Annotated in this window: 99 protein-coding genes, 1 tRNA gene, 1 other RNA gene and 1 riboswitch (1 of these 102 running past the window's edge); of the genes, 54 read left to right on the top strand and 47 right to left on the bottom strand. The window is 61.5% G+C overall.

The genetic code is table 11. The features are described from left to right. The 3 genes in view from E4631_RS16450 to E4631_RS16440 are tightly spaced (at most 5 nt apart) and all read left to right on the top strand, a layout consistent with a single transcriptional unit that may run on beyond the window. Window positions 1-785 carry the 3' portion of an aldo/keto reductase gene (locus E4631_RS16450; protein ID WP_133657944.1) on the top strand. 121 nt of this gene lie to the left of the window's left edge, so the window shows 785 of its 906 coding nt (coding positions 122-906); the start codon falls outside the window, past its left edge; the stop codon is at window positions 783-785. After that, window positions 767-1,573, top strand: coding sequence for an SDR family oxidoreductase (locus tag E4631_RS16445; RefSeq protein WP_240734989.1), 807 nt, complete (start codon window positions 767-769; stop codon window positions 1,571-1,573). The genes E4631_RS16450 and E4631_RS16445 overlap by 19 nt, the downstream gene beginning before the upstream one ends. A 5-nt stretch (window positions 1,574-1,578) precedes the next feature. Beyond that, window positions 1,579-2,331: a glycosyltransferase family protein gene (locus E4631_RS16440; RefSeq protein WP_133657943.1), complete on the top strand. Its 753-nt coding sequence runs from the start codon at window positions 1,579-1,581 to the stop codon at window positions 2,329-2,331. Between the two features lies 1 nt (window position 2,332). Here the strand turns inward: E4631_RS16440 and E4631_RS26815 are convergent, their stop codons facing one another. Further along, on the bottom strand, window positions 2,333-3,955 hold the full coding sequence (locus E4631_RS26815) for a gliding motility-associated C-terminal domain-containing protein (protein ID WP_262709801.1): 1,623 nt from the start codon (window positions 3,953-3,955) through the stop codon (window positions 2,333-2,335). A 766-nt stretch (window positions 3,956-4,721) separates the two neighbouring features. On the opposite strand from E4631_RS26815, the gene pseG reads away from it, so the two are divergent. The 7 genes from pseG to E4631_RS16400 all read left to right on the top strand — a co-directional run bounded on the left by pseG (window position 4,722) and on the right by E4631_RS16400 (window position 15,146). Next, window positions 4,722-5,756, top strand: coding sequence for a UDP-2,4-diacetamido-2,4,6-trideoxy-beta-L-altropyranose hydrolase (pseG, locus tag E4631_RS16430; RefSeq protein WP_133657941.1), 1,035 nt, complete (start codon window positions 4,722-4,724; stop codon window positions 5,754-5,756). A gap of 27 nt (window positions 5,757-5,783) precedes the next feature. Continuing rightward, window positions 5,784-6,335 (top strand): UDP-4-amino-4,6-dideoxy-N-acetyl-beta-L-altrosamine N-acetyltransferase, encoded by a 552-nt coding sequence (pseH, locus tag E4631_RS16425; protein ID WP_133657940.1) that lies wholly within the window; start codon window positions 5,784-5,786, stop codon window positions 6,333-6,335. Between the two features lie 15 nt (window positions 6,336-6,350). Next, entirely contained in the window at window positions 6,351-7,418 is a 1,068-nt protein-coding gene (gene pseI, locus E4631_RS16420) for a pseudaminic acid synthase (protein WP_133657939.1), read from the top strand. Next, entirely contained in the window at window positions 7,415-8,713 is a 1,299-nt protein-coding gene (locus tag E4631_RS16415) for a hypothetical protein (protein WP_240734984.1), read from the top strand. Before pseI ends, E4631_RS16415 begins: the two co-directional genes overlap by 4 nt. Before the next feature lie 10 nt (window positions 8,714-8,723). Beyond that, window positions 8,724-10,088, top strand: a complete 1,365-nt coding sequence (locus E4631_RS16410) for a hypothetical protein (RefSeq protein WP_133657938.1) — start codon at window positions 8,724-8,726, stop codon at window positions 10,086-10,088. Window positions 10,089-10,149: 61 nt separating this feature from the next. Next, window positions 10,150-11,601 (top strand): oligosaccharide flippase family protein, encoded by a 1,452-nt coding sequence (locus tag E4631_RS16405; RefSeq protein WP_166648110.1) that lies wholly within the window; start codon window positions 10,150-10,152, stop codon window positions 11,599-11,601. Window positions 11,602-12,173: 572 nt separating this feature from the next. Beyond that, complete coding sequence (locus E4631_RS16400) at window positions 12,174-15,146, top strand: T9SS type A sorting domain-containing protein (protein WP_133657936.1); 2,973 nt, start codon at window positions 12,174-12,176, stop codon at window positions 15,144-15,146. 163 nt (window positions 15,147-15,309) lie between these two features. On the opposite strand, the gene E4631_RS16395 is transcribed toward E4631_RS16400, so the two are convergent. The 11 genes from E4631_RS16395 to ffs form a co-directional block, all read right to left on the bottom strand. Next, on the bottom strand, window positions 15,310-15,591 hold the full coding sequence (locus tag E4631_RS16395) for a TIGR03643 family protein (RefSeq protein WP_133657935.1): 282 nt from the start codon (window positions 15,589-15,591) through the stop codon (window positions 15,310-15,312). Window positions 15,592-15,770: 179 nt separating this feature from the next. Next, window positions 15,771-17,228, bottom strand: coding sequence for an amino acid permease (locus E4631_RS16390; protein WP_133657934.1), 1,458 nt, complete (start codon window positions 17,226-17,228; stop codon window positions 15,771-15,773). 224 nt (window positions 17,229-17,452) lie between these two features. Beyond that, a riboswitch (SAM riboswitch) is annotated at window positions 17,453-17,565 on the bottom strand. A 64-nt stretch (window positions 17,566-17,629) separates the two neighbouring features. Next, on the bottom strand, window positions 17,630-18,277 hold the full coding sequence (locus E4631_RS16385) for a hypothetical protein (protein WP_133657933.1): 648 nt from the start codon (window positions 18,275-18,277) through the stop codon (window positions 17,630-17,632). A gap of 8 nt (window positions 18,278-18,285) precedes the next feature. Then, window positions 18,286-19,311: a Gfo/Idh/MocA family protein gene (locus tag E4631_RS16380; RefSeq protein ID WP_133657932.1), complete on the bottom strand. Its 1,026-nt coding sequence runs from the start codon at window positions 19,309-19,311 to the stop codon at window positions 18,286-18,288. Then, a complete protein-coding gene (locus tag E4631_RS16375) occupies window positions 19,311-19,691 on the bottom strand; it encodes a hypothetical protein (RefSeq protein ID WP_133657931.1) in 381 nt (126 codons plus the stop codon). The genes E4631_RS16380 and E4631_RS16375 overlap by 1 nt, the downstream gene beginning before the upstream one ends. A gap of 27 nt (window positions 19,692-19,718) precedes the next feature. Further along, complete coding sequence (locus tag E4631_RS16370) at window positions 19,719-20,852, bottom strand: DegT/DnrJ/EryC1/StrS aminotransferase family protein (RefSeq protein ID WP_317129134.1); 1,134 nt, start codon at window positions 20,850-20,852, stop codon at window positions 19,719-19,721. A 54-nt stretch (window positions 20,853-20,906) separates the two neighbouring features. Further along, entirely contained in the window at window positions 20,907-21,797 is an 891-nt protein-coding gene (locus tag E4631_RS16365) for a glycosyltransferase family 2 protein (protein WP_133657929.1), read from the bottom strand. Between the two features lie 17 nt (window positions 21,798-21,814). Next, window positions 21,815-22,492, bottom strand: a complete 678-nt coding sequence (locus tag E4631_RS16360) for a cell division ATP-binding protein FtsE (protein WP_133657928.1) — start codon at window positions 22,490-22,492, stop codon at window positions 21,815-21,817. Between the two features lie 8 nt (window positions 22,493-22,500). Next, the gene (locus E4631_RS16355; protein ID WP_133657927.1) at window positions 22,501-22,704 is read right to left on the bottom strand and encodes a fructose-6-phosphate aldolase; all 204 of its coding nucleotides are present in this window, start codon (window positions 22,702-22,704) and stop codon (window positions 22,501-22,503) included. A 76-nt stretch (window positions 22,705-22,780) separates the two neighbouring features. Beyond that, window positions 22,781-23,437: a fructose-6-phosphate aldolase gene (gene fsa / locus E4631_RS16350; RefSeq protein ID WP_133657926.1), complete on the bottom strand. Its 657-nt coding sequence runs from the start codon at window positions 23,435-23,437 to the stop codon at window positions 22,781-22,783. Window positions 23,438-23,627: 190 nt separating this feature from the next. Beyond that, window positions 23,628-23,724: signal recognition particle sRNA small type (gene ffs, locus E4631_RS16345), an RNA gene on the bottom strand. 298 nt (window positions 23,725-24,022) lie between these two features. On the opposite strand from ffs, the gene guaA reads away from it, so the two are divergent. From guaA to E4631_RS16330, 3 genes are read left to right on the top strand one after another with little or no spacing between them, the layout of a single operon-like run. Next, window positions 24,023-25,570: a glutamine-hydrolyzing GMP synthase gene (gene guaA, locus E4631_RS16340; protein WP_133657925.1), complete on the top strand. Its 1,548-nt coding sequence runs from the start codon at window positions 24,023-24,025 to the stop codon at window positions 25,568-25,570. A gap of 21 nt (window positions 25,571-25,591) precedes the next feature. Then, window positions 25,592-26,242, top strand: a complete 651-nt coding sequence (locus tag E4631_RS16335; RefSeq protein WP_133657924.1) for a DUF4291 domain-containing protein — start codon at window positions 25,592-25,594, stop codon at window positions 26,240-26,242. A gap of 9 nt (window positions 26,243-26,251) precedes the next feature. Beyond that, window positions 26,252-26,971: a type 1 glutamine amidotransferase gene (locus E4631_RS16330; protein ID WP_133657923.1), complete on the top strand. Its 720-nt coding sequence runs from the start codon at window positions 26,252-26,254 to the stop codon at window positions 26,969-26,971. Window positions 26,972-27,104: 133 nt separating this feature from the next. Here E4631_RS16330 and dgt read toward each other — a convergent pair whose 3' ends face one another. Beyond that, window positions 27,105-28,481, bottom strand: coding sequence for a dGTP triphosphohydrolase (gene dgt, locus E4631_RS16325; protein WP_133657922.1), 1,377 nt, complete (start codon window positions 28,479-28,481; stop codon window positions 27,105-27,107). A 179-nt stretch (window positions 28,482-28,660) separates the two neighbouring features. Between dgt and E4631_RS16320 the strand changes: the two genes are divergently transcribed. Next, on the top strand, window positions 28,661-30,199 hold the full coding sequence (locus E4631_RS16320) for a glycosyltransferase family 39 protein (RefSeq protein WP_133657921.1): 1,539 nt from the start codon (window positions 28,661-28,663) through the stop codon (window positions 30,197-30,199). 52 nt (window positions 30,200-30,251) lie between these two features. Here E4631_RS16320 and E4631_RS16315 read toward each other — a convergent pair whose 3' ends face one another. The 4 genes from E4631_RS16315 to E4631_RS16300 form a co-directional block, all read right to left on the bottom strand. Then, window positions 30,252-31,097 (bottom strand): LytTR family DNA-binding domain-containing protein, encoded by an 846-nt coding sequence (locus tag E4631_RS16315; protein WP_133657920.1) that lies wholly within the window; start codon window positions 31,095-31,097, stop codon window positions 30,252-30,254. Window positions 31,098-31,128: 31 nt separating this feature from the next. Further along, entirely contained in the window at window positions 31,129-31,641 is a 513-nt protein-coding gene (locus E4631_RS16310; RefSeq protein ID WP_133657919.1) for a hypothetical protein, read from the bottom strand. A gap of 37 nt (window positions 31,642-31,678) precedes the next feature. Then, window positions 31,679-32,836: a sensor histidine kinase gene (locus tag E4631_RS16305; protein WP_133657918.1), complete on the bottom strand. Its 1,158-nt coding sequence runs from the start codon at window positions 32,834-32,836 to the stop codon at window positions 31,679-31,681. Between the two features lie 65 nt (window positions 32,837-32,901). Further along, window positions 32,902-33,612 carry a hypothetical protein gene (locus E4631_RS16300; RefSeq protein WP_133657917.1) on the bottom strand — a complete coding sequence of 237 codons (711 nt, stop codon included), beginning with the start codon at window positions 33,610-33,612 and terminating at the stop codon, window positions 32,902-32,904. Between the two features lie 232 nt (window positions 33,613-33,844). On the opposite strand from E4631_RS16300, the gene E4631_RS16295 reads away from it, so the two are divergent. After that, entirely contained in the window at window positions 33,845-34,978 is a 1,134-nt protein-coding gene (locus E4631_RS16295) for an acyltransferase (protein WP_133657916.1), read from the top strand. Between the two features lie 171 nt (window positions 34,979-35,149). On the opposite strand, the gene E4631_RS16290 is transcribed toward E4631_RS16295, so the two are convergent. After that, complete coding sequence (locus tag E4631_RS16290; RefSeq protein ID WP_133657915.1) at window positions 35,150-37,381, bottom strand: TonB-dependent receptor; 2,232 nt, start codon at window positions 37,379-37,381, stop codon at window positions 35,150-35,152. Between the two features lie 200 nt (window positions 37,382-37,581). Between E4631_RS16290 and E4631_RS16285 the strand changes: the two genes are divergently transcribed. After that, window positions 37,582-38,868: a PAS domain-containing protein gene (locus tag E4631_RS16285; protein WP_133657914.1), complete on the top strand. Its 1,287-nt coding sequence runs from the start codon at window positions 37,582-37,584 to the stop codon at window positions 38,866-38,868. A gap of 190 nt (window positions 38,869-39,058) precedes the next feature. Then, window positions 39,059-39,421, top strand: a complete 363-nt coding sequence (locus tag E4631_RS16280) for a hypothetical protein (protein ID WP_133657913.1) — start codon at window positions 39,059-39,061, stop codon at window positions 39,419-39,421. Here the strand turns inward: E4631_RS16280 and E4631_RS16275 are convergent. Both E4631_RS16275 and E4631_RS16270 read right to left on the bottom strand, forming a co-directional pair. Next, the gene (locus E4631_RS16275; RefSeq protein ID WP_133657912.1) at window positions 39,418-41,418 is read right to left on the bottom strand and encodes a glycoside hydrolase family 97 protein; all 2,001 of its coding nucleotides are present in this window, start codon (window positions 41,416-41,418) and stop codon (window positions 39,418-39,420) included. The two genes, E4631_RS16280 and E4631_RS16275, sit on opposite strands and share 4 nt — an antisense overlap. A gap of 150 nt (window positions 41,419-41,568) precedes the next feature. Continuing rightward, a complete protein-coding gene (locus tag E4631_RS16270; protein WP_133657911.1) occupies window positions 41,569-41,814 on the bottom strand; it encodes a hypothetical protein in 246 nt (81 codons plus the stop codon). A 64-nt stretch (window positions 41,815-41,878) separates the two neighbouring features. Here E4631_RS16270 and E4631_RS16265 point away from each other — a divergent pair, with 64 nt between their 5' ends. Beyond that, window positions 41,879-43,228 (top strand): YfcC family protein, encoded by a 1,350-nt coding sequence (locus E4631_RS16265; protein ID WP_133657910.1) that lies wholly within the window; start codon window positions 41,879-41,881, stop codon window positions 43,226-43,228. A 99-nt stretch (window positions 43,229-43,327) separates the two neighbouring features. Here E4631_RS16265 and E4631_RS16260 read toward each other — a convergent pair whose 3' ends face one another. Next, complete coding sequence (locus tag E4631_RS16260) at window positions 43,328-45,043, bottom strand: cellulase family glycosylhydrolase (RefSeq protein ID WP_133657909.1); 1,716 nt, start codon at window positions 45,041-45,043, stop codon at window positions 43,328-43,330. A 447-nt stretch (window positions 45,044-45,490) separates the two neighbouring features. Between E4631_RS16260 and E4631_RS16255 the strand changes: the two genes are divergently transcribed. Then, window positions 45,491-46,018, top strand: coding sequence for a YfiT family bacillithiol transferase (locus E4631_RS16255; RefSeq protein ID WP_133658038.1), 528 nt, complete (start codon window positions 45,491-45,493; stop codon window positions 46,016-46,018). A 14-nt stretch (window positions 46,019-46,032) separates the two neighbouring features. Next, on the top strand, window positions 46,033-46,569 hold the full coding sequence (locus E4631_RS16250) for a YfiT family bacillithiol transferase (protein WP_133657908.1): 537 nt from the start codon (window positions 46,033-46,035) through the stop codon (window positions 46,567-46,569). Between the two features lie 114 nt (window positions 46,570-46,683). Here the strand turns inward: E4631_RS16250 and E4631_RS16245 are convergent, their stop codons facing one another. Continuing rightward, complete coding sequence (locus tag E4631_RS16245; RefSeq protein WP_133657907.1) at window positions 46,684-47,538, bottom strand: tetratricopeptide repeat protein; 855 nt, start codon at window positions 47,536-47,538, stop codon at window positions 46,684-46,686. Window positions 47,539-47,746: 208 nt separating this feature from the next. Between E4631_RS16245 and lpdA the strand changes: the two genes are divergently transcribed. Then, complete coding sequence (gene lpdA, locus E4631_RS16240) at window positions 47,747-49,141, top strand: dihydrolipoyl dehydrogenase (RefSeq protein WP_133657906.1); 1,395 nt, start codon at window positions 47,747-47,749, stop codon at window positions 49,139-49,141. 100 nt (window positions 49,142-49,241) lie between these two features. Here lpdA and E4631_RS16235 read toward each other — a convergent pair whose 3' ends face one another. Further along, window positions 49,242-49,880: a YceI family protein gene (locus E4631_RS16235; protein ID WP_133657905.1), complete on the bottom strand. Its 639-nt coding sequence runs from the start codon at window positions 49,878-49,880 to the stop codon at window positions 49,242-49,244. A gap of 84 nt (window positions 49,881-49,964) precedes the next feature. Next, window positions 49,965-50,420 (bottom strand): MarR family winged helix-turn-helix transcriptional regulator, encoded by a 456-nt coding sequence (locus tag E4631_RS16230; protein WP_133657904.1) that lies wholly within the window; start codon window positions 50,418-50,420, stop codon window positions 49,965-49,967. 160 nt (window positions 50,421-50,580) lie between these two features. On the opposite strand from E4631_RS16230, the gene E4631_RS16225 reads away from it, so the two are divergent. After that, window positions 50,581-51,150 carry a DUF6799 domain-containing protein gene (locus tag E4631_RS16225; RefSeq protein ID WP_133657903.1) on the top strand — a complete coding sequence of 190 codons (570 nt, stop codon included), beginning with the start codon at window positions 50,581-50,583 and terminating at the stop codon, window positions 51,148-51,150. 64 nt (window positions 51,151-51,214) lie between these two features. Here E4631_RS16225 and E4631_RS16220 read toward each other — a convergent pair whose 3' ends face one another. Beyond that, the gene (locus tag E4631_RS16220; protein ID WP_133657902.1) at window positions 51,215-52,219 is read right to left on the bottom strand and encodes an enolase C-terminal domain-like protein; all 1,005 of its coding nucleotides are present in this window, start codon (window positions 52,217-52,219) and stop codon (window positions 51,215-51,217) included. Between the two features lie 133 nt (window positions 52,220-52,352). Here E4631_RS16220 and E4631_RS16215 point away from each other — a divergent pair, with 133 nt between their 5' ends. The 4 genes from E4631_RS16215 to E4631_RS16200 all read left to right on the top strand — a co-directional run bounded on the left by E4631_RS16215 (window position 52,353) and on the right by E4631_RS16200 (window position 57,799). Further along, window positions 52,353-53,762 (top strand): dicarboxylate/amino acid:cation symporter, encoded by a 1,410-nt coding sequence (locus E4631_RS16215; RefSeq protein ID WP_133657901.1) that lies wholly within the window; start codon window positions 52,353-52,355, stop codon window positions 53,760-53,762. A gap of 342 nt (window positions 53,763-54,104) precedes the next feature. Then, window positions 54,105-54,626, top strand: a complete 522-nt coding sequence (locus tag E4631_RS16210; protein WP_133657900.1) for a hypothetical protein — start codon at window positions 54,105-54,107, stop codon at window positions 54,624-54,626. Window positions 54,627-54,709: 83 nt separating this feature from the next. Continuing rightward, window positions 54,710-55,318, top strand: a complete 609-nt coding sequence (locus E4631_RS16205) for a hypothetical protein (RefSeq protein WP_133657899.1) — start codon at window positions 54,710-54,712, stop codon at window positions 55,316-55,318. A 66-nt stretch (window positions 55,319-55,384) separates the two neighbouring features. Beyond that, window positions 55,385-57,799 (top strand): GAF domain-containing protein, encoded by a 2,415-nt coding sequence (locus E4631_RS16200; RefSeq protein ID WP_133657898.1) that lies wholly within the window; start codon window positions 55,385-55,387, stop codon window positions 57,797-57,799. 3 nt (window positions 57,800-57,802) lie between these two features. Here E4631_RS16200 and E4631_RS16195 read toward each other — a convergent pair whose 3' ends face one another. Together E4631_RS16195 and E4631_RS16190 are read right to left on the bottom strand one after the other, a co-directional pair. Further along, the gene (locus E4631_RS16195; protein WP_133657897.1) at window positions 57,803-58,516 is read right to left on the bottom strand and encodes a phosphatase PAP2 family protein; all 714 of its coding nucleotides are present in this window, start codon (window positions 58,514-58,516) and stop codon (window positions 57,803-57,805) included. Window positions 58,517-58,646: 130 nt separating this feature from the next. Next, a tRNA-Leu gene (locus E4631_RS16190) sits at window positions 58,647-58,728 on the bottom strand. Window positions 58,729-58,963: 235 nt separating this feature from the next. Here E4631_RS16190 and E4631_RS16185 point away from each other — a divergent pair. After that, window positions 58,964-59,689, top strand: coding sequence for a class I SAM-dependent methyltransferase (locus tag E4631_RS16185; RefSeq protein WP_133657896.1), 726 nt, complete (start codon window positions 58,964-58,966; stop codon window positions 59,687-59,689). 84 nt (window positions 59,690-59,773) lie between these two features. Continuing rightward, window positions 59,774-61,657 carry a M61 family metallopeptidase gene (locus E4631_RS16180; RefSeq protein ID WP_133657895.1) on the top strand — a complete coding sequence of 628 codons (1,884 nt, stop codon included), beginning with the start codon at window positions 59,774-59,776 and terminating at the stop codon, window positions 61,655-61,657. Between the two features lie 86 nt (window positions 61,658-61,743). Here the strand turns inward: E4631_RS16180 and E4631_RS16175 are convergent, their stop codons facing one another. Next, complete coding sequence (locus E4631_RS16175; RefSeq protein WP_133657894.1) at window positions 61,744-62,754, bottom strand: NAD(P)-dependent alcohol dehydrogenase; 1,011 nt, start codon at window positions 62,752-62,754, stop codon at window positions 61,744-61,746. 192 nt (window positions 62,755-62,946) lie between these two features. Further along, a complete protein-coding gene (locus E4631_RS16170) occupies window positions 62,947-63,681 on the bottom strand; it encodes a Bax inhibitor-1/YccA family protein (protein WP_133657893.1) in 735 nt (244 codons plus the stop codon). Window positions 63,682-63,802: 121 nt separating this feature from the next. Between E4631_RS16170 and E4631_RS16165 the strand changes: the two genes are divergently transcribed. From E4631_RS16165 to E4631_RS16145, 5 genes are all read left to right on the top strand, one after another. Continuing rightward, window positions 63,803-64,816 carry an MBL fold metallo-hydrolase gene (locus tag E4631_RS16165; protein WP_133657892.1) on the top strand — a complete coding sequence of 338 codons (1,014 nt, stop codon included), beginning with the start codon at window positions 63,803-63,805 and terminating at the stop codon, window positions 64,814-64,816. Window positions 64,817-64,970: 154 nt separating this feature from the next. Beyond that, on the top strand, window positions 64,971-66,473 hold the full coding sequence (locus E4631_RS16160; protein ID WP_133657891.1) for a sodium:solute symporter: 1,503 nt from the start codon (window positions 64,971-64,973) through the stop codon (window positions 66,471-66,473). A gap of 46 nt (window positions 66,474-66,519) precedes the next feature. Then, window positions 66,520-67,026, top strand: a complete 507-nt coding sequence (locus tag E4631_RS16155; RefSeq protein WP_133657890.1) for a TonB family protein — start codon at window positions 66,520-66,522, stop codon at window positions 67,024-67,026. Window positions 67,027-67,178: 152 nt separating this feature from the next. Further along, a complete protein-coding gene (locus E4631_RS16150) occupies window positions 67,179-69,023 on the top strand; it encodes an ABC transporter ATP-binding protein (RefSeq protein ID WP_240734982.1) in 1,845 nt (614 codons plus the stop codon). Between the two features lie 131 nt (window positions 69,024-69,154). Beyond that, window positions 69,155-69,997: an aquaporin gene (locus tag E4631_RS16145; protein WP_133657889.1), complete on the top strand. Its 843-nt coding sequence runs from the start codon at window positions 69,155-69,157 to the stop codon at window positions 69,995-69,997. Between the two features lie 165 nt (window positions 69,998-70,162). Here the strand turns inward: E4631_RS16145 and E4631_RS16140 are convergent, their stop codons facing one another. The 3 genes from E4631_RS16140 to E4631_RS16130 all read right to left on the bottom strand — a co-directional run bounded on the left by E4631_RS16140 (window position 70,163) and on the right by E4631_RS16130 (window position 73,046). Next, on the bottom strand, window positions 70,163-71,656 hold the full coding sequence (locus E4631_RS16140) for an NCS1 family nucleobase:cation symporter-1 (RefSeq protein ID WP_133657888.1): 1,494 nt from the start codon (window positions 71,654-71,656) through the stop codon (window positions 70,163-70,165). Between the two features lie 86 nt (window positions 71,657-71,742). Further along, window positions 71,743-72,156 (bottom strand): VanZ family protein, encoded by a 414-nt coding sequence (locus tag E4631_RS16135; RefSeq protein WP_135318616.1) that lies wholly within the window; start codon window positions 72,154-72,156, stop codon window positions 71,743-71,745. 251 nt (window positions 72,157-72,407) lie between these two features. Further along, window positions 72,408-73,046, bottom strand: coding sequence for a zinc ribbon domain-containing protein (locus E4631_RS16130; protein ID WP_133657886.1), 639 nt, complete (start codon window positions 73,044-73,046; stop codon window positions 72,408-72,410). Between the two features lie 233 nt (window positions 73,047-73,279). Here E4631_RS16130 and E4631_RS16125 point away from each other — a divergent pair, with 233 nt between their 5' ends. Then, window positions 73,280-74,284, top strand: a complete 1,005-nt coding sequence (locus E4631_RS16125; RefSeq protein ID WP_133657885.1) for an SMP-30/gluconolactonase/LRE family protein — start codon at window positions 73,280-73,282, stop codon at window positions 74,282-74,284. Between the two features lie 130 nt (window positions 74,285-74,414). Here E4631_RS16125 and E4631_RS16120 read toward each other — a convergent pair whose 3' ends face one another. Then, on the bottom strand, window positions 74,415-75,908 hold the full coding sequence (locus tag E4631_RS16120) for a GH3 auxin-responsive promoter family protein (RefSeq protein WP_133657884.1): 1,494 nt from the start codon (window positions 75,906-75,908) through the stop codon (window positions 74,415-74,417). Window positions 75,909-76,158: 250 nt separating this feature from the next. On the opposite strand from E4631_RS16120, the gene E4631_RS16115 reads away from it, so the two are divergent. From E4631_RS16115 to E4631_RS16100, 4 genes are all read left to right on the top strand, one after another. After that, window positions 76,159-76,590, top strand: coding sequence for an OsmC family peroxiredoxin (locus tag E4631_RS16115; RefSeq protein ID WP_133657883.1), 432 nt, complete (start codon window positions 76,159-76,161; stop codon window positions 76,588-76,590). A 105-nt stretch (window positions 76,591-76,695) separates the two neighbouring features. After that, complete coding sequence (locus E4631_RS16110; protein WP_133657882.1) at window positions 76,696-77,187, top strand: hypothetical protein; 492 nt, start codon at window positions 76,696-76,698, stop codon at window positions 77,185-77,187. 111 nt (window positions 77,188-77,298) lie between these two features. Further along, a complete protein-coding gene (locus E4631_RS16105; RefSeq protein ID WP_133657881.1) occupies window positions 77,299-78,543 on the top strand; it encodes a T9SS type A sorting domain-containing protein in 1,245 nt (414 codons plus the stop codon). Window positions 78,544-78,647: 104 nt separating this feature from the next. Beyond that, on the top strand, window positions 78,648-80,384 hold the full coding sequence (locus E4631_RS16100) for a phospho-sugar mutase (RefSeq protein WP_133657880.1): 1,737 nt from the start codon (window positions 78,648-78,650) through the stop codon (window positions 80,382-80,384). 162 nt (window positions 80,385-80,546) lie between these two features. Here E4631_RS16100 and E4631_RS16095 read toward each other — a convergent pair whose 3' ends face one another. After that, window positions 80,547-81,353, bottom strand: coding sequence for an XRE family transcriptional regulator (locus E4631_RS16095; protein WP_133657879.1), 807 nt, complete (start codon window positions 81,351-81,353; stop codon window positions 80,547-80,549). Window positions 81,354-81,633: 280 nt separating this feature from the next. On the opposite strand from E4631_RS16095, the gene E4631_RS16090 reads away from it, so the two are divergent. Further along, window positions 81,634-83,430 carry a thiamine pyrophosphate-dependent enzyme gene (locus tag E4631_RS16090; protein WP_133657878.1) on the top strand — a complete coding sequence of 599 codons (1,797 nt, stop codon included), beginning with the start codon at window positions 81,634-81,636 and terminating at the stop codon, window positions 83,428-83,430. 123 nt (window positions 83,431-83,553) lie between these two features. On the opposite strand, the gene E4631_RS16085 is transcribed toward E4631_RS16090, so the two are convergent. After that, window positions 83,554-85,599: a S9 family peptidase gene (locus tag E4631_RS16085; RefSeq protein WP_133657877.1), complete on the bottom strand. Its 2,046-nt coding sequence runs from the start codon at window positions 85,597-85,599 to the stop codon at window positions 83,554-83,556. A 282-nt stretch (window positions 85,600-85,881) separates the two neighbouring features. Between E4631_RS16085 and E4631_RS16080 the strand changes: the two genes are divergently transcribed. Both E4631_RS16080 and E4631_RS16075 read left to right on the top strand, forming a co-directional pair. Further along, window positions 85,882-87,378 carry an amidase gene (locus E4631_RS16080; protein ID WP_133657876.1) on the top strand — a complete coding sequence of 499 codons (1,497 nt, stop codon included), beginning with the start codon at window positions 85,882-85,884 and terminating at the stop codon, window positions 87,376-87,378. 156 nt (window positions 87,379-87,534) lie between these two features. Next, window positions 87,535-90,156 (top strand): M14 family metallopeptidase, encoded by a 2,622-nt coding sequence (locus E4631_RS16075; protein ID WP_133657875.1) that lies wholly within the window; start codon window positions 87,535-87,537, stop codon window positions 90,154-90,156. A 93-nt stretch (window positions 90,157-90,249) separates the two neighbouring features. Here the strand turns inward: E4631_RS16075 and E4631_RS16070 are convergent, their stop codons facing one another. From E4631_RS16070 to E4631_RS25960, 3 genes are all read right to left on the bottom strand, one after another. Then, window positions 90,250-91,710, bottom strand: coding sequence for a discoidin domain-containing protein (locus E4631_RS16070; protein WP_205704254.1), 1,461 nt, complete (start codon window positions 91,708-91,710; stop codon window positions 90,250-90,252). Between the two features lie 417 nt (window positions 91,711-92,127). Next, window positions 92,128-92,487 (bottom strand): MmcQ/YjbR family DNA-binding protein, encoded by a 360-nt coding sequence (locus E4631_RS16065; RefSeq protein WP_133657873.1) that lies wholly within the window; start codon window positions 92,485-92,487, stop codon window positions 92,128-92,130. Between the two features lie 15 nt (window positions 92,488-92,502). Beyond that, on the bottom strand, window positions 92,503-92,679 hold the full coding sequence (locus E4631_RS25960; protein WP_166648109.1) for a DUF6728 family protein: 177 nt from the start codon (window positions 92,677-92,679) through the stop codon (window positions 92,503-92,505). A gap of 192 nt (window positions 92,680-92,871) precedes the next feature. Here E4631_RS25960 and dctA point away from each other — a divergent pair, with 192 nt between their 5' ends. The 5 genes from dctA to E4631_RS16040 all read left to right on the top strand — a co-directional run bounded on the left by dctA (window position 92,872) and on the right by E4631_RS16040 (window position 99,942). Beyond that, the gene (gene dctA, locus E4631_RS16060; protein ID WP_133657872.1) at window positions 92,872-94,194 is read left to right on the top strand and encodes a C4-dicarboxylate transporter DctA; all 1,323 of its coding nucleotides are present in this window, start codon (window positions 92,872-92,874) and stop codon (window positions 94,192-94,194) included. Window positions 94,195-94,330: 136 nt separating this feature from the next. Continuing rightward, complete coding sequence (locus tag E4631_RS16055; protein WP_133657871.1) at window positions 94,331-96,076, top strand: TolC family protein; 1,746 nt, start codon at window positions 94,331-94,333, stop codon at window positions 96,074-96,076. 211 nt (window positions 96,077-96,287) lie between these two features. After that, entirely contained in the window at window positions 96,288-97,619 is a 1,332-nt protein-coding gene (locus E4631_RS16050; protein WP_133657870.1) for an HlyD family secretion protein, read from the top strand. A 34-nt stretch (window positions 97,620-97,653) separates the two neighbouring features. Further along, window positions 97,654-98,286, top strand: a complete 633-nt coding sequence (locus tag E4631_RS16045) for a hypothetical protein (protein ID WP_133657869.1) — start codon at window positions 97,654-97,656, stop codon at window positions 98,284-98,286. 33 nt (window positions 98,287-98,319) lie between these two features. Continuing rightward, window positions 98,320-99,942 carry a DHA2 family efflux MFS transporter permease subunit gene (locus E4631_RS16040; protein ID WP_133657868.1) on the top strand — a complete coding sequence of 541 codons (1,623 nt, stop codon included), beginning with the start codon at window positions 98,320-98,322 and terminating at the stop codon, window positions 99,940-99,942. A 78-nt stretch (window positions 99,943-100,020) separates the two neighbouring features. Here the strand turns inward: E4631_RS16040 and E4631_RS16035 are convergent, their stop codons facing one another. Beyond that, entirely contained in the window at window positions 100,021-100,728 is a 708-nt protein-coding gene (locus E4631_RS16035; protein WP_133657867.1) for a phytanoyl-CoA dioxygenase family protein, read from the bottom strand. Window positions 100,729-100,780: 52 nt separating this feature from the next. Between E4631_RS16035 and E4631_RS16030 the strand changes: the two genes are divergently transcribed. From E4631_RS16030 to E4631_RS16020, 3 genes are all read left to right on the top strand, one after another. Continuing rightward, window positions 100,781-101,227 (top strand): hypothetical protein, encoded by a 447-nt coding sequence (locus E4631_RS16030; protein WP_133657866.1) that lies wholly within the window; start codon window positions 100,781-100,783, stop codon window positions 101,225-101,227. Between the two features lie 165 nt (window positions 101,228-101,392). Next, a complete protein-coding gene (locus tag E4631_RS16025) occupies window positions 101,393-101,596 on the top strand; it encodes a type II toxin-antitoxin system HicB family antitoxin (protein ID WP_133657865.1) in 204 nt (67 codons plus the stop codon). Window positions 101,597-101,600: 4 nt separating this feature from the next. After that, the gene (locus E4631_RS16020; RefSeq protein WP_133657864.1) at window positions 101,601-101,786 is read left to right on the top strand and encodes a type II toxin-antitoxin system HicA family toxin; all 186 of its coding nucleotides are present in this window, start codon (window positions 101,601-101,603) and stop codon (window positions 101,784-101,786) included. A gap of 7 nt (window positions 101,787-101,793) precedes the next feature. On the opposite strand, the gene E4631_RS16015 is transcribed toward E4631_RS16020, so the two are convergent. The 4 genes from E4631_RS16015 to E4631_RS16000 form a co-directional block, all read right to left on the bottom strand. Continuing rightward, complete coding sequence (locus tag E4631_RS16015; RefSeq protein WP_133657863.1) at window positions 101,794-102,078, bottom strand: hypothetical protein; 285 nt, start codon at window positions 102,076-102,078, stop codon at window positions 101,794-101,796. A gap of 4 nt (window positions 102,079-102,082) precedes the next feature. After that, a complete protein-coding gene (gene ispG, locus E4631_RS16010) occupies window positions 102,083-104,074 on the bottom strand; it encodes a (E)-4-hydroxy-3-methylbut-2-enyl-diphosphate synthase (protein ID WP_133657862.1) in 1,992 nt (663 codons plus the stop codon). A 208-nt stretch (window positions 104,075-104,282) separates the two neighbouring features. Continuing rightward, complete coding sequence (locus E4631_RS16005; RefSeq protein ID WP_166648108.1) at window positions 104,283-105,164, bottom strand: PAS domain-containing protein; 882 nt, start codon at window positions 105,162-105,164, stop codon at window positions 104,283-104,285. A gap of 46 nt (window positions 105,165-105,210) precedes the next feature. Next, window positions 105,211-105,570, bottom strand: coding sequence for a hypothetical protein (locus E4631_RS16000; RefSeq protein WP_133657860.1), 360 nt, complete (start codon window positions 105,568-105,570; stop codon window positions 105,211-105,213). A 234-nt stretch (window positions 105,571-105,804) separates the two neighbouring features. Between E4631_RS16000 and E4631_RS15995 the strand changes: the two genes are divergently transcribed. Next, window positions 105,805-106,359, top strand: coding sequence for a hypothetical protein (locus E4631_RS15995; protein WP_133657859.1), 555 nt, complete (start codon window positions 105,805-105,807; stop codon window positions 106,357-106,359). A gap of 21 nt (window positions 106,360-106,380) precedes the next feature. Here the strand turns inward: E4631_RS15995 and E4631_RS15990 are convergent, their stop codons facing one another. The 3 genes from E4631_RS15990 to E4631_RS15980 form a co-directional block, all read right to left on the bottom strand. Continuing rightward, window positions 106,381-107,307 carry a D-2-hydroxyacid dehydrogenase gene (locus tag E4631_RS15990; RefSeq protein WP_133657858.1) on the bottom strand — a complete coding sequence of 309 codons (927 nt, stop codon included), beginning with the start codon at window positions 107,305-107,307 and terminating at the stop codon, window positions 106,381-106,383. 121 nt (window positions 107,308-107,428) lie between these two features. Further along, entirely contained in the window at window positions 107,429-107,842 is a 414-nt protein-coding gene (locus E4631_RS15985) for a hypothetical protein (RefSeq protein ID WP_133657857.1), read from the bottom strand. Between the two features lie 143 nt (window positions 107,843-107,985). Further along, window positions 107,986-108,693 carry a hypothetical protein gene (locus E4631_RS15980; protein WP_133657856.1) on the bottom strand — a complete coding sequence of 236 codons (708 nt, stop codon included), beginning with the start codon at window positions 108,691-108,693 and terminating at the stop codon, window positions 107,986-107,988. A 222-nt stretch (window positions 108,694-108,915) separates the two neighbouring features. Between E4631_RS15980 and E4631_RS15975 the strand changes: the two genes are divergently transcribed. The 3 genes from E4631_RS15975 (at window position 108,916) to E4631_RS15965 (ending at window position 111,001) form a co-directional block, all read left to right on the top strand. Next, a complete protein-coding gene (locus E4631_RS15975) occupies window positions 108,916-109,329 on the top strand; it encodes a 6-carboxytetrahydropterin synthase (RefSeq protein ID WP_133657855.1) in 414 nt (137 codons plus the stop codon). Then, on the top strand, window positions 109,319-110,002 hold the full coding sequence (gene folE / locus E4631_RS15970; RefSeq protein WP_133657854.1) for a GTP cyclohydrolase I FolE: 684 nt from the start codon (window positions 109,319-109,321) through the stop codon (window positions 110,000-110,002). Before E4631_RS15975 ends, folE begins: the two co-directional genes overlap by 11 nt. A gap of 90 nt (window positions 110,003-110,092) precedes the next feature. Beyond that, a complete protein-coding gene (locus E4631_RS15965) occupies window positions 110,093-111,001 on the top strand; it encodes a TIGR01777 family oxidoreductase (protein WP_133657853.1) in 909 nt (302 codons plus the stop codon). A 51-nt stretch (window positions 111,002-111,052) separates the two neighbouring features. On the opposite strand, the gene E4631_RS15960 is transcribed toward E4631_RS15965, so the two are convergent. Further along, window positions 111,053-111,562 (bottom strand): HAD-IIIA family hydrolase, encoded by a 510-nt coding sequence (locus tag E4631_RS15960; protein ID WP_133657852.1) that lies wholly within the window; start codon window positions 111,560-111,562, stop codon window positions 111,053-111,055. Between the two features lie 97 nt (window positions 111,563-111,659). On the opposite strand from E4631_RS15960, the gene hemG reads away from it, so the two are divergent. Then, on the top strand, window positions 111,660-113,051 hold the full coding sequence (hemG, locus tag E4631_RS15955) for a protoporphyrinogen oxidase (protein ID WP_133657851.1): 1,392 nt from the start codon (window positions 111,660-111,662) through the stop codon (window positions 113,049-113,051). Window positions 113,052-113,192: the final 141 nt, after the last annotated feature.

Here is a 113,192-nt window from a genome sequence, read left to right as displayed (position 1 = left end):
CCGTGGCCGAGGTACTGGCCGCCGCCCGCGCCGCCGGCCTCACGCTGCTCGACACTGCTGCCGCCTACGGCAACAGTGAAGCCCGACTGGGCGAGTTGGCCGACGAAATTGCTGATTTTCGGATTATTACCAAAATTGGTGCGGGGCCACCGGCGCAGGTGGCACAGCACCTGGCCGAGTCGCTGGCCCGGCTGCGGCGGGTGCGGCTGTATGGCATGCTGTTCCACGCTTTTGGGCCGTTGCAGGCCGAGCCGGCAGCCTGGCAGGCGCTACAGGCAGCGCGCGCGGCGGGGCAGGTAGCGCGCATTGGCGTGTCGCTGTATCACCCGCACGAGGCCGAGTGGCTACTGGCCGAAGGCTGGGACGTGGACCTGGTGCAGGTGCCCTACAACGTGCTCGACCAGCGCTTTGCGGCGGTGCTGCCCCGGCTGGCGGCGCGGGGCGTGGAAGTGCACGTGCGGTCGGCATTTTTGCAGGGCTTATTGCTGCGCGAGCCAGCGGCCCTACCCCCCTTTTTTCAGCCCTTAGCGCCTAAGCTGACGCAGCTGCGGGCGCTGGCCGCCGGGGCAGGCGTGCCGCTGCCAGCCGCGCTGCTGCTGTTCGTAGCCTACGCGCCGGGTGTGGCGCGGGCGGTTATCGGTGTCGATTCCGTGGAGAATCTACGCGAAAACCTGGCGGCCGCGACCCATGTGCGCGCCGCCGAAACCCTGCGCCCAGCCCTCACGGCGCTGGCCGAATTTACCGACACTTTTATCCTTCCCTACGCATGGCCGCCGCGCCCCTAACCGACCCTTTTTACCAGACCATGTTCGACCTCACGGGCCACACCGTGCTGCTCACGGGCGGCTACGGGCACCTGGGGCGCGCCATTGCGGCGGGCCTGCTGGCCCACGGCGCCCGGGTGGTAGTGCTGGGCCGCAGCGCCGATTCATTCACCAAAGCCTTTGGGGATGGGGTAGCCAATCTGCATTTCGTGTTCTGCGATGTGTCGGAAACGGCTTCCGTGCAGGCGGCTTTCCAGCAGAGCTTCGACCAGTATGGGCCGCCCAGTGTGCTCATCAACAACGCGTTTTATAGCCGCGGCCAGCAGCCCGATGCCTTGCCCGACGCCGACTTTGCGCTGGGCCTTGATGGCTCAGTGGGCACGGCCTACCGCTGCCTGCGCGAGGTGCTATCCTACTTCCGGCAAGCGGGCAGCGGCAAAATCATCAACGTGGCCTCCATGTACGGCGTGGTAGCGCCCGACTTTGGCGCCTACACCGACGCGCCACAGTTTCTGAACCCGCCGCACTACGGCGCGGGCAAAGCGGCTATGATTCAGCTAACCAAGTACTTCGCTTCGTATCTGGGGCCGGAGAATATTCAGGTCAACTGCGTGTCGCCGGGCGCGTTTCCGTCCGATAAAGTGCGCGAAAACGCAGGCTTTGAAGGCGAGCTGCAACGGCGCATTCCGCTGGGCCGGGTGGGCGAGCCGCAGGATTTGGCGGGCGCCTTTGTGTTTCTGAGCTCAGCCGCCGCAAACTTTGTGACGGGCCACAACCTGGTCGTGGACGGCGGCTGGACCATTCGCTAAAAAATATGCTCCCTGAAAACCCGCGCGTGCTCGCGCTCATCCAGGCGCGCCTGGGCTCCTCGCGGCTGCCGGGCAAATCGCGGCTGCCCCTACCCCTCGCCGCCACGTCCGAGGCGCACACGCTGCTGGGCCACATAGTGGGACGGGCCCGGCGCGCTACTTCGGTGCACCAAGTCATGGTAGCTACTTCTACCGAAGCGGTGGATGATGAGCTGGCCGCCCTGGCCACCCGCCTGGGGGTAGGCGTGTTTCAAGGGTCAGAAAATGACGTACTGGGCCGCTTTGCGGGGGCGCTGACGCAGGCCGGGCCAGCCACTACTGTGGTACGCCTCACGGCGGATAACCCGGCCATCGACCCGGCATTTATTGATGCCGCTGTGGCTTACCACCTCGCCACCAGAGCCGACTACACGCACACCACTGGCCTACCCCTCGGCACTAATGTAGAAGTACTTAGCGCCGCTGCCCTGCGCCAAGCCCAAGCCGAGGCCACGCAGCCCGACGAGCGCGAGCATGTGACGCCCTACCTGCGCCGCCACCCCGAGCTGTTCCAACTCGAAACGCTGGCCTTGGCCGTAGAGCCCGCCGTGGCCGCGTTGCGCCTCACCATTGACTATCCCAGCGATTACGCGCTGCTCAGCCTGCTTTTCACCGAGTTGGGCCCCAATTTTTCGCTCACAGCCCCGGCCGGGCTGCCCGCGCTGCTAGCCCGCTACCCCTGGCTGGCCGCCGTGAACGAAGCCAACGAGCAGCGGTAATTCAGCTACCACGCATTACTTCAACCCAGCCTTGGTAGCGTTCGCCGGTACTGGCGTTGTTGAGCAGGTAGTAATAGATACCGGCAGCCTGGCCGGTGGCATTCCAGCGATTGTCGTAGCGGACCTGGTCGTAGACCTGCCGGCCCCAACGGTCAAAAATACTCAGGTGCCAATCAGTTGGCGTTAATCCCTGCAGCGTAAAAAACTCATTCTGCGGGTCACCATTAGGAGTAATGATGTTGGGGATGGCTACCGGGCAACTAGCCGCCGCCGCTGCCCGCGTGGCAGTAACCAAGCAGCCAGTAGCCGATGTCCTTACCTGCACTGAATACTGCCCTGGCCCGTGAGCCACGTAAGTGGGCGCGGTAGAGCCATCCTGCCAGCGGAAGAGGGTACCGACCGGCTGCGGATTGGTACGTAACGTCCACACCGCATTAGGGCACACCAGTGTATCGGCGCCCAGGCTCACCGCCGGGGCCTGGCCAAGTTGCACGCGACTAGTGACGGTGCTAGTACAACCCTGAGCCGTAGTTACTGTTACTGAATAAGTGCCGCTGCTTTGGGCCAAGTAGGTAGCGCTGGCACTGCCATCTTGCCAGCGGTAGGTACTGCCCGCCGGCTGCGTACCCGGCCGCAAGAGTACCGAAGCCGTGCAACTGGTCGTATCGGCCGGCAACCGGGGGGTAGGCGCCGCATTAAGGGTTACCCGCACCGAGTCGGTACGGGTGCAGCCGGCGGCCGAAGTCACGGCCACCCGGTAGCGGCCGCTGGCCTTCGCCAGGTAGGTAGCGCTGGTACTACCATCCTGCCAGCGGTAAGTTGTGCCCGCTGGCTGCGCGCCGGCCGACAGCTGCAGCTGGGTGCCGCACAGCGTTGTATCGCGCCCCAGCCGCACCTGTGGCAACGGCGCTACCGTCAGGGCCTGGGTCACGGTCACGGGCGTGGCCAGCCCTGGATATAAAACGGCAAGCGTTACCTGGTAGGTGCCCGCCTGGCTATACACGTGCATCGGCGTGAAGCCGGTAGCCGTGTTGGCACTGCCCGAAGCCGGGTCGCCGAAGTTCCAGGAGGCGGTAGCAGTGGCAAGAGTCGGCTGTAATGTCCCTATAAAAGTTACAGCAGAATTTGCACAGCTGGCATTATTAGTAAAAGCTGCCGTACGACTTATTACTTGGCTATTTGGGTAATTAGGTAGGCCTATTTGCCCAGAGGCACTGTTCAGATTTACACCATTGGCTCTAAAGCCACAGCCAACACCCCGGATATTTGGGTTGTCAATAACAGCCAAATAATTGCTATAAAGTACCGACACATACAGCTTACCATCGGGGCCAACCTGCACAGCACCAGCATTATTTGCCGTGGAGGCAATGAGTAGGCCAGAACTAGCAATAGCAGATGCTGACCCAGCCTGCAAATTATATTGGTATACGCCTAGTCCATCGAGGTCTGTTCCATACAGCAAATGGCCATCAGGCGAAAATTCCACCCCATAGCTTCGATAAACTGAATAAAGTGGAACATAGTTATAAAGTTGCCCGGTAGCCGTATTAAAGTCAAATAATTCAAAATTCTGGTCGCGGATACCTAAAGCCAATTTACGGCCGTCCGGCGATACTCGCATATAGCCGACTCCGTTAGCGTTGCCATTGGCCCCACCCCCGCCACTATGCACCGCCCCAATATTTGTGGTTACTGGGGTGGTCTGTAAGCCAGTCGCCGTGAGCAAATAGGCATAAAAAGTATTTGTCTGCCAGCCGTGTACCAATACCCAAGTATCCCGCCCATTGGCATGCGGGACGGTAGTCAGCTTTTCGGTTAATCTTACCGACGATACCTGCACCCGACTTTGAATTACTTCCCCTAATCCCCCCTGGCGGGTCATATCTACTAAGTTATACTTCAATCCACCGGCAAATAATGTTTCGGCAGCATCATGCACAAATACATAATACTGCTGAATATTACTAGGGTTTTGCACCACCACAGTACCTTGAGAGCAAGAGGCATGGCCGCCCAAACTTGCTCCATTAGTCATTATCTGGTTGTTGCTATTCCAAAGCGTTTCACTGTTAGTATAAAACAATAGGCGTCCTTTAGCATCCGAAACTGAAGCGCATGCCTCGTAGGTGCTCATGGCGCTACCAGTAAGCGCAATAGGTGCACCTGAAACCGGGAAATTTACGACTGCATTAGTTCCAAAATACCAATTGCTATTTTCAAGTTGGCCAAAAGCAGGTAGGTTTGCTACCAAAGAAGCCAAAATGAGTAAACATGAAAGTAGTTTTTTTATCATTTTCTTGTTTTTTTACTTCGCTGTCCCTGGCAAAGTTAGCACCAAACAATTTCCTTCAAGACCAATACATCTCAGTATTTACGCTTTGTTTTAGATGAAAAATAGTGCCGAGCGACGGCTAGTATTTCGGGTTGATGGGGACGCTATAATTGGCCTTGGCCATGTGGTACGCCTACTCGCACTGGCAGATATTCTGCGCGGGTTGGCTCCTAGCGTATTCTTAATTCGGGCACCTTCAGAAGGAGTTAGGCAGCTACTGAACGATGCCGGATGGCCGGTCTATGCGCTGCCAGTTGAACCATCACTCATGGCCGAAGCCGAGTGGTTAACATCAGCTTTTTTACTTTCTACCGACGTACTGCTACTGGATGGCTACAGCTTCGACTTTGCTTACCAGAGTAGCTTGCGTCGCAGTGGCTGCGGGCTAGTTTTTATTGACGACCTGCGGGCATGGCCGGTTGTGGCCGACGTGCTTATCAATCATTCGCCTGGGGTAGCAGCCGCTGATTATGAGGCCCCAAACGCTACCAGCCTGCTCTTAGGCCCAGCCTTTTCACTGCTACGACAACCATTTTTGGCGGCAGCAACACTGCCTCAATCATATAGTAGTTCAGACAGTGTACTAATCTGTTTTGGCGGAGCGGACCCCTTGGGTCTGACGGTTCGTACACTCATAGCGCTCTCAACCCTGCCCCAACTGCACCGAGTAAGTATTGTGGTAGGCGGAGCTTTCAGTAGCACGAATGCACTGCAACAAGCAATAAAACAATCACCCATGCCAGTAATTGAGTTGCATCGGGGCATTAGTGCGGCTGCCCTTGTAGAGTTATTACAAACTCACGCAGTGATAATTGTACCAGCCAGCACGGTACTTATCGAGGCACTTGTTCTGGGGCGCCCAGCTATTACGGGTTATTATGCTGACAACCAGAGGTACTTAGCTGATTATGTTCAGCAGCATGCGCAAGCTTTCTCTATAGGAAGCTTCGCTGAGTCATCTCCTATTCAGTTGGCAACTCTATTAAATCAGGGACTCAATTTTTTTGCCTCTCATTCTCCTCTTCCCTACGTAGACGCACTTCGCCCAGACCTACTACGCACTGCTATTCAAGACTTACTTAATTGTTGAAAGCCACTATACACTTTTACTGCGTTTATGAATTCCGACTTACTCCGTCCGCTTACACTAGAGTTTTTAGAGATAGTACGTGCTTGGCGCAACTCACCCGCAGTAGCTCAATATATGTACACCGCAGAACCTATCTCGGCTGAGCAGCAACAGAACTGGTACGCCCGTACCAGTCAAGATCCAAGTGTACACTACTGGCTTATTTATTACCGCGACCGGCCCGTGGGCGTAGCTAATCTCTATGCCATCAACCAGCGTAACCGCTCTTGCTATTGGGCTTTTTATTTGGGCGAAGAAAACCTGCATGGGAGCGGTATAGGGGCCAAAGTAGAATCAGCTGTACTCGAATATGTATTTAATAGATTAAATCTAAACAAGCTGGCTTGTGAAGTCTTCGTTACTAACGAGAAAGTAATAGCCATGCATGAGAAGTTTGGCTTTCGCCGTGAGGCTTACTTTCGGCAGCACATCTACAAAGACAAAGCATTTATGGACGTTGTGGGCTTGGCATTACTACGACGCGAGTGGCAGCAATTGCACCCCGCACCACATTCGCAACCCGTGTCGGAAAAGCCTTAACCGTAACTTTGCTTCATGTCTACCTTTTTTATTGGCAATCATTCTATCGGTTCCGATTATCCGCCGTTTATCATCGCCGAAATGTCGGGCAACCACAACCAGAGCCTCGACCGGGCGCTGGCCCTGGTAGATGCCGCCGCCGCCGCCGGCGTGCACGCCCTCAAGCTTCAGACCTACACCGCCGACACCATCAGCATGGATACCGGCTTCGTAATTCGCGAAGATGGCCAGTCTTTGTGGGAAGGCAAAAGCCTGTATCAGCTTTATAAAGAGGCTTATACCCCTTGGGAGTGGCACGCACCCATCTTCGAGCGGGCGCGGCAGCATGGGCTACTGGCCTTCAGCTCGCCATTTGACGAGTCGGCCGTTGATTTTCTGGAAAGCCTGGACGTGCCGGCTTATAAAATCGCCTCCTTCGAGAATGCCCACTGGCCGCTGCTGCGCCGGGTAGCCGCTACCGGCAAGCCCGTAATTGTGAGCACCGGCGCCGCTACCCTCAGCGAAATCGACGAGGCCGTGCGGGTGCTGCGCCAGGCCGGCTGCCGCGAGCTGGTGCTGCTTAAGTGCACCAGCACCTACCCCGCCTCGCCCCTAACTACCAACCTGCGCACTATTCCGGTGCTGGCCGAAACGTTTGGCTGCCCGGTGGGCCTCTCCGACCACACGATGGGGGTAGGCGCCAGCGTGGCCGCCGTAGCGCTGGGTGCCTGCGTTATCGAGAAACACTTTACGCTGCGCCGCGCCGATGGCGGCGTGGATTCGGCCTTCTCACTGGAGCCCGAGGAGTTGAAATTATTGGTGGACGAAACCACCCGCGCTCACCAGGCGCTGGGCACGGTGCAGCTCTGCGTGCAGGCCAGCGAGGAGAAGAGCCGCATTTTCAAGCGCAGCATCTACGTGGCGAAGCCTATTGCTGAAGGTGAACTGTTAACCACTGACAACCTGCGCATTATTCGGCCCGGCGACGGCCTGCTACCCCGCCACTGGGACGTGGTGCTGGGCCGCCGCGCCACCCGCGCCCTAGCCCCCGGCACCCCGCTCACCTGGGATGCCCTGCTAGGCGAGGCCGCGCCGCAGCCGTGAGCCGCCCGGTAGCCGAGCGGCTGCGCGACATCCTGCAGCTGCGTTTTACCAACTTGTTTGCGGGAATGCCGCCTTCGGTGCTGGCCAGCATCTCGCCAGCCAATCCTTTCATGCGGCTGGCGCGGGTGGCGGGCTATACGGCGCTGCGGCTAGTGGGCCACCTATTTCAGCCTATTCGCAACCCCAACCAGCTAGCGGGCGCAACGTGGCTCTACGTGGTGAGCGCCAATAACTACGAGGCATTGAAGTTTATCGCCGAGGCCCGGCCCGATGCGGTGCTGGTGGCGGGCCAAGGCAAAAATATCGGGCGCTACGGGGGGATAGTAAGCCGTCTGTCGCTACGGCGCAAAATTCTGTATTACGGGCAGTACCCGGCGGCGCTGTGGGGCCTGCGGCAGCTGGTGGGCAGCCGGGCCACGCGGTTTTTCGACTTGGTTTACTACGCCACTGGCTACTACGAAGTGTACCGGCGGGCCCTGCGGCACTACCAGCCGCGGGCCGTGGTGTTTGCCAACGACCACAACGACGACGCCCGCGCCCTTTTGCTGGCCTGCCGCGCCGAGGGCGTGCCCACCGCCTACGTGCAGCACGCCAGCGTGAGCACTAATTTTCCGCCTTTGGGCTTCGACTTGAGCTTATTGGAAGGCCAGGATGCCCTGGATAAATACCGGCAGTGCGGCCCCGTGCGCGGCCGCGTCGAACTGGTGGGGATGCCCAAGGCCGACGCCTTTCTGAGCCAGCGGAATACCGCACCGCAGGTGCGCCGGGTGGCCGTGGCCTGCAACCTGCTCGACGAGCTGCCCGCCGTGGCCGACACATTGGCTTACCTCTTGCGCGAACTGCCGGAGCTGACTTTCACCCTCCGCCCTCATCCCGGCGACCGGCGCGATTTCAGCGCCCTGCGCCAGGCCCTACCCCCCTTGCAGTGGAGCAATCCGCAGCAGGAGAACGTATTTGAGTTTTTGCAAACCCACGATGCGCTGGTGGCCGCCGATACCAGTACCCACCTCGAAGCCACGCTGCTCAATGTGGCCAGCGTGTACTACCGCTTCTCGCCTACCCCCACCCTGGCCGACTACTACGGCTACGCCGCCCACGGCCTCAGCGAGTGGGCGCACTCGCACGCCGAATTGGCCGCCGCCCTGCGCCGCCTGGCCCGGCACAAGCCTCTTGCCCTCTACCGCCGCGCCGCCTACTACAACGCCAGCCTCGGCACCCCCGACGAAGGCCATAGCCGCGCCCTGGCGCTGCGCCGCCTGAGCGAGTGGCTGGCCTCCCCGGCTAGCAGAACGTAAATTTACGGGTATGTTCCCTGCCCCATTACCCTGCTTAGTCCCCGCGTCGGCTTCGGCCGAGGTGCGGCTAGCCTATGTGCTGCGGCATTTCCAGCTTGCTTATCCCGGTGTGCCGGCCATCGCCATCGGCTACGCCGGTACGCAGCTTCAAATAGAGGTAGCAGACCTGAGCGCCAATTTTTTTAGTGAAATAAATCCCTACCCCCCCGCCCCGCACTGGCGCGAGTGGCAGGGCCAGCAAATACCGTTTTTCTTCGATAATCCGACCGAAAGTCAGCTGCTTTCTTTTCAAGAAAAGAAGGTTCTTATTTCGGCGGATATTATTTCGGCCGCTTTTTATTTATTGAGCGGCTGGCAGGAATATTTCTCTTCGGAGCGCGACCGGCACGGACGATTTCCTTATGCAGCGAGCGTGCAGAAAACCCATAATTTTCTGACGCTGCCGGTTGTTAATTATTATTTCGACGTGCTGAAAACGGCCGTTGAGCACGTGAGTGGGCAGCCGTTGGCAGTGCGCCGCTGGGGTACCGTTCGGGCTGATTTTGCCACCTTCATTTCGCACGATGTCGATAACATGCGCAGCGCCTGGAAAGCGCCCGCTAAAGCAGCGCTGGCGCAGCAAAAACCCGGCTTATTCAGCAAGCTGCTGTGGCAGCACCTCACGCAGCCCGATGCCTGGGATAACCTGGAAGCCGTAGCGGCGGCCACGGCGCACTACGGAGCTGAATCGACGTTTTTTATTTTGCCAGTAGACTACCCCGCCACCAACGGCCTGCGCAATGCCGACTACCTCCTGACTACCAAGCTGGCGCAGCGCCTCCATGCGCTGCGCCAGCACGGCTGCCAGGTAGCGATGCACGGCAGCCTGGGCTCCGCTACCAATGCGGAAAAGCTGCACGTCGAATCAGAAGCCAATTATTTGGTTGGCGGCATTCGCTTTCATTATCTGTGCTGGGAGCCTCGCCTGACTGTTTCGGTAGTAGAAAATACTGGCTTTGAGTATGATAGTACCCTCGGATTTGCCGAGCATATTGGCTTTCGCCATAGCTATTGCCAGCCATTTTATCCATTTAATTTCTCAACTGGTCGGGCGGCTAATTTCCTGGAAATTCCGCTTACCGTGATGGATACTACGTTGCACCATCCGGCTTATTTGCAATTAGCTCCGGATGAAATTCTCCCCGTGCTGCGGCCAATTTTTGCCGAAACAAAGAAATTCGGCGGCGTGGTTTCGGTGCTTTGGCATAATGAGAATTTTGACCCTGCTAATACCCGAAATGGTCCGCAGCAATTTCACCAGCTAATGCGATACCTGGAGCAGGAAGGCACGCAATTTCTCACTGGCCGCGAAATTTATCGGGCATTTACGGCCTAAGTAATTAACTCAATTTACCATTTTTAATTCGTAAGAATTGGGTATCGTTCGGCGCCAGGGTTTGCGCAATACTATTATTTCCTACGCCGGCTTAGGCATTGGCTTTGTCAATACCACGCTGGTGCTGCCGCGGCTGCTGGCGCCGGCGCAGCTGGGGCTGCTGTCGGTGATGGTGTCGCTGGCTACGATGGGTGCACTGGTGTCGGCGCTGGGCTTTACTAATACTACGCTGCGGTATTTTCCCTACTTCCGCAATCGGGAAACGGGGCACTCGGGTTTTCTGCCCCTGCTACTGGGGTTGCCGCTGGCGGTTTTTTGCCTGGTGGTGCTGGTGCTGTGGCTGGGCCGGCCGCTGGTGCTGCACTGGTACGCCCACGATGCGGGCCTGCTAGGGCCGCACTACGGGGTGATGCTGGGGCTGGCGCTGTGCATTTTGCTCTACAACCTGCTCGAAGCTTATACTAAGTCCCTGTTTCACACTTCGTTCTCTTCATTTCTGACTGATGTGCTCCAGCGCCTGCTCATTGTGGGGGCGGCGCTGCTGTATGGCACGGGGTTTTGGTCGTTCGATGCGTTTGTACTGGCTTACCTGGGCTGCTACGCACTCATTTCGGTGCTGTTGCTGGGGTATTTGGCGGTTATCGGGGAGCTGCATTTGCGGCCCACGCGGGCGGTGTTGCGGGTGCGGCCGGTGGGCGAGCTGGTACGCTTTGGGGGCTACGCGCTGCTGGGCAATATTTCGGGCACGCTGCTGGTCACCATCGACTCGCTGATGCTGGGCTCGCACAGCTTTGCCGACGCAGGCATTTATAACATTGCGCTCAATATCAGCACGGCGCTGGCGGTGCCTTTTCGGGCTTTGTACAAGACGGCCTACCCCCTTATTGCCGAGTATTGGAAGGACGGTGCAGCGGATAAAATGCAGGATTTTTACCGCCGCACCACGCGCCTTACCACGGCGCTGGGCGCCTACCTGGCGCTGGGCATCGGGCTCAATCTACCGTTTATCTACAGCCTCATTCACCGGCCCGAATACGCGGCGGGTACCGTGGCGGTGCTGCTGCTGCTGGCCGGCCGCCTCACCGACGGCATCACGGGCGTAAACGGCATTATCGTGGTTACGAGCCCACGCTACCGCTACGATTTGCTGTTCAACGTGGGCTTGTCGGTGGGCATTATCGGGCTCAACGCGCTGCTTATTCCGCGCTACGGCCTCACGGGGGCCGCTATTTCCAACGCGCTGGCGCTGGCCAGCATCAACCTGCTGCGCACCTGGTTTGTGTGGCGCAGCTTCGGCTGGCAGCCGTTCGACCGGCGCATTTTCTACATTCTGGCGCTGGCGGGCGGCGCGGCTTTCATAGCCTGGGCGCTCCCTACCCCCCCCAACATCTGGCTAACGCTGCTGCTGCGCGGCGGTGTGCTCACGGGGCTGTATGGCGCGGGGCTGCTGCTGAGCGGCTGGGTACCCGAGGTAACGGCGCTGGCGCAGAAGCTGGGACTACGCAGGAAATAACCGCCTCGTTCTATTTTTTGAAGAGCAGGCTGCTAGCCGCCCGGCTGGTGCCGCCGCAGCCGGGCAAATTTGGGGCGGGTAACAAGGCCGGGTTGGCGCAGAAAACCAGTGCGCGGAGAAGATTTCCTACCCCCTACGCGCACGTCAACGCAGGAGCTAGCGCCATTTTTCGGGTGGGGCCTGGCGCGGGAGGCGAGTAGTCGCCGACTCAGAGACTAGGCTAGCGCCCTTTTACAGCGCTAATGCGTGAGGCAGGCGTGAGGTGCTTTTCCTGGCGCTCAGCCCTGGACTTTTTGAATCGCTGGGTAGCAATTGGTTTCCACTTTCTCTTCTTGCCCGGTACTGCTTAAATTAAAGCATACCGTAGTTATAATCACGGATTTATTTTATAAATTGCTATACGCTTAGCGCGATAACTTTTACTCAATATGACCCACATAATGGCTACAACAACTTGATTATGCATGTTTCATACACCGAGTTTCTTACTAATAGAAAACAAGCTGATTAAAAAATTTATTTAAATAATACAACTTATAACATTCGTCCGAATAGACATTTTACCACCAGATATGAAATATTCACTACCTTTTTTTTCCTTCTTACTGCCTTTTTCCTTTGCCAATGGGCTGGCTACGCCAGCTGCGGCGCAGGCCACTACGGCCACGGCGCTCTACGTGAATGACGGCAGTACGAGCGGCGACGTCTTTACGAGCCAGGCCGGGAGCGACGTTTCGGGCGATGGCTCGGCGGCGGCACCTTTTGCGACCGTGGGCCACGCCCTGGCGCTGGCCGATGGCACCACCCAAACCATTTTTATTGATGCCGGCACTTACTCGGAGCGCGTGGTACTCAATAAACCCATCAGCCTGCAAGGCGCGGGCACGGCCACGGCCCGCCCCACCGGCGCCACCATCTTTGACGGCGGGCTGCTGCCAGATGCGACCCAAACCAGCGAAGCCGGCGTGCTGCTGACCGTGGCGGGGGGCACCAGCAGCTCGCCGCTCACCATTGCCGACCTCACGGTGCAGGGTTACGACTTTGGTATTCAGGCCGATGGTGGCCGGGCGCAAGCCTACATTCTGCTTGAAGACGTGGAGGCGGTTCATAACCGGCAACAGGGTATTTTTTGGCGCAGCCTGCAGGGCGTGCAGCACCTCACGTTTCGGCGGGTGCGGGCGGCCTACTCGGCCGAGGGCGCCAACCCCACCACAAATGGGGCGGGCCGGGGCCTGTTTCTCGTCGATGGCCACAAGGCTGATATTCTGATTGAAGACGGGGTATTCGAGTCCAACCGCCGCAACGGTGTGGACGTCAACGACGGCAGCGTGAGCGGCCTGACGGTACGCAACTGCCAGTTTGCCCAGAACCAGGGCGGGGCGCTGGTAGTGCTGGGCGCAGCGGGCGAACGCGCCAGCGACGGCCACTTCACCACCATTGCCGCCCTACTAGAGGGCAATTTCATTCGCAACAATGGCTCTAATGGCCTGGAGCTGAAGGCCTGCACCGGCACCGGCCTGGGGCGCGGCGCCGGCAGCTTCGTGGTGCGCAACAACTACATTGCCCGCACTATCGGCGCGCCTACCAGCCTGAGCGAGGACAACGCTGGCGTGGCCTTTATAGACCGCGACCGCAACGTGATTGCCGCCGGCGGGGGCATCAATGGCGACCTGACAACTGGAGGCGCCTTTGTGCAAAACAATACGATTCGGGGCTACTTAGCCAATGCTACCAGCTCGGGTTACAACATCAATGGGTTTGGCCTGGTGCTGGAGGGCGTGGGCAACAAAGCATTTGGCAACGTGGTGGCGCAGTGCCAGCACGCCATTCAGGTGCAGGACCGCCCGGCGAACAGCCCCGGCTCTACGCCGTTTTTCGACATTAGCCGCAACGGGCTGGTGGTGTCAGCCGGCGACAGCCTGCGCGGCAACCGCCTCGACAGCTGCGCCATCGCCATTCGGGCGGTCAACCTCACCAACCCCATCAATGCCTCGCTAAACTGGCTGGGCGCCACCACGGCCACCGCCGTGCGCGGGGCGGCCGGCACGGGCGGCCTCGTAGTGACGCTGGGCGGCCCGGCCAGCAATTTTGCTGAAAGCGCGGCCCTAGCCCCCACGGGCCTGGTTGACTACTCGCCATGGCTGAACAGCCCCGACGCCGTAGCGGCCGCGGGCGCCCCGCCCCGGCTCGACTACCTGAACGTGGACGCCCGCAGCCCGCAGTCGGCGGCCGAAACGCCGCTGGCCGAAGGCCTGGCCCTGGTAGCAGAGGGCGGCACCCTGAACCTGGAAGCCGCAGCGTACGACGAAAGCATCCGCATCGCCAAAAACCTGACCCTGCACACCACGGGGGCCACCACGCTGCGCGACCTTGCTATGGATGGGATAGGCAAGGCGCTGACGCTGAGTGCGCCCCTCACCATCACCGGCTCGCTCACGCTCACGAATGGCCTGGTGCACACCACGGCCCCTACCCTGCTCACGCTAGCCAACCAGGCCACTTCGACGAGCGGCAGCGCCACCTCGTACGTGGATGGCCCGATGCGCAAAGTGGGGCAGCAGGCCTTTATGTTTCCGCTGGGTAGCAACGGTCACTGGGCGCGCCTGGGCATCTCGGCGCCCGCCGACCCCACCACGGCCTTCACCGCCGAATACGTGGCGGCCGCCTACCCCACCCTCACCGCCGCTGCCCCACTCAGCGAGGTAAGCCAGGTAGAGCACTGGACGCTCGATGGCGCCGGCACGCCCGAGGCCGTGGCGGTGCGCTTGTTTTGGGAAGACGCTTTCCGCAGCGGGCTCGACGACTTCTCGGCCGATGTGCAGGTAGCCAGCTTCACGGGTACGCAGTGGGAAACGGCCGGCAACGGTGGCCTGGACGGCAGCCTGACGGCGGGCTCAGTAGTTTCGGCCCAGCCGATTAGCAGTTTTGGGGTGTTCACGCTGGGGTCGCTTTCGCCAGCGGTTAACCCCCTCTCGGCGCAACTGGTTAACTTCACCGCTAGTCAGCCGCGGCCCAGCGAGGTAGCCCTGACCTGGACCCTAACGGACGAAACCAACACCTACGGCTACGCCGTGGAACGGTCGGCCAACGCCACGCAGTGGCAGCAAATCGGCTTCGTGGCCAGCCAGGGCCTCACCAGCCAGGCGCGCGTCTACACCTACCAGGACCTGTCGGCACAGCAGGCTACCCAGGCTTTTTACCGCCTGCGCCAGTCTACCTCCGCGGGCGGGGCCCGTTATTCGGCGGTAACCTCGGTGGCCCTCACCGGCACTCCCTTAGCCACTACCCCAGCAGCAGCCGCCACATTCGCCATGTACCCCAACCCGGCCAGTGGCTACGTTACGCTGCAACTGCCCACTGCGGCTGGCAGCCTGGCCCAGGTGCTACTCACCGACCTGAGCGGCCGCCCGGTGCTGACCCAAACCCTGCGCGGTGGCCCCCACGTTATCCTCAGCCTGCCGCCTACCCTGGCCAGCGGCATATACTTGCTACAAGTGCAAAGCAGCAGCTTTGCGAGCAAGCCGCAGCGGCTGGTAATTCAGTAGCCTCGTAGCACAGTAGAGGCTGAACCTAAAAAACCGGTTATCCTTGCAAGCATAGCTTGCAAGGATAACCGGTTTTTTGCTACCTCAACCAGACCCATAAGCCGGTCTTTCGCAGCGTGAAATACGCCCGCTTGTACTACCGCCCAGGCAACGGGCCAGGTCTTTAGCTGCGCTTCGAGATTTTATTGCGCGTAATACTGCGCTGCAAATTCGACTTGAACCGGGCGTCATCAACGGCGCTTTTGACTTGGTGCTTGGTGGCGCGGCCCTGCACCCGCTCGCGCCAGCGACGCCAGGAGGCCGGCTTTAGCTCGCGGCGCATGAGGACGATAACTTCCGCTTCGGCCAAGCCAAATTGCGCCAGGATGGCCTCGAAGGGCGTGCGGTCTTCCCAGGCCATTTCGATGATGCGGTCGGTTTGCTGGGCGGTGAGGGGCTGGGTCATAACAGTAGAAAAGCCGCCCCGGCAAACTACCGGGGCGGCTTCCTCACACAAGGCATTTGGGGGCGGAAGTGTTCGCCAAGAAGTCGTTTTTTGGCTCATTTACTCACTGCTGGCACGCAAGCAGTAGCGCGAACTACAAAGGTCGCGCTACTTGCGGGCGATACCCATGCGAACGGCAATTACTCGCTTATTTTACCCTCGGCTGCCTGCCGTAGCTTGCTGTGCTTTTTGCCGTAGCCAAAGTAAATCGCCAGGCCGATGGCCAGCCACACGGCTAGGCGCAGCCAGGTTTCCCAGGGCAGGCTGGCCATCATCACCACGCAGGTGACGATGCCCAGAATGGGCACCAACGGCACCCACGGCGTGCGGAAGCTGCGCGGCGCGTCGGGGTCGGTTTTGCGCAGAATAATGATGCCCAGGCACACCATCACGAAGGCCAGCAGCGTGCCGATGCTCACCATTTCGCCCACGATGTTGATGGGCACGAAGCCCGCAAACACGGCAATGAACGCGCCCAGCAGCAGGTTGGACTGCACCGGCGTGCGGAACTTGGGGTGAATTTTGGAAAAAGCGGGGGGTAGGAGACCGTCTTTCGACATGGAGAAAAACACCCGCGACTGCCCCAGTAAATCGACCAGAATAACCGACGTGTAGCCGATGAGAATGGCCAGAATAATGGCCCCGCTGAGCCAGGCGTAGGGCGTTTTTTCGATGGCGATGGCCACCGGCGCGGCGCTGTTTTTGAACTCGGTATAATTGGCCAGGCCGGTGAGCACGTAGCCGAACAGCACGAACAAAATGGTGCACACCACCAGCGAGCCCAGGATGCCGATGGGCATGTTGCGCTGCGGATTTTTAGTTTCCTGGGCCATGGTGGCCACGATGTCAAACCCGATGAATACGAAGAAGATAACCCCCGCCCCGCGTAAAACACCGCTCCAGCCAAACTCGCCAAACTTGCCGGTATTCGCGGGGATGAAGGGGTGGTAGTTGGCCGGGTCGATGTACTTCCAGCCCAGCGCGATGAACACCAGCACCACCGCCACCTTTAGGGCCACCACCAGCGCATTAAACCACGCCGAGCCCGACGTGCCCCGGATAATAACCGCCGTGATGGCCAGCACCACCAGCATGGCCGGCACGTTGGCGTAGCCGTGCACCACCGAGCCATCGGCCAGCGTGGCCGACTCGAAGGGCGAGAGCACCAGCCGCGCCGGTAGGTGCAGGCCGTATTTCTCCAGAAATTTCAGCAAATACTGCGACCAGCTGATGGCCACCGTGGCGGCGCCCACCGAGTATTCGAGCACGAGGTCCCAGCCGATTATCCAGGCAAATAATTCGCCCATGGTGGCGTAGGAGTAGGTGTAGGCCGAGCCCGCCACCGGCACCAGCGCCGCAAACTCGGCGTAGCACAGGGCCGAAAACGCGCAGCCCACCGCCGCCACCACGAAGGAGAGCGTCACGGCCGGCCCCGCGTGGTTGGCCGCCGCCAGGCCGGTGAGCGAAAACAGCCCCGCCCCAATAATAACCCCAATTCCCAACGCAATGAGGCTAAAGCCGTTGAGGGTGCGCTTGAGGGTGCCCGCGCCCGACTCGGCCGCTTCCTGCCGCAGCAGCTCCAGTGATTTTTTCAGCATAAACTAACGTGGCGCGGAGGACTACTCCGTGCTTGTAACGACTTGCCTGCCCGGTGCGCATTCGCGCCCAGCCAGCCTCGGTCAACCCTCTAAAAAATGAATAAAACGTGCCGCCGCACCGCTGGCTTTCAGCAACAACAGCCTACCCCCCACCGCCGGCCACACGGGGCAGCAACGGCAAAAAAACTATGGTAACCGGGCGGAAAAGCAGAATGAGCCACTGGCTTTTATAGAGGCCACCATAGTTTGGCGGCCGGTTCGGTTGGCACCGTTCCGCGCGGGGGCGGGGGTTGCCGGCGCGTCGCAGAGCCTATCTCTCAGCGCCTCTTTATAAAAACAAGCGGGGCCGGGTAGGCCTGCTCGACGGAGCAAAGGTACGGCCGAATGTGGGTTTGGTGAGCCTAGGCGGGCAGGCCGCCCTGCTCCCAGGTCGCTAGCTCGGCTTGTAGGTTGCGCCGGGCCGGCGCGTCGAGCTCGGCGCGGAGACTCGACGTGTGAAAAAGCACCGGCGCGGCAAGCAGCTTGGCCAGCACCTGGCGGCGGCCGGGGCGGTAGAGCAGGTCAGGCACGAGGCGGTACTCGCGGCGCACCTGGCGGGCATAGTCCCAATACGCCGCTTCGGGGGCGCCCAGGATGCTGAGGTCGGCGTCCAAGAACAGGAGTAAATCTGCGTCGTCGGGCGGCTGGGGCTGGGTGTGGTCCTGGGTGCGGCGGATGAGGTCGGCCACGCGGGCCTGGCGGGCGGGTTCGAGGCTGGTTTCTTGCAGAAAATGCAGGGCCCAGTCGGCGCTTTTAGCCTCGTTATCGTGCCGCAGGGCGCTGTACACGGCATCGTGGTACCAGATGGCCAGGTTGAGCACCGTCGCATCCTGCACCGGGAAGCGGGCTATGTGCGCCAGCAGATTAGCGATGTGCGCCAGGTTATGGTAGTGCCGGCTGGTGGCCGAGTAGGCGCCGACCAGCCGTTGGTACTCGGCTTCGCGGCGGGCGTAGTCGGGCAGCAGCGGGGTAAGGAGGGCGTGCCAGTGGGCGGCCAGGTCAGCGTTCATACGGCAAGTTAGCGCAGGGCGTAAATGCGCTCGATTATCTCCACCACTTTCAGGCCTTCGAGGGTGTTGGTGGTGGCGACGCCATGTTTTTGGAGCGTATCGACCACGTTGTCAATCACCTGCACATGGTTGGCGGCCGAGCCCTGGTAGGGGCCGTAGTCGTTGGCGGGGTTGGTGGGCGGCAGGGGGGGTAGGGCGTAGTCTTGCAGGTGGCAATACTCGACTTTATCGAGGTACTGGCCACCGATTTTGAGCGAGCCGCGCTCGGCCACCACCGTCAGGGAGCTTTCGAGGTTGCGGTCCCACACGGCGGTGCTGTAGCTGAGCGTGCCGCTACCCCCCCGCACGAGGTCGAAGGTGACCAAGCCGCTGTCTTCAAACTCGGTAATGCCCTGATGCGTGAAGTCTCGAAAGCGGGCAGCGATGTTGGTAATATCACCAAAAACCCAGTAGAGCAAATCCACGAAGTGGCTGAACTGCGTGAAGAGCGTGCCGCCATCCAGGGCCTGCGTGCCCTTCCAGCCGCCGGCCTGGTAGTAGCGCGCATCGCGGTTCCAGAAGCAGCTGAGCTGCACCAGAAACACCTCGCCCAGCCGGCCCTCGTCGTGCACCTGCTTGAGCCAGGCGGCGGGCGGCGAATAGCGGTTTTGCATCACGCCAAAGACGAGCCGGCCGGTTTGCAGGGCCGTGTGCATGATTAGCTCGGCGTCGGTTTTGCGCAGGGCGATGGGTTTTTCGACCACCACGTGCAGGCCGGCGCGCAGACCCGCCACGGCCTGCGGGGCGTGCAGGCCGTTGGGCGTGGCCACGGTGAGCACGTCGGCGGCGGGGCCGCTTTGCAGGTATTCTTCCAGGGAAAGGAAAAACGGCACGCCGGGAAACTCGGCTGCTAGGCCGGCGCGTAGCTCGTCGCGCACGTCAATCAGCGCAACGAGGCTAGCCCCAGCGTGGCGCGCCACCAGCGCCGCGTGGCGCCGGCCGATGTGGCCCACGCCACAAATGGCGAAGCGAACGGAGGAAGGATTTGCTTGCATTAAAAAAGTCGACCAGTTCTGTACAAGTACAGTAATCCGCGCCCAACTACAAGCAAGAAGGGAATAATTGCCAAACAAAATATTATTTCTGGCAGCCTTGACTTAATTCCATGCTGGAGTCGCTTTTTTAACAAGAAAATTTCACCCATTAAACCCATTACAAACACGGCAACACTACCTCCTAATAGAATAAATGAGTCATGTGTTTGTGAAGCATAGATTGCCTTATCAGATACGGCAACGTGCTTGGCTTGTGCGTAGCGGTGAACTAACTGAACCCAATATTGCCCAATATCATCGGCTGTTTTCAGTAGAAGACTATAAAAAATCATGAGTGCTACTAGCGATAACCCAAACCAAAATTCTTTATACTTCACCATTTAGACAACTCGCTCAATCAAGGGATTTTAGAATAAACTAGCGATAACTTGGTCGATTATATATGCTACCTGCTCCCCATTAAGCCCCGGATGCACAGGTAGCGACAGCACCTGCTGACACAGCCGCTCGGCCACCGGAAAATCGCCAACTTGGTAGCCCAGGTACGCATATGCAGGCTGCGCGTGCACCGGCAGGGGGTAGTAAATGGCGCTAGGAATACTATGCGCTTGTAAATGCGCCCGCAACGCATCGCGCCTACCCCCTCCTTCCACCGTGATGGTGTACTGGTGAAACACATGGCTGCTGCGCGGGTCGCGGGCCGGAATTTGCAGGCCGGGCACCGTACTCAGCGCCGCATCATAGCGGGCGGCCACGGCCTGGCGGGCAGCCTGGGCGGCCGGCAAGTGCCGCAGCTTCACGCGTAGCAGGGCGGCTTGCAGGGTGTCGAGGCGCGAGTTGAGGCCGATACACTGGTGATGGTATTTCTGGCTCTGGCCGTGGTTGGCGAGCTGCTGGAGCAGCGTGGCGCGGGCCGCGTCGCGGGTGAAGAGCGCGCCACCGTCGCCGAGGCAGCCCAGGTTTTTGCTGGGGAAGAAGGAGGTGGTACCCACTTCGCCCACCGTGCCGGCGTAGGCCGTACTACCGCTGGCAAAAGTAAAGGTGGCGCCCAGCGCCTGGGCATTGTCCTCAATCAAAGCCACGCCAGCCGCTTGGCAAATAATAGTTAATTGTTCTAAATCAGCGCATTGCCCAAATAAATGCACCGCTACCACGGCCCCGGTGCGCGGCGTGAGGGCCGCCCGCACCGCCGCCGGGTCCACGTTGAAGGTATCGGGTAGCACGTCTACCAAAACCGGTTCCAGCCCCAGCAGCGCGGCGGCCTCCAGCGTGGCCACGTAGGTGAAGGCGGGCACGATGACCTCGGTGCCGGGGGGTAGGGCCAGGCTTAGGAGCGCCAGCGTGAGGGCGTCGGTGCCGTTGGCGCAGGGCACCACGTGCGCGCCGCCCAGGTGCGCACCCAGCTCGGCGGCAAACGCGCCCACGGCCGGCCCCTGAATGAACGCGGCTTGCTGCACGGTATCGCGCCAGGCGGCATCCAGCTCGGCCTGGTAGGCGGCGTGCTCGGCAGCAAGGTCAAGCAACTGAATGGGCGGCAACAAGGGCAAGTAGCTGAAATAAGGGCAGAAACCAAAGATACTGGCCGGTCGACGGGCTTATTTCTCGCGTAGCAGCCAGAACAGCTTGAGAGCATCCAGCGCCCGGAGCGATGGCTTAGCACTCAGCAGGTTGCGCCGCAGCAGCGGCGCGCAAAGCGTGAGCGCGGCGCGCACCCCAGCCCCCAGCCAGAGGCGACGCAGGCGCTGGGCAGCCTGCACCAGTCGGCTATCGGTGCCCAACCCACGTTGGTGCAGCAGGTAGGCGAGGTTATGCACCGCCTGCTCCGACTTTTGCAAGAAGGCGGCTGCCGTTTCCAGGCCCGCGTGTAGCACGGGGTTGGCCAGGTGGTGCACGGGCACGCCCGCGCCGGCCAGCTGCCAGCCCAGCTTGGTGTCTTCGTGGCCGTAGCCGCGCAGGCTTTCATCGAACGGAAAACGCCGGAGCAATGCGCTGCTTAGCAGTAGGTTATTTACCAGCAGCTGGTCGTAGGGCGCGGCCTGGCGCTGGGCCAGCGACCGGACTTCGCGCTGCCGGCCATACAGCCAGCGCAGGCGCAGCGCGGGGTCGGCGGGGGGCTGCGCGGCATAGCTTACGCCGCCCGCCAGCACGGGGGCCCGCCCCACGGCCGCGTGGTAGCGCGCTATAAATTTATTATCGAGCAACTGGCTGGTATTATCCAGCAGCAGCAGCCAATTGTAGCTGGCACTGGACGCCAGCCGGTTGCGAATGGCCGCCCGGCCCACATTGGCCGGCAACTCCTCGTACCATACGCCGCCCAGATTACCCAGCGGCCGGTTTTTTACTCGATATTCTTCTTTCGATTTATCATCCAACAGCCTGATTTCCACTTCCCCAGGCCAGTCGCTGGCCTGGCGGCACAAACTGCCGATGAGCGCAGTCACGTCGCGGTTGAAAACGGGAATCAGAATGGACAGACCGGCTCGCATGGGCAGAGGCGGGTAGACTAGCGCGAGCCCGAGTCCAGCAGCGCCCCGTCTTGGCACGTCAGCACGCGGTGCGGGTATTTTTCGAGCAGCTGAAAATTGTGCGTTGCCATGAGAATGGCGGTACCCGCGTGATTTATTTCCGCAAACAGGGCCATGATGCCGTCGGCCACTTCGGGGTCGAGGTTGCCGGTGGGCTCGTCGGCCAGCAGCAGCGTGGGCTCGTTGAGCAGGGCGCGCGCTATCACTACGCGCTGCTGCTCGCCGCCCGAGAGGCGGTGCGGCATCCGGCCCCCTACCCCACTCAGGCCTACTTGCATCAGCACTTCCTGCACGCGCTGCTGCTTGCGGGCCTTGCCGCGCCAGCCAGTGGCGTTCAACACAAAAAGCAGGTTTTCGCCCACGGTGCGGTCGCTCAGCAATTGAAAATCCTGAAATACTATTCCCAGCCGACGGCGCAGATACGGCACCTTGCCGGGGGGTAGGCGCTCCAGGTCAAAGCCCGCCACGGTGCCCGCGCCCACCTGCAGCGGCAGGTCGGCGTAGAGAGTTTTGAGCAGCGACGACTTGCCGGACCCGGTGCGCCCCACCAGGTACACAAATTCGCTCTTTTCCAGCCCAAACGACACGCGCTCCAGCACCGCCCGCTCTTCCTGGGTAACGGTAACGCCTTGCAATTCAACTACTGGCTCGGACATAGCTCAGGTTATAGTTCTAGTTTGCGGAGTTTTCCAAATTCCAGCTCCGCAATAACGGCGGCCAGCGGTACCTCTTGGCCTTCGAGGCCGTAGCGGTGCAGGTCCTTGAGCGGCCGGTCGGCCCGGAAATAGGCAATCAACACGAAATTCTCATCGCGCAACTGGATATAATCCGGGATTTTAGCCTTGCCTTTTACTTTAATGATGTACACGGAATGTAGGGTAAGCTTTAGCTTGCCAAGGAGTAGTTTACTTTAAAAACGGCAAGCTAAAGCTTACCCTACACGTTTACGCGTTTACCTTTTTGTGGTCGGCCAGGAAGGTGGCCAGGCCCTTATCGGTCAGTGGGTGGTTGAGCAGGCCGGTAATGACGTTGAGCGGGCAGGTTACTACGTCGGCGCCCAGCTCGGCGCATTGGATGAGGTGCGGCACGTGGCGCACGCTGGCGGCCAGCACTTCGGTAGCGTAGCCGTAGTTAGCAAAAATCTCAATAATCTGAGCAATCAGTCCCAGGCCATCGGCCCCGATATCATCTAGGCGGCCCACGAAGGGCGACACGTAGGTAGCGCCGGCCTTGGCGGCCAGCAGGGCCTGCCCGGCCGAGAAAATGAGCGTGCAGTTGGTACGAATACCCTTGTCGCTGAAATACTTGATGGCTTTAACGCCCTCCTTAATCATGGGCACTTTCACCACGATATTGGGGTGCAGGTCGGCCAGGGCCTCGCCCTCGCGGATGATGCCCTCGTAGTCGGTGGCAATTACCTCGGCCGACACGTCGCCGTCCACGATATCGCAGATGGCCTGGTAGTGCGCCATCACGGCGTCGGTACCTCGAATGCCTTCCTTGGCCATCAGCGAGGGGTTGGTGGTCACGCCGTCAAGCACGCCGAGGTCAACGGCTTCCTGAATTTCGGCCAGGTTGGCCGTATCGATGAAAAACTTCATTTGTAAGCGGTTAGCTAATATAATCGTCTGTCATGATGAGCACTCCATCTCTGCTCTTTGCGCAGGATGTTGCCCTCGCAAGGACAGACGTTTTTTGTGACAATCCAAAAAAGAAAGCCGGCCCAAAGCTACGCGCTGCCTACCTAAACTCGGCAGAAAAGCGCGGCTCGGGGCCGGCTGGAAAAGACAAAAAAAAGCGAGCCAAAATCGCACCGCTCAACCACCTACCCTTGCTGCCTTCCGGCCCTGGGGGAGTTCAGTAGGAGCTGGTCGTTCTGACTCGCCGGTACAAAGATAGACCGCAGATTTTAACGGATTAAACTGATTTCGCAGATACGGCGCTGGCGCGCCCGGTTTTACTTGTTGGTTAGGGAGTTATTGGGTAAAAATAAATTTTTTCCGTGCTAGTGCGGCAATAAAAAGCTGGGTTGGCCGCGCCGACGGGGCCGAAACGGGGGTACTTTTGCACCCACTTTTACCTAGTTTGGCCGGAGCAGCTACGCTTGACTAGCCCCGTGTTTTGGGCAAGCGTAGCCAGGCGGCTTGCCGCCGCATCCGTGCCATTCCTTAAATCCGTTTGAATCTGTGGAGCAAATTCTGATTCTGGACTTCGGTTCGCAGTACACGCAGCTCATCGCCCGGCGCATTCGCGAGCTGCACGTCTTCTGCGAAATCCACCCCTATACCCACGCCCCCCAGCTGGCCGAGCGCATTAGCGCCGGCGACCTGCGGGGCGTTATTCTTTCGGGCTCGCCCTGCTCGGTGCGCGACGCCGACTCGCCCAACCCCGATTTGAGCGGCATTCTGGGCCGGGTGCCGGTGCTGGGTATTTGCTATGGCGCGCAGCTGCTGGCCCAGCAGGGTGGCGGCGAAGTGCTGCCGGCTACTATTCGCGAGTATGGCCGGGCGCGGCTCACGAGCCTCGACGAGGCTTCGCCGCTGCTCACTGGCCTGCACCTCGACACGCAGGTGTGGATGTCGCACGGCGATACTATTAAGTCCCTACCCCCCTCTTATAAGGTAATCGCCGGCACGCCCGAGGTGGCGGTGGCCGCCTACCAGCTGCCGGGCCAGGACACCTACGGCATCCAGTTTCACCCCGAGGTGACGCACTCGACGAAGGGCAAGCAATTGCTCGAAAACTTCGTGGTGGGCATCTGCGGCTGCAGCCAAAGCTGGACGCCTGAGCACTTCGTGGACTCGATGGTGGAGGCGCTGCAAACGACCATCGGCCCCGACGACCAGGTGATTCTGGGCCTCTCGGGGGGGGTAGACAGCAGCGTGGCGGCGCTGCTGCTGCACCGCGCCATTGGCCCGCGCCTGCACGGCATTTTTGTCGATAACGGCCTACTGCGGCAGGATGAGTTTGCCTCGGTGCTGAAGGCCTACGAGGGCCTGGGCCTGAACGTGACCGGCGTGCGGGCCGCCCCCGAGTTCTATGCCGCGCTTGAGGGACTAAGCGACCCTGAGCAGAAGCGCAAGGCCATCGGCCGCACCTTTATTGAGGTATTCGACCGCGAGGCGCAGAAAGTGGACGGTGCGCGCTGGCTGGCCCAAGGCACCATTTACCCTGATGTGATTGAGTCGGTTTCGGTGCACGGCGGGCCGGCCGTGACCATCAAGAGCCACCACAACGTGGGCGGCCTGCCCGAGAAGATGAACCTCAAAATAGTGGAGCCGCTGCGCATGCTCTTCAAGGATGAGGTGCGCGAAGTGGGCGCCGCGCTGGGCTTGCCCGGCGAGATTCTCAACCGTCACCCCTTCCCCGGCCCCGGCCTGGGCATCCGCATCCTGGGCGACATCACGCCCGAAAAAGTGGACTTGCTGCAGCGCGCCGACGCCGTATTCATCAACCTGCTGAAAGAGCGCGGCCTCTACGAGCAGGTGTGGCAGGCCGGCGCCATGCTGCTACCCGTGCAAAGCGTGGGCGTGATGGGCGACGAGCGCACTTACGAGCGCGTAGTAGCCCTGCGCGCCGTGACCAGCGTAGACGGCATGACCGCCGACTGGGCTCACCTACCCTACGACTTCCTGGCTGACGTGAGCAACCGCATCATCAACCAGGTGCGCGGCATCAACCGCGTGGTGTATGATATTTCGAGCAAGCCGCCCGCTACAATCGAATGGGAGTAAGAGTGCATTCCACAGTAGGCCATGACAATCAGCACGGAGCCTTATAACTCTTCTCACCAGCACTTACCGGCAAATGGGCAGCATATTGTTGCTCATCAAACCGCAAGTCAGATAGTTGTTTATCAGGCTTATAACTCTACTATTGCGCAGTTTGCCGTTGAGAACCAATTTTTAGGGGGCAGCGGTTTTAGCTACGGCCGCATGTCGTGGATTAAGCCTAATTTCTTGTGGATGATGTATCGCTGCGGCTGGGCTAGTAAGGCAAACCAGGAGCGGGTACTGGCGCTGTGGCTCGATAAAACAGCTTTTGAAGAGATTTTAATCCAAGCCGTGTTCTCGACTTTTACGGCCGGGAATTATGAATCATCTGAGGTATGGAAGCAGGAGTTGGCCACCAAAAACGTGCGGCTGCAGTGGGACCCCGACCATAATCCCTACGGCGACAAGCTTATCCGGCGCGCCTTACAATTGGGTCTTAAAAACGACGCGCTGGAACTGTTTGGTAAGCAGCAAGTCTCGCGCATTGAAGACGTTACGGAATTTGTGCAACAGCAAAAAATGCACGTGGATAATCGGCAGCTAGCGCAATTGTACATTCCTCTGGAAAGGGTATATACCGTAACAGATGCTGCTTTGGGACAGAAAATTGGTGTCACGTCCCTAGCCACTTAGGCTCATTTCATGCGCTTTCATTGCCTCCAACACCTGCCCGACGAAGGCCCCGGCCACGCGGCCGAGTGGCTGGCGGCGCATGGCCACCCGCTCACGTTTACGCGGCTGTTCGAGCCCTACCCCACCTTTCCGGCGCTGAGCGAGTTTGATGGCCTGCTGATTCTGGGCGGGGCGATGAGCGTGCACGACGAGGCCGAATTTCCTTGGCTGGTGGCGGAAAAGGCTTTTTTGCGCGAGGTGCTGCGGGCGGGTAAGCTCACGCTGGCCATTTGCCTGGGCGCGCAGCTGGTGGCGCAGGCGCTGGGCGGCGAGGTGCGTCGTAACCCAGCGCCGGAAATCGGCTTCTGGACGGTGCGCTTCGCGGCCAAAGCGCTTACGCACCCGCTGCTGCGCGGCTGGCCCGACAAGGCCACGGTGCTGCACTGGCACGTCGATACATTTACGGTGCCGCCGGGCGCGGTGCGGGTGGGCATGTCGGCGGGTTGCGCGGTGCAGGGCTACGTGCGGGGCGACGGTATTATCGGCCTCCAGTTTCACCCTGAAATGACGGAGGATATGGTGAAAAAGCTCATGGCTTTCGAAGGCCACGAAACGGCTGAAGAAGCTGAGTTCGTGCAAACGGCGACGCAGATTCGCGGCAAGCTGAAATCAGTGTGGAAGGGCCGAATGCTGCTGGAGACGCTGCTGGAAAATATGGTGGCGCTACACGAAAGCGAGACCACTGATTAGCACGAATTTTACCGGATTTCACGGATTTTGTGGAAGGCTCCTTTGAGCTATATCATAATACCCAATTCGGCGTTGAAAAGACAATCGTCCACAAAATCCGTGAAATCCGGTAAAATTCGTGCTAATCAGTGGTCTAGAAACCTTTCGGCAGCTCAATCCCTTTAATCGTTTTGTACAAGCTCAGCGCGTGCTGGTCGGTCATGCCGGCCACGTAGTCGGTGAGCAGCAGAATTTGCTCGTAGGGCGAGGCGCCGGCTTGCGGGCCGATGGCCCGGAATTGAGGGGGTAGCAAGTCGAGCAGCTTGCGCGAGCGATGGTTGCTTTTCGAATCGAAAATGGCGCACAGAAAAGCGTCGAGCAGGCCGCCGAGCACTTCGAAGCCGGCGGCTTCAATTTCGAGGACCGGGCGCGAGCGGTAAAGCTTGTCCACGCTTAATTGCTGGATTTCTTGCAGAAACTCGTAGCCGGTCAGTTCCTTCACCAATGAGGCATCGTAGGTGCCGGCCAGGATGGCGGGCGCGTGCTGGGCAAAGCGGGTCGCGGTTTCGTCCACGAGCTGGCCGATGAGCGTGGCGCGCAGGTAGCCCAGCTCCTCCTGCCAATCGCGCCACTCCAGGCCGCTGCTGCCAGTGCTTTTGGGGCGGGCGTTGGGGGCGGTGGCGCGCAGCTCGCGCAGTAGGGCCAGGCCGCGCTCGTGGTCGATAAGGCCGAGCTTGAGGCCATCTTCGAAGTCGATGATACGGTAGCAGATGTCGTCGGCCGCTTCAACCAGAAAGGCCAGCGGGTGGCGGTGGTAGAAGCCGGCCGGGGCGTCTTTGGGCAGTAGTCCCAGCTCTTCGGCCACGAGCTTGAAGCGGGAGTTCTCGGCCTGAAAATGACCGTATTTCTTCTCACTGGCGCCATTTTGCTTTTTGTCGGCCTTGACAATGGATGGGCGCGGGTACTTGGTAAATGCGCCGAGCGTGGCGTAGGTCAGCCCCAGGCCGCCCGAGCCGCTGCTGAGCGCCGGGTAGGTGTGGGTGAGAATGCGAAAGCCGGCCGCATTGCCTTCAAAATGCTGTAAATCAAACTGCTCGGCGGCGCTTAGCTCTTTACTAAACCTTGCCGCCGCTTCCGACGCGAAGTAGGCCGAAATGGCATCTTCGCCCGAATGGCCAAAGGGCGGGTTGCCGATGTCGTGGGCCAGGCAGGCCGACGCCACAATGTCGCCGCAGTCCTGAGCAAAGTCGGGCAGCTCGCGGGCAATGTCGGGGTCGTTTTCGAGCACGCGGCGGGCCGAGAGGCGGCCCAGTGAGCGGCCCACGCAGGCGGTTTCGAGCGAGTGCGTGAGGCGGGTGTGCACGAAATCGGTTTCGGGCAGCGGCATTACCTGGGTTTTGCGCTGCAAGCGCCGGAATGCCGAGGAGAACACTACCCGGTCATAATCGGCCAGGTAGGGCGAGCGGCCGGGGGTAGGCACCCCGGCGGGGCGGTCGGGGTAGCGGCGGGTAGAGAGCAGGCGGGACCACATTTTTTAGTGAGCAGAGAATAGTGAGCAGTAGGCGATAAACTACGCCTGTCATTGCGAGCTTGCGAAGCAATCACACCCGAATTAAACTCGCACAACTCGTGCAGGTGCGATTGCTTCGCAAGCTCGCAATGACAGACGGGTTCATTGCTCATTACTCACTGTTCATTGCTCACTGCTAATTGAAAAATCGCCTACCCCTCCTTTTCGCCCTGCTCAAGTTCGTATCGGGCCTGCTGCTGGCCGGCTACGGCACCTACGAGCTGCACCGCGACGAATACCTCTACCTCGACTACGGCCACCACCTGGCTTGGGGCTACATCGAGGTGCCGCCCCTCACGGCGCTGCAAAGCTGGCTGACGCTGGCGCTGGGCGGCGGCTTTTTCTGGGTGAAATTCTGGCCGCTGCTGTGGGGTAGCGGCACTATTTACGTGGTGGTGCGGCTGGCGCGGCGGCTGGGCGGCGGGCCGTGGGCGCAGGCGCTGGCGGGCGTGTGCTACCTCACCACGGCCTACGGGCGGCTCAACCTGCTCTTCCAACCCAATGCGTTCGAAGTATTTATCTTTACGCTGGGCACTTACCTACTGGTGCGGTACATGCAGCCCGATGGCCGGCCGCGCCACTTGTATTGGCTGGGGTTGGTGCTGGGCCTGGGTATTTTAAACAAGTACACGACATTCTTTTTTGGGGCGGCCGTGCTGGCGGCGCTGCTGGTAGTGGCACCGCGCACGTTTGGGCGGCGGCCCATTTGGCTGGCGGCGGGCATTGCCCTGCTGGTGGCCGCGCCCACGCTGGGCTGGCAGCTAGCGCATGGCCTACCCTTTCGGCACCACATGGCGTTGCTGCACGACACGCAGCTGGTGCACGTAACGGCCGCTGGCTTTTGGAAAGAGCAGCTGCTGTTGTGCTTCGCGGCGCTGCTGATATGGGTGCCGGGGCTGTGGGCCGCCCTGCGCGGGCGGCCCGCGGCCGCCACCCGCATAGTAGGACTGGTGTACGTGGTGGGGTTGCTGACTCTGACCATCTTACATGGCAAAAGCTACTATGGCCTGGGCTACTACCCGGCGCTGTTTGCGGTGGGCGCGGTGTGGTGGCAGGCGCAGCTGGCGCACCGGCCGGGCCTGCGCGCAGCGCTGCTGGGGCTGCCCGTGCTGCTATGGGCGCCCATTGTACGCGATATTTTCCCGGTGCTGTCGCCGGCTGCGATGGCGCAGCTCAGCCAGCGGCCTATCCACCAAAAGCTGGGCCTCAACCGCTGGGAAGATGGCGAGGTGCACCCCCTACCCCAGGATTTTGCCGATATGCTGGGCTGGCAGGAGCTGGCCGATAAAACCTGGCTCGCCTACCAGGCCCTGCCGGACTCGACACGGGCCCGCACGCTCATCAAGTGTGATAACTACGGCCAGGCCGGCGCCATCAACTACTACAACCGGGGCCGAGCCATGTCCGCCGCCACTAGCTTCAATGGCAGCTATTTATACTGGTTTCCGCAGTGGCCGGCGCGGCCCTACCGGCACGCGCTGCTAGTGGGCGAGGGCGACCCGGCCGCGCTGGCGCCGTACTTTCAGTCGTTTCAGAAAGTAGGCGAAATCACGAATCCCTACGCCCGCGAGCGCGGCACGACCATTTACCTGGGCACCGGCCCTACCCCCGCCCTGCTGGCCCGCGCCGCCGCCGAGCATAAGGCAGAGTTGGCCGCCTGGGAAGGCGAGGTGAAGTAAGAGAATCAACCGCTTAGCTTTCACGCACTTCCCAACTTATTTATCCCTACCCCTATCTATCGAGCCAACTTTTGAAGACGCTTACTTTTTCGCGGCTCACCAGCACGGGGCCTTCGCTTTCGGGCGGGGCGGGCTTGAGGATGGTTTGCAGGCGCGAATTGGTGTAGTGAATGATGTCGGCGATGGCAGATTGCTGCGCCAGGAAGGCCCGGTTGAGGCGGAAGAACCGGGCCGGGTCGAGTAGACCTTCTAGCTGCTCCATCGTGTAGTCTACCACGTACTTACGGCCGTCGGTGCTTTGCAGCAGAGTCGTTTTTTCGAGGCTAAAAAAGTAGGCTGCCTGCTCCACGGGCACCACTTTGAGATGCTCGCCTACGCGCACCACGAATTGCGTTTTGTAGTTGGCCGTGGGCGCGGGCTGGCGCAATTGCTGAATGAGCGCCGCCAAAGTTGCGGCGTCCAAGGCCGGTACATCAGCACTTTTTGTGCTGGAAACCGAACTTTTTATACTAAAATTAGGGGTTTGGCTGGCTGATGTACTTAATCGCTGCATCAGCTTGGCCACTGCGCCGCGCAATTCTTCCTCATCAATCGGCTTGAGCAGGTAATCGACGCTGTTGACCTTGAAAGCGCGCAGGGCGTACTGGTCGTAGGCGGTGGTGAAAATGACCGGGCAGGTAATTGTCACTTGCTCAAATAGCTCAAAGCTCAGCCCATCGGCCAGGTGAATATCGAGAAAGAGTACGTCGGGCGCGGGGCCGGCTTGCAGCAGGGCCACGGCCTGCGCCACCGACTCGGCCGGGCCGAGTATCTCGAAAGGCACGGCCTGCTTGTGCAGCAGGTTGGTGAGGCGGCGGGCGGCCAGCGGCTCATCTTCCACAAGTAAGGCTCGGAGCATCAGGTAGTTATTTTGCAAATAAAATGACGGGTTACTTGGCGGCCCAGTGGCTGGCCAGGCTGTCGCGCAGAAACTCCACGCGCTGGTTGAGGGCCGTGCTTTGGCAGATGGTATCGCTGTAGGCGCGCAGCGCTACTGCGCCCTCGGCCGCGCTGGCCAGCCGCCAGATAACGTCGCGGCTGTGCAAGTGCCAAGCCTCCGCCAACTGCGGCGTGAGGCGCACCGTGAGGGTAGTTTGCATAAACGGGTCGAAGGTCTGCTTGTTGACGGCGATGGGCCGCAGCTGCTCTAGGGCCCGTAGCAAGGAGCTAATCTCGGCCGGCGTGCTCAGCTGAAACGGGCGGGCCGCGCCGCCCTGCTTATCGGGCAGCAGGGGGTAGAGCGTGATACTTTCCACGTCGGCGGGCTGGGCTTGGCGCAGCGCGCCAGTCACCGCCGCGAAGGTATCGGGGGTGGCGGCCCGGCGCGTCAGCAGCCACAGGGCGGCCACTACCAGCCCGGTGGCCAGCACCTTCAACACGTTTGAATAAGTCGTTTTTTTCACAGCGCAACGGGCCGGGGCGGCTAGTCAGCCGCGCTGCTTACAGCGCCAGCAGCGGCAAAGTAACCACGAACTCGCCGCCCACCGGCCCGGCCTCCATTGGCCGCGGGGTGAGGAAGCTATAGCGGGCGCGCAGGTTGGCCAGGCCGCGGCCCGAGGTTTCGGCGGCGGCCAGGCGGCGGGGGCGCAGGGTGTTGCGCACGGTGAGGGTGGCGGCGGCCACGTCTACGGCCACGCGCAGGCGCAGCGGGTCGGCCTGGTAGGCGGTGTTGTGCTTGAGGGCATTTTCGAGCAGCAGCTGCAAGGCCAGCGGCGGCAGGTAGAGGCCGGCCAGCGCAGCGGGGGGGGGTAGGGCCAGCTCCACTTGCAGGGCTTCGTCGAGGCGGGTTTTTTGCAGAAAAACGTAGGCTTCGGCAAAGGCCAATTCCTCGCTCAAGGGCACCAGCTCCTGGCTCTGGCTATCGAGCACGTAGCGGTACACGCTGCTGAGCTGGCGAATGAAGCGCACGGCGCGGGCCGGGTCATTTTCTTCTACCAGGCTGGTGAGGGCGTTCAGCGAGTTGAAGAGAAAGTGCGGGTCCACCTGCCGGCGCAGGGAATCGAGCCGGGCCACGGCCGATTCTTTTTCCAGGCGCTCGGCCCGCACGGTGGCTTCGCGCCAGGCCAGCAAAAACGAACGCGAGTGCATAAAGAGCGACACGACCACCGTCATCAACAGCGAAAAAGCCGACTCGGACCAGAAGTTGTGCCGTAGCGAGTAGCCCAGCGCGCGGTGAAAAAGCAGGACGGAAGAACTCTCCCGCACCACTGCAATCACCAGCAGCGAGGCCAGAAACGAACACCCCACTGTGACCAGCAGCCGGCGAATGGGCTGCTCGCTCCAGCCGGTGCGCAGGTTGAGCAAGTCGGCGGTGTAGGCATTGGCAAACCACAGCCCCGCCGCGTAGCAAAAGGAAATGCCGAGCGAAAGGGCGTAGCCGGCTGGGTCGCGCCAGGGCGGCGGCGCAAACAGCAGCGCCGTGCCGGCGCAGGCCAGCGCTATCCAGCCCAGCACCCGCCCAAAGGCCCGCACCTGCGAGCGCTCCACCGTAGTCACCCAGGGCGTGCCGGCCGGGGCAGTGTCGGCGTAGGGCGGGGCAACGGGGGTAGGCGGCAAAAACGAGGGCACGGCGGGCAGCGAAAAGAACGAAGAGGCCATAAAAATAACGCTTTCAGGCGCGAAGTAGCCGAGCCACTTCGCGCCGACGAAGGGGGGGGAGGCGGCTACTTGCTGGCGGCCGTGGCGGCTAGCTCATACTGCTGGAGGCGGCCCAGCACCTGGCCCTGGCCCCAGCTGGGCGCCAGGGCGCTCGCCGGCTGGAAGGCGGCGAATTTGGCCTTGGCCTCCTCATACAGGGGCTTGGCCGGCTCGGCCCCACCCCCAAACATGCTAGGCGTGAAGTACACATTATTGGCCCCTACCAGGTAGGGCCGGGGGTTGGCAGGATTAAGGGCTTTGGCCTGGGCCACGAGCTCAGTCACCAGCCGCGCGTATTTCATGCTGCGCAACATGGGCGAGATGCCCAGCCGCGCCTGGTAGATGTACGCTTGCAGCGTCAGCAGCTCGCTCTCGTCGCCTTTCAGCTGGCGGGCCTGGGCCAGGGCAGTCTCGGCCCGGTCGAGGGTGGCATCTTTGGCATCGCCGTTTTCCTTGCTCTGGAATACATTGATGAGCAGCGCATAGGCCTGGTAGTAGCGGGGCAGCCAGTCGGCCGGGGCCACGGTGGCAGCGCGCTCCAGCTTGGCGGCCAGCGCTTGCAGCTGGGCGGCGTCGCCGGTGTGCATTACGTCCTGAATAGTGGCGCCCAGCAGCTCGGCGTAGCCAGCGGGGGTAGGGCTGGCGGCGGCCGGCGCGGGGGCGGCGGCGGGCGTGGGTTGGGCAATGGCGGCCAGGCTGCTGGCGGCGAGGGCGAGGGTAAGCAGGGCTTTTTTCATGACTCAGAAAGGGAAAGTAGGGGTTGGACTGGTTTGCTGCTTCAAAGGTGCCGCCGCCCGCCCGCCGCCAGAAATGCCCGTTGCCGAAGCGTGCCGAGCGCGCCCCGAAACCGCCGAAATACGGGCGGAAGCGTTGGCCGCTGCCGGGCGTATACATTTGCCTACCCCTGCCTGACCAGCCCGACGCTTGCTCAGCACCCTTAACTCAGTCCCACCCTTTTCGACCTACCTCATGCAGGCACAGCTACGTTCCGAAGCCTTACCCCCCGTCCTCAGCCCCAAGCCGCACTACGCCATCCTGGACGGCCTGCGGGGCGTGGCCGCGCTGCTGGTGGTGGCGTTTCACCTGTGCGAGGCGCACGCCACCAGCCACCTCGACCAGGTTATCAACCACGGCTACCTGGCGGTCGATTTCTTCTTTCTGCTCTCGGGCTTCGTTATTGGCTACGCGTATGACGACCGCTGGGGCCGCCTCACGCTCGGGGGCTTTGTGCGGGCGCGGCTTGTCCGGCTCCAGCCGATGGTGGTGCTGGGCATGGTGGTCGGGGCGCTGTGCTTCTACTTTCAGGCGTCGCCGCTGTGGCCGGGCATTGCGGGGGTGCCGGTCTGGAAAGTGCTGCTGGTCATGCTCATCGGGTGCACGTTGCTGCCGGTGCCACTGTCGCTCGATATTCGGGGCTGGGAAGAAATGCACCCACTCGACGGGCCGGGCTGGTCGCTGTTCTTCGAATACATCGCCAACCTACTGTATGCGCTCGGCGTGCGCAAGCTGCCCAATGCCGCGCTGGCGGTGCTGGTGGGGGTAGCAGGCGCGGCCCTCATTCACCTGGCCGTAACCAGCGCCACCGGCGACGTTATCGGCGGCTGGTCGCTCACCGGGCCGCAGCTGCGCATTGGGTTCACCCGCATGCTATACCCGTTTTTTGCGGGGCTGCTGCTATCGCGCATGGCGGCGCTGGGCCACGTCAAAAACGCCTTTGGCTGGTGCAGCCTGCTGCTGGTGCTGGTACTGGCCTGGCCGCGCGTGGGCGGGGCCGCTCACCTGTGGGCCAATGGCTTATACGATTCGCTCAGCATCATTTTCATCTTTCCGCTGGTTGTGTGGCTCGGGGCCAGCGGGCACATCGCCAGCGCCTGGGCCGCGCGGCTGAGCAAGTTTTTCGGCGACATTTCCTACCCCCTCTACATCACGCACTACCCGCTTATCTACATCTACACGGGCTGGGTGAGCGCGCACAAAGTGTCGGGGCAGCAGGGCTGGCCAATCGCCGTACTCACGTTCGGGGTGGCCGTGGCGCTGGCCTACGTCAGCCTGAAATTTTATGACGAGCCCGTGCGACGGTGGCTGAAAAAGAAGCTGGCGTAATGTAGCGCGAAGGCACCTCACCCCCTAGCCCCCTCTCCTAAAAAAGAGGGGGAACTAACTCTAGTTTTAGAATAGCTCTTTTATAGAACCTGAATTTTAGAGCTAAGACTAGTTCTAGTTCCCCCTCTTTTTTGGAGAGGGGGCTAGGGGATGAGGTGCCTCAGCGCTACGTTAGTCCGGCGCTACCGACGTGTCGCCGGGCGTCTTTTTATTGATGGAGATGAGGAGCGCGGCCACTACCATCTGCGGGGTGAGTGAGCGCGTCGGCACGGCGGCATACTGGCCGCCGGCAGTGGGTGCGGTAGCGTAGCGGTAGCCGTAGAGGTTGTCGCGGCCCAGCACGTTGGTCACGGCCAGGTGCACGATGGTAAACTGCCCAGCCAGGTGCGTGAGGTAGCTCAGGCTGAGGTCGAGCTGCTGGAAGCTGGGCGTGCGGCCCTGGTTATAGCCGGGCTGGTTGGGGTCATAGTAAGCGCGCGGGCTGCCGTAGCTGTAGGTGCCGCTGAGCTGGAGGTGCTGCTTTTCGAACCAGTACTTGCCCACCAGGCTCAGGTTGTGGGTAGCGGCGAAGGTGGGCACGGCCGCAGCCAGGTCGCCGCGATACTGCCGGCGGGTGTCGAGCAGGCCGTAGCTCACCCAGTAGTCTACCTTTTTGAAGGTCTGGTAGCGGTCGCGCCAGAATAAGTCCAGGCCGCGCGCGTAGCCACTGCCGCTGTTGGCGTAGGCGCTGGCGTCGAGCGGGCTGTAGCGGTCGAAGCGCATCAGCTTTTGATAGTCCTTATAATACAGCTCGGCGTGCAGGGTGCGGCCGGCCGTGGTGCGCTGGTAGCTGAGGATGTAGTGCGCCGCCTGCTCGAAGCCCAGCCGGGGCTGCACGCGCAGCAGGTCATTCGTAGGGTTTTGGTAAAACAGCCCGCTGATGGCCGAGAGCTGCCCATTGGCCCCCAGTTGCCAGGCCAGGGCCAGGCGCGGCACCAGGCTGGCCCGGCCCAGTAGCGCCGAGTACTCGCCGCGCAGCCCTACCCGCCCCGTGAGGCGCGGCGACAGGCTCAGGTCGCTTTCGCCAAACACAGCGGTGCGCTTTTCCAAAAAACCGGGCGCGTAGGTGGGCGCCTCGGCGGTGGCCTGGTAGCGCAGGTCGTAGCGCTGGGCGGTGGCCTCGGCGCCCAGCTTGAGGTTGAACCAGGTGCTGGCCGAGTCGTTGGTGAGCACCAGGCGGGCGGTGGCGGTTTGCTCGCGCTCGTCGATGAGTTGCGGCTCGGGGCGCACGTCGTTGTGCTCGCGGGCCAGGGCCAGGCCGCTGCTCAGGCTCCAGCCGCGGCGCAGGGCGGTGCGGTAGGTGGCGTTGAGGTAGGCGTTGTCGTTGCGCAGGTCGGTGAGGCGGCCGGTGGCGGCGTAGGCAGTTTCGGGGTCGGGCTGGCGGGTAGCTACCTGCTGGCGGGCGTAGGTAGCATACACTTTCAGCATGCCGTACTCGCCGGTGCGGTGGGCCAGGCGCAGAGCCCCGCCCTGGCTTTGCGGGGCCTGCGCCCAGCGCTGGTCGGGCGCAGTGAGGCCGAAGTACGGAGCTAGGTTGGTGTAGTCCACGTTGGCCGAGAGCGAGGTGCGGGCCCAGCGCTGGCTGCGGCTCAGGCTGCCGCCCACGCTCAGCAGCGAGATGCCGGTCTGGGTTTCGGGCGCGAGGTCCACCGAGTTCAGGCCCACCACGGCGCTGAGGGCCTGGCCATACTCGGCCGAGTAGCCGCCGGTGCTGAACAGCGTGCCCTTGAAGAGGGTCGGCGCGAAGCGGCCCCGCGCCGGCACACCGCTCACGGCCCCGCCGTAGGGGCTTTGCACGGGCAGGCCATCGAGGTAGGTGCGGGTTTCGGAAGCTGCGCCGCCGCGCACGAACAGCTTGCCCTCCTCGCCCACCCGCGTGGTACCGGGCAGCGTGTTGAGGGCAGCCGCGATGTCGGCATTGGCCCCGGCCGTGGTCAAGATATCGAGGGGCTTGAACACCGCCGCCCGCTTCTCGTCGCTGGCCTCGAAGGCCCCGCCCGTAATCATGACCGCGCCCAGCGAGGCCCGGCTTTCGCGCAGGCGTCGGGGGGGTAGGGCCAGCGGCCCGCCGGGCAGGGCCAGCGGCGTTTCCTGCATTTCGTAGCCCACGAGGGTGACAACGAGCGGCAGCGTACCCGCCGCCGTGGTCGTAAAGTTGAACCGCCCCAGCGAGTCAGTCGTGGCCCCGTCGAAGGTCGTTTTCAGAAAGACGTTGGCGCCCGGCAGCGGGCGGCCCGCTGCATCGAGCACGGTGCCGCTGAGGCGCGTGGCGGCTTGGGCCCCGGCGGGGGGGGTAGGCGCCTGGGCCAGGGTGGCGGCGGCAGGGCCGAAGGCGAGCAGGGCGGCGAGTAGCGAAGTTTTCATGGGGCCAGTAGCTGAGGCGGATAACTGGCTCAAAGGTGCCTAGACTGGCCAGCGGCCTTCAACTAAAAGTGACCCAAACAGCAAAACCCGCCGCTGAGCCGTCGGCTGGGCCAGTTGGGCGAAACGCGGCAACGGCGGGCGAGGCCGGCCGTTCAAAGCGCATTATCTGCTTATTTTCGCCCCGCCTAAACTTCTGCTCTATGTCGGCCCCTACCCTGCCCATCGACTACCAATCGATTTTTCGCTCGCTGCCCGAAAATTTTCTGCTCATTGCGCCCAACGAGGAGGCGACTATTCTCGATAATACCGATAGCCACGTGGCCGTGTCGCTTAAGAGCCGGGCAGAGGCCGTGGGCAAGCCGTTTTTTGAGGCCTACCCGGCCAGCAGCGCGAGCGGCGCGGCCCAGATTCGGGAGTCGCACGACCACGTGCGGCGCTTCCTGGAGCCGCATACCATGCCGCTCATTCGCTACGATTTAGAGAAGTCCGCCGAGCAGGGCGGCGGCCTTGAAGAATTTTACTGGCAGGCCACGCACTACCCCATTCTGCACGCCGATGGCACGCTACACTACATCTTGCAGCGCACCCAAAACGTGACCGAGCAGCTGCGCGCCGCCCGCGCCGCCGCCGAAACGCAGCAGCGGCTGGCCGAGGAGCAGGAGCGCACCCGCTTCGTGCTGGACAACCTGCCGGTGCTTATCTGGACGGCCACCGCCAATGGGCAGCGTGATTATTTCAACCCGCGCTGGCTGGCTTTTACGGGCAAGGAACAGGCCGACGAGCTGGGCGAGCAGTGGCTGGCCGACCTGCACCCCGACGACCGCGAGCGCGTGCGCACCCAGTGGGCGCAGTCGGTGGCCGCGGGCACGCCCTACCAGGTGGAGTACCGTCTGCGGCGCCACGACGGCCAGTACCGCTGGATACTCTCGCGGGCCCAGCCCCGCCGCGATGCCGACGGCGGGCTCACGATGTGGGTAGGCGGTGCCACCGATATCCACGACCAGAAAATAATGGTGCAGGAACTGCTCGACGCTACTGAGCACCAGGCCGAGCTGGCCGAGCAATCGTACCAAAACTACCAGCTGGCCCAGCAGCAGCGCACGGCGCTCTACGCACTTTTTCTGAACGCACCGGCCCAGATTGGCATCGTGCGCGGCCCCGAGCACCGCTACGAGTTTGTGAATGCCCGCTACCAGGCCGCCATGGGCGACCGCGAGCTGGTGGGCCGTACCGTAGCCGAGGCTGTGCCCGAGCTGGCGCAGCTCGGCATGCTGGCAACCCTCGACGAAGTGTACCGCACGGGCAAGTCCTTCGAGGCTAGTGAAGTGCCCATGCACTTTCAGCGGGCCGATGGCCAGCCGCAAACCGCTTACTTCACCTATATTATTCAGCGTTTTGAAGAAGATGGCCAGCCAGTTGGCCTCACATCCTACGCCTACGAGGTAACCGAGCTAGTGCAAGCCCGCCAGGCGCTGGCCCAGCTGTAGTCTTCAGCCCCTAACCCGGCTCCCTCAACTTAATAACCTTTTTGGGGTGTCCTTGGCAGTTTGGTCGTTAATTTGCATGTGGGCGTCGCCCTGCTTAGGGCTGCCAGCCCGGCAGGTTCTAATTAACCTGGGCCATTCCTGCTGGTAACTGCTGTCGGCCGCCCAATTTTTATCTTCTTCCCACCCCTGCATGGAGCTTACTGCCCTCGACTTTCAGCAAGCCCGCGTGAAGCAGGTGTTGTTTAAGTCGCGCCTGCGCTCGGTACTCTACGGGGTGCGCGAAGCCGAGCCCAGCTTGTTTACGATGCAGGAAAACCCGCTGGGCCAGTGGGTTGCGGCCGTGCTCAAACCGCAATATGGCCACCGCTCCGAAGTAGCGGGCATCGAGCGCCTCATCCGCCGGATGCTCGAAACCGGCCAGGCCTTGGTGCGCCAGCACCAGCGCGGTGAAATGGAGCAGGCCCGCGCCGGCCTCGAACAAATTGAGCGCCTGGCCGGCGAAATCGACCAGCTGCTGACCAGCGTTGAGCGCAGCGCCCAGGTGCCCGCCTAGGGCTTTGGGTAGATGCGGGCGGCCCAGCCACCGCCCTGGCGCAATTTTAGTTGAAGCTTATCGGTAGCGGATACACTTACTACTTCGCGGGTGTAGTCGGTGGCGTCGCGGTCGGCATTTATACCATCGCGGAAGATGACGGCCTCGTAGCGCCCTGGCTCCAGAAAAGACATATCTAGGGTAAGGTCGCGGGCTTCCCAGTTGGTGAGGGCGCCCACGTACCAAGTGCCGGCCTTTTGGCGGGCCAGGGCCACGTACTCGCCTACTCGGCCGTCGAGGGCCACCGTTTGGTCGAAGGTGGTGGGTACGGCGGCGATGAAATCGGTGCTTTCCGGCTCCTTCTGGTAGGCCGAGGGGCTGTCGGCCAGCATTTGGAGCGGAGCCTCAAACACTACGTACATGGCCAGCTGGTGGCAGCGGGTGCCCTGGCTCATGGGCAGCGAGTGGCTGGGGTGAAACTCGGCCTGGGTGGCGTTGCGCAGGGCGCCCGGCGTGTAATCCAGCGGCCCGGCCACCATCCGAATGAAGGGTAGGGTCACGTCGTAGCGCGGCACATCGTCGTGGGGCGTCCACTTGCTGTTTTCCAGACCTTTGACGCCCTCGTAGTTCAGCACATTGGGGTAGGTGCGCATGAGGCCGTCGGGCTTGTGCATGCCGTGAAAATCGACGAGCAGGTGATGCTCGGCGGCCTTGCGGGCCAGCGTGTACGACGACACCACCATCTTCTGGTCGTCGCGGTCGAGGAAGTCGATTTTGAAGCCCTTCACGCCCATGCCAGCGTACTGGGCGAAGGCGGCGTCGGTTTTTTCGGCAATGGCCCGCCAGTTGGCCCACAGGATAATCCCTACCCCCCGCTGCTGGCTGTACGCCAGCAGGGCGGCCAGGTCCACGGTGGGCGAGATTTTCAGAATGTCCTGCTCATCGGACCAGCCTTCGTCCAGAATGACGTACTCCAATTTGTGGGCGGCGGCGAAGTCGATGTAGTACTTGTAAGTAGCGGTGTTGATACCGGCCTCAAAATCGACGTGGGTCAGGTTCCAGTCGTTCCACCAGTCCCAGGCCACCTTGCCGGGCCGAATCCAGGAGGTGTCTTTCAGGCGTGAGGGCGCGGCTAGCTTGTACACCATATCGCTGTTGACCAGCTCCTTATCGGCCGTGCTTACCACCACGGCCCGCCACGGAAAGCTGCGGGTGCCGCTGGTGCGGGCAATGTAGCTTTCGCGGCGCGGCACCACCAGCTGCATGTTGTGGAAGCCGCCGGCTCGTTCCTCGGCCGGGTAGCGGGCGAAATCGCCTTGCAGGCTGGGGCCGCCCGCAGCGCCGGCCTGCAGCAGCATGCCGGGATAGTCCTCCACGTCGGCCTCCACGAGCACGGCCTTTTTGCCTTCGCTCAAGGCCACGAGGCTGGGTAGGAAGGCCAGCGTATCCTTTTTGGCGGGCAGCTGCGCCAGATTTATTGGGGTGTACAGACTTTCAAAGGACGACATGTACTGGTCACCTGGCAAGCGCAGGTCGCGCACGAAGGGCAGCAGCGCCGGGTAGTCCTGGGCAAAATTGAAGGTGGCTTGCTCGCTTTGGATGGTGAGGCTACCCTTGCGCTTCGTGAAAAAGCGGTAGGCTACCCCATCGTTGTAGGCCCGCGCGATGAGGCCGTAATTCCCTTTAATAGTCAGCGTCAGCTGGTTGTAGCTGTCTATTACCTGGCGCTTCTTGTACACCGGCGCCTCTATTACAGCGTTGACGGAGCTTGTTTTGGCACTTTGCACCATCGCATTTTTGCCGAGTACCTCGCCGCTGGCCAGCGTGAGGGCAATGGGCGACGGCGCCAGCACCACCGTGGCCTCGTGCCGCACCGACCAGCTTAGCGCTGGTCCGGCCTGCACCGTGAGGTCGAGCCGGCCATCGGGCGACTTGACGTGGTAGACGGAGCCCGCCTGCGCGTAGGCCGCCGGGCCAGCCAGCAGCAAGCCATTCAAGAACAGTAGTTTAGTAGTCATTGCCGCAGGAAAGTTGCGCGCCGGGCGCCGGGTGGGAGATGTAGCAGTTCGGCAAGTATACTCCCCAGAAAACCGCATCCCCAGCAAGCGGCACAATCCTACCAGCTTTTGCCCTACTTGCACTAACCGGGCCGGCACTGCCCTACCCCCCTACGCCATGTCGGCCAGCGAAATCAGGGGCAGGTAATCGCTGAGGCCGGTGGGCTTTTCGAAGACGTGGATGAACAGGATATGCTCCTCGCCCCGGCTGCGCCATACCTCGGCGTAGTAGCTACCCACCGCGAACAGGCGCAGCTCGCAGCCGTCTTCGGTGCGCTCGGCCAGGGGGTGGCCGTGCCGGGCGAGGTGCTCGGCCTGCAGGCGTTGGTGCAGGTTTTTGAAGGCAGAAAACGTCATAATCCTTCTCCGAAGATACAACGGCCGGGCTTATCTGCGGCGGCGCGGCCGCACCTTTGCGGGCATGAAGTCGCTTCGCTTTCCGCACCCATTGGTGCTGCTGACCCTGTTTATCATTCTGGCCGCGGTGCTGAGCTACGTGTTGCCGGCCGGGCAGTTTGACCGCCGCCCCAACGCCGCCACCGGCCGCGAAGTGGTGGTGCCGGGCTCGTACCACCTGGTGCCGCCTACCCCCGTGGGGCCGCTCGAAGTGGCGGTGGCCATCCCGAAGGGCCTGGCGGCGGCGGGCGCGGTGGTGTTCATGATATTTCTGGCGGGCGGCGCTTTCACGGTGGTGGACCAGACGGGTGCGCTGCGCTTTGGAGTTGACTGGCTGCTGCGGCACGCGCAGGGGCGCGAAGGGGCGGTGATTCCGGTGGTGGCCGTGCTGTTTGGCACCATGGGCGCGCTGGAGAACATGGGTGAGGAGATAATTGCCCTCGTGCCGGTGCTGCTGGTGCTGATGCGGCGGCTCGGCTACCCGGTGCTCACGGCGGTGGCGGCTAGCCTGGGCACGGCCGTGGTGGGCGCGGCGTTCAGCCCCATCAATCCGTTTCAGGTGGGCATTGCGCAGCAACTGGCGCAGCTACCGCTGCTGTCGGCGGCGGGCTACCGGCTGGTGTTTCTGGCGGTGGCGCTGGGCATCTGGATAGGGGGCACCATGCGGCACGCCAGCCACTACCGCGTGGCCCCCGAAACCGGCGCCGACGACGCGGCTACCCCCCTGGCCGGCGGTGGGCGGCCGGGACTGGTGCTGTTGCTGCTACTGGTGGCCTTCAGCATTTTCGCCTACGGCGTAGTGAGCCTGGGCTGGGATTTTGACCAGATGTCGGCGCTGTTTCTGCTCTTAGGCATCGGGGCGGGGCTGCTGGGCGGACTGGGCTTCACGGGCACGGCCGAGGGCTTCGTGATGGGCTTCCGCGACATTGCGTTTTCGGCGATTCTGGTGGGATTTGCGCGGGCCATTTTCGTGGTGCTGGAGCAGGGGCACATTGTCGATACCATCGTGCGGGGGCTAGCCGCGCCGCTGGCGCACCTGCCGGTGGCGCTGGCCGCGCTGGGCATGCTGGGCGCGCACGCTGCGCTGCACCTGCCCGTGCCCAGCGTGAGTGGCCAGGCCGTGCTCACGATGCCGCTGCTCGTGCCGCTCTCCGACCTCATCGGCCTGCCGCGGCAGGTAACGGTGCTGGCCTACCAGTACGGCGCGGGCATGACCGACCTGCTCACGCCCACCAACGGTGCGCTCATGGCCATGCTGGCGGTGTGTGGCGTGCGCTACGACCAGTGGCTGCGCTTTGCCGGGCCGCTCTACGGCCTGTTGCTGGCGCTGGGCGCGGTGAGCGTGCTGCTGGGCATTTGGCTGCAGCTGGCATAGCATTCAACTCGCCTACCCCCCTCGGCGGTACGCATTACCCCAGCAAGAACACCCCGCTGGCAGTACTGGCGGGGTGTTCAGGTAAGCGCGCTTATCGGGCTATTCCTTCACAAAGCGGGTGGTAGTGGTTTGGCCGCCAGCTACTACGCGCAGCAGGTAGACGCCGGGCTCCAGGTCGGCCACTGCTACGGCGGCTTCGGTGGTAGTGCCGGCGGGCACTTCCTGGCTTAGTACCTGCCGGCCGCGGGCGTTGAGCACCGTGATGCGGGCGGTAGCGCCCGGCTGGGCCAGCGGTAGCCGCAGCTGCTGCTGGGCCGGGTTGGGATATACCGCCGTGGCAGCCAGCGTCGAAGTGGTTTTGGCGGCGGCCGAAGCGCTGACCGGCGCGAAGCTCCACCAGTTGATATTGTAGCCGCCCGCGGGCACGCCAATAGCAATATCCTGCTGGCCGGCCGCCAGCGTTACGGTGCGCGAAATGGTGGTCCAGTTTTGCCAGCCGCCGGTGTTGGGCACCGCGAGCGTGCCGAGCTTAGTGGTGCCCGAGTTCTGCTCCAGGCTAATCTGACCGCTGGCATTGGGGCTGGCCACCCGGCACTGAATGGTGTAGGTACCGGCCGTGGGCACGGTCACGGTATACGCCATCCAGTCGCCGGCATCGAGCCAGCCTACATCCAGGCCACCGCCCGTATCGGCGGTAGTTTCCGTTTGTACCCCCGACATTGCGTGGTAGCTTTCGGCCTCTATCTTGGTGCCCGTGGCGGGGGTAGGCGTGGGGGTGGGCGTCGGCGTCGGCGCGGGGGTAGCGGCAGTGCCACCCCAGCCTTGCACATAGCCTTTCACCAAGCGGCCCGAAGTGGTCAGAAAATTATCGGACCAGGCCGCGCTGGGACTGGTGCCGGTTACCAGGGCCGAGGCGGCTTCGGCCTTGTCGTTGATGGCCCAGTTGCAGTGGCTCAGCTTATTTTGCTTCATAAAATCCATCCATTCCTGGGTCGAAGTCGCATCGACGCTGCCCGCGCCCGAGGCGTCGCAGGTGCCGTATTCGGTCACGAACAGCGCTACCCCCTTGCTCAAGGCCGCGCTGGCCTTAGCCCGCAATGCGGCTTTGTGCGAGGCGGCGTAGAAGTGCAGCGTGTAGGCAATGTTGATGCCCGCTACCGGGTCGGCGGCGGCCACGTCCACATCCTGCGACCAGGTGGGCGTGCCCACCACGATGAGGTTGTCGGGGTCGATGGCCCGGATGGCGTTGGTCACGGCCTGGGCGTAGGGCTTCACTACCCCGCTCCACGACACTTGCAGGGGCTCGTTGTAGATTTCGTAAATCAAGTTGGGCTTGGTGCCGTAGGTGGTAGCCATTTCCTTGAAGAAGGCAATGGCTTCGGCCTGGTGCTTTTCGGCCTGGTGCGAGTGCCAGTCGATGATAACGTACAGGCCGGCGGCGATGCAGGCATCGACCACCGTCTTAACCTTGGCTTTTTCGCGGGCGTTGTTTTCGAGGTAGCCGCCGGCCTCGTCTACTCCCATCGCCACGCGCACGATGCTGGCGTTCCAGCTATTTTTCAGCCAGCCCACTACGTTGGCTGAGTAGTAGCGCTCACCGCCCCAGCCCGCGTTGCTCCAGAACAGGCTGTTGCCGGCCAGGCTCGCCGCCTGCCCGGCCTGCCCCAGAATTTGGTTGCCCTTGACCTGAAGCGCGCCGTACTTGGCCACGGGGGTTTGGGCCAGGGCAGCCTGCCAGCTGACCAAGACTAGTAATAAACTGAGGCACAGGCCCCGCCACCCGGCGCTTACGCCGGGTTGATACGTGTTTTTCATGGTTTGGAAAAGGAGTAAGAGTGGATGAAGGATAAGCGTAGTCCGTTTGGGCAATCAGCTAGCTGCCACGCGGCCTGGGCACACGAGCGAAAACCCGAAAGTCGTAAACAGCTCTAAGTTACCCCCTTACCAGCCAAACAAATCCAGTATCAATACTATAAATTTTATATAATATAACTCATCAATGCACAAGTTGCACTTACTGAGTAGCAAATCTATCAAAGGGTAATTATAAAATCTTTACATTCAGCTTTTTATAACCTATCTGCCGGCTGAAATTATTTTCGCTTTCCTTTTATCAATTTGCCTCATCATGGCATGCAGTACGAAAGCGAATGGTACGCTGCGCAGGATATGCCTGCTGATAGCTCGCGTGCGACAGCCAGCGCCGGGCGGGCAGCCTACTTTTGGCAGTTCTTGGTGCTCGCCTGCCCTACCCCCTTTATTATGACCGAACTTGACCCGCTGCGCTACCCCATCGGGCTGCCGCAGCTGCCCCCTACCCCCCTCACGGCGGCCGAACGGGCGCCCTACTTACAGCAGTTGGCTGAGCTGCCCGCCCAGCTCACGGCGGCGGCCCGGCAAGTGGGCGGCGAGCGCTTGCAGCAGCCCTACCGCCCCGGCGGCTGGACGGGCCGCCAGGTGATTCACCACGTGGCCGACTCACATATAAATGCTTACTGCCGCTTTCGGCTGGCACTGACGGAGGGCAACCCCACCATTCGGCCCTACGACGAAGCAGCCTGGGCCGAACTGCCCGACGTGGCTGCCACACCCATCACGGTGTCGCTGGCCCTGCTCGACAGCCTGCACAGCCGCTGGCTCACGCTGCTGCACCACCTCGACGAGGCGCAGTGGCAGCGCACCTTTTACCACCCCGGCAATCAGAAAACGTCTACGCTGGAACAAACGCTGGTGCTTTATGCCTGGCATGGCCGGCACCACCTGGCGCACCTCAACCAATTAGCCGCGTAAGCGGTTGCTGCCGCATGACTACGACCCTGCCCGACGAGTTGCTACGCTTTCCGATTGGGCGCGCCCAACTGCCCCCTACCCCCCTCACGCCCGCCGGGCGCGCGCCCTACCTCCAGCAGCTGGCCGAGCTGCCGGGCCAAGTGCGGGCGGCCGCTCAGGCCGCCGGGCCGCGCCTGGAGCAGCCCTACCGCCCCGGCGGCTGGACGGGCCGCCAGGTGATTCATCACCTGGCCGATACGCACCTCAACCTGTACGCCCGCTTTCGGCTGGCCCTCACGGAGGATAACCCGACCGTGCGGCCGTTTGACGAAGCGGCCTGGGCCGAGCTGCCCGACGTGGCCATCACGCCCATCGAGGTGTCGCTGAGCTTGTTGGAAAGCCTGCACGCGCGCTGGGTGAGCCTGCTCCAGCAGCTCACCCCCGACCAGTGGCAGCGCACTTTTTACCATCCACGCTACGACACTACCCTCACGCTCGACCAAGCGCTGGTGCAATACGCCTGGCACGGCCAGCACCACCTGGCACATCTATTAGGGCTGGGTGAGAGGTAGCGCGAACTTTCCAGTTCGTGCGCGAACGCAGCGAGCATCTGACGTTCGGGTCGTCCGGTACCACCTGCTCGCTACGCTCGCGTACGAACTAGAAAGTTGGCGCTACTCTTCTACCTACTTGTTGCCACCGCGCACCATGCTGTTGCCTTTGCCGTAGCGGCGCAGGCTTTTTTCGGCTTCGGGGTTCAGCTGGGCGGCTTTTTTGAGGTCTTTGCGGGCTTCCTTCAAGCGGTCGTAGCTGGAGTAGCTAATGCCGCGGTACTCCAGGGCGTCGGCGTAGAGCGAGTCGATGGCCAGGGCGCGGGTGAAGTCCGACACGGCCGCCTTGTACTGGTACATCTGCATCTTGGCCACGCCCCGGCCAAAGAAGGCTTCCTTATCATCGGGCCGAAACTTTACGGCGCCGCTGAAATCGTTGGAGGCCGCTTTGTACTCGCGCAGCATCAGCTCGTTCACGCCTTTGTTGTAGTACACGTCGGGGTTGCCGCGCATGGTGCGCAGGGCGGCCACGTAGTCGGGCTTGGCGTCTTTGTAGTTCTTTAGATTGGAATACGCCTTGGCGCGCTCCAGATGGGCGCGGCCATCTTTGGGCTTGGTTTTGAGTACCAGGTTGGCGCGGGCCAGCTGGTACTTATAATCAGCTGCCGTCATTTTGCGGGCTGCCGCGCGCTCGGCGCTGGCAGCGGCCGTGGAGAGAGCTTCGGGGTCGGCGGTGGCGGTGGCGGCTTCGGCCGAGGGCGCATCCAGTGCGTCGACCGTAGCGCCGGGGGTAGTGGCAGCCGTGCCATCGGGCGCGGGTAGGGCGGCGGGGTCGGGGGCAGTTACCGACGCCGTGGTAGGTGCGCTACGCGACACATCGGCCGACGTGCCGGTGCTGGGCCGGTCGGTTTCGGTGGTGGTAGCGCAGCTGCTGGCCAGTAGTAGCAGGGCAAAAGCGGCGGGTAAGGAAAGGGTAGAAATCAACTTCATCGAACTGAGTAGTAAGGAATAGCTCGGCGGGCAAAAACAGCGCCCACCGGGCTCTCTACGAAAAACCCAGCTTTGGGTAACACAATTTCGCCATTTTATACCCCCTACCCCCCCACCGAACCGCCAGCCCGGCGGCGGGGTTATCTTTGCCGACCCCGGCCCGGCCGGCGGTTTTTCCTTATTTTAATCCTCCGTACAAGTTAACCTCATGGCATTGCAATTTGACCTGGTAGTAATTGGCTCAGGGCCCGGTGGGTACGTGGCCGCTATTCGCGCCGCGCAGCTCGGGCTGAAAGTGGGCGTGGTAGAGCGCGAAAGCCTCGGCGGCATTTGCCTCAACTGGGGCTGCATCCCCACCAAAGCCCTGCTCAAAACCGCTCAGGTATACGAATACCTCCAGCACGCCCAAGACTATGGCTTGACGGTGAAGGAGGCGGGCTTCGACTTCGAGGCCGTTATCAAGCGCAGCCGGGGGGTAGCCGACGGCATGAGCAAGGGCATCAACTTCCTGTTCAAGAAGAATAAGATTGAAACCGTGATGGGCACCGGCAAGCTGCTGGCCCCCGGCAAGGTAGAAGTAACCCGCGCCGACGGCACCAAAGAAACCGTGGAGGCCAAGAGCATCATCCTGGCCACCGGCACGCGCGCCCGCCAGCTGCCCAACCTGCCCATCGACGACAAAAAAATTATTGGCTACCGCAAGGCCATGACCCCCGACAACCTGCCCAAGCGCATGGTGGTGGTGGGCTCGGGCGCCATCGGCGTCGAGTTTGCCTACTTCTACCGCACCATGGGCACGGAGGTAACCATCGTGGAGTATATGCCGCGCATCGTGCCGGTAGAAGACGAGGAGGTGTCGCGCCAGATGGAGAAATCTTACAAAAAGCTGGGCATCAATATCCTCACCAGCGCCGAGGTAACCAAGGTAGACACCAGCGGCGCGGGCTGCAACGTGTTTATCAAAACAGCCAAGGGCGAGCAGCAAATTGCCTGCGACGTGGTGCTGAGCGCCGTGGGCGTGCAAACTAACCTCGAAAATATCGGCCTCGAAGAGCTGGGTATTAAGACGGAGAAGGGCCGCATCGTGGTCGATAACTTCTACCAGACCAACGTGCCCGGCATCTTCGCCATCGGCGACATCGTGCCCGGCCCCGCGCTGGCCCACGTGGCGTCGGCCGAAGGCATTATCTGCGTCGAGAAAATCACGGGCCACAACCCCGAGCCGCTCAACTACCAGAACATCCCCGGCTGCACCTACGCCCAGCCCGAAATTGCCAGCGTGGGCTTCACTGAGGCCGAGGCCAGGGCCAAGGGCTACGACGTGCGGGTGGGTAAATTCCCGTTCTCCGCCTCCGGCAAAGCCGCCGCGGCCGGCGTGAAGGATGGCTTCGTGAAAGTCATCTTCGACAAGAAATACGGCGAATGGCTCGGCGCCCACATGATTGGCGCCAACGTGACCGAGATGATTGCCGAGGTGGTAGTAGCCCGCAAGCTCGAAACCACCGGCCACGAAATCATCAAGTCGGTGCACCCCCATCCCACCATGAGCGAGGCTATTATGGAGGCCACGGCGGCAGCTTATGATGAGGTGATTCACCTGTAAACCAGCTGTTTTTCGGCTAAGAGCCACTAAAAAAGGCCCCGCGAATGCGGGGCCTTTTTGTATAGAAGCGGAAGGCTAAAGAGTATAATTCAGCCAGCAATTACTGCTTGGCTACTACGTTGAAAGCCAGCGTAAACTCATCGTAGATGGCTTTGTCGCCGATGCTGTCGAAGAACGACTTCGAGCCGTATTTCAGGCCAAACTTGGTGCGGTCGATGGTCACTTTACCAGTGGCGGCGGCTACCCCGTTCTTCACGCCCACTTTGGCCGGGAAGCTGATTTGCTGCGTCACGCCCTTGATGGTCATGTCGCCGGTGATGGTAGCGTTGTCGGCATTGGCGGCCGCGCCGACGATGGGCTTCACACTGGTGATTTTGAAGGTCGAAGTAGGAAACTTCTCAACGCCGAAGAAGTCGTCGCTGCTCATGTGGCCCACAAATTTGGTGTGGTTTTCGGCATCGGTGATGTCGGTAGCCTTCATGGTCTTCATGTCCACGACTACTGTGCCGCCTACTACCTGGTTGCCATTCACTTGCAGGTCGCCGCTGGCAAACTGCATGGTACCGTTGTGGCCGTGCGTCACGGCTTTGCCTTCCCAGCCCAGGGTGCTGAGCTGAGGCTGCATCTTATAAGTTACGACGCCTTTAGCGGCCACCTTGGTGGGGGCTTTGTGGGCGAAGGTGGCGGGGGCAGCGAGGAGAGCGGCACCGAGCAGCACGGGCATCAGAAACTTTTTCATCAGAATTAAAAAGAAAAAAGGGTTGTAGTAGAGAAAGGGGGTAGGAAAACCCCGCGCCGGGTTGGCGGGGTAGAAACCGGTTTTTTAGGACCGGATTTTATCGAGGAGCAGATTTAATTGGTGTAATTCGGCCTCGCTAAGCTGGTTGAAACCGTTGCGGCTGGGGTCGGCCGTGCCCTCGTCGTCAATCTGGCGCAGTAGGCGCAGACCGCTTTCGGTGATGCAGATGTCCACGGCGCGGCGGTTGGCGGGGCACACGGTGCGGGTCACAAGCTTCTTTTCTTCGAGCTTGTCGACAATGCGCGAGGCGTTGCTGGTCTTGTCCAGCATCCGCTCGATGAGCAGCGCCACGGTGGCGGGCTTGGGGTGTTGCCCGCGCAAGATGCGCAGTACGTTAAATTGCGGCAGCGTAAGGCTATACGGCCGAAACGCCGCAGCTTGGCGGCCCGAAAGCCACCCCGCCGTAAAAGCGAGATTAATGTAGGCTTTCTGGCCTTCATTTTGGAAAGTGGGTTGTTTGATTTCGTCTTCGAGGCGCACGGCAGAGGGGAATTGGAACTACAAATCTAATGTACCTACATCAATTATGGTTACATCGTTCAACTTTTTTTACAATTCTTTTTTCTGTCAGTACAAATTGCCCCTTGTTTTCCAGGCCTTACCTTCCCCCTACCCTTCTTCTTTCTCTTCAAAACACTTTATGCGTGCGTTTCATTTTTTTGCCGTAGCTCTGCTTGGGGCCGGCCTTTTACTAGCACCGCACACGGGCGCGGCCCAGTCGGGCGGCGAGCCCATTCGGCCCAATCGCAATGCGCAGTTTGTCTTTCGCAACGGTGAGGTCATGCAGCGCCTCGGCACCCAAACTACCCCACTCGCGAAGAATATTCGCCTGCCTAATGGCACGAAAATCAACGTTAAAAGCGGCATCGTGGAGTTTCCGGGCGGCAAAATCACGAGCCTGCACGAAAACGACTACATCAATGCTGAGGGAGGTATCGTGTTTGCCACGCCGGCCAGCGCCGCAGCCGCGCGCGGCGACAACTCGGTAGCCTCCGACGCCAAGTTTAACAACTACGTGCAGGTAGGCACGGCCCCGACTACCATCCTGGGCGACGCGCCCAACGAGCGCGAGCAGCTACTAATGCGCGAGGTTGAGCTGCTCAAACGCAAGGTGACGCTGCTGCAACAAACGCACCCCAACGCCCCCAACACCGAGGCCGTTGATAAGCAGCTGCAAGAGTTGGATGCGCAGCTAAAGACCGTTAAGTAAGCCAGGCAGCCTTGTACAACGCCGCCCCGGCAGCTACCCAGTGGGGGCTGCCGGGGCGGCGTTTTTAACTTTCCAGCAGGTAGCCGTCCTCTTCCCGCACCAGGCCGAAGGGCTCGTCGCGCACAATGAGCACGCCGTCGAGGTCATGCACGTCGGCCAGGGCACTCACTTGCAGCGCCGACCAGATGCCGAGCGAGGTTTCGACCATGCAGCCAATCATGGGCAGCAGGCCGTGGGCGCGCGTCTGGCGCAGCAGCTCGATGCCGCGCTGGTAGCCGCCGGCCTTCATGAGCTTCGTATTCACGCCGTGAAATTGGCGGGCAATCTCTTCAAAGTCAGCTTCGTCGGTCACCGACTCGTCGGCCAGCAGCGGCACGCTGCTGCGGGGGCGCAGGTAGCGGTAGTCGGCGGCGCAGGCGGCGGGTAGGGGCTGCTCCAGCAGCTGCATGCGCAGGCCGGGCACGGTGGCGGCAGCCTCCAGAAAGCGGAGCACGCTGTCGGCATCGGGCCAGGCCTCGTTGCCATCCACTAGCAGGGCACGGCCGGGTAGGGCCGCCGCCACGGCGCGCAGCAGGTCGAGGCCACCCTCCTGGTTCACCTTCACTTTCAATAAGCTAAACCGCTCGGCCCGCTGCGCCCGAATAAAATCTGCCACTTCGCCCGGCTCCATAATGGGCAGGGTGAAGGCCGTGGCCACGCGCGGGGCGGGCGGCGGCACGCCCAGCCACTGCCACACCGGCTGCCCGGCGCGGGCCGCCAGGCAGTGCGTGAGGGCCGACTCCAGGGCAAAGCGCAGGGCGTGGGCCACCGGCCGGGCGGCCAGCAGCGCCGTGAGGTCTTCGAGGGTGTCGGCGTGGGGCAGGCCCTGGGCCAGCAGGTCATCGAACTGCGCCTGCAGCAGCGCGGGCGTTTCGGCGTAGCGCACGTTGGGCGCGGCCTCACCCCGGCCGCTGGCCCCTGCCTGCCGGGCGTGCAGCACGAGGTTGGTTTTGCTGGCGGAGGCGTTGCGCGAGAGTTTCCAGAGGTACTTCAGCGGCAGCTCGTGGGTGGTCAGGGTCCAGGCGGTCATGGGGGGGGTAGGCGGGCAAATATGCGGGCGCAAAGGTGGCGCGGGCGCGGGCAATGCGCCCGGCCCGGCGGCGGGGTTTCGGCGCGGCCTGCCGTTCTTTATGCCCCCGTTTGTTTTTTTTCATCCATAGTACATGAAGTTTTCGCGCGTTTTTGGGTTGGCCCTAGTGCTGGCAGTCCTGGCCATTATTCTGACGCTGCTGGCGGCCGGGGGCACGCTGTCGCTACCCCCCGCTTTGCCTCCGGCGGCCCGCTGGCTGGCCCTGGCCGCGCTGGCCGCCACTTTGGTACCGCGCCGCTCGCTCACGCTCTGGATAGTATTTAGTATGCTGGTGGGCATCGAGCTGGGCCACGATGCCCCCGAAGTGGCCATGAGCCTTAAAGTGCTGAGCGATGCGTTTTTGCGCTTAGTAAAGACCATTATTGCGCCGCTGGTATTCGCCACGCTGGTAGTGGGCATTGCCGGCCACGCCGACCTCAAGCAGGTGGGCCGCATGGGCATTAAGGCGCTGGTTTACTTTGAGGTAGTAACCACATTTGCGCTCTTTATCGGCCTGGCGGCCATCAACCTCACTAAGGCGGGGGTAGGCGTGGCCCGCGATGCCACCGGCCCGGTCGAAACCCTGGCGCCCGCCGCCAAGCAAACGGCGGCCGACATTATCCTGCACATTTTTCCCGAAAACATTGCCAAGTCGGTGGCCGAGGGGCAGGTGCTGCAAGTGGTTATTTTTGCCATCATCTTCGCTATCGGCCTGGCTCTCACGCCCGAGCGCACGCGCCGCACCATGCTCGACTTCTGCGAGAGCCTGTCGGAAGTGATGTTCAAGTTCACCAACGTGGTCATGTACTTCGCGCCGCTGGGCGTGGGCGGCGCGCTGGCCTATACAGTGGGCAAAATGGGCTTCGCGCCGCTGCTCAACGCCTTGCAGCTGCTGCTGACGCTCTACGGCGCGCTCATCGCGTTTGTGCTGCTGGTGCTGCTGCCGGTGGCGCTGCTCATGCGCATTCCGGTCAAGCGCTTTGTGGCGGCGGTGGCCGAGCCGGTGAGCATCGCCTTCGCCACCACCAGCAGCGAGGCGGCCCTACCCCGCGCCATGGAAGCGATGGAGGGCATTGGGGTACCGCGCCGCATCGTGGCCTTCGTAATGCCGACGGGTTACTCGTTTAACCTCGACGGCACCACGCTTTACCTTTCACTGGCGGCGGTATTTGTGGCGCAGGCGGCGGGCATACCGCTCACGTTTGGCCAGCAGCTGCTCATGGTGTTCACCCTAATGCTGACCAGCAAGGGGGTAGCGGGCGTGCCACGCGCCTCGCTGGTAATACTACTGGCCACAGTGGCGTCGTTTAACTTACCGGCCTGGCCGGTGTTTATTATTCTGGGTATCGACGCGCTCATGGACATGGCCCGCACGGCCGTGAACGTGCTCGGCAACTGCCTGGCCTCGGCCGTAGTGGCCCGCTGGGAAGGCGAGTTTGTGGATAATTACGTGGCACCACCCGACCTACTTACTGCTGAAGCACCCATACCGGCTCACCACTAGTCAACTACGTAAGGTCCTATTTCTTTATAAAGCACGAAACAAAAAGATTGTCCGGCTTTTAGTAACTGAAAAGCTAGCTATTAAGGTTGTAATTGCGCGTTGTACAGTAACTTTAGAGCAGATTTTATTCGTCCCCAAGTCTTTACCTGCTTAACGTATAACGGCTTCTCGGCATAGTTCAATTACCTCCTCGTACACTATTTCTTTATGACCAATAATTTCGGTAACAGCCGCGTTCTTTGGCTGACAACTTTTGCACTCGCGGGCCTTGGTGCTTGCAAATCGGTAAAAGGCACTTTTACCGCGACGCCAACGGCCGTGATTTCCAAGCGCCTACCCCCCATGGAAATTACCGCCGACTCCGGCCCGCTTGCCATGAACGATGGCGCCCTGCCCGAAGACCCCCTGCGCATGTTCAAGTCTGAATTGCAGCGCAACGTGGTGGAGCCTACCGACACGGCTACCTACGGCTACGCCCGCCTAGTCGTGACCAAGGTAAAAACCGTGCGCACGGGCCGCAGCCTGCAAGCCGCGCAAGTAATTACCTTCCTGGTACCCAGCATTTTTGGGGCGCCGCTGGAGTGGTACAAGACCGACATTCAGGCCGAGGTGCAGATGATGAATTCCAACGGCGAGCTACTGGGCACCTACACTGGCAAGGGCACTTCCAGCGTGAAAGTGGCCATGTACTCGGGCTACTCGCAAACCGACGCCCCGCGCCTGGCCGATGTGCTGGCCCTGCGCGAGGCGCTGGCCCAGATTCGGCCGCAGCTCGACACGGCCGCCACCCGTTTGCGCCCGCTGCTGCTGGCCGGCGGCGAGGTCAACAACCCAACCTTGCCCGGTAGCAGCAGCAGCCGCTAGCCCTACCGCCGTATTTTTGTTGCCCGGCCCCGGTACCGTGCCCCTTGGGCACTGCCGGGGCCGGGCTTTGCGTTACCCCGGCTATGAAGAACCTGTTGCGTTTCCTACCCCTCTCCCCCTTGCTGGTGCTGGCTGCTGGCTGCTGCGCCAACAACGCCTGCGACTGCCGGGACACGCTGGCAGACTCCATCTACCTGACGCTCAACGACGACCCGGCCAAGGGCAAAGCCTTTACCAAGGCCGAGCTGGATACGGTGTATCTGCTGCGCTACAACCCCCTCACGGCGGGCCGCAACTACGACTCCATCCCGCTAACCGATACGCTGCGGATACTCCAACAGCAACGCACGCCGCTGCTGGCAGAAAAACTCGCCTTGGCTGGCCTTAGCGCTCCTAAAGCTATAAAAACCAATACCATCGTACTGAGCAACACCTCGCCCTTTGCCCCTGGCACTACCGGCGGCAAGCTCAGCAGCTACTACTACTCGCTGGTGGTGAAGGATAAATCGGTAAAGCAGACGATTGCGTATACGTTCGCTATCAACCAGATAAACCTGAAGGGCCAGTACAACGCCGATGGCTGCTGCACGTGCTACCAGAATATTCTGAAGCAGGTGAACGTGAATGGCAAGACGTGGGGCCTGACCGAGAACGGGGGCAACCCCATTCCAGTTGTCCTTTACAAGCCCTAAGCCAACTACTGCCTAGCTAGCGTACATTGGCTGGCCATCGCCTATTTTTTTGCTACCCTGCTGGTTATGCCTGGTCCTGCCCCGCTTATTGCTCCGCCCGCTATTGAAGCGCTGACCCGCGCGGCCATTGCCGCGCCCGAGCCGGTGGAGAGTACCCCGCTCCGGTTTCCGTTCACCACGCACCTCAGCCTGGAGCCGCTGATTAGCTACTGGCTGGAGCGCGAGCACGATACCAACCCCGGCGTAGCCCGCCTGGCCCGCGCCGTGGTGCGGCAGGTGCACGAAACCGACTGCTGCCGGGGCGACCTGCCGTCGCTGCAAGTGCTGGACGAGCACCCCGACCTGGTGGCTACCCTGATGCTGGCCGTGTTTCCGCCGGCTACGGCCGCTACGGCCATTGCGGGGGCCGTGGCTCCGTTTCAGCGCCAAAGCTTCTACTATACCCCGCGCTTCGCGGAAGTGCTGCTGAATAAGGACCGCACTATTAAGCAGCCGCTTAACCTGGACCTGGTGACGCTCGAAACCCAGCTGACGCGCATGGCCTACCTGCTTATTCTGGGCCGCGAGTACGAGGCCGAGCTGCGCGAGTACGGCGCCAAAATGCCTGAGCAGAGCAGCTTTATCTTTACCGTGCCCGACTACAGCGTGGGGCTGTACCGGCACTACGGCGTGAGCCTCGACTCGACGTTTGTGCGGGTGCGGGTGGTGGGCGAAAAACCCGTGCTGACCGCCGAACAGGTGCAGGAGCTGGTGCGCAACCGCCACCGCCTCGACCTGTGGCAGGAGCTGCTGCCGCCCGAGCGCTTTGTGCTCGAAGGCTTTAACCTGCTGCAATTGCTGGATGTAACGACCCAGGAGATATTGTCGGAGCTAAAATATGACTTGCTGGAGCGCGACGTGTTGCAAGCCTCCGACCGGCTGGAGCAGATTCAGGAGAAGCTGCGGGTGCTTTTTGCCCGGCCGGCGCTGCAAGTAGGCATCGCGGCCTACGACGAGCGCAAGAAAGCGTTCGTAGACTTTGGCCGCAAAATCAACCACAGCTTTCTCACCAAGCAGCTGCAGGGCCAGCAGCTCGAAAGTGAGTTTCGTCAGCTCTACGAGCAGCTGCTGGCCGACCGCCGGCCGCTAGTGCTCGAAGACGTGAGTACCGAGCCGGGCATCCCGGAGGGCCTGCGCCAGCAGATGCTGCGCCTGGGTATCAACTCGGCCATTCTGGCGGTGCTGCCCTACGGCCCCGACACAGTGGGCCTGCTGGAGCTGGGCTCGCCCGAAGCCAACAGCTTCGATGAGTTTGACGTGGAGGTGGTTAACCAGTTTGTGCCGCTGTTTGCGGTGGCCGTGAAGCGCAACGCCGAAGACCTGGAAGCCCGCATTCAGGCCGTTATCAAGGAGAAGTTTACCGCCATTCACCCCACCATGGAGTGGCGCTTTAACGACGCGGCCCGGCGGCTGCTGGCCCGCCAGGAAGAGGGCAACCGCAACGCCGAGATGGAGTCCATCGTGTTTGAGGAGGTGTACCCGTTGCACGGCTCCTGCGACATTCGGGGCAGCAGCACGGCCCGCAACGAGGCCGTGCAGGGCGACCTCATCGAGCACCTCACCCTGGCCAACCGCGTGCTCAAAAAGGCCTCGGACGTGCAGCAGCTGCCCATCTTGGACGAGCTCAAGTTCTACGTAACCAAGAACCTGCGCCGCCTGCGCCAGGGCATTATCAGCGGCGACGAAGTAAGTATCTACGACTCGCTGCGCACCGAAGTCGAGCCGCTGTTTGAGTACCTGGCTCAGAACAACCCCGAGCTACGCCCCACTATTGCCCACTACTGGCAGCACATCGACCCGCGCCTGGGCATACTCTACAACCGCCGCCGCGATTTTGAGGAGAGCGTAACGCGCCTCAACGACACCATCAGCGACTACCTCGATGAGGAGGAGGCCAAGGCCCAGCATATGTTTCCGCACTACTTCCAGCGCTTTAAAACTGATGGCGTCGAACACAACATCTACGTGGGGGGTAGCCTGGTGCAGGGCAAGCCGTTTGACCTGGTTTTCCTGAAAAACCTGCGCCTGTGGCAATTGCTGGTAATGGTCGAAATCACGCGCCGCACCCATGCTCTCAAGGCTGTGCTGCCCGTGCCGCTCGACACTACCCAGCTCATCCTCATTCACTCGCAGCCGCTGAGCATCCGCTTCCGGCAGGATGAGCGGCAGTTCGACGTAGACGGTGCGTATAATATTCGCTACGAGATAATTAAGAAGCGCATCGATAAGGCCACCGTGCTCGGCACCGGCGAACGCCTCACCCAACCCGGCCAGCTGGCGCTGGTGTACGCCCAGCCCCGCGACGCCGCCGAATACCTCGAATACATCGACTACCTGCAGGACCGCAACCTGCTAGAGCCCGACGTGGAAGAGTTAGAGTTGGAAGAGTTGCAGGGTGTAAAAGGCCTGCTGGCCCTGCGCGTCACGGTGAAAATTAATTAATTCCTAAATCGCCTCCTCGGCCGCTTTTTTCTCCTTCCAGAATAGCCGGATGCCGGTGCGCAGCAGCACCAGCCACGCTGCGCCGCCGCAGAACCCCGCCACCACATCGGTGGGGTAGTGCACGTGAAAATACACCCGCGTGCAGCCAATGAGCAGGGCAAAGCCTACCAGCGCCGTCGCCACGCCCCAGCGGTGGCTATGCTGCACCACCAGCCAGGCCAGGCAGCCGTAGTAAGCCATGCCCATCATGGCGTGGCCGCTCGGAAAGCTCAGGCCATATTGGTAAAAAAGGGCCGTGCTGGGCCGGGCGCGGTGAAACCAGTATTTCAGTAATTCATTAAGAATCAGGCCGCCGCCCATTGCCAGCAGTAGCTCTACGGCGTAGCGCCCAAAGCCGCGCCGGTGCAGCAGCAGCGGCACCAGCAGGCTGGCCGGCACAAAAAACTTCACCGACCCGAAGAAGGTGATGAAGCTCATGACCCCGTACGTCCAGGGCTGGGCGTTGCGCAGGCGGTCCATCTGAGCAAAGCCCCAATCGTCGAACACCTCCGAGTGCTCGCGAAACACAACCCGCGTGAGGTAGAAAAACACGCCAAATGCCAGCACAAACAAGATGGCCCCGAATATTACTTCGGCAGTGAGCAGGCCAGCCACGCCCGCCGTGCGGGAAGCGGGCGTGGAGGCAGAAGAATCGGACGGCGCGTCGGGTGCGGGCATGGCAAACGAAAAGCGGAAAACTACCTTCAACGGAATTCCTTCAGAATTGACCAGGTAGGGCCAGCATTTTGGCGCCAAGGGCCAACAAAAAAGCCAGCCCCGGACTGGGACTGGCTTTTAGCAATTATCGTGCGCTCGGAGAGACTCGAACTCTCACACCTTGCGGAACTGCCGCCTGAAGACAGCGCGTCTACCAATTTCGCCACAAGCGCAAACGAAGCTCAAAAACCGCTCACCCGGTCGGCGGGGGCTTTTGATGGTACAAAGATAGACCAGTCGGCAGGCTTTGCACAAGCAAACGCCACCAATTTTAATTCGGGCCGGCATTCCCAAACAGTCGGAAAATTGTTTGTCAGGCACTTGCACCGCCGTTTTTTTTCTAAAAATTCGGTTCTACCCGTCGCAAAAACTCGTTTGGGCGGAACTTGCCGGCGTTTTTCCGTCCTCATGGCCTCTTCGTCTAACTTCCCTACCCCCCTCGCCACCGGCTACCCGCCGGGCATAGATTTTGGCCCGGTCGCCAGCTTCTACGATGTCTTGGCGGGCGTGGCCTTTGGCGGGGCGCTGCGGCGGGCGCAGCGGGCGGCGCTAGCAGCGGGGCTGCCGCCGAGCCCCAGCCCCCGCCTGCTGGTACTGGGCGGCGGTGCGGGCTGGGTTCTCAGCGAAATCTGGCGGCAGCGGCCCCAGGCGCAGGTGCTGTACCTGGAGCTGTCGGCGGCGATGCTGGTCCGCACCCGCGCCCGGCTGCGACGCTCGCCTCCGCCCCCCGGCGCCACCGTAGAGCTGCGCCAGGGCACCGAAGCCGCCCTGCGGCCGGGCGAGCAGTTCGACGCTATCATCACCTTTTTTGTGCTCGATTGCTTTGCCGCCGCCGCGCTGCCAGCAGCGCTGGCCCGGCTGGAGGCCGCACGCCGGCCAGGTGCCCCGTGGCTGGTAGCCGACTTCCGGCCGGCGCACCGCGGTTGGCGACGGTGGCTATTGAAGGCTATGTACCTGTTTTTTCGCCTCACGGTGGGGCTGCGCACCCGGCAGTTGCCGCCCTGGCCCGCCGAGCTACGAAAGCTTGGGCTGCACCCTACGCATAAACAGTACTTTTTCAAGAAATCGATTATCACGCTAATATGGCAGGATGTTAGCTCTGCTGAGCTTGTTGAAGACGAACTCAGTCAGTAAACTCGTTTTCTATTTACTTTGCATCGACTAAAACTGTATCCATTCCATTATAAGATACCTAGTAGTATTATTCAGTTTGTTTTTATGAAAAAACTTCTTCGTAAGGGACTGTTATCGGCGCTTAGTGGCGCTGGGTTACCTATTCTGACCCTCGCGCAGGGGGTAGGGGCCGGGCCGGCGGTGCGTTACGCCGTTACTTTTCCCAACGCGGTGCACCACGAGGCACGCATTGCTGCCACCTTCGCAGGGCTCACGCCCGGCCAAAAGCTCACGGTGCGCATGGCGCGCTCTTCACCGGGCCGCTACGCCCTGCACGACTTCGTTAAAAACGTGTATTATACCGTGGCTACTGATGGCGCGGGCAAGCTGCTGCCCATCAACCGCACCGACCCGTATTCCTGGGAAGTGACGCCCGGCGCCGATGGCACGGTGCAGTTTAACTACACGCTGTACGGCGACCGCACCGATGGCACCTTTGCGGGCATCGACCAGCAGCACGCGCACCTCAATATGCCTGCCGTTTTTTGCTATGCGCAGGGAATGGAAAACCGGCCGACGGAAGTGAAGTTTGAGCTGCCCGCGGGTTGGAAAGTGGCCACCCAGCTGCGGGCCACCGGCGAGGACAAGACGACCTTTACCGCGCCCAACCTCCAGTATTTTATGGACAGCCCCACGGTGCTGGGCAGCCCGCAGCTGCTGCACACCTGGCAGGACGGCGGCCGCAACTTCGAGATGGCGACCTACTATTCCGGCCCCGCCACCGAGGTCGATGCCTTCGTGAAGAAGACCCAGAAAGTGGTGCGCGAGGCAGCTGGCGTGTACAATGGCGAGTATCCGGCGTTTGATTTCGGCCGCTACACCTTCCTGGCTGACTACTTGCCCCAGGCCAGCGGCGACGGCATGGAGCACCGCAACTCGACCTCGCTGACCTCCTCCCTACCCCTGCGCGAAGAGGGCGCGCTACGCAATCTGGGCACCGTGGCGCATGAGTTTTTTCACTCCTATAATACCGAGCGCATTCGTGCCCAGGGCCTGGAGCCGTTCGATTTTCAGCGCGTCAATATGAGCGATGCGCTGTGGTTTGGCGAGGGCTTTACGCAGTACTACGGTGAGCTGATTTTGCGCCGGGCGGGCTTTTATGACGACGAGCAATTCTTCGCAAAAGTGAGCTCCTGGGTGAATGCGCGCCTCAACTCGCCGGGTGCGCGCTACGCTTCGGCCCTGGATATGAGCCGGCAGGCCGGTTTTGTGGATGCGGCCGTGTCTTTGGACCCTACCAACCGCAACAATACCTACCTCTCGTACTACATCCAGGGTGCGGGCCTGGCGCTGTGCCTCGACTTGCAGCTGCGCCAGCGCTACCACACCTCGCTCGACAAGTACATGCAGGCCATGTGGCAGGAGTTTGGCAAGACCCAGACGCCCGCGTTTGCGCCAGCCAAAGCCTTTACGGTGAAGGACTTGCAGCGCGTGCTGGGTACCGTGGCCAAGGACACGGCCTTCGCAGGCTCGTTTTTCCGGCGCTACGTGTATGGGCACGAGGCCCCGCGCTTCAGCGAAAACCTGGCTACGATGGGCCTAGCCGTGGTGCCGGTGAAGGCGTTGGCCGCCGCCCTACCCCGGCAGGTGGAGTTTGACGAGGAAGGCCGCTGCATTTTGAACCGCAACACTACCATCGGCTCGGGCCTGTACAAGGCCGGCATCGACCGGGGCGACCAGATTGTGACCCTCGACGGCGAAAAAATTACCGATATGGCCACCCTCGAAGGCATCATGCGCCGCCACACGCCCGCCGACCTGGTGCCGGTGCGCGTGCGCAACCGCGCCGGCCAGGAGCGCAACGTGCAAGTGGTGCTCACCGAGGACACCAACGTGCAGGTGCAGGCTATGGAAAGCGTCGAAAAAATGACGGCTACCCCTGCCCAAAAGGACAACCGCGCCGCCTGGCTGGCGAGCGCCGCAAAGTAGATTCAGACCACGCCAAAAAGCCGGCCCGCACGCGAGGAACATCCTGCGTGCGGGCCGGCTTTTTTTAGGCGCACTGCCAGCGCGGGTTAGCCTACACGCACCACAATCTTGCCGAAGTGCGCGCCATTGCCCATGTGGGCCAGGGCATCTTTCACGTTGGCGAAGTCAAATACCTGGCCGATAACGGGTTTTAGCTGATTGGCATCGAAGGCTTTAAACAGGTCGGCCAGCATTTGGGCGCTGCCGACATAGATACCTTGCAGGCGCTGGGTGGCCAGGGGCAGCATGCGCAGGTTGGGGGCCTCATCGCTGGGCGACACGGCGCCGATTTGGAAGATGGTGCCACCGGCTTTCAGCGCCCGCAGCGAGCTGGCCAGCTGGCCAGCTACTTCGAGCACGTAGCCTACCCCTTCGCCCTGGGTTAGCTCGCGGGCTTTGTCTTCCCAGTTGGGCGTTTGCTTGTAGTTGATGAGGTGGTCGGCGCCCAGGGCTTTGGCCTGCGCCAGTTTTTCGTCGGAGCTGGACGTGATAATTACCTGGGCCCCAAAGAGCTTAGCTATTTGCAGGCCGAAGATGGAAACGCCACCCGTACCTTGCAGCAGCACCGTGTCGCCGGGCCGCAGTTGGGCCTGGGTCACGAGCGAATGCCAGGCCGTGACGCCCGCGCACGGAAAGGCGGCGGCTTCCTCAAACGAGAAGGAGTCGGACACTTTCACCACGGCGTCTTCGTCGAAAGCCACGTACTCGGCCAGCACGCCATCGGTGCTACCCCCCAGCGAGCGGTGGGTTTTAGCCGATGAAAAGGCACCGTCGTGCCAATCGGGGAAGAAATTGACGGCCACGCGGTCGCCAACCTGCACCTTCGTTACACTGGCGCCTACTTCCGTTACCACGCCAGCGGCGTCGCTGAACGGTATCATGGGCAGCTTTTCGCCGGGGTAGCCAAACCAGCCGTTGGCCAGCGCCCAGTCGCGGTAGTTGAGCGACACGGCTTTCACTTGAATTTTGACCTCATGGTCGTGCACATGAGGCTCGTCGTAGGTGCCGAGCTTAAAATTATCGAGGTTTTTGGGGTCGTGCAGTTTATAAGCTTTCATGGGGAAGTATTATTACTCGTGAATCAGCGAACCGTGCTACCCTACCAGGCAGGTCGGCAACGGCTGTGCTTTAGAACCGCGCTACTGCCTAGTAGTTCGGCAATTCGGGCTGCAAAATCAGGCCCGGCACCACGCAAAAGAGCCCGGCCGATGACTCGGCCGGGCTCTTAGCAAGCTGAAAATCTGGCGCTTTTAACGGCGGCGACCAAAGAAGCGCAGCAGGAACAGAAACAGGTTCACAAAGTCGAGATACAGCGTCAGCGCGCCCAGAATGGAAGCCTTGTCGTGCATATCCTCGCCCTCCGTTACGCCAAGGAAGGCCAGCTGCTTGAGCTTCTGGGTGTCGTAGGCAGCCAGCGCGGTGAAGAGAATCACGCCAACGAAAGAAACCAGCAGGTTGAGGGTGGAATTACCCCAGAACATATTGACCACCATGGCGATGACCAAGCCAATAAGCGCCATACTCAGCAGCTTGCCCCAGCCTGAGAGGTCAGCCTTGGTGAAGTAGCCAAATGCGCTCATTACCCCAAACATAATGGCGGCGGTGAAGAACGTGGAGGCGATGGAGCTAGCCGTGTAGGCCAGGAAGATTACGCTCAGTGTGAGGCCGTTGAGCATAGCGTAGCCAATGAAGGCGGCCTGGGCCTGGCCCCGGCTCCACTGAAAGATGCGGGCCGACAGGAACCCAACCACCACCAATTCAATGATGATGAGGCCGAAGAATACGAAGCGGTTGCCGAAGATAAACTCCATTATCATGGGCGAAGCGGCAGCAAACATGGCTACCCCCCCGGTGAGGGCCAGGCCGGCGGCCATCCAGCCGTAGACCTGCGCAAAAAATTGCCCCTGAATGCGGGCGGCATCTTCGGCCGAGAGCTGATGGGCAAGGGACCGGTCGGAACCGGATGAAAACTGATTATCGCTCATAGGAAAAAGGTACTTAACGGAATGACGGACGTTGCGCCGACCAACTTACGAACTTTGGCCGATAACGTCGGTAGTATAACAACTTTGCGGCCGATTTAAGTCATTCGTTTTCCCTGCCTTTATGTCCGCTCCCGTTCACTACCGCCGCAACGAGGCGTTGCGCACCATTCGCCCCGGCTACGTGGGCAACAAGCTCATCGGCTCCGAATTCTGCAACGGCGAAGCGTTGTTTGAGCCCCAGATGAGTACGGTGCTGCGCTGGCAGCTCACGGCCAACCCGCAGAAGGAAGAAAAAAAGCGCGATACCTGGACGCCCGCCGTGGTGCCCTGCGCCGAGGCGTTCTTCTCGAACGAGGATATGCTGGTGTGGCTGGGGCACGCGAGCTTTTTATTGCGCATCCAGGGCGTGAGCCTGCTCATTGACCCCATCCTGTACTCGTCGCTGGGCTTGCGCCGCCGCCACCCCCTACCCTGCCGGCCCGAAGATGTACGCAACATTGACTACCTGCTGCTCTCGCACGCGCACCGCGACCACCTGGATGAGCAGTCCATCAAGCTGGTGGCGCAGCAAAATCCGCAGGTGAAGGTGCTGTCGTCGCTGGGTATGGCGGGGCTGGTACGCGGCATTGCGCCGGGCCTGCCGGTGCAGGAAGCCGGCTGGTGGCAGCAGTACGACCTGGGGCCGGATGCGCCGTTTGAGCTTTATTACCTGCCCGCCAGCCACTGGAGCCGCCGGGGGCTGTTCGATATAAATAAAGTTTTGTGGGGCAGCTTTTTAATTAAAACCAACGACCGGCTTATCTACTTCGCGGGCGACACAAGCTACGGCGACCACTTCGAGCAGATTGAGCAGACGTTTGGCCCGCTCGACATCGTGCTGATGCCCATCGGGGCCTACAAGCCCGCGTATATGATGAGCAAGAGCCACGTGAACCCCCACGAGGCGGCCAAGGCGGCCAATGTGCTGCGCGCCGGCCACGTGGTACCCATGCACTACGGCACCTTCGACCTGAGCGACGAGCCGGCCTCGGAGCCGCTGCGCCTGCTCACGGAGGTGGCGGCCGGTGGCCTGCTGCGCGGGGCGCTGCACGCGCCCGCCGTGGGCGAAATTATGCGCTGGCCGGCTTGGGAATAGCTTTTTTTAGCTGTTAGCTATTGGCTGTTAGCTAGTAGCTTTTTCAATCCTGCGCTGGGCTAGCGGTTAAGGACCAATAGCTTTTAGCTTTGTCGGCTTATTGGACTGCTGTAAAAAGCTAACAGCTAGCAGCCAATAGCTAACAGCCAAGAACATGTCGCCTACCCTTATTCTGAGCCTGATTGCGGGCTACTTCGCCGTTCTCATCATTATTGCGCTGCTCACCTCGCGCGGGGCCACGAGCGAAAGCTTCTTCGTGGCCAACCGCAACGCGCCGTGGTACATGGTGGCGTTTGCTATGATTGGGACCTCGCTCTCGGGCGTCACGTTTATCTCGGTGCCGGGCAATGTGTATGGCAAAAGTTGGAGCTACCTGGCTGTGGCGCTGGGCTTTGTGGCGGGCTACCTGGTCATTGGCACGGTGCTCCTACCCCTCTACTACCGGCTGAGGCTGGTGAGCATCTACTCGTATCTGGAGCAGCGCTTTGGCTACTGGAGCTACAAGACGGGCGCGCTGTTTTTCCTTATTTCGCGCTCGCTGGGCTCGGCGCTGCGGCTGTACCTGGTGGCGGGCGTGCTTCAGCTGGCGGTGTTCGACTCGATGGGCGTGCCGTTCTACGTCACGGTGATAGTCAGCGTCTTCTTTATCTATCTCTACACCTTTAAGGGCGGGCTCAAGACTATTCTCTGGACCGACACCTTCCAGACGCTGGCCATGCTGAGCTGCGTAGCGCTGAGCATCTACTACATGGCCGATACGCTGAACTACTCGTTCAAGCAGCTCATCTCGTCGGTGCGCGAAAGCCCGATGTCGCAGGTTTATTTCGCTGATTTTCGGGACGATAAGTTTTTCTGGAAGCAGTTTGCCTCCGGTATGTTCATCACCATCGTGATGACGGGCCTCGACCAGGACCTGATGCAGAAGAACCTAAGCTGCCGCAGCCTCGGCGAGGCTCAGAAAAACCTGTTCTGGTTCACGCCGGTCATCGTGGGCGTCAATATCTTGTTCCTTACCCTGGGCGTGCTGCTCTATCAATACGCCGCGGCCAAGGGCATCGACCTGGCCCATTTGCCGCAGCTGCTAAACGTGCGGGGCACGCTCGATACCGACAAGGTTTTCCCGTACCTGGCCACCACGCAGTTTTCCCTAGCGGCGGGCGTCATCTTCATTCTGGGCATTATCGCCGTCACCTACGCCTCGGCCGACTCGGCGCTGACGGCGCTCACCACCTCGTTTTGCGTCGATTTTTTGAATATCAAGCAGTACCCGGAGGCGCGGCAAACGCGGCTGCGGCAGCTCACGCACCTGGGCTGGTCGGTGGTGCTGGTGGTGATTATCCTCATCTTCCGCGCCCTCAATGAGCAGAGCCTGATTGATGCCGTGTACAAGGCGGCGGGCTTCACCTACGGGCCACTTTTGGGGCTGTTTGCCTTCGGCATCTTCACCACGCGGCGGCTGCGCGAGCGGCTGGTGCTTCCGGTGTGCGTGGGGGGGGTAGGGCTCACACTGCTCATCGTGTCGCACTCGGTGGAGTGGCTGAACGGCTACAAGTTCGGCTTTGAAATCCTGCTGCTTAACGGCGTGCTCATCTACCTGGGCCTACTCTTGATATCGCGGCCCGCTAGCCGAACCGAAGCGGCACCGATTTTGTCCTAAACCCTGGCGATAGCCGCCGGTTTGGCGGACTTTATTTTTTTCCTCTATGCGCCTTTATATTCTCACGTTAGCGCTGGCCGCGCCCCTGGCCGCGCTGGCCCAGGCCCAGCCTACCCCCGCCAAAGCGCCCGTGGTGCTCACGCCCGGCAACATGCAGCTGCAAGCCGGCGGCGGCGCCGAAAACCGGCCCGACCACCCGCCCACCTTCCCCGGCGGCGAGGAGGCGATGGGCGAGTTTTTCACCCAACACGTGCAGATTCCGGTAAAGGCCAAGCAGGCCCGCGTGACCGGCGACGTGATAGTAATGGCCACCGTAGGCACCGATGGCAAGCTCATTAACCTCAAGGTTACCAAGGGCCTAACCCCCGAATGCAACGCCGAGGCGTTGCGCGTGGTGCAAACCCTACCCCCCTGGCAGCCCGCCACCCGGCGCGGCGTGCCGGTGCCCGTGCTGGTGCAGGTGCCCGTGCCCTTTAACAATGCGGGCGTTACCAGCTTCGAGAATGACCGCAAAGTGCCCCGCTCGGCCAAGGACGCGCCGGGCCTGAATTAAAGAAGTTGACCAAGTCGAAAAAGAACGTCGGGCTTCGAGAGGCTCAGCCTGACGTTCTTTTCGCGAATATTTAAGCGGATAACTCAAAGCAATTTGACCCTATTCGCGTTTAGTAGATAAGCAGGCCGGCTCCTAGCCAGCCTTATTGAATTATGGCTCGAAGCGGCATGAATACCAGTGGCAACGACCTCACGGCCGACCTGCCCAAACCGAAAGTAACTAAGGATTCGCTGAAGCGTAGCCTGCGGATTTTCCGCTTCGTGCTGCCTTACCGCGCCAAATTTTTGGTGGGCCTGCTGATGCTGGTGCTCAGCAGCAGCACGTTTATGGCCTTCCCGTGGGTGGCCGGCAAGCTCGTGGACGCCGCCAACCACAAGGCGGTCATCCTGCCCGGCGGCCTCACGCTCGACATCAACCGCATTGCGCTGCTGCTGTTCACAGTCATTGTGTTTCAGGGGTTTTTCTCGTTCGGGCGCATTTGGTTTTTCACGCAGGTGAGCGAGTTTACGGTGCGTGATATCCGGCAGGCGCTCTACGCCAAGTTTGTGCAGCTGCCCATTCCGTTTTTCGAGCAAAACCGCGTCGGGGCCATTACCTCGCGTATTACCTCCGACGTGGCCCAGATTCAGGACACGTTTTCGCTGACGCTGGCCGAGCTGTTCCGGCAGATATTTACGCTGCTGGGTGGCATCACGTTCATCATGCTGGTATCGCCGAGCTTATCGCTGTTCATGCTCGCCACCTTCCCGCCCATCGTGATAGCCGCGGGGCTGTTTGGGCGCAAAATCCGCACCTTGGCCAAGACCACGCAGCAGGAGCTCGCCCACACCAACACCATTGTGGAAGAAACCCTGCAGGCTATCAATTCGGTGAAGGCGTTTACCAACGAACGCTTTGAAACCGCCCGCTACCAGGTTTCGCTAAACAAGGTGGTGCAGGCCGCGCTGCAAAGCAACCTGTACCGGGGTGGCTTCGTGTCGTTCGTCATTATCGGCCTGTTTGGCGGCATTATTTTGGTGCTGTGGCGCGGCGCCACCCTCGTGTACACGGCTGGCCCCGGCCACCTCGAAATCGGTCAGCTGGTGTCGTTCATCATTTACACGGCCTTCATCGGGGCGTCGGTAGCGGGCCTGGGCGAGCTATATGGCAAGGTGCAGAGCACGCTGGGCGCCAGCGAGCGCATCCTCGAAATTCTGGACGAAACGCCCGAGCCTACGTTGCGCGAGCCGGCCACCGGCCTAGTACCAGCCCAGATTCGCGGCGATATTCGCTACGAGCACGTGGCCTTTCGCTACCCGACCCGTCCCGACGTACCCGTGCTGCAGGACATTGATTTTCACATCAAGTCGGGTGAGAAAATTGCGCTTGTCGGCCCCAGCGGCGCGGGCAAGAGTACCATTGCCGGGCTGCTCATGCAGTTCTACCCCCTCAGCGGCGGCCGCATCGTGGTCGATGGCCACGACGTGCAGGACTACGACCTCACCTCGCTACGCCACCATATCGGCATCGTGCCGCAGGAAACGCTGCTTTTCGGCGGCACCATCCGCGAGAATATCGCCTACGGCAAGCCTGATGCCACCGACGCCGAAATCATCGAAGCGGCCCAGCGCGCCAACACCTGGCAGTTCATTTCGGCCTTCCCTGAGGGCCTCGATACGGTAGTCGGCGACCGGGGCATCAAGCTTTCGGGCGGGCAGCGGCAGCGCGTGGCCATCGCCCGCGCCATCCTGAAAAACCCCGCTATCCTCATTCTAGATGAGGCCACGTCGTCGCTCGATAGCGAGAGCGAAAAGCTCGTGCAAGGTGCTTTGGATGAGCTGATGCAGCACCGCACCAGCCTGATTATTGCGCACCGGCTTTCCACTATCCGCAAGGTGGATAAGATTCTGGTAATTGATGGGGGTAGGATAGTAGAAGCCGGCTCACACGAGGAGTTGAGCGACCGCGAGGGCGGGCTCTACGCCAATTTGCTGCGGTTGCAGTTTGAGTTGGCGTAGGTTGATGTAGTAATTTCAGCCGCTTTTCTTCTATGGCTGCCGCGAGCGGCCAGCCTCTGCGCGCGGTTTTGCCTAACACAACGGCCGTCCCCTACGTTAAGCGGACTTTCCTACAGTGCATACTGATTTAGATGAGGCAGTTTACTTGGGCCAATCTGCGCAGGGCTTGGCGGCAGCACTGGCCTTACTATCTAATTGAGGCGCTGGGAATTGGGGCCTTCGTCGTTTTTTCCAGCGCGGCAGCTGTTTTCTTCAACCACCCGGCGGCTCTTGGGCGGCAGTGGCTGGGCGACCACGAGTTGCTGCGCCGTGCCGGGGTAGGGCTGGTCGTGGCGCTGGTTATTCTGGGGCTTTCGTACAGCAGTTGGGGTAAGCGCTCGGGCACCCATATCAATCCAGCCGTTACGCTGTCCTTCTGGCAATTGGGCAGTATTTCGAACATTGATGCTTTAGGGTATATTGCGGCGCAGTTTACGGGTGTCCTGGCAGCGGGTGAGTTGATGGCGTGGCTGCTGCACCCGTGGTACAGCCATCCCGCGGTTCACTATAATCTGACCAAGCCGGGGCCGGGAGGGTGGCCTGTGGCCTTAGTAGCTGAAGCCAGCATCACAGGCTTTATGATGTTGGTGCTGCTCGTGACATTGCATAAGCAGCGGCTGAAAAAGCTTACTCCGCCGCTGCTGGCCGGGCTATTGGCCGTGTACATCATTTTTGAAACGCCCCTTTCGGGGATGAGCCTCAATCCGGCCCGCAGCCTCGGCACTGCCGCAGCCGTTGGCCGCTACCCGGCGCTGTGGGTGTATTTCGTGGGCCCGCTGGCAGCGAGTTGGCTAACGGCAGTGGCCTTCAGCTGCTTTTTTAAGGGCACCTCCCTGGCCGCAGCGCTCCAGCGCCCGACTGAAGGGCCCCGGCCAAACCCGCAGCCAGAGGCAGCGGCGCCACCACACTTTCCTGACCTTACAGCCGACTTATAGCTACCCGCATACCTGGCGCGAGTTTAGCGCAGCGTAACTCGTGCCTTTTTTACTGGTGGAGGTTGTACCTCCACTGCCGCGCCAGCGGCAAGGCGAGACTGTGCTATTAGCTCATTCTGTGTGAGGCACAGCCGCCCCCGCAAAATAGGTACTAATTACGCTGCGCTAAACTTGCGCCAGTAAGCGGCCGCGCATCAGCCCCCAATACACTCCGCCCGCTACGAAAAAGCCTACGAACCAGGCGTAGTTGTACACCTCCAGCAGCCAGGGCCACACCGCCGCTTTGTCGAGCACGCCGATGGCGGCCAGGAAGCCAGGCACGCAGGGCAAGATGCCCAGCACCAGCGCCACTAGGGCCACGGGATTAAAGCCGCGGCTGTACGTGTAGCGGCCTTCGTGCTGGTATAAGTCGCTCAGCGACAGCTCCTGGTGGCGCAGCAGGTAGTAGTCGGTGATGAGGATGCCGCCGATGGGGCCGAGCAGCGCCGAGTAGCCCACCAGCCAGGTGAAGATGAAGCCGCTGGGGTCGGCAATGAGCTTCCAGGGGAAGATGAGCAGGCCCACTACCCCCGTAACATAGCCGCCCGCGCGGAAGCTGATGCGCTGCGGCGCGAGGTTGGCAAAGTCGTTGGCGGGGCTCACGATATTGGCCGCGATGTTGGTGGCCAGGGTGCTCAGGGCCACGGCCAGCATGGCGCCGGTCACGAGCCAGCGGCCCTCGAAGCGACCAGCCAGCACCACCGGGTCCCAGATGGTGGTGCCGTAGATGATAAGCGTGGCGGAGGTGACAGCCACGCCCACGAACGAGAACAGCGTCATGGGCAGGGGGAGGCCCAGCGCCTGGCCAACCTGCTGCGCCCGCTGGCTGGTGGCGTAGCGCGTAAAATCGGGGATATTGAGCGAGAGCGTGGCCCAAAAACCGACCATGCCGGTGAGCGAGGGGAAGAAGAACTTCCAGAACCCACCGGGGGTAGTGAAGTGCGACGGCTGCGCCAGAATCGGCCCCAGCCCGTGGCCAGCCGAGATGGCCCACAACAGCAGCGCCAGCGCCGCCGCCGGCAAGAAAAATGCCTTGAACACCAGCAGCTTGCGAATGCTATCGACGCCCAAATACACCACATACATATTCAGCAGCCAGAATAAAAAGAACGTGATGGCCGGCCCCGTGGCCAGGCCCCAGCTCGCCGGAAAAACGGGGGGTAGGGTGCCCAGCGCCGGCCACCAGCGCACGGCCGCCTGGTAGCAGGCGTAGCCGCCAATCCAGGTCTGGATGCCGAACCAGCCGCAGGCGATGATGGCTCGCAGCATAGCCGGCACATTGGCCCCCAGCACCCCGAAGCTGGCCCGCGCAAACACCGGAAACGGGATGCCGTAGCGCGTGCCCGCCCGGCCATTTAAAATCATGGGAATAAGCACGATAGCATTACCCATAAAGATGGTCAGCAGGGCCTGCCACCAGTTCATGCCGCCCTGGATGAGCGAGCTGGCCAGCATGTAGGTCGGGATGCACAGGCTCATGCTAATCCAGAGCGCGGCGTAGTTCCAAGTGCCCCAGGTGCGGGCGGCAGCCGGGGTGGGCGCTAGGTCGGGGCTGGTGAGGCTGGCGTCGGCTAGGGGGGTAGGCGCGGGTTCGGCCAGGGTCGGATACGGAGTTTCCATAAGCTAAGCCAGTCGCCGGAAGGTAGTTAGGCCCGGCTGAAGCCGCAAGCTACGGGGCGGGCGGCAGCCCGGCAAGCGCTGTGCGCTCAGCCCTTAAGGGCGTTAACCGCCAGGTAAGCCACCCGCAAGGCCGCTATCGTTCCCAGGCCCACTACCCCTCCCACGATACCCCACCCAATGTCATCGAGGTCAAACGAACGGTTAGCCAGAAAAAGCTGCCCCACCTCGGCCACTACAACGAGCCCGGCCAGCGCCATGCCGGCCAGCAGCCACTGCCGCCAGGGCCGGTGTTGCAGCGCCAGCCAGCCGCCCACCAGCCAGCCTAAACCTACCAGCGGCACGGCCGTTCGAATGGTATCGTTGCGGTTTTCGTCGGCCCACACGGCCACTTTGCTCGGAATAAACCATACCAAGCCCATTTTAGGTGCTGGCAGCCAGCTTAGGTAAAGCACAAGACCCGCCCCAACTATCAACAAGCAGTAAAATAAACGCTGACTCATTCCCTGGCAATACGAATGGCCTGCTCGCCGCGCGAGGAATTGCCACAAAAATTATCTGGCACAAAGCGATAAGTAGTACAATAGCTAAGCATTGTAATCCTTGGCGCAAAGCAGCATGAAGTAGCTGGCAGAAATCCACTGCGGCAGCATGCTTGCTCCACCCGAGTGGCTCAAAACAATGCGCAAGATACTGCGCCAAGCAAACGCCGGATAGCTATGCAAGCTATTTTCAGCGTTTCCCCGATGCTCCCCTAGCCCTTGGCGCCGCACTCACCGCAGAATTTCTGGCCGGGTTGCAGCTTGGCGCCGCAGCCGGTGCAGTGGCGCTCCTGCGCCTGGGCGGCGGGGTTGGCGGTGCCGCAGCCGGGGCAAAACTTCTGGTCGGCGGCCAGCCGGGCCTGGCAGTTGGGACACTGCGCCAGGGTGCCCCGGCCAAAAAAGTCCAGGTCCTTGGTGTAGTCGTGGGCGCGGGTTTTGGTGCGAATCTGCTCGCGGGCGGCCTGCGACTGCTGGGCGCGCAACTCCTCCTGCTCGTCGGGGGCACAGTCTTCGCAGAGGCCGGCGCTGTGGTTCCAGCACACATCGGGGCATACCCAGTGGCCGCAGCGGGTGCACTGCTTGAAATTTTGCTTGCCTTCGGCCACGGCCGTTTCGAGGGCTTTGTCGTGGGCGGTGCCGCCTACGGCCTGCTGAATCTGGTACGCTGCGCTCTGCACCCCGCCCAGGCCACCAAAAAAATTACTGGCTGCACTGAGCAAGCTGCCCGCAATGCCGATGGCGTTGGGCTGAAACCGCGACATAAACCCGTTGCGGCAGCGGTCGCAGTGAAACTTAAACTGGAAGCCTTTGTCGGTGGAGAGGTCGTCGTAGTTGGCAACGAACTGAATCATCTGGCTCATGGCGAAGGGCTTTGGAAGGTAGCGCAGCAAATGTAGGGCGCGGCGGCACTCAGTGGCTATATCGCGCCGGGCCGGCGGGCATTACAGCTTGGCTAGCGCGTCATAGTGATTCATGTGGCAGCGCTTGCGCTTTTTTATGCATAAGCTGGGCTTTGCCGGCAGCTTTTCAGGCTGCTATTCGTACAGGTAGCCTCTTCACCTTTTGTTCATCAAACCAACATCTTATGTTTTCTATTCCTTTCTCGGCCCGCACCGGGTCAAATGCATTACCCCGCGTGGTAGGTCTGCTGGCCCTGACAACGGGTTTGCTGGGCTTGCTGCCAAGCTGCTCCAAAGACGAAGATTCCGCCCCGGCTGCCTCGCCCGCCAAAATCACGGTGCCGCAGCGGGCGCTCTCACCCGAGGGCATTCAGTACGACGAAACCAACAAACGCTTCCTTGTGAGCTCGCGCACCCAGGGGCGCATCGGCACCGTGCGCGACGACAGCACCTATACCCAGTTGGCCGACGATGCCCGGTTGGTTTCGACCATCGGCCTGAACCTGGATGTTCCCCGCCAGCGCCTGCTGGCCGCCGTGTCGGATATCGGGGTCAACACCACCCGCACCTCGGCCGCTACGTTGCGCAAGCTAGCGGCGCTCGCCATCTTCAATCCCAGCAGCGGCGCGCTGCTCAGCTACGTCGATTTGGGTGCGTTGCGGCCTACCCTGCCGCACTTTGCCAACGATATCGCCGTCGATGCGCAGGGAAATGCCTACATCACCGATAGCCTGTCGCCCATTATTTATAAGGTGGATGCGCAGGGCGTGGCCACGGTTTTTCTGGAAAACGCGCAGCTGAGCGGGGGCTCCGGCTTTGGCCTCAATGGCATTGTGTTTCACCCCAATGGCTATCTGCTGGTAGCCAAAACCAACGATGGGACGCTGTTCAAAGTACCGGTTGCCAACCCCACCGGCTTCACGACCGTGACCAGCACCCAGAGCCTGGTAGGCGCCGACGGCATGCTACTGCTCGACAACACGACCCTCCTCGTGGTGGCGGGCAGCCAAAACACGGTGTTCCGCATGACCAGCAGCGATGCTTGGGCCACCACCCGCCCCACCGGCAGCTTCGCCACGGGCGCCGTGAGCGCCACCACCATCACTCGCCGCAACTCGACTGAGGCCTTCGTGCTGTACCCGTACACCGCCACCTCGCCGCGGTTCGCCATCACGAAGGCGGTATTTTAAGCCGTCTTCTGCGTTAGAATTCGCGCAGTGTTTTGGGGTGTTGAACCGCAGGGTTTCGCAGTGTTTTATTAGAATGGCACTGCGAAACACTGCGATTTAACACCCCGAAACACTGCGCGAAATTTTTATATTAACACCCAAGTAACCCCTCCGCTACCCCCCTATCATTGCCCAACCTTGGCACCTTGTTCTGGCCGCCGAGCTTGCCCACGCTTTTCATATAGCGCTGGAAGGCGCCGGCCGGTAGCGGCGTGAGCAGCAGCGGCACCAGGATATTGCCCTGGCGCAGGTCGTCGTAATAGGTATTGCGCTGGCGCAGGGCCGTGTCGAGGGCGGCGGCGAAGGCTGGAGCATCATGGGGGGGGTAGGCGAACTCGACCAGCCATTCGTGGCGCGAGAGCTGGGTTTTGTCCTCGCTCACGAGCGGGGCCACGGTGAACTCGGTAACCTCCGTTTCGGGGTGCTGGCGCACGGCCTCGCGCAGGGCGGCCTCCACTTCTTCGCCAATGACGTGCTCACCAAACGCGGACAGAAAATGCTTGATGCGGCCCGTGACGACTACGCGGTGCGGGTGCAGGTCCACGAAGCGCACGGTGTCGCCGAGCGAGTAGGCCCAGAGGCCGGCATTGGAGGTGAGGACGAGGGCGTACTGCTTATCCAGCTCCACGTCGGCGATAGTGAGGCGGGGCGGGTTGTCTTCAAAAAAGCGCTCAGCGGGCACAAATTCGAAGAAAATACCGCTATCGAGGCGCAATAGCAGGCCGGGGTTGCAGGGCTGGTCCTGAAAGGCCAGGAAGCCCTCGGAGGCCGGGAATAGCTCGATGCTGTCCACGGGCCGGCCGATGCTTTCGAGCAGGCGGGCGCGGTAGGGTTCCATGCTCACGCCGCCCGATACAAAAAGGTTGAACTGCGGAAAAATATCGCCCACCGGCCGGCCGGTGCGGGCCGTGAGGCGGTCGAAATACATCTGCACCCAGGGCGGAATGCCGGAGATGAGCGTCAGCTTCTGGCCCAGCGTTTCGGTCACGATGGCGTCGAGCTTGGTTTCCCAGTCTTCGATACAGTTGGTGGCGTAGCTGGGCAGTTGGTTGCGGCGCAAATACGCGGGCACATGGTGATTCACGATGCCCGAGAGGCGTCCCGTGGGAATGCCCCCTACCCCCTCCAGCTCGGGCGAACCCGACAGGAAAATCAGCTTGCCATCAAGGAAGCGCGCCCGGCCGGTGGCGGCCACGTAGTGCAGCAGCGCGTCTTTGGCGCCGTTGATGTGGTTCGAGATGCTGGCCTTGGTGATGGGGATGTACTTGGCGCCACTGGTGGTGCCGCTGGTTTTGGCCAGGTACAGCGGCCGGCCGGGCCACAGGATATTGGGCTCGCCAGCCTTCACGCGGTCGAAATAGGGCTTCAGGGCCTCGTAGTCGCGGATGGGCACGCGGGCCGCAAAGTTGGCGGGTGTTTGGATGGCGCCAAGCTCGTGGGCGCGACCGAAGGCCGTGGTGGCCGCCGTGCGCACTAGCTCATGCAACAGGCGCTGCTGGGTGGCGGCGGGCCGGCGCTGCCACTGCTGGTAGCGGTGCACGGTGTAGGCGGCCAGCGGGCGGCTCAAGGCGGCTTTTATTCCCATGCCGGCGAAGATAGAAGGCCGCTTTCCTTATGCGCGGCCCTACCCCCGGCTGGGCAGCCCAAGTCCGCTACTGCTCGGGCAGCGGGCGGCGGCTCTACCGGCGCGGCGGGCGCCCATGGCCGGGCAAATATTTTGTTTAATTTTTTATGATAAAACATTCAACAAAACATTAGCTACTTGGTTCGCCGTATGTATAAGCTGCCGGCAACGTTGCCGGCAGGAGTCTTCTCCCTTTATTTTCAGAATAAATATGATAAACCAATTTGGTAAGGCCGTGTGGAACGGCGACATGAAAGGTCACGGCACCATCAGCACCAAGAGCGGCGTGGTAGAGGCTCCTTACTCGGTAGGCTCGCGCTTTGAAGGCCAGAAGGGTACCAACCCCGAGGAGCTGATTGGCGGCGCGCACGCCGGCTGCTACACCATGTTCCTCACTAACGTGCTCACCAAGCACGGCCACACGGTAGAAACCATCACCACGACCTCGACCGTGACGCTGGACCCCACGCAGGACCCGCCCAAAATCACCAAAATCCACGTGAGCACCGAGGGTAAAGTGACCGGCGGCAACATTACGCCCGAGGACTTCCAGAAGCACGCCGCGTTTGCCAAGGAAAACTGCCCCGTGTCGCAGCTGCTAAAGGCGGTGCCCGAAATGACGCTGGATGCCAAGCTGGCGTAGCTTAGTGACTAAAGACGAGTGACTAATGACTAATTAACTAATTGCTTACTAAAGCGTTAGCTAATTAGTCATTAGTCACTCGTCTTTAGTAGCTATTTTTGCCCCATGCCCACTGGTACCACCCGAATTCGCCTACGCCCTGCCAACTCCTCCCGCCTCTCGTTTGGGGTGCAGGTATCGCTGGCTTTGTTTGCCATTGCCTATGCCGTGCTCATGCTGCGCAACTCGCCAGCCGACCAGGATTTTTATTGGCTGAGCTACGTTTTTTTAGCGCTTTGCGTCATCTACCTGGGGTTTATTCTAGTGCATAACGCGCCAGTGTTTGGCACGCAGAGCTACTTCGAGTTCGCGCCCGGCTACCTGGTCCATAAGGCGGGCCTGTTTCGGGCCAAGCAGGTATTTGCGGCCGAAAACATGAGCATGCTAGAGCTGCTACCCCGCCAGCTGCGGGTGCGCCTCAAGGACGGCGACATTCACGTGCTGAACATGCGCGAGGTGAAAGGCACCCGCCGCCTGGCGGTGCTGCGCGCGCTGCTCGAAAACTTTGCTACGCGCTACGGCGTGGCGCTGCGCGAAGACGCGCCCGCTACGAAGTAGCCCTTGCTCGCCACGGCGCGGGCCAACCTGCCCACACCAGGTAACTTGCTTTAGTGCATATGCTTAGCCAACTTAGTGAAGCAGTTACTTTTGTGCTCAACCTAACCCGCGATGGTAGCAAAATTTACACTTGCTTTGCTGCTGGGGATGGCAGCCGGCTGGACGGCCCAGGCCCAGAATTGCCCCGACCCATCCGCGACCAACTACAACCCGGCGGCCGTGGGCAACGATGGCTCGTGCCAGTACCCACTCACCCGCACGGCGCTGGCGGTTAAGACCCGGCTAACCGATGACGTAGTCGAAAGCTCGGGGCTCCAGTATACAGGCGGCAGCCTGTGGACTTTCAACGACAGTGGCAATGCCCCCATACTGTTTCGGGTTGACTCTATCGACGGGCACGTGGTGCAGCAGGTGCGCATCAGCAATTTTGACAACGTAGACTGGGAGGATATCGCGGCCAGTCCGCAATACCTGTTCGTGGGCGATGTAGGCAACAACTTGGGCGACCGCCGCGACCTGCGGGTGCTGCGCGTGGCAAAATCGGCGCTTGGCCCCACAGCCACGACCGTCCCGGCCGAGGCCATTGCCTTCAGCTACCCCGACCAAACCGATTTTACGCCCCGCAACAACCGCCACAATTTCGATTGTGAAGCCTTCTTTTTTGCCAACGACTCGCTGCATCTATTTACCAAAGACTGGGTCGATTTGCAAACGCGCTACTATACGGTGCCGGCCACGCCAGGCACCTACGTGGCGCATCTCAAGGCAACTTTCGGGGTGAATGGGCTGGTAACAGCAGCTGATATAAATGCTGCGGGCACATCGGCAGCCCTGCTGGGCTACAATGCCAACGATGGCAGCACGTTTGTCTGGCTGCTGTCGGGCTTCACAGGTACGCAGTATTTGCTAGCCAACAAGCGGCGCATCGAGCTGCCCAATGCCTTGCAGATTGGCCAGGCCGAGGGGCTCACCTTTGTGGGCCGCAGCCGCGTTTTTATTTCCAACGAGCGCCTCGCCAACTTTCTCATGACGGTGCCGCCGCAGCTTTATGCGCTCAGCCTCAGCTCGTGGCTGGCGCCTACCGTGCTGGCTACTACGGCACCCCAGGCCGCGGCCACCTTTACGGTGGTGCCCAACCCGGCGCACCATACCCTGCGCCTGGAGCGGCTGGCGGGGGTAGGCGGCCCGGCCAACCTGGTCTTACAAGACTTGCAGGGGCGCACTATTCTCACTACTACACTGCTTGCTAGCCAATTAGCGCAGAGCATTGATATTTCGGCGGTGGCGACGGGCACGTATGTGGTGAAAATCATCTCGGTCGCCGGGAGTTTTTCCCAGAAAATAGTGGTGCGCTGAGCAGGCAGATTAGCTGCGCGACAACCAGCGTGGTTGGCTTTTTGGCCCGAACATCTTTCCTTTACAACCGTTTCTGGCCTTACCACTTTCCCTATTCCTTCCCCATGCCCCTCTCTCCCGACGTTCAGCAGCGCATCAACACCTGGCTCACCCCCGCCTACGACGCTGAAACCCAAGCCGCTATCAAACACCTGGTGGATACCAACCAGGACGACCAGCTCAACGACGCGTTTTACCGGTCGCTGGAATTTGGCACCGGCGGGCTACGCGGCATCATGGGCCCCGGCTCCAACCGCATGAACCGCTACACGCTGGGCATGGCTACGCAGGGCCTGTGCAACTACCTGCACCAGAGCTTTCAAAACCAGGAGATTAAGGTGGCTATTGCGCACGACTCGCGCAACAACTCGCGCTTTTTTGCCGAAACGGTGGCGGGCATTTTCTCGGCCAATGGCATCACGGCGTATCTCTTTGATTCGCTGCGCCCTACCCCCGAATTATCGTTTGCCATCCGGCACCTGGGCTGCCAGAGCGGCTGCGTGATTACGGCCTCGCACAACCCCAAGGAGTACAACGGCTACAAGGTGTACTGGAACGATGGCTCGCAGGTAGTTTCGCCGCATGATAAGAATATCATCATCGAGGTGAATAAAATCACCAGCCCCGACGAGGTAAAATTCGCGGCCGACCCCAGCCGCATTCATATTATCGGGCAGGAGATTGACGACGCCTACCTGGCCGAAGTCAAGAAGCTGAGTATCAATGCGGCCGCTATTCAGCAGCAGCACGATTTGGGTATTGTGTACACGCCCATTCACGGCTCGGGCGTGAAGCTAGTGCCGCCGGCGCTGGCCGCCTTTGGCTTCACCAACGTGAGCGTAGTAGAAGCTCAGGCTACGCCCGACGGCAACTTCCCCACCGTGCAGTCTCCCAACCCCGAGGAAAAAGCGGCCATGCAGCTGGCCCTCGACCAGGCCAAGGCTCAAAATGCCGACCTCGTGCTGGCCACCGACCCCGACGCTGACCGCGTGGGGGTAGGCGTGAAAAACGAGCACGGCGAATGGGTTTTGCTCAACGGCAACCAGACCGCCGCGCTGCTCACGCACTACCTGCTGTCGGCGCGCAAGCACGCGGGCAAGGCCCAGCCCAACGATTTCATCGTGTACACTATCGTGACGAGCGAAATTCTGGGGGACATCGCGCACCGCTACGGCGTGGAATATTACCGCACGCTCACGGGCTTCAAATACATTGCGGGCCTCATTCGCGAGCTGGCGGGCCAGGCGAACTACATCTGCGGCGGCGAGGAAAGCTACGGCTTCCTCATCGGCGACTTTGTGCGCGATAAAGATGCTGTATCGGCCTGCGCCCTCGTGGCCGAGATGGCTGCCGTGGCCAAAAGCCAGGGCCGCACTCTTTATCAGGAAATGCAGCAGATGTACGCCGAGTATGGCCTCTACGTGGAAGACCTCATCTCACTGACCAAGAAGGGCCAGCGCGGCGCCGAGGAAATTCAGGAAATGATGGTGGAGTTGCGCAAGAACCCGCCCGCAACGCTGGCCGGCTCACCCGTAGTTGAAATTCGTGACTACCAGACCGGCAAGATTCACCACCTCACTGCCAAAACGGAGGAAAGCACCGGGGTAGAAAGCTCTAACGTGCTGCAATTCATCACCGCCGCGGGCGACAAAATCTCCGCCCGCCCCAGCGGCACCGAGCCCAAAATTAAGTTCTACTTCAGCGTAAAGGAGCCGCTGTCTTCTATTGCTGATTATGAGGTAACGCACAAAAAAGCGCAGGACAAGATTAAAAGCATTATTGAGGAGATGCAGCTGAAGTAGGCACCTCCCCCCCCTACCCCCTAGGGGGAGCCACGGCGGCGCGAGATTACACAAAAGAGGGCTTTCAGCAATGCTGAAAGCCCTCTTTCGTTCTTAAACAAGTTATCCGGCTCCCCCTCTTTTTCGGAGAGGGGGTAGGGGGGTGAGGTGCCTCGGGAGGTACTACGCCCGCTGCAATTGCAACTGCTTCACCTGCTGCGTGAGGTCGAGGACCATGCTGGCCAGATGCTCCAAGGACACGCCGCCGATGGGGAAAGCGCTACTGATGTAGCTCTTGGCTTCCCAGATTTCGAGCACGTCTTCGGCCTTCACATCGTAGGGCGAGTACAGCGGGTTATCTGACTGCAGGGCAAACATGGCACTCTGCTTCAGCTTGTTGTACACGCGCTTGAACACGATACCGTCCTTTTGGCTGACCACGATGCAGGGCGTACCGTCCTTAATGCCGGCCCAGTCGTCGACGTAGCGGCCCACGATGGTGGTGCCGCTGGCGAGGGGTAGCATGGAATCGCCCGCGATTTCGAAGGCGCGGTAGGTGCCGGTGCTGGCCAGCATGGGTAGGCGGAAGCGGGGCAGCTCCTCAATAAATTCGCGGTCGGCGTAGCCATTGAGGTAGCCAGCGGCGGCTTTGAGGGGCACCAGCTCGATATTTTCGCGGTCGTCGGGGCCTACCGTGATGGCCAGAATACGCAGGGGCTTGTCTTCGGGCAGGGTTTCGGTGAGCGGGCCGGCTTCGCGCAGGGCGGCGGCCGTTTTGGCGTTCTTGCGCTTGGTAAAGTCGGTGGTAGCCAGCGAGTCGAGCGGGATATTAAAGAGGCGCGCCATGTTGACGAGCGTGGCTAGGCGCGGCTCGGCGCGGCCTTCTTCGTAAGCACCCACCAGGGAGCGCTTGATACCCAGCTTATCAGCTAGTTGGGCTTGCGTCAGGCTGAGCTCGCGACGCCAGAACTTGAGGTTAGTATTAATCATAACGGGAGGGAGTCAAGGGAGGATATAGCCCAACGCGAGGGGCCAGCGACGCACACAATCCGGCAACACAGGGCGCAAGTTACTAATTCCATTAGACTTGCCAACGCTAACGAGATGGGAATTTCTGAGAAATTATAAATTTAGCGGGGTGAGGCGGGCCAAAGACGCTCCGCACATTCTTTTTGGCTTCCCTACCCCCCTTCCCTGTCCTCACGGCCACAACTCACGACCGGGCAACCGACGTACTACCCCTTCCTACACTCTGTAACCACTACCAACCATGGCAAAGACGGGAGCCGACCTGCTGGTCGAACGATTACTGGATTGGGGCGTCGATACGATTTTCAGCCTGCCGGGCGACGGCATCAATGGCCTTTACGAGTCGCTGCGCACCCACCAGGACAAGATAAAGCTGGTGCTGGTGCGCCACGAGGAGTCGGCCGCGTTTATGGCCTGCAGCTACGCCAAGTTTACGGGCAAGCTGGGCGTGTGCCTGGCCACCGGCGGCCCCGGCGGTATCCATTTGCTCAACGGCCTGTATGATGCCAAGTACGACGGGCAGCCAGTGCTGGCCATCACAGGCAGCGCGGCGCACGACCTCAGCGGTACCTACTGGCAGCAGGACGTAGACCTGGTAAAATTATTCGAGGACGTGGCTGCCTGCAACGAGCGCGTGATGGGCCCCGAGCACGTGCAAACCATTACGGACCAGGCCATTCGCACGGCGCTGGGGCAGCGCACGGTAGCGCACATTTCCTTCCCCAAAGACCTGCAGGACTGGACGACGAGCGACGACAAAGTATCGGCCCAGAACGTGCCCGGCCACACCAAACCGGTAGTGGTGAGCAGCGAAGTAGCCCCTACCCAGGCCCAACTGCAGCGCGCCGCCGAGGTGATTAACGCGGGCAAGAAAGTCGCCATTCTGGCCGGTCGGGGCGCCCTCGATGCCCGTGCCGAGCTTACGCAACTGGCCGAGTTGCTAGGCGCGCCCGTTGCCAAAGCGCTGCTCGGCAAGGGCGTGCTGCCCGACGACTCGCCCTATACCACCGGCGGCCTGGGGCTGCTGGGCACCGCGCCCTCGCAAGACGCGATGGAGGAGTGCGATACGCTGCTGATAGTTGGCTCGCACTTTCCCTACCTGGAGTTTTATCCGAAGCCCGGCCAGGCCCGCACGGTGCAGATTGACCTCGACGCCACCCACATCGGCCTGCGCACGCCCGTGGAAGTGGGCCTGCTGGGCGACAGCAAAACGGTATTGCAAGGCCTCCTACCCCTGCTCAAGCGCCAGGACGACCGCGATTTCCTCGAAAAAGCGCAGGACCGCATGAAGTCGTGGCGCGAGCTGCTGGCCGAGCGCGGCACCCAGGAGGCTTTGCCGATGAAGCCCCAGACCATCCCCCACGTACTGAGCCCGCTGCTGAACCCCGACGCTATCGTGACCTGCGACTGCGGCAACAACACGACCTGGGCCGCCCGCTACATCCAGATGCAGGACCAGATGCTGTTCTCGACCTCGGGCCTGCTGGCCACGATGGGCGCGGGCCTACCCTACGCCATCGCGGCGTCGGTGGCCTACCCCGGCCGGCAAGTGGTGTCGCTGGTCGGCGACGGCGGCTTCACGATGCTGATGGGTGAGCTGGCCACGGCCGTTCGCTACAAGCTGCCCATCAAGGTGTTCATCTTCCACAATAATGCCCTGGGCCAGATTAAGTGGGAGCAGATGGTGATGGAAGGCAACCCCGAGTTTGGCGTTGATTTGCAGTCGATTGACTTCGCCAAGTACGCCGAAGCCTGCGGCGCCACCGGCTTCACCATCAAGGACATGAAGGACACCGACCGCGTGGTGCGCGCGGCGCTGGCTCACGATGGCCCGGCCGTTATCGACTGCTACGTGGACCCCAACGAGCCCGCAATGCCCGGCAAGGTGAGCACCGCGCAGGCCATCGAGTTTGCCAAAGCCCTGGCCCGCGGCGAGCGCGACACCAGCGAAATCATTAAAAATGTGGTTAAGAATCAGTTCCGCGAGGCCATCGCCACCAAAGGCCACAGCCTGCTGGACGTGATTCCGGGGCTGTAGCTTGATGTAGGCAGGCATGAAAACAGCCGCTCCAAATGGGGCGGCTGTTTTCATGTCAAGCAGGTTGGCAGCTTGCAGGGGGGTAGGCGGTGCCCCTACCCCCCTCCGCGCCGCCCGCGCCGGCTACCGCGCGCCGGCCTGGGCCGTGCCGCTGGGCATCAGGTACTTATTATACCATTTGAGGTAGCGCACGTAGCGGTCCTTGACGTAGCTGGGGGTCGTGACGCCGTGAAACTGACCGGGGTAGATGACGAGCTGGGTGGGTACGTGCAGGCTTTGCAGGGCCTGGTACATCTGCTCGGTATTGAGTAGGGGCACGTTGAAATCCTTTTCGCCGCACACGAAGAGCGTGGGGGTTTTAATCTGGTCGGCGTGGTAGAAGGGGTAGGACACACGCAGGTACACGTCGGTGTTTTTCCAGGGCGTGCCCAGCTCGGTTTCGTAGTCGCGGATGTACTGGTCGGTGCCGTAGCCGGCCAGCACGTTGCCGATGCTGGCGCCGCTCACGGCCGCCTTAAAGCGCTGGTCGCGGGCAATAACCTGGTCGGTCATGATGCCGCCGTAGCTCCAGCCGCCCACGCCGAGGCGGTCGGGGTCGGCCAGGCCTTCCGCCACGGCGTAGTCCACCACGGCCAGCACGTCGTCGGTGTCCTTGTTGCCCCAGTCGGCGTAGATGGCCTTGCTGTACTCCAGGCCGCGGCCCGAGCTGCCGCGCGGGTTGGCCACCACCACGGCGTAGCCATTGGCCGCAAAGTATTGCCACTCAAACGCAAAGCCGTAGCCAAACTGCGCCACCGGCCCGCCGTGGATGCGCAGGATGGTCGGGTATTTGTGCCCCACCTGGTAGCCTACGGGTTTGATGGTGAAGCCGCTCACCAGCGTGCCGTCCTTGCTCTTGGCCTGCATGGGCTCGACGGCGCCCAGCGCCACGTCCTTCAGCCAGGCGTCGTTCTGCTTGGAGAGAGGTAGCAATTTGCCTTTTTTATCGAGCGCGAATACCTCGGTGGGCTGCTGGGGCTGGCTGCTGAGCACCACCGTGGCGCCCTTGCCGGTCCTATCGAAATCGCCGACCTGGCGCGGGCCGGCCAGCACTGTTGAGAGCTTGCCGCCGGTGGCGGGCACCCGCATGAGCGACTCGGCGCGGTCGTCTTCGAGCAGGAAATAGACACTTTTGCCGTCGGCGCTCCACTGCGGCTGGGTCGTGTTGCGGTCGAGGCCAGCGGTGAGCGGGCGGGCGGGGCCGCCGGCCACGTCCACCACCATCAGCTGGTGCAGGGCGTACACGAGCTGCTCCTTGGGGCCGCCCTGCACGAAGGCAATGCGGCGGCCGTCGGGGCTCCAGGCGGGGCGGCTGCCGTAGTTGGGCGCGCTTTCGGGCACGTCGGTAGCTAGTAGCGGCCGGGCCGTGGCGCCGGCTTTGGCGTCAATAAGGAAGAGGTCGAAATTGTCGTGGCGGTCGGGGTCTGGTCCACGCTTGCTGCTGAAAGCCAGTTGCTTGCCGTCGGGGCTCCAGGCGGGCAGGTACTCGTCGTACACGCCGGGCGTGAGCTTGGTGAGGCGGCGCGTGGCCACGTCGAACACGTAGAGGTGCTGGCGCTGGCTGTTGAGGTAGCCATCCACGTCCTTCTTAAACTGGAAGCGGTCGATGACGATGGGCGGGGCGGTTTTCTTCTTAGCCTTCTGGGCGGCGGTGAGCGAGTCGGGGTCGGCATCGCGGATAATCATGGCAATGCGCGAGCCATCAGGGCTCCACACGTAGTCCGACACACTGCCCTTTATTTTAGTCACTTTTTCGGCCTCGCCACCAGCGCGATTCAGCAGCCAGAGCTGCGCGTCGCCGCCATCCTCCTGGTTGCGGCCCGAGATGAAGCTCAGGTACTTGCCATCGGGGCTGAAGCGCGGCTTGCTTTCGCCGGCCGGGTTGGTCGTGACGCGGATATTCTGCGAGCCGTCGGTGCGGGCCATCCACACGTCGGCGTCGCGCTTGTCAGTGGCCGTATCCACGCGGCTCACGGTGTAGGCCACCCAGGCGCCATCGGGCGAGAGGTTGGGGTCGGCCACATCGCGCATCCGATTGAGGTCGGCGAGGTTGAGCGGGCGCGGGCTGGTTTGGGCGAAGCTGGCCAGGGGCAGCGTCAGGGTAGCGAGGAGGGGTAGGAGTTTTTTCATAAGAATTTGCGTAATAATAAGGACGCAGATTTTTATTAGCAGGACGCATGGGGGATATTTTCCGCAGCAGCCCCTAGCTCCGGTGGTTGTCCAGCGCGGGGGCACCTCACCCCCTAGCCCCCTCTCCAAAAAAGAGGGGGAACTAGCTTTAAAATTTAATTTCCAGACTAAAAGCTAAAACTAGAGGTAGTTCCCCCTCTTTTTTGGAGAGGGGGCTAGGGGGTGAGGTGCCCCCACGCTGGGCGACCACCAGAAAGTAGAGCCTACCCCTATCTTGCCGCCATGCTTACCCCCACCGAATACGACCAGCTCGACGGCCTGGGCATGGCCGACCTCGTGCGCCGGGGCCAGCTCACGGCCGCCGAGCTATGCGCCGCCGCCATCGCCCGCGCCGAAGCCGTGAACCCGCGCCTCAACGCCATCATATTCAAACTCTTCGAGCAAGCCCAACAGCGCGCGGCGGCCGGGCTACCGGATGGGCCATTCGGCGGCGTGCCATTTTTGCTGAAGGACTTTGGCGCGGCCTACGCCGGCGCGCCGCACACGGGCGGCAGCCGCGCCCTGCGCCATTTCGTGCCTGCCGAGGACGCCGAGCTGGTGCGGCGCTGGCAGGCGGCGGGCCTCAATATTCTGGGTAAAACCAACGTGCCCGAGTTTGCCCTCATGGGCGTGACCGAGTCGGCGCTCTACGGCCCCTGCCGCAACCCGTGGGACCTGGGCCGCACGCCGGGGGGTAGCAGCGGCGGCGCGGCGGCGGCCGTGGCGGCGGGCATTGTGCCGGTGGCGGGGGCCGGCGACGGGGGCGGCTCCATCCGGATTCCGGCGGCGTGCTGTGGGCTGTTTGGGCTCAAACCCAGCCGGGGGCGCGTGCCCACCGGCCCCGAGCAGGGCGAAAAGTGGCAGGGCGCGGCCGTGGAGCACGTGCTCACGCGCTCGGTGCGCGACAGCGCCGCCGCCCTCGACGCCACCCAGGGCCCCGACGTGGGCGCGCCGTATTTCCTACCCCCTCCCACCCGGCCCTACCTGGAGGAAGTGGGCCGCGCGCCCGGCCGCCTGCGCATCGCCTTCACCCTCGACCACCCGCTGGGCCGGCCGCTACACCCCGAGTGCGCCACCGCCGTGCGCGAGGCAGCCAAGCTGCTCGAAAGCCTGGGCCACGACGTGGAAGAAGTGCCACTGCCCTTCGATGGCCGGGCCGTGTCGACGGCATTTATGATGCTGTATTTTGGCGAAACCGGGGCTAGCATCGCGGGGCTAAAAACAGTGCTGGGCCGCAATGCCCGGCCCCGTGATGTGGAGCCGACTACCTGGCTGCTAGGTTTGCTGGGCCGCACCTACTCGGCCGCCGACTTTGCGGCCGCGCGCCACAGCTGGAACGACCACGCCCGCCGCATGGGCCGGTTTCACCAGACCTACGACCTGCTGCTGACGCCCACGCTGGCCACGCCGCCCGTGCGCATCGGCGAATTGCAGCCCAAGCCGTTTGAGCAAAAGCTGCTGAAAGTGGTGAATACGTTTGGGCTGGGCGGCCTCATCCGGCGCTCGGGAATAGTGGAAAAGCTGGCCGAGCAAAGCCTCGAAAAAACGCCCTATACGCAGGTGGCCAACCTCACGGGCCAGCCCGCCATGTCGGTGCCGCTGCACTGGACCGCCGACGGCCTGCCCTGCGGCGTGCAGTTCATAGCCCGGCTAGGGGCTGAAGACGTGCTTTTTCGCCTGGCGGGGCAGTTGGAACAGGCGCAGCCGTGGTTCGGCCGTCGGCCGCCAATAGAAGGGTAGCGCTGGCTAGCCCTCTGAAATTACCCTCTCATTTCAAAAAAAGCTGACTTTAATACCAAAAAGGGTCCCTGGTGGTGGGTAAGCTGGCAGGTGGCCTGCATCTTTGCGCCAAACACCCCCGTCTTTTCACGCACTAAGTAGCCTTTCTTTCATTTGATGAGTTCTCTATTCCTTCGCGGGCAGCAAGCTACGCGCACTCTCGGCCGGGCGGGCCGCGGGCTGCTGCTGGGCCTGGCCCTACCCCTGGCCAGCGCCGCCCAAACCGCCCTACCCCCCACCAGCGCCGCCGATGCGGCCGGGCCGCTGCTCACGCCCGAGCAGTTTCTGGGTTACCCGCTGGGCAGCCGGTTTACGCCCCAGGCCGACGTGCTGCGCTACGCGGCCCACGTGGTGGCCCACTCACCCGGCCGCATGCGCATCACGCGCTACGGCCAGACGTATGAGAAGCGCACGCTGGAAGTTATCGAGATTGGCAACACCGAAAACTTCGGCAAGCTTACTGATATTCAGCAGAATGACCGCCGGCTGGCCAGCCTCGAAAGCGGCGCGGCCAGCCGCCAGCTGCCGGCCGTGTGCTGGCTGAGCTACAACGTGCACGGCAACGAGGCCGTGAGCTCGGAGGCGGTTTTGCAGGTGCTGTACGACCTGGGCAACCCGCAGGACACGCAGATGCAGGACTGGCTCAAGAACACGGTAATCGTGGTAGACCCCTGCGTGAACCCCGACGGCCACGACCGCTACGCCAACTGGTACAACCGCGTGCGGAACCAGAATCCCAACGCCGGCCCCGACTCGTGGGAGCACCACGAGCCCTGGCCCGGCGGGCGCTACAACCACTACTACTTCGACTTGAACCGCGACTGGGCCTGGCAGACCCAGCAGGAAAGCCGCCAGCGCATTGTGCTGTATAACAAGTGGATGCCGCAGGTGCACGCCGACTTCCACGAGATGGGCCCGAACAATTCGTACTACTTCTCACCGGCCGCCAAGCCCTACCACGCCGACATTACGCCCTGGCAGCGCAAGTTTCAGAGCGTGATTGGCGACTACAACCGGGCCACGTTTGACAAGAATAACTGGCTGTATTTCACCCGCGAAACCTACGATTTATTCGCCCCGACCTACGGCGATACCTGGCCCAGCTTCAACGGCGCCATCGGCATGACCTACGAGCAGGGCGGCGGCGGGCCGGCCGGCGTGGCCTACGCCCGCACCGACGGCGATACGCTCACGCTGGCCCAGCGCATTGCGCACCACCACGCGGCCAGCCGGGCCACCATTCAGGCCACGGCCGAGCGCCACGACGACCTGCTGCGCGAGTTTCAGTCGTACTTCACTACGGCTAAGACCAAGCCCGGCGGCACTTACAAGACCTACGTGCTGGCCTCGGGCAACGACCCTGGCCAGCTGCGCATGCTGACGCAGTACCTGGAGCGCCAGAACATCAGCTACGGCTTTGCGCCCAAGCAGCTCAAAACCAAGGGCTACAGCTACACCAGCGGCAAAACGGAGGACGTGACCGTGCAGCCCCACGACGTGCTCGTGAGCATGTACCAGCCCAAATCGACGCTCGTGAAAGTGCTGTTTGAGCCCAAGCCACAGCTCGAAGACTCGCTCACCTATGATATTACGTCGTGGGCCCTACCCTACTCGTTTGGGGTGAAGGCCTACGCCCTGACCCAGCGCCTCGACGGCAGCGGCCCTACCCCCTCGCCCGCCGTTGTCAAGGGCAGCGCCGCCGACAGCCAGCCCTATGCCTACCTCGCCCGCTGGAATAACCTGCAGGACGTGCGCTTCTTGAGCAAGCTGCTGCAGCAGAAGGTGAAAGTGCGCTTTGCCCAGCAGGCTTTCGAGGCCGAGGGCCAGAAGTACGCGCCCGGCACGCTCATCATCACGCGCACCGGCAACGAGGCGATGGGACCAAAGTTTGACCAGCTGGTGCGGGCGCAGGCCGACTCGGCGGGCACGGTGGTGCAGGCCGTGAAAACCGGTTTTTCGACTACTGGGCACGACCTGGGCTCGGGCTCGGTGCACTTCGTGAAGCAGCCCACGGTGGCTGTGGTGGCCGGGCCGGGCATCGACGCCACGGCGTTTGGCGAGGTGTGGCACTTCTTCGAGCAGCAGCTCGGCTACCCCATCACCGTGCTCGGCACCGACTACCTGAGCCGGGTAAATATGTCAAAAATCGACGTGCTCATCCTGCCCGATGGCGACTATTCCGACATCTATACGGACCGCGCCCTCGATGGCCTCAAGGCCTGGATACGCAGCGGCGGCAAGCTCATCGCGATGGAAGGCGGCGCCAAATTCCTGGCTAACAAGCGCGATTTCCTACTCAAAACCAAGTCGGCCGACTCTGTGGCCCTCAAGAAAACGGCCCAGGCCAACCCCTACCTGCCGCTGCGCAAATACGGCACCGCCGCCCGCGAGAGTACCGAGGACCAGGCGCTGGGCACCATCTACCGCGTGCAGCTCGACAACACGCACCCGCTGGCCTTCGGCTACGGCGACACGTACTCGGCCCTCATTCGCACGCCGCTTAGCTACAAGTTTTTAGGTAAGGGTGGCTGGAACGTGGGCGTTATCAAAAAGAACGGCTACTACGCCGGCTTCGCAGGCAGCAAGGCCCGCAAGGAGTTGGTGGACACGTTTGTGCTGGGCGAGCAGGACCTGGGCCGCGGCCAGGTGGTGTACCTCGGCGACAACCCCTTGTTCCGCGCCTTCTGGCAGAGCGGCAAGCTGCTGTTTGGCAACGCCGTATTCTTGGTGGGGCAATAAGTCCGGTTCTTTATGTTACCAAAAGACCCCGCTGGCGCACCAGCGGGGTCTTTTGCATTTCCCTACCCCCTTGCCTGAGGGCCAGGCTATTACTCAGTTTTTTTGCACCCGCGTGCGGCTCAGTACCTGGCCGGCGGCTTCTACGGTCAAAATATAGCTGCCCGCGGCATACGGCCGCAGGTCAATAACCTGGGCATTAGCACCTAGCTGAGTCAGGATGCTTTCCGCGTGCAGTACCTGGCCGGTGGTAGTAGTCAAGCTCCAGCGCGTGGGGGCAGCGGTGGCGGGCCATTGCAGCGTAGCCTGGTCGGCCACCGGATTGGGAAACACCTCCACCAGCGCGGCGGCCGGGCTGGTGCCAGCCACTGCTGCCACGGGGCCGTAGGTCACCGTGCCGTCGAGGTCAACTTGCCGGAGGCGATAGTAGCTGCCCGTAGCCAACGGAGTGGCGTCGGAATAAGCGTACGCCTTCGTAACCTGGCTGTTGCCGGCGGCGGCTACCGTTACCAGCGTTTCAAAGCTTATGCCGTTGGCCGAGCGCTGCACGTCGAAGCCGGCGCTGTTATGCTCGGTAGCCGTGGCCCAGCGCACCGCAACAGCCGCGCCCTGGCGGGTGGCACTAAAGCTGGTAAGCGTCACGGGCAGGGGGCCAACGGTATTGGACATGGGGATGGGGGTAGTGGCCAGGGGGGTAAGGGTGCCGTATACCTGAAACTCGTAGAGCGAAAAGCCATAGCCCGTGCCCCGCGTCACGCCATACATCCGCACGTAGCGGCCCTTAACGGGCGTCGCAAAACTCGCCTCGTTGTAGTGCAACGTATTGCCAGTAAAGGTGCTAACGGTAGTCCAGGCACTCGCATCTTCCGACGTTTCGAGGCGGAAGTCTTTGCCATAAGCCGTTTCCCAGCTCAGGTAAATACTCGAGATGCTAGCCTCGCCTTTCAGGTCTACATAGAGCCACTGGTTGTCGTCGTAGGTGCTCCCCCAGCGGGTAGCATTGTCGTTGTCGAAAGCCTGAGCCGCCGGAAAGCCCCCCTGCGTGGACGAGGCTAAGCCTGTTTTGCCCAAAGCCAGGTTATTGGCGGTATTATTGGAATAATTGAAGACCTCAAACTCGTAGAGAGAGTAGCCATAGCCAGTGGCGCGAGCCGTACCTTTCATACGCACGTAGCGACCACTGCTGCCCAGGTTAGCATATTCGTTGTTGGTCGAGGCATTGTTGGGCTCGCTATACACGGTGGTCCAGCTGCCATTTACTACGTTGCTCCAGGTAGTACCAACCGGGTTAGCGGTTACGGCCGATACAGCAAGCGTAAACGTCTTGCCGTAGGCGTTTTCCCAGGTCAGGCGAATGCGGTCAATAGTTTGCACCGAGCCCAGGTCAACGATAATATATTCATTGTCAGTAGAATTGCTTTCCCAGCGGGTAGTACCGTTGCCATCGAAGGCATTGGCCGAGGCCTGCACTGTAGAAGAGGCAATGGAGGCTTTATTCAGCGCCAGGCTTTGGGCCTGGGCCGGGCTGGCAGCCAGCAATAGACAAGTAAACAACAAGCTTAAGAAGGAGTAACAAAACAATTTCATATGAGGAATAAAAGCCAGCGAGGAATTGTCGCCTTACTTTCGACAAATTTCCCTCAGCGGTTTTATCCAATAATGAACTATGTGCCAAACTACCCTTTATAGCACCTAAACAAGTGCTTATGCTTAGCGAAGGTAAGTCCTGGCTAAAGCACTTTTAACCCATTGTGCAATTTTTTATTATTTTCTTATTATCCGGTCAGCTAATATTAGCTAACCCAAGTTGCGAGGCATGCTCCCCGGTCCGCCAGCGCGAGCCGGCCGACTTGTTGTCGTTGCGTGGGCCGCAGCTGTCAACGATAACCGGTCGGCCGGCTCGCGCCGACGGACCGGCCAGGCGGCCTCTCCAGCTGAAACTTTCCCCCGCAACAAGCTGGTCTGCAACTTGGGTTAGCTAGCAGTTGCCAGCAATTCAGCCCGCACGGCCTTGGGCAGCGCGGCCACTACAAGCTGGTATGAATCGGTAAGCCACTCGCGTAGCTGCGCATCGGGGGCGCCGGCGCCTACAAGCACTGTGTTCCAGTGCTTTTTATTCATATGAAAGCCGGGAAGCACGTAGTCGAAGCGCTCGCGCAGGTCGGCGGCGCGCTCGGGGTCGCACTTCACGTTGAAGCTGGCAAAGGTTTGCAAATCGGTGAGGGCAAATATTTTACCTCCCACTTTGAATACCAGCGTATCGGGGCCAAAGGGTGTTTCTTCAGTCGTGCCCGGCAGGCTCATGCAGAAGTCGCGGTACTCCTCAATATTCACGTCCCTACCCCCCGCTTAGCGAATAAACCAGCGGTAGAGGAGCACGCACAGGCCCACCAAAAACATGGCCATGCTCACCTTATTGATGAAGTGCATGGTGCGCAGGTTGAAGTTAGCCTTACGGTTGGGGTCATTCTTACGGAAGAAGTAACCAAGGGCAGGACCGAAGTCGAAGAGGTTTTTGCCGTTCATATCGGAATGATTTTGTGTGTGCTAAAGTAACATCTGCCACGTCGGAAAGATTGTTAAAATGCGCACTTTATTCCCCTTACTAACCCGGTTTTGTGGGCTGACAGCTAGCATGGGTAGCACAGGCTAGTAGACCACCCGGCCGAGCGGGCGGTAACTTGCCCGTCCGTTTATACTGCCCTACCCCCCTTGCTGATGCTAAAACGCTGGTCTGCCAACCTCACCGTGCAAGTGCTCGTTGCCATTGCCCTTGGCGTGGCCGTGGGGGCACTGCTTCCTACAGCTGGGGCCGCCCTCAAGCCCGTGGCCGACACCTTTATCAATTTGATAAAGATGCTGATAGCCCCCATTATTTTCCTGACGGTGGTGCTGGGCATCGCGGGCATGGGCAGCCTGCGGCAGGTGGGCCGGGTGGGGGGCAAGGCTCTGCTCTACTTTGAGGTGGTGACCACGCTGGCCCTGGCCATTGGGGTAGGGATGGCCAACCTGACCCAGCCGGGCGCCGGCGTGCAGGCCACCGCGCAGGCCGTGCTGCGCGATGCCCGCCAAACCGCCGAAGCCGCCAAATTCACGGCCCAGGCCGGCGATATGAACTGGGTCGAGTTCTTCACCCACGTGGTGCCCGATAGTGTGGTGGGCGCGTTTGCCAAGGGCGACATTCTGCAAATACTGCTCTTTTCGGTGTTGTTTGGCTTGGCGCTCAACCGCCTGGGTGCCTCCGTTGCGCCGCTGGTGCGCACGTTTGAGCGGCTTTCGCAGGTCATGTTCGGCGTGCTGGCGCTGGTGATGCGGCTGGCGCCGCTGGGCGCGTTTGGGGGCATGGCCTTTACCATTGGCAAGTACGGTATTGCTACCCTACTGCCGCTGGGCAAGCTGATGCTGGTGGTGTACGCCACTATGTTTCTGTTCATTTTTGGGGTGCTGAACCTCATTTTGCGCTACTACGGGCTGCGCCTGATGCCCTACCTGAGCTTTATTAAGGAGGAAATTTTGCTGGTACTGGGCACCTCGTCGTCCGAGTCGGCGCTGCCCCGCATGATTGACAAGATGGAGCGCTACGGCTGCTCGCGCTCGGTGGCGGGGCTGGTTATTCCGACCGGTTATTCCTTCAACCTGGATGGCACCAGCATCTACCTTTCCATCGCGGTTATCTTTCTGGCCCAGGCTTTTAATATTCGCCTGCCCCTCGCCCAGCAGCTCACGCTGATTGCCATCCTGGTAGTCACGAGCAAGGGCGCGGCGGGCGTTACGGGCTCGGGCTTTATCGTGCTGGCCTCGACGCTGGCAGCCACCAGGACCATTCCGGTGGAGAGCGTGGCGCTGTTGCTGGGCGTGGACCGCTTCATGAGTGAGGCGCGGGCCATTACCAATGTTATCGGCAACGGTATTGCCACGCTGGTCATCGCCAAAAGCGAAGGGGAGTTTGACGAGGCCCGGCACCAGCTGGCCTTGCAGGGCCACCCGGTAGCGGAGGCCCTGCCCATACCGGCCTATTCTGCTGAGAGTAACGGGCACTAACTGCGCATAGTTGCTCTTGCCTACGGTTCAGGTAAGCTAGCGGAGCAGGAATTTTTTTCTAAACAGTCCGGCCAATTACGGAGTTTTCGCGTTCAAACCGACATTAAAAAGGCATTAAAGCCTGATGCTGGCGCGTATGCGAAACCTGTTCTTTTTGCCGGGCCGCTCCTGCTGCCGGGCCGCGGCGGCCGGCCTGGGACTGCTAGCCGTGACGTTGAGCGCGGCGGCGCAGTCGAACCCAGCAGCGCCACCGGCCACGCGGCCCGCCCCGGCTGGCAGCGGCCAGCCGGGCGGCATTGGGGGGCCGCCCGTAGGCCAGCAGCAGCAGCAAGAGTTGCAGCAGCGGCAGCAGGAAATACAGCAAACCGCCCAGCAGCAGCGGCCCCCAACCGGGCCGACCAGCCCACCGCCGACCGGAGTAGGCCAAACGCCCCCCGCTAGCCAGGGCGCCCCAAGCCCCGGCGGCCTGGGCACCCTGGGCGAGCCCAGCGGCACCACTACCCCCCCGGCGCAGGTCGGCAGTGCCCCGCGCGGCGGCACTATGATGGGCACGGCCACTGGCGCGGCCCGCACGCTGGCCGTGGCCCCGGCCACCCTAAGCCTACCTGAGGCCATGACTATTGGCCTGGAAAACAACCTCACTACCCTACTGGCCACCGAGCGCGCCACCGAGGCACGGGCCCTGCGCCAGCAGGTGCGCTCGTTTTTGCTACCCAACATCACCGGCACGGCCTACCAGCAAAACCGCACCCTCAACCTAGTGGCGCAGGGCCTGGTACCCGGCGGCAGCCAGGATATGATGGGCGGCGGCACTGGTGGTGGCATGGCCGCGGCCCCCACTATCCCGTCGTTCGTGGGGCCTTTCAATACGTTTGATGCCCGGCTGAATTTTTCGCAGGCGCTGCTCAATATCGCGGCCCTACGCCAGTATAAAAGCAGCGCGGCGGCCGTGCAGGTAGCCGACCTCACCGCCGAGTTGGCCCGTGAGCAGGTAGCCACCTTCGTGGCGCTGGCCTACCTCAGCGCCCAGCGCGGCAGCCTCGACGTGCGGGCGGCCCGTGCCGACCTGAGCCTAGCCGAGGCCCTGCGCCAGCTGGCGCAAAAGCAGCGCGACGCGGGCATAGCCGACGGCATCGACGTGGTGCGGGCCGAGGTGCGCGAGTCGCAGCAGCGGCTGCGCCTGGCCCAGGCCGAGGCCAGCGCCACCCAGGACCGCCTCGACTTAGCACGCGCTGTGGGCCTACCCCAGGGCAGCGCCACGGTGCTCACCGATACGCTGGTGGCCCGCGCCGAGGCCGTGCCTACCGTGGAGGAGGCCCTGGCGCCAGCCCAGGCCGCCCGCCTGGATACGCGCATCGCGGAGCAGACCATCGCCCAGAAAGAACTGGACCGCCGCGCCCGCGCCGCCGCCCGCTACCCCATCATCAGCGCGGCCGGCGACTATGGACAGTCGGCCGTGACGCCTTTTAAGAATGACCGCGCTACCCGCACTTACGGCGTGCTACTCAGCGTGCCCGTGTTTGATGGCGGCTACATCAACAGCCGGGTGAAGGCCGCGTTGAGCGAGCAGCGCCAGGCCGAATTGGAGCTGGGCAACACCCGCGGCCAGGTGGAGCAGGACGTGCGCCAGGCCCTGATTGGCTGGAACCTGGCCGCCGCCCAGGTGCGGGCCGCCGATGAGCAACTGGCCCTGGCCGGCCGCGAACTGGCCCTGGCTACCCAGCGCTTCCGGGCCGGCGTGGCCGACAACCTCGAAGTGCTGCAAGCCCAGGCTGCGCTGGCCAACGCCCGCGCCCTGCGCGTGCAGGCCCTGGCCCAGTACGGTGCGGCCCGGCTCAATTTTGCCGCGGCTACGGGCACGGCGCAGTCTTTTCGCTTATGAGTAATTGTCGCTGAAGCTATTTAAAGTATTCGGATTGACTATTGAACGTCATGCTGAGCTTGTCGAAGCATCTCTACCGCTTCATTCGAGCCGTTTAACGAAGCGGTAGAGATGCTTCGACAAGCTCAGCATGACGTTCTGATAATTTCTTAAATGGTTTGCCAAAGCAAAATCAGCCGGCAAGAAACCAGATTCTGACCCTACCCCCCTCATGGCCGATAACCTTACGTCTCCCGCCCGGCGGCAAGTCGCCGACCCTTCGGATGCGCCCGACCGGCGCGTGGGCCACGACCCGCGCCGCGTGCAGCCGCAGGCCAAGGATGCGCCCGCCGACACCACCGAAAAGCCCATTTACCGGCGCACCTGGTTTCTCATCCTGGCGGCGGTGGGGCTAGTGCTGCTGCTGATTTGGGGCGTGCGCTACTACCTGTACGCCAGCGACCACGAAACTACCGACGACGCCTTTGTGGAAGGCAATGCCGTGCGGGTGAGCCCGCGCGCGGCCGGCCAGGTGCTAAAGGTATACGTGCGTGATAACCAGCTGGTAAAGAAAGGCACGCTGCTGCTAGAGATAGACCCGCGCGACTACCAGGCCCAGCTGGCCCAGGCCGAAGCCACCGTGACCAGCGCCCGCGCCCAGCGCAACACCGCCCAGCAGGCCAGCGCCTCGCGGCATAGCGTCATTGCCCAGCAGCAGGCCCAGCTAGCCGCCGCCGAAGCCAGCGTGGCCCAGGCCCAGGCCCAGGCGCGCGCGGCTCATGCCCAAGCCGCCAACGACGCCCGCAACGAACAGCGCTACGCCGAGCTGTACAAGACCGATGCCGTGTCGCGCCAGCGCTACGACCAGGCCCTGACCACCGCCCGCGCCAGCGCCGACCAGGCCGCCGCCGCCGACCAGCGCACCCAGGCCGCCCGCGCCCAGGCCAGCCAGGCCACCGCCGTGGTGGCCCAGGCCCGCAACGACTACCGCCAGTCCACGGAGCAAATCAGCGTGTCCGATGCCCAGATTGCGCAGGCCCAGGCCGCCGCCGACCAGGCCCGCCTCCAACTCTCCTACACCAAGCTCTACGCCACCGAAACCGGGCGCGTGACGGGCAAGGCCGTGGACGAGGGCCAGACCGTGGCTGTGGGCCAGCAGCTGCTGCTCATCACCTACGGCCAGCTCTGGGTAACGGCGAATTTCAAGGAAACGCAGCTGACCCACATGCGGGTGGGCCAGCCGGTCCTGCTTGAGGTCGATACCTATCCGGGCAAGCAGTTTCAGGGCTTGGTGGAGAGCTTCCAGCGGGGCACGGGGGCGCGCTTCAGCCTGCTGCCGGCCGAGAATGCCACCGGCAACTACGTGAAGGTGGTGCAGCGCATTCCGGTTAAAATTGTGTTCAACGGCCAGCCCGACCTGCATTTACTCGCCCCCGGCATGTCGGTGACGCCCGAGGTGGATATCACCGTGGCGCCCACCCAGCAGGCCGCCGATACCAGCCACGTCGAGGCCAGCCCCCAAGTAGTGGACCACGCCGCCCGCCACCGGGTAGGACCCAAGTAACCTTCTTACCGTTAAGCTCAATCGCCCTTCGCTCATGGAAGCCCCTACCCCCCCCGGCCGCTGGCAAGCCGACCTCAACGGCTTTTTTGCCACCCTCGCGCAGGAGGACCAGACGTTTATCGACAACCTGACGCGCCAAACCGATTTTTATACGAACACCGCCCGGCCAGCCCTCGAAACCGCCGCCGCCGCCCTGCGCCCCCACGCGCGCACCTGCGACACCGGCCTCGACGATGGCCGCGTGTACCTCATTGTACGGCACTTGGAGGGCCCCGTCGAGTTTCAGTACGCCGTGGTGGCCGAGGTGCGCATTGAGGCCGTGCTACCCTACGTGCACTGCTGGTTTGAGGAAAATAAGCTGGCCGAGGCCATTACCGCCGAGCAGGGCCAGCCCGAGGCGCCGCCCACAGATGACGAGGACGGCCAACAGGCCGACGATAAAGCCGATGACAAAGGGGACGGCGGCGACAAGCCCTCGGAAGGCGGCGACGATAAGAAAGATGACAAGGAGCCTACCCGCACCAAAACCATTGAGCTGCTCGCTTCCTGGCGCGACGACCGCCAGATTGAGAGCGTGACGCAGGAGGAAATTCTCGCCGATTTTCTCAATCACTATAAAGAAGCCGTGGCGCAGGCGCGCACCCATTTGCACACCACGCCGCGCTAGCGCCGGCGGCCCTACCCCCCCCCTTTCTCCGCAATGGCGCAAACGCAAACCCTGTCTAAGCCCGCTGGGGCCGCCGCGCTGGCTGGCAACCTGAAGTGGGCCATTGCCATCACGGTGGCACTGGGCACGTTCATGGACGTGCTGGACAACTCCAGCGTGTCGGTGGCCCTCCAGAATATTGGCGGTAGCCTGGGTGCCTCACAGGACGATGTAACCTGGGTAATTACGGTGCTGCTGGTGGCCAAGGCCGTGATGCTGCCCACGGCGAGCTTCCTGGCCACGGCCATTGGGCGGTCGCGCCTGTTTATGCTGGCGCTGGTGGCTTATGGGGTTTCGTCGCTGCTGTGCGGCCTGTCGTCGTCGCTGGGCATGTTGCTGGTAATGCGGGCTTTCCAGGGACTATGCGGGGGTATTATTCCGCCCATCGGGCAGGCCATTCTTAAAGATTCTTTTCCGCCCGAGGAGCAGGGGCAGGCGTTTGCGCTGTTTGGCGTGGCTACGGTGGTGGCCCCCACGGTAGGGCCGCTGCTCTGCGGCTGGCTCGTGGACAGCTACAGCTGGCACTGGGTGTTTTTCGTCAATGTGCCCATTGCCCTGCTCACCGCGTTTCTGGTAACGGCGCTGGTGAAAGACCCGCCGGAGCTGGTGAAAGAAAGAGCCAACGCCTGGGCCAAAGGCATCAGCGTGGACTACATTGGCTTAAGCCTACTGGGCTTGGGCCTGAGCGCACTGCAATACGTGCTGAGCCGCGGCGAGCGCGACGACTGGTTCAGCTCGCAGGTCATTATCCTGCTGGGTATCGCGGCGGTGGTGCTGCTGGTGGGCGGCATTATGTGGGAGATGCGCGCCAAAAACCCGCTCCTCGACCTGAGCCTGTTCCGCAACCGCACGTTCACGGCCGCCATGCTGGTCATGTTTGTAGTGGGCGCGCTACTCTACGGCAGTACCACGCAGCTGCCGCAGTTTTTGCAGTCGCTGCTGGGCTACCGGCCTGTTGATAGCGGCCTGGCTATCACGCCGGGCGGCCTGTCGCTCATTTTGCTGATGCCCGTGGTGGGCTGGCTCACGGGCAAGGTGCAGGCCCGCTGGCTGATTGCCTTTGGCCTGGTAATCAGTTCTCTGGCTTGCTTCAACTACGCGCACATTCTTAGCACAAGCGTTGATTTTCGCACGGTAGCCATGGCGCGAGTTTACCAAAGCCTGGGGCTGGGCTTCCTGTTTGTGCCCATCAGCGTGGCTTCCTATGTGGGCATGGCCAAGTCCAAGACCAACCAAGTGGCCATGTTTACCAACCTGGTGCAGACCATTGGGGGCGGCTTCGGCATCGCGGCCATCGAAACCGTGATTGCCCGCCGCAGCCAGTTTCACCAAAGCCGCATCATCGACCACCTCTCCTTCACCAACCCCGACTACGCCATTGGCCTGCGCCAGTTTGCCACCTCCGTTTTTGGCCGGGTCAACGCCAGCGGGGTCGATGCTATGCGGCAGGCCCAGGGCGCCATTTACCGGGTAGTGCAGCAGCAGGCCACTACCCTGGCCTATACCGACGCCTTCTACCTGCTGGGGTTCGCCTGCCTGTTTTCCATTGGGCTCGTTTTATTCATGAAAGCCAACAAGCCCGGCGCGGGCGGCCAGGCCGCCGACGCGGCTGCGTAAGGCTGGCTGTGCCCCTACCCCCGCTGGCAGCGGCGTAGCAAAGATTGAGTTGAGCTACTACACGTTGCGCCGCTCGCGCTAGGCCAGCCCGGCGGGCAGCTCTTCGCCCGAAAACTCCAGGTGAATGACCCGGCGTGGCCGGGCACTGGTACTGCGGCTAGAGGCGTGTAGCAGCAGCGGCTTCATGAGCATGCCGCCGCCAGCGGGTACGGCGCACATAGAGGGGGTAGCAGCCTGACTGGCAATAGCTTCGGGCGGCACCACGCCCTGCCGGTGCGAGCCGGGCACCACTTTCAGCGCGCCGTTGGTAGCGTCGCAGTCGTCGAGGTGTAGGCGCAGGGTTACGGTGTTTTCGAGAATAGTCACCGGCGGCTGCACGGCCACCCAGCCCGCCTTGGCAGTCCAGGGGCCAAAGCCAGGCTGGTCGGCGCGCTGCACTACGTTTATCATCAGGTCCTGGTGCCAGGCCACCAGCCAGTTGGAGCCGGCCGGCTTGTCAAAATAAATAGCCTTGGTAAGGTGGCAGCCGGCGGGGAATAAGTCGGCTAGTACTTCGCGCAGATTCGGCGTATTTAGCAGGGGTAGCAACTCGGGTATTTCGCCTACCAAATTGCGAATGGCAAATACGTCCTGACTACGGCGGAAATTGGGGCCAGCCGCCGGGGCGCTTTCGATGCAGTGGAGCAGGGCAGCAATTTCGGCCGGCGTGTACAGCTGCGGAATTATGGCGAAGCCCTGAGTAGAAAACTCCTGGATAAGCGCGGGGGTAGCAAGCGAGCGGGGCATAAGCGGGCAAATTACGGCGCCTGTATCTTCGACCAACGCAACCGCCGCTCGTGTGGAACCCAAACGCTACCTCCGGCAGCTTTCGCGCGGGGCCAACAACGCCACCATTGCCCTTTCCGAGACTGAAGTCGGCAGGATTTTCAGCCAGGACACGCGCTCCGATATTGGCTCGGAGGCCGAGAAAATGCGCTTCGCTAATGAGGTCAACGGCCTGGTGGTGAAGTTTCATCGCCTGGAAGCGAACGAAGTGCTCGGCGTCGATATGCTCGTGATGGAACGCCTCTACCCCCTCGATTTTCGCGCCCACAAAGTAGAGATGCGCGAGATACAGGTTGACGTGTTCACCGATGAGTTGCGGGCATTACACGCCGCTGGTTTCGCGCATCACGACCTCCAGCGGCCCTCCAACCTACCCGGCGAGCGGTTCGATAATATCCTGCTCACCGCCCAGGGCCTGCGGCTGATTGACGTGGGTATTTCGGTGCTCGGCGCCAGGTAGGCGAGTCCTTTTTCAACGCTTACGTGCAGCGGGAAATGGAGGAATTTGCGCGGTTTAGGACGTTTTTTTTGGGGCGGTAGTGGTAAAGCAACGCCCAAACTTCAGGCACAAAAAAGCGCCATTATTGTTACCTTAGCCCTACGTCAATTTATTCGGTTGTCACTTATGAAATTCACGCTTCTTATTCGCCAGGGCAAAACCCAACTCATCGGGCAGTTGAAAGAAATTCCAGGCGTGCTGACGCAAGGTCAAACGGTAGCCGAAGTGAAAGAGAATATCCAAGATGCCTTGGCGCTCTACCTAGAGGACATGCGCGAAGAGGAAAATGATGCGGCTATCATTGCCAGCGAGGAAGTAGAATTCGCGTAGCAGCATGAAGCGCGGAAAATTCGTTAAGCACCTCGAAGCGCATAATTGTCCGCTGCACCGGCACGGCAGCCGCCACGATATTCATAAAAACGAACAGACTGGCAAGCGCACCAGCGTGCCACGGCACGGCGATATTGACGAGGAACTGTGCAAGGAGATTTGCAAGCAATTGGGGATTCCGAAACCATAAGCAGCCGCTAGTCACCAAAAGCTATTACGCCGCAATTCAACTCTACTACTCTCTGCAATAGCTTTTTCAGAACATCAAATTGCTCGCTATTAGCCCTTTGAAACTGAGGCAGTTTTTGCTTAACCTGTACATTTGACCAGCGAAAATCATCGAAAAAATCGAAATCATATTCGATGATATGAGCATGCTGCGCTTGTTCAAACTCACGCATTGTAATTCCTCCAGCATACTCCGCCTGCGTGAGTGCAAAGTTGCTAGACTGCTCATCGCTGATAAAAAAGAAGTCCAGCATAGGGCTACACTCCTACCGGCTCGACGGGCACCACTTCCTTCTCAATCCACTTGCCGTCCTCGCGCATTAGCTCGATTAATTCGTCCACGGCGTTGGCCTCGGGCACGGCTTTTTTGATGACTTCCTGGCCGCGGTAGAGGGCGATTTTGCCTTTCCCTACCCCCACATAGCCGTAGTCGGCGTCGGCCATTTCGCCGGGGCCGTTCACGATGCAGCCCATGATGCCGATTTTAATACCCTTGAGGTGGTCGGTGCGCTGGCGAATCATGGCGGTGGTTTCCTGCAGGTCGAAGAGCGTGCGGCCGCAGCTGGGGCAGCTGATGTACTCGGTCTTGCTCATGCGGGTGCGCGCCGCCTGCAAGATGCCGAAGCTCAGCTGGTTGTAGCTACTCAGCAGCTCCAGCCACTCGGCTTGCGGGCGCGGGGCCAGCAGCTCGGTACCGAGCACCACGCCATCGCCGAGGCCGTCGATGAGCAGGCCGCCGAGGTCGGTGGCCGCGTCGAGCTGGGTTTGCTCCAGGGGCTGATCGGGGTAGTCGCGCACCAGCAGCACGGGGCAGGTTACCTGGTTATTGAGCAGCTCGAAGAAGGCCCGGCGCATTTCGGGCATGGCGTGGGCGTTGGTGGTGGCCAGCACCAGCACCACGGTAGGGTCGTGGCGCAGGTGCAGCAGCAGATTCTGGTCGAGGGCGTCGAGGCTCGTGTACAGAAAGTTGAGCTTGGGGTGGCGGGGCGGGTTGTCGGTGTAGCGGTCGGCCGTCATCAGGGGGTAGTGATGCAAGCGCTGGCCGGCATCGACCCAGGCCGTGTAGTTCAGCACCTCCTTCAGGCCATTGGGCAGCATAAAAGGCACCGGCCGCTCGCCGGTGTAGATGTAGTCGGCGCCCTGGTCCGACATCTGAAATTTGTCCAGAAACGCCGAGTAGAGGTGGCCGGCCGCGCGCAGGTCGGCGTATTCCAGCTGCGGCAGGCTGGCCAGGCTCACGACTACCCGCGGCACGTTCAGGCCGCCAAAATTGGCTACTTCGTGCGTGGTGCGGCGATGGTACTGGAACGGGTTAATCGGCGCGGGGCCGGCCAGCGGCTTAATGGGCTGGGCCAGCGCGGCGCGGCCGGTGTAGCGGTCGATGAGCATGCGGGCCACCGGCGCTTCGGCCTCAGGAGCTTCGGTGAGCGACACCCGCACGGTGTCGCCGAGGCCATCTTCGAGCAGCGTGCCGATGCCCACGGCCGATTTGATGCGGCCATCTTCGGCCTCGCCGGCCTCCGTTACGCCCAGATGGAGGGGGTAGGGCTGCAGGCCTTCCACGTCGAGCTTTTGCACCAGCAGGCGGTAGGCCTGCACCATCACCTGGGTGTTGCTGGCCTTCATACTCAGCACCACGTCGTAATAGTTTTCTTCCTCGCAGAGGCGCAAAAACTCCAGCGCCGACTCCACCATGCCCAGCGGCGTATCGCCGTAGCGGCTTAATATTCTATCACTTAGCGAGCCGTGGTTGGTGCCGATGCGCATGGCCGTGCCGTACTCTTTGCAAATCTTCACCAGCGGCCGAAACCGCTCGCGGATGCGCTCGACCTCGGCCGCGTAGCTGGCGTCGGTGTACTCGATTTCCTCGAATTTCTTCTTGTCGGCGTAGTTGCCGGGGTTCACGCGCACTTTCTCTATAATGCGGGCGGCCAGCTCGGCGGCATTGGGCGTGAAGTGGATATCGGCGATGAGCGGCACGTTGCAGCCGCGCGCGCGCAGCTCCTTTTTAATCGCCAGCAAGTTCTGCGCCTCCTTCACGCTGGGCGCCGTGATGCGCACGTACTCGCAGCCAGCGGCCACCATGCGCAGCGTCTGCTCCACCGAGCCCTGGGTGTCCATCGTGTCTACGGTGGTCATGCTTTGCACCCGGATGGGGTAGTCGCCGCCCATCGGCACGCCGCCGATGTTTACCACGCGCGCCACGCGGCGCTTATACTCAGTCAGGCTGGGGCAATAGGTCTTGTTCATCACGCAGATAAGCTAGGGCCGGCCAGCAAGAGCGGCGGCGCACCACAAAGGTACGGCCGGGGGGAATGGGCAATGCGTAAAAAAGGAACGGCAGGCAGACCACCGAGAAGCATCTCTTCTACGTCATCGGAACACCTGTTCTTAATGAAGCGAGCGAGCTGCTTCCCGGTGGTCTGCCTGCCGTTCCTTTTTTACATCTACCCGTCCCCTACCCCCCCACCTGCTGGCGCAGGCGCTGCACTTCGTGCTCCAACTCTAGGTTGCGGAAGGTGACTTTTGCTTCGAGGTCGGCGTAGGAGTTTTGAAGCTGCTCTTGCAGTTGGCGCATCTCGGTTACGTCGGTATTGGTGCCCAGCCAGCGCACTAGCTGGTCCTGCTCGTCGCGCACGGGCACGGCGCGGGTCAAAAACCAGCGGTACTCGCCGCTTTTGCTGCGTAGCGGGAAGGTCAGCTCCCAGGGCTGGCCGGCGGCCCAGCCTTTGCGCACAAATTCGGTTACAGACGTAATGTAATCGGGATGATGCACTTTGTCCCAGCCCCAGCCGGACATTTGGGCCAGGCCGGTGCCGGTGTAATCATACCAGCGCTTGTTGTACCAGTAGATGTGGCCATCGGGCCGGGCCATCCACGAGAGCTGGGCTACGTTATCGGCCAGCGTCGTAAACTCAGCTTCGCGCTCCTCCAGCGCATCAGCAGCCAGCTTCTGGTCATGAATATCGGTGCAGGTGCCAAACCACGTTACGATGTTGCCGGCCGCATCGCGCCGGGGTAGGGCCTGGCCTAAAAACCAGCGGTAGTCGCCCTCCTTCGCCTTAAAGCGGTACTCAATCTCGTAGTCGTCGCCCGTGGCCAGTGAGTGGCCCCACACCTGGCGGGCGCGGTCACGGTCGTTGGGGTGCAGCAGGTTATTCCACATATCGGGACCTACGCTGTCGGCCAGGGTGTAGCCCGTGTAGTCAATCCAGCGCTGGTTGAAGTACGTGTGGAAGCCACTGGGGTCGGTTATCCAGACCAGCTGCGGAATAAAATCGGCCAGAAATTGAAATTCTTCTTCCTTGTTCGAAAGCGGGGTAGCAGTAGAGTTAAGCACGGCAGGAACAGAAATAGCGTGGGATATTTTCAGAAATAAAGCGGGACTATGGGCGGTCGAGCTGCATCTCCAGGCCCGAGCTAAAATAGAGGTTGAGCTGGCTGCGCGCCCCATCGGTGGTGCGGCGCAGGCGCGTTACGAGCGCCCGCATTTCCTCAGTCGGAAAATTCAGGCTCAGGTAGGGGCGATTGAGTAGCTCGTCGCGCTGCACGGCCCAGCTGCCAATTTCGCTGAGGGTAGGCGATTGCAGCTCCAACAGCACATCGCTCAGCAGCAAGCTGGTAGCTTGCGCCAAAAAACTTGCCGGGTCGGCCCGGTTGATTACCCGGTGGGCTACCCGCCAAGCGCCCGCCAAATAAGCATCGGGTACTTGCTGAAGATTAATATCAAGTAGTAAATCGGACATGGAAGCGGGAGAAACCGAAATTAGAAAACCTTTGGTTGGATAGTATCGAAAGCATCAGGCAGGAGGATACCGGCCGTTTTTCGCTAAATTCCGTTCCTAACACAAGAAATCCGCACCGGGTTCTACCGGGCCGATACTTACTTTTAATTTACTCAAAATCAATAGTTTACTAGCAGCGCTTTCCCAACCGTCGTTTACGTTTAACGGTCTGACTGTCCTGCCGGCACGCTTTCCATGAAATACTTTTCCCTACCCCCCAACCTACCGGGCCAGGTGCTGGCCGCCGCCCGCCACACCGGCCTGCGCGCCTGGCAAAAAGGCCGCCTGTTCAGGCAACTAGCTCAGCGCACCCTCGACTCGGTACAGGAAGTGCTGCGCGCCGAAATTCAGAGTGGCCACGCCCGGCTGGTAGCCGACTTCCTGGCTGATAAGGCCTTGCCCGCCGCCCGCGCGCTGCTCTTGGAGCGCATGGCCGCCCGCCTGCTGCTGCGCATAGGCCTGCGCGGGGTTTTCATGACCAACATTGCGAGTTGGGTGCTGCCCTTCGTGCTTGAAAAGCTGTTTCAGGCCGCGCGTACCAGCGGCTTGCTCGCCCGTCTCGAAGCCAACCCCACCGTAACCGATGCCCTAAGCCGCCTCGACGAGCTGCGCCAGGCCGCCAGCCGCCTGATTTTTCCCGACGGCGCCACCGAAGCCCGCGTGCTCACCGACGAGGAAGCCGCCGCGCTGCTCCAACAGCCTGCCCGGCAACTGCCCGCCCACCACGAGCCTCCGGTAGCCGTTGATTAGCGTAGTTTCGCTAGTTTCTCGCTAATACCCACGCTTTAGCTCCACCTGGTTTTCTAGGGGCTGGCCAGCTTGTAGGCGGTGCAGGTTGCGCAGCAGCTGGGCCACTTTGCCGGCGGCCTCGTCGGGTTGGCCGCCGCCGGTGTGCTGGGTCAGCAGCACGGTGGGCAAGGTCCACAGCGGGTGGCCGGGGGGTAGAGGCTCGGTGGCCGTCACGTCGAGCACGGCCCCGGCGAGGCGGCCGGCTTGCAGCGCGGCAATCAGGGCGGGCTCGTCGGTGGTGTTGCCACGCCCCACGCTGGCGTAGATACTGTGGGGGGGTAGGGCCGCGATGAGGTCGGCCGCAAAGAAATCCTGGGCGCTGCCCGGCAGGCAATTGACCACGATATCGGTAGTGGGCAGCACCGCCAATAGTTCCTCGCGCGAGTGCAGCTGGGCCTGTGGGTCGGTGCGGGCCAGCAACTGCACCGCGCAGCCAAAGCCGCTAAGCTGCTGCCGCACTGCCTGCCCAATGGTGCCCGCCCCTAAAATAACAACCCGCTTGCCGCGCAGCAGCCCCATGCGCGCCCGAATGGGCGCCCCTACCCAGCGCTGCTCGGCCTGCAGGCGCGCAAGCTCGGGCAGCGCCCGGTACAGGGCCAGCAGGCCTGCTACCATCGTTTCGGCGCAGGGCCAGGCAAAGTAGTCGCCCATGTTGGCTACCGGCGCCGCCACCGCCAGCCCCTGGTAGCGGTCGAAGCCAGCCGAGTCGAGCTGCCACAGCTGGAGGTTAGGCAGGTCCTGCGCCAGCCACTCGCGCGGCGGGTTGCCAAAGAGCACCGTGGCCTGCTGCAAATTGGCCAGGGAGCCGGCCGGCTGGTCGGCCGCGTGCGTGATGGTGGCCGTGGGTAGTGCCTGGTGAAGGTGGGCCCGCAGGTCGTCGGGCAGTGGGCTGTACACAAATAAGCGCATTGGCAAGTGCCCGACGAGCGGGCCAAAGTGAAGCCTGCTATACGCGCCCCAACGCCAAAAGGGGTAGCGTTCTCCTCCGCAGAGTGGAACGCTACCCCTTTTACCTGGATTTGCGACGTGCTTACACGTTGCTATCCAAGCCCTTGTTATTATTTTGCAGGTCTTGCTCGGGAGTGGTGTCCGAGCCCTGCAGCTGGCCAGCGGCGGCTAGCAGGGCCGCGCTCAGCTTCTCCACGTGGGTGCGCGTATTGCCATCGGCAAACGAGGCGGTGCGGGCCGTCTCGTTGCCCAGGCGGTGCAGCAGGCTGCCTACCTGGCTGCCGTTGTAGGTGCCGCCGTGCAGGAGCGCCTTCAGGTCTTGCAGGGCTACTACCAGCTTGTGAAACTCGGGGTTGTTGGCTGCCTTCAGGTCTTCAATCCAACGCTGCAAGTGGTTATCGGTACCAGCGCGGCTAGCTTCTTCTTTCAGGTCGCCCGTCAGGAGCTTAATGGCGCCTTCCAGGTGCACCTGGTGTTGAACTTCGGTCTTTTCCATGGGTCTGTGTAAGAGGGGTGGGTAGGCGGGCTATTGCGAGCCTGCCTTCCTCCCAAACGCAAGGCGGGGCACGGGGGTTAGCCTTGGAGCAATAAAAAACCCCGCCGGTAGCCGGCGGGGTTGGTGGGGAGGGGTAGGGCAGGCTACTCAATCTTACCCATGCGCTCTTTCACGGCTTCCAGGGCTACGCGCTGGTTTACGATGTCGGCGCGGGCGGCCTCCTGCTCTTTCAGGTTAGAGTCAACTTGGTTGTTAAGCTGCTGCAATTCAGCGGCATTGACTGCTAGCTGCTGCTGAATTTCGAGCTTACGGGCCTTGTTTTTTTCGATTTCCTTTTTCACGGCGTCCGACTTGGCAATCACCGACATGTGGTTGTTTTGCGAAGTTACCAGCGCCTTTTCGGCATCGGTAATCTGGGCCACCAAGTCTTCGCGGTACATGGCGCGGGCAAAATCCTTCAGGTATTTTTCACCGGCTTTCCACTGCGTGGGCGTCGAAGCCTGGCCGAGGTAAGCGTTGCCCAGGTCAATGCTCCACCACACGCCGGTGCCCGTGGGCAGCGCCTCTACGCGGCTGATGACGCGCACGGGGGTAGGCGAAATGTCCGGAATAGTTACTCCATCCATCGTGATGGTGCCCTTGTTATTCTTAACCTTGCCGGGAAACTGGTCGCTGAGCTGCTTTATCCAGGACGTTTCCACGCGCCTGTTATCCAGCTGCATGCTTACGCGCTGGCCTTTGCGCGGAATGTTATTAATATTCTGGTCCGCTTCGTCAACGGGCGAGCGCTGCGCTGATACGTGCAGGGCGCCTAGCAAAAAGAAGCATAATAGTAAAGCGTTTCGTTTCATCGGTTAGAATAATGGAGTAGTTAAAAGAAAGTAAAACAAGGAAAAACACAAAGAATGAATACCGCCTTTATTCTCTGGACGCCCAAATTTAAGCAGCTTATTTCAATACCAAAGGCATAAAACTAAAATTTTACCACAGTTTATTTTTTCTTGTTTAAGTCCTATACGGTACCTCTGCTCTAGCAGCTTCAACAAAACCCCCTTTGGGCGGTTGCAATCCCTATGTCTCAACTCACTATTTGCCGTTCTGAACATTTCAACGCGGCCCACCGCCTGCATAATCCGGCCTGGAGTGAGGCGCGCAACCAGGAAGTATTTGGCAAGTGCAACAACCCCAACTACCACGGCCACAACTACAACCTGACGGTGCGCCTGACCGGCGACATAGACCCTGACACGGGCTACGTATTCGACCTCAAGGAGCTGAGTGATATTATTAAAAAGCAGGTGCTCAATCAGTTTGACCATCGCAACCTCAACCTCGATACCGAGGATTTTCGGGCCCTGAACCCCACGGCCGAGAACATCGCCGTCGTTATCTGGCGGCGGCTGCGGGCGGCCCTACCCCCCCGGCTCACGCTGGCCGTGACGCTGCACGAAACTGACCGTAATTTTGTCGAATATTATGGAGAATAACCTTGCCGTGCCCGCCGCCAGCCCCGTGCCGGTGGCCGAGCACCCAGACCAGCACTTACCCCTGGGCCTGCGCACCCCGATGCGCCCCGATGCCTTTGACCAGAGCAACGACCAGAAAATAGCGGCCATTGCCGGGCACTTTCGCGCCATTATGGAAGAACTGGGCCTGGACCTAACCGACGACAGCCTGGCCGGCACTCCCAAGCGAGTGGCCAAGATGTACGTGCAAGAGTGGTTTAACGGCCTCGACCCCGCGCAGCGGCCCGAAGTGCGGCTGTTTGAGAACCGCTACGAATACCAGCAGCTGCTGGTAGAGCGCGACATTACGGTTTTTTCGTGCTGTGAGCACCACTTTGTGCCCATTGTGGGCAAGGCACACGTGGCCTACCTGCCTGGCAAGCACGTAGTTGGCCTCAGCAAGCTCAACCGCGTGGTGCAGTACTACGCCCGCCGCCCGCAGGTGCAGGAGCGCCTGACGCGCCAAATTGCCGAGCACCTGCGCCAAAGCCTGGGCACCGACGACGTGGCCGTGCTCATGGAGGCCGACCACCTCTGCGTGATGAGCCGCGGCGTGAACGACACCAGCAGCTCGACCATCACCAGCGAGTATGGCGGCAGATTCTTGGAAGACAGCACCTTGCGCAATGACTTTCTGCGGCAGATAGGAAAGTAATGACTAATAACTAGTGACTAAGGGCTAACTCTTTAACTGAATTAGTCCTTAGTCACTAGTCGTTAGTCACTAATCGTTAGTCACTATAAAATGAAGATTCTCATCACGGGCGGCACGGGCATGATTGGGCAGCGGCTGGCGGAGCTGCTGCTCGACGGCGGGCACGATGTAGCACTGCTCACGCGCGAACCGCAGAAAAGCAGCCACTTCCGGCTGTTTGGCTGGGACCCGCAGGCTGGCACCATCGACCCGGCCGCCGTGCCCTACGCCGACGCCATCGTGAACCTGGCGGGCAGCAGCGTGGCCGAGGGCAAGTGGACGGCCGAGCGCAAGCACGAGATTATTCGCTCGCGCCTCGATGGGCTGGAGCTGCTGTATCGGGAGCTGGCCAAGCCGGGGCACCATGTCAAAACGTTGCTATCGGCCTCGGCCATTGGTGTTTATGGGGACCGGGGCGATGAGATACTGTATGAAGACTCGCCCATTGCCGCGCCCGGCGACGACTTTCTGGCCGATGTAGTGGTGCAGTGGGAAGCGGCGGCGCGGCGCATCGGCGAGCTGGGGCCGCGCGTGGTATTGCCGCGCATCGGCATCGTGCTTAGCCCTGAGGGCGGGGCGCTGGTGCCGATTGCCAAAACCGTGCGCTACGGCGCGGGCGCGCCGCTGGGCTCGGGCCGGCAGTACATGAGCTGGATTCACGTGGACGACCTCTGCCGCCTGCTGGTGCAGATGCTGGAAGGCCCGCTGTGGCAGGGCGAGTACAATGCCGTAGCGCCGCATCCGGCTACGAATAAGGAGCTTACCGAAACGCTGGCCCAGGTGATGCACCGCCCGCTGCTGCTGCCCAAAGTGCCGGCATTTGGCCTGAAGCTAGCGATGGGCGAGATGAGCGAAATTGTGCTGGGCTCGCAGCGCGTGAGCGCCGATAAAGTGCTCAGCCAGGGCTTTACCTATGAATACCCGCAGCTGCTGGCGGCGCTGGCCTCTTTTTATGAATGAAGAATTTGGAGTGAGGAATGAAGAATTATTCAATCGGTAATTCCTAATTTCTCATTCTAAATTCAAAATCAAGTCCGTGGCGGCGCGCAAGTCGGCCACGCGCGGCTCGTAGGCCACCGGCTCGGCGTGGCCCACCAGGATGCCGCGCACCCCGAGCCGCGCCCCGGCTTCCATATCGCGGGCCCGGTCGCCGACCAGCCAGCACTGGGCCGGGTCGAGGTGAAAGCGGGCCACGGCTTTTTCGAGCATGCCGGAGTCGGGCTTGCGAAAGATGGACTCGCTAACGGACGGATGATTGGCGGAGAAATAGAGCGCATCAATCTGGTTGCCACAGGCTTGCTGCAAGATGTCGTGGCAGGCCAGCACGTCGGCTTGGCCATATAGCCCTTTGGCAATACCGGCTTGGTTGGTGACGACCACGAGATAGTAGCCGGCGGCTTTGAGGCGGGCGATGCTCTCGGGCACGCCGGGGCAAATGCGGAAGCGCTCGGGCGTCCAGACGTAGTCGCCCATCTCTTCGTTGAGTACGCCGTCGCGGTCCAGAAAAATTGCTTTGTTCATTTTTTAGCGCTTAGCTGATAGCCTTTAGCTGTTAGCTTTCCGGTCAAGTATTCAACAAAGCTATCAGCTAAGAGCTGGTAGCTAACAGCTCAACCTCATGCGCATTGCTATCATCGGCGGCGGCCTCACGGGGCTCACGCTGGCTTATTACCTGCAAAAAGCGGGCGTGACCTACGACCTGTTTGAGGCCAGCGGCCGGCCGGGTGGCAACCTGCTCTCGCCCTACCCCCCCGCTGGCTACCAGCTCGAAGCCGGCCCTAACTCCTTGCTGCTAAGCCCCGAGTTGGACGAACTGCTAACCGAGCTGGGCCTGCAGGACCACGTGCAGGAAGCGGCCCCGGTGAGCCAGCACCGCTACGTGCTGCGCGGCGGCGAGTACCGGGCGCTGCCAGCCTCGCCGCCCGCGCTGCTGGCCAGCCCTTTTTTTAGCTGGCGCACCAAGCTGGGGCTGCTGAGCGAGCTGCTGCGCCGCCCTACCCCCCCCGTGCCGGGCGAAACGGTGGCCGCGTTCTTCAGCCGGCACTTTGGCAACGAGGTGGTGCAGTATGCCGTCAACCCGTTTGTGGCGGGCATTTACGCTGGCGACCCGGCCGAGCTGCTGCTTTCGCTCACGTTTCCGCAGCTGGCCGTGCTGGAAGAAAAATACGGCTCGCTGCTGCGCGGCCTCGCCAAAGGCCCCAAAACCGCCCGCCGCCGCACCATTACGCTGCGCGGCGGCGTGCAGGCACTCACCGATGCGCTGGCGGCCCGGCTCACGAGTTACCACCCTGGCCAGGCCGTGACGGCTGTTAATCAATTAGCAGTTAACAAGTATCAGTTAACAGTTATCCCTACCCCCTCCCTGGAGTATCAAGCACCAAGCATCCACAACCAGGAACTAGGAACCAGGAACCAACAACCAGAAACCACTTACTCGCACCTGGCGCTGGCCCTGCCCGCCTACGCGGCCGCCGAGCTGCTGGCGCCGCACTTCGCGGTGGCGGCGGCGGCGCTGGCGGCCGTGCGCTACCCCCCCATGACGCTCGTGTACTCGGCCTACGACCGCACGGCCGTGACGCACCCGCTAGAAGGATTCGGCGCCCTGAACCCGCGGGTGGAAGGCACGTATTCGGCGGGCTCCATCTGGACGAGCTCGCTGTTTCCGGACCGCGTGCCGGCCGGTCAGGTGCTGTTTACCAGCTTTGTGGGCGGCGCGCAGTTTGCGCGGCAGGCCCAGGAACCTGAGGAAGAGCAGTTGGCGGCGGTGCATCAGGAACTAAGCCAGCTCTACGGCATTGCGGGCGCGCCGCGCTGGCAGGGGCGCTACTACTGGCCGCGCAGCATTCCGCAATTCGACCGGCACCTGGCGGCGGCGCGGGCAGCCATGGCTCCGCTGGCGGCCCAGGGTATTGTGCCGGTGGCCAACTGGCAAGCCGGCGTGAGCGTGCCCGATTGCGTGAAATACGCCCGGCGCACAGCCGAGCAATTAGTAGTGAACAATGAGCAGTGAACATAATAACTCACTGTTCACTGCTCATTCCTCCCTGTTAATTGCAGGGCAAAAGCACCAAAAGGTTAGTTAGCGTCTGGGGACTGAGGAGCTAATTGGCAGAGCAGTTGTCGGAGATAGTCATCATCACGCGCCGCTTTC

The sequence above is a fragment of the Hymenobacter sp. UV11 genome (assembly GCF_004684095.1).
In the GTDB taxonomy this organism is placed as follows: Bacteria; Bacteroidota; Bacteroidia; order Cytophagales; family Hymenobacteraceae; genus Hymenobacter.
The sequence above is the reverse complement of the archived record's forward strand: the minus strand, read 5'-3'. Positions and strand labels throughout refer to the sequence as shown.

What these genes read in the sequence shown, in the direction of transcription:
- E4631_RS16290 (WP_133657915.1), bottom strand. Translation starts at nt 37,381, where the DNA reads ATGAAAACTTCGCTACTCGCCGCCCTGCTCGCCTTCGGCCCTGCCGCC.
- E4631_RS16235 (WP_133657905.1), bottom strand. Translation starts at nt 49,880, where the DNA reads ATGAAAAAGTTTCTGATGCCCGTGCTGCTCGGTGCCGCTCTCCTCGCT.
- E4631_RS16075 (WP_133657875.1), top strand. Translation starts at nt 87,535, where the DNA reads ATGAGTTCTCTATTCCTTCGCGGGCAGCAAGCTACGCGCACTCTCGGC.
- E4631_RS16170 (WP_133657893.1), bottom strand. Translation starts at nt 63,681, where the DNA reads ATGAGCGATAATCAGTTTTCATCCGGTTCCGACCGGTCCCTTGCCCAT.
- E4631_RS16150 (WP_240734982.1), top strand. Translation starts at nt 67,179, where the DNA reads ATGGCTCGAAGCGGCATGAATACCAGTGGCAACGACCTCACGGCCGAC.
- E4631_RS16335 (WP_133657924.1), top strand. Translation starts at nt 25,592, where the DNA reads ATGACAATCAGCACGGAGCCTTATAACTCTTCTCACCAGCACTTACCG.
- hemG (WP_133657851.1), top strand. Translation starts at nt 111,660, where the DNA reads ATGCGCATTGCTATCATCGGCGGCGGCCTCACGGGGCTCACGCTGGCT.
- E4631_RS16275 (WP_133657912.1), bottom strand. Translation starts at nt 41,418, where the DNA reads ATGACTACTAAACTACTGTTCTTGAATGGCTTGCTGCTGGCTGGCCCG.
- E4631_RS16300 (WP_133657917.1), bottom strand. Translation starts at nt 33,612, where the DNA reads ATGAAAAAAGCCCTGCTTACCCTCGCCCTCGCCGCCAGCAGCCTGGCC.
- E4631_RS16095 (WP_133657879.1), bottom strand. Translation starts at nt 81,353, where the DNA reads ATGATTAATACTAACCTCAAGTTCTGGCGTCGCGAGCTCAGCCTGACG.
- E4631_RS16115 (WP_133657883.1), top strand. Translation starts at nt 76,159, where the DNA reads ATGATAAACCAATTTGGTAAGGCCGTGTGGAACGGCGACATGAAAGGT.
- E4631_RS16025 (WP_133657865.1), top strand. Translation starts at nt 101,393, where the DNA reads ATGAAATTCACGCTTCTTATTCGCCAGGGCAAAACCCAACTCATCGGG.
- E4631_RS15960 (WP_133657852.1), bottom strand. Translation starts at nt 111,562, where the DNA reads ATGAACAAAGCAATTTTTCTGGACCGCGACGGCGTACTCAACGAAGAG.
- E4631_RS16175 (WP_133657894.1), bottom strand. Translation starts at nt 62,754, where the DNA reads ATGAAAGCTTATAAACTGCACGACCCCAAAAACCTCGATAATTTTAAG.
- E4631_RS26815 (WP_262709801.1), bottom strand. Translation starts at nt 3,955, where the DNA reads ATGCGAGTATCGCCGGACGGCCGTAAATTGGCTTTAGGTATCCGCGAC.
- E4631_RS16395 (WP_133657935.1), bottom strand. Translation starts at nt 15,591, where the DNA reads ATGACCCAGCCCCTCACCGCCCAGCAAACCGACCGCATCATCGAAATG.
- E4631_RS16210 (WP_133657900.1), top strand. Translation starts at nt 54,105, where the DNA reads ATGGAAATTACCGCCGACTCCGGCCCGCTTGCCATGAACGATGGCGCC.
- E4631_RS16400 (WP_133657936.1), top strand. Translation starts at nt 12,174, where the DNA reads ATGAAATATTCACTACCTTTTTTTTCCTTCTTACTGCCTTTTTCCTTT.
- E4631_RS16285 (WP_133657914.1), top strand. Translation starts at nt 37,582, where the DNA reads ATGTCGGCCCCTACCCTGCCCATCGACTACCAATCGATTTTTCGCTCG.
- E4631_RS16245 (WP_133657907.1), bottom strand. Translation starts at nt 47,538, where the DNA reads ATGAAGTTGATTTCTACCCTTTCCTTACCCGCCGCTTTTGCCCTGCTA.
- E4631_RS16135 (WP_135318616.1), bottom strand. Translation starts at nt 72,156, where the DNA reads ATGAGTCAGCGTTTATTTTACTGCTTGTTGATAGTTGGGGCGGGTCTT.
- E4631_RS16130 (WP_133657886.1), bottom strand. Translation starts at nt 73,046, where the DNA reads ATGATTCAGTTCGTTGCCAACTACGACGACCTCTCCACCGACAAAGGC.
- E4631_RS16155 (WP_133657890.1), top strand. Translation starts at nt 66,520, where the DNA reads ATGCGCCTTTATATTCTCACGTTAGCGCTGGCCGCGCCCCTGGCCGCG.
- E4631_RS16045 (WP_133657869.1), top strand. Translation starts at nt 97,654, where the DNA reads ATGGAAGCCCCTACCCCCCCCGGCCGCTGGCAAGCCGACCTCAACGGC.
- E4631_RS16125 (WP_133657885.1), top strand. Translation starts at nt 73,280, where the DNA reads ATGTTTTCTATTCCTTTCTCGGCCCGCACCGGGTCAAATGCATTACCC.
- folE (WP_133657854.1), top strand. Translation starts at nt 109,319, where the DNA reads ATGGAGAATAACCTTGCCGTGCCCGCCGCCAGCCCCGTGCCGGTGGCC.
- E4631_RS16015 (WP_133657863.1), bottom strand. Translation starts at nt 102,078, where the DNA reads ATGCTGGACTTCTTTTTTATCAGCGATGAGCAGTCTAGCAACTTTGCA.
- E4631_RS16080 (WP_133657876.1), top strand. Translation starts at nt 85,882, where the DNA reads ATGCTTACCCCCACCGAATACGACCAGCTCGACGGCCTGGGCATGGCC.
- E4631_RS16330 (WP_133657923.1), top strand. Translation starts at nt 26,252, where the DNA reads ATGCGCTTTCATTGCCTCCAACACCTGCCCGACGAAGGCCCCGGCCAC.
- E4631_RS16280 (WP_133657913.1), top strand. Translation starts at nt 39,059, where the DNA reads ATGGAGCTTACTGCCCTCGACTTTCAGCAAGCCCGCGTGAAGCAGGTG.
- E4631_RS16185 (WP_133657896.1), top strand. Translation starts at nt 58,964, where the DNA reads ATGGCCTCTTCGTCTAACTTCCCTACCCCCCTCGCCACCGGCTACCCG.
- E4631_RS16090 (WP_133657878.1), top strand. Translation starts at nt 81,634, where the DNA reads ATGGCAAAGACGGGAGCCGACCTGCTGGTCGAACGATTACTGGATTGG.
- pseG (WP_133657941.1), top strand. Translation starts at nt 4,722, where the DNA reads ATGAAAAATAGTGCCGAGCGACGGCTAGTATTTCGGGTTGATGGGGAC.
- E4631_RS16295 (WP_133657916.1), top strand. Translation starts at nt 33,845, where the DNA reads ATGCAGGCACAGCTACGTTCCGAAGCCTTACCCCCCGTCCTCAGCCCC.
- E4631_RS16215 (WP_133657901.1), top strand. Translation starts at nt 52,353, where the DNA reads ATGAAGTTTTCGCGCGTTTTTGGGTTGGCCCTAGTGCTGGCAGTCCTG.
- E4631_RS16040 (WP_133657868.1), top strand. Translation starts at nt 98,320, where the DNA reads ATGGCGCAAACGCAAACCCTGTCTAAGCCCGCTGGGGCCGCCGCGCTG.
- E4631_RS16110 (WP_133657882.1), top strand. Translation starts at nt 76,696, where the DNA reads ATGCCCACTGGTACCACCCGAATTCGCCTACGCCCTGCCAACTCCTCC.
- E4631_RS16020 (WP_133657864.1), top strand. Translation starts at nt 101,601, where the DNA reads ATGAAGCGCGGAAAATTCGTTAAGCACCTCGAAGCGCATAATTGTCCG.
- E4631_RS16390 (WP_133657934.1), bottom strand. Translation starts at nt 17,228, where the DNA reads ATGCTGAAAAAATCACTGGAGCTGCTGCGGCAGGAAGCGGCCGAGTCG.
- E4631_RS16200 (WP_133657898.1), top strand. Translation starts at nt 55,385, where the DNA reads ATGCCTGGTCCTGCCCCGCTTATTGCTCCGCCCGCTATTGAAGCGCTG.
- E4631_RS16260 (WP_133657909.1), bottom strand. Translation starts at nt 45,043, where the DNA reads ATGAAAAACACGTATCAACCCGGCGTAAGCGCCGGGTGGCGGGGCCTG.
- pseH (WP_133657940.1), top strand. Translation starts at nt 5,784, where the DNA reads ATGAATTCCGACTTACTCCGTCCGCTTACACTAGAGTTTTTAGAGATA.
- E4631_RS16035 (WP_133657867.1), bottom strand. Translation starts at nt 100,728, where the DNA reads ATGCCCCGCTCGCTTGCTACCCCCGCGCTTATCCAGGAGTTTTCTACT.
- E4631_RS16360 (WP_133657928.1), bottom strand. Translation starts at nt 22,492, where the DNA reads ATGTCCGAGCCAGTAGTTGAATTGCAAGGCGTTACCGTTACCCAGGAA.
- E4631_RS16195 (WP_133657897.1), bottom strand. Translation starts at nt 58,516, where the DNA reads ATGCCCGCACCCGACGCGCCGTCCGATTCTTCTGCCTCCACGCCCGCT.
- E4631_RS16140 (WP_133657888.1), bottom strand. Translation starts at nt 71,656, where the DNA reads ATGGAAACTCCGTATCCGACCCTGGCCGAACCCGCGCCTACCCCCCTA.
- E4631_RS16105 (WP_133657881.1), top strand. Translation starts at nt 77,299, where the DNA reads ATGGTAGCAAAATTTACACTTGCTTTGCTGCTGGGGATGGCAGCCGGC.
- E4631_RS15985 (WP_133657857.1), bottom strand. Translation starts at nt 107,842, where the DNA reads ATGGAAAAGACCGAAGTTCAACACCAGGTGCACCTGGAAGGCGCCATT.
- E4631_RS15990 (WP_133657858.1), bottom strand. Translation starts at nt 107,307, where the DNA reads ATGCGCTTATTTGTGTACAGCCCACTGCCCGACGACCTGCGGGCCCAC.
- E4631_RS16085 (WP_133657877.1), bottom strand. Translation starts at nt 85,599, where the DNA reads ATGAAAAAACTCCTACCCCTCCTCGCTACCCTGACGCTGCCCCTGGCC.
- E4631_RS16165 (WP_133657892.1), top strand. Translation starts at nt 63,803, where the DNA reads ATGTCCGCTCCCGTTCACTACCGCCGCAACGAGGCGTTGCGCACCATT.
- E4631_RS15980 (WP_133657856.1), bottom strand. Translation starts at nt 108,693, where the DNA reads ATGAAACGAAACGCTTTACTATTATGCTTCTTTTTGCTAGGCGCCCTG.
- E4631_RS16410 (WP_133657938.1), top strand. Translation starts at nt 8,724, where the DNA reads ATGTTCCCTGCCCCATTACCCTGCTTAGTCCCCGCGTCGGCTTCGGCC.
- E4631_RS16270 (WP_133657911.1), bottom strand. Translation starts at nt 41,814, where the DNA reads ATGACGTTTTCTGCCTTCAAAAACCTGCACCAACGCCTGCAGGCCGAG.
- E4631_RS16160 (WP_133657891.1), top strand. Translation starts at nt 64,971, where the DNA reads ATGTCGCCTACCCTTATTCTGAGCCTGATTGCGGGCTACTTCGCCGTT.
- E4631_RS16365 (WP_133657929.1), bottom strand. Translation starts at nt 21,797, where the DNA reads ATGCGAGCCGGTCTGTCCATTCTGATTCCCGTTTTCAACCGCGACGTG.
- E4631_RS16000 (WP_133657860.1), bottom strand. Translation starts at nt 105,570, where the DNA reads ATGTCCGATTTACTACTTGATATTAATCTTCAGCAAGTACCCGATGCT.
- dgt (WP_133657922.1), bottom strand. Translation starts at nt 28,481, where the DNA reads ATGTGGTCCCGCCTGCTCTCTACCCGCCGCTACCCCGACCGCCCCGCC.
- E4631_RS16380 (WP_133657932.1), bottom strand. Translation starts at nt 19,311, where the DNA reads ATGCAAGCAAATCCTTCCTCCGTTCGCTTCGCCATTTGTGGCGTGGGC.
- E4631_RS16120 (WP_133657884.1), bottom strand. Translation starts at nt 75,908, where the DNA reads ATGGGAATAAAAGCCGCCTTGAGCCGCCCGCTGGCCGCCTACACCGTG.
- E4631_RS16225 (WP_133657903.1), top strand. Translation starts at nt 50,581, where the DNA reads ATGCGTGCGTTTCATTTTTTTGCCGTAGCTCTGCTTGGGGCCGGCCTT.
- E4631_RS16055 (WP_133657871.1), top strand. Translation starts at nt 94,331, where the DNA reads ATGCGAAACCTGTTCTTTTTGCCGGGCCGCTCCTGCTGCCGGGCCGCG.
- E4631_RS16205 (WP_133657899.1), top strand. Translation starts at nt 54,710, where the DNA reads ATGAAGAACCTGTTGCGTTTCCTACCCCTCTCCCCCTTGCTGGTGCTG.
- E4631_RS16445 (WP_240734989.1), top strand. Translation starts at nt 767, where the DNA reads ATGGCCGCCGCGCCCCTAACCGACCCTTTTTACCAGACCATGTTCGAC.
- E4631_RS16145 (WP_133657889.1), top strand. Translation starts at nt 69,155, where the DNA reads ATGAGGCAGTTTACTTGGGCCAATCTGCGCAGGGCTTGGCGGCAGCAC.
- E4631_RS15975 (WP_133657855.1), top strand. Translation starts at nt 108,916, where the DNA reads ATGTCTCAACTCACTATTTGCCGTTCTGAACATTTCAACGCGGCCCAC.
- E4631_RS16375 (WP_133657931.1), bottom strand. Translation starts at nt 19,691, where the DNA reads ATGGTGAAGTATAAAGAATTTTGGTTTGGGTTATCGCTAGTAGCACTC.
- E4631_RS16265 (WP_133657910.1), top strand. Translation starts at nt 41,879, where the DNA reads ATGAAGTCGCTTCGCTTTCCGCACCCATTGGTGCTGCTGACCCTGTTT.
- E4631_RS16305 (WP_133657918.1), bottom strand. Translation starts at nt 32,836, where the DNA reads ATGGCCTCTTCGTTCTTTTCGCTGCCCGCCGTGCCCTCGTTTTTGCCG.
- E4631_RS16250 (WP_133657908.1), top strand. Translation starts at nt 46,033, where the DNA reads ATGACTACGACCCTGCCCGACGAGTTGCTACGCTTTCCGATTGGGCGC.
- dctA (WP_133657872.1), top strand. Translation starts at nt 92,872, where the DNA reads ATGCTAAAACGCTGGTCTGCCAACCTCACCGTGCAAGTGCTCGTTGCC.
- E4631_RS25960 (WP_166648109.1), bottom strand. Translation starts at nt 92,679, where the DNA reads ATGAACGGCAAAAACCTCTTCGACTTCGGTCCTGCCCTTGGTTACTTC.
- E4631_RS16315 (WP_133657920.1), bottom strand. Translation starts at nt 31,097, where the DNA reads ATGCTCCGAGCCTTACTTGTGGAAGATGAGCCGCTGGCCGCCCGCCGC.
- ispG (WP_133657862.1), bottom strand. Translation starts at nt 104,074, where the DNA reads ATGAACAAGACCTATTGCCCCAGCCTGACTGAGTATAAGCGCCGCGTG.
- E4631_RS15995 (WP_133657859.1), top strand. Translation starts at nt 105,805, where the DNA reads ATGAAATACTTTTCCCTACCCCCCAACCTACCGGGCCAGGTGCTGGCC.
- fsa (WP_133657926.1), bottom strand. Translation starts at nt 23,437, where the DNA reads ATGAAGTTTTTCATCGATACGGCCAACCTGGCCGAAATTCAGGAAGCC.
- pseI (WP_133657939.1), top strand. Translation starts at nt 6,351, where the DNA reads ATGTCTACCTTTTTTATTGGCAATCATTCTATCGGTTCCGATTATCCG.
- lpdA (WP_133657906.1), top strand. Translation starts at nt 47,747, where the DNA reads ATGGCATTGCAATTTGACCTGGTAGTAATTGGCTCAGGGCCCGGTGGG.
- E4631_RS16180 (WP_133657895.1), top strand. Translation starts at nt 59,774, where the DNA reads ATGAAAAAACTTCTTCGTAAGGGACTGTTATCGGCGCTTAGTGGCGCT.
- E4631_RS16050 (WP_133657870.1), top strand. Translation starts at nt 96,288, where the DNA reads ATGGCCGATAACCTTACGTCTCCCGCCCGGCGGCAAGTCGCCGACCCT.
- E4631_RS16385 (WP_133657933.1), bottom strand. Translation starts at nt 18,277, where the DNA reads ATGAACGCTGACCTGGCCGCCCACTGGCACGCCCTCCTTACCCCGCTG.
- E4631_RS15965 (WP_133657853.1), top strand. Translation starts at nt 110,093, where the DNA reads ATGAAGATTCTCATCACGGGCGGCACGGGCATGATTGGGCAGCGGCTG.
- E4631_RS16100 (WP_133657880.1), top strand. Translation starts at nt 78,648, where the DNA reads ATGCCCCTCTCTCCCGACGTTCAGCAGCGCATCAACACCTGGCTCACC.
- E4631_RS16255 (WP_133658038.1), top strand. Translation starts at nt 45,491, where the DNA reads ATGACCGAACTTGACCCGCTGCGCTACCCCATCGGGCTGCCGCAGCTG.
- E4631_RS16220 (WP_133657902.1), bottom strand. Translation starts at nt 52,219, where the DNA reads ATGACCGCCTGGACCCTGACCACCCACGAGCTGCCGCTGAAGTACCTC.
- E4631_RS16440 (WP_133657943.1), top strand. Translation starts at nt 1,579, where the DNA reads ATGCTCCCTGAAAACCCGCGCGTGCTCGCGCTCATCCAGGCGCGCCTG.